We start from the raw sequence: 115,343 nt of genomic DNA on the forward strand, positions 1-115,343 counted from the left end.
ACAAAATGAAGGGTAATTTACGACAGGAAAGAATGACATTAATCATGAACAAGGTTTCGTTGGATTGATCAATAGTTGCATGGCATTCGTTTTCAGGATCACTGCATCTTCTTTTTTTAAGAATTCTTCGTCTGATGTAAATATAAAGTCAATCTCTCCTCTGAACGAGGTGCTGAATAAGGTGCTTGGATTGCCAAAAGGAAACAAAGTAGAAGGGGAGTGTAAAGTTTCTACCTCAAGAGATCCATACTTTTCTTTGATATTTACCTTTCCCATATTGGAAAATGTAAAGTCATGAGCCCCTCTTTCTGCTCTGGCATATTTACTCATTCTCGGCAACTCCCGCAAAAGTCCGCTGCTGTACATAAATAATTTATTGACATCAATCTTGCTGATCTCCTGCTGAAGTTTTTCTTTAAACTGTCTTGCATGAGTCCATAAGTCATTGGCCTTGCTGTTTTTTAACTGAAGCGGAATCATTGCCGGAAAAGCGAAAAACATATCTTCTTTGACATCAGGGAGAAATTTTCTCATGTCTACCGCACAATAAAGTCTGGAATGTGATTTAAGTGTGCTGATCTGTTGATGGGCCTTTAGAAAAGCAACAGATAATGCGGCATGAATGGAAATCCCTGCAGTCTTGCAGGTCTCCAGAATCATAGCAGATTCATCTCTGTTTATTTTCCAGTGAAGAAGGTATGGACGATCTCTTTTGATCTCTTTTTTCAGAGATAGTAACCTTAAACTCAGCTTAACTACTTTAGCAAAGAGACGGACTTTTATCTTATTAGCTCTATTGAGCCTGATGGCATCGGGAACCAGTTCTTCAACGGATAAAATGGATGGGTAAGTGCCGATGTCCAGATCTGGTTGTGCCAGCAACCGAAGGGTTTCGTCCATCATGGTTAAAACGGATCTGCCATCACAAATGCAATGATGACAAACAAAAATCAAATCAGAGATTTGTTCCGACCTGATCCATACCAGCCTGGCCAAAGGTTGGCCCGATAAGGTAAAAGGAGTCAGGCATTCGGTTATTGATTCTTTTTCCCAATCTTCATTGCCGTACCTTCTGACTATGCGAACAGGAATTCCGGAGATGTCCTTTCGTTCGGTGAAATAGGGAATACCATCCTCTTCTTCTACAACATTTGCCATCAGTAAAGGATGTTTTTCCTGAACTTTTGAGAGCGCATCATATAAAGCTTTTTCAGAGAGGATTCCTTTAATTCTAATTCCGGATACAACATTAACGGCTGAGCTGCCGCCTGCGTACATCGTACCTTCAATTAAGGAGAGCTTTCTTTTCATAACCTGGAGCGAATTTCTATTAAAGTTATGCTAATTTACATGACTTTTAGCCATCCTGTAATGCTCATTCTGGGTTTATTGGTAAGTAAAATTTCACTAAGGTGTCATTTCCGGTTCCGGCAGATAAAAGAAGGTTTTCCTTATAAAGCCGCGTTAAATTGTCTTTCAGATGGGCTGCAAGATCTTTGTTTAAAAAATGTTCTGCGATGCCAACTTATTTTCTATAAAACTATCAATGAGTGTATTAAAGATTTGTTCCAATGGAATGATCATCACGATTTCCGGCATCATCGCCCTGATCTGGTGAAGGTAGTTCTAATTAATGGGAAGAGTAATTTATTTAAAGTCTATGGAATTAGTAGTTTATTTATTTACCTTTGTTTTCCTCTAAGTCTTGAGGAAACAAAAGATTTGAATTAAATCAATTGATATACGATGAGAATATTAACAATAGCTGCGTTATCATTGCTTTTTAGCAATGCAGCGCTATATGCACAGGAGAAAGCTGGTGTAGAAATTACAGGGACAGTTAAGGGGCAAAGTTCTGGTAAGGTTTATCTTCAGAAATTTGATAACAAAATGTTTTTTACCCTGGATTCGGCAGAACTTAAAGATGGAGTTTTTAAATTTAATAAAACACTTAAGCTGCCCGAGTTATATGGTTTAACGACAAATAAGGACGAAAGTCCGCTGTATGTTTTTTTAGAAAAAGGTAAGGTAAATGTAACACTGGACGAGACCGCTTACTACAAGAATTCTGTGGTTACCGGATCTGCTGCCAATGATTTATTCAGCAGTTATAAAAAACAAAAAGAGGTTAAAATAGAGGAATTTATTAAGCAGAACCCAGCTTCTCTTGTCGCTGCTTATGTACTTTACAGAGACTTTTCTTATAGATTGAGCCCGGAAGAAATTAAACAAAATCTGCAATTGCTGGACCCTTCTCTGGCCAACACACCATATGTTGCGGTATTGAATGATCTGGTAAAAGTGTTAACTGCGGTTGGGATCGGAAATAAAGCACCTGATTTTGAAGGCCTGACACCTGAAGGAAAATCAATTAAGTTATCCGGTCATTTTGGAAAGTACCTGCTGCTTGACTTCTGGGCATCCTGGTGTGGGCCTTGCCGAAGGGAAAATCCAAACCTGGTAAAAGCATATCAGAAATATCATGAAAAAGGATTTGACATCTTTGCCGTCTCTCTGGATAAAAATAAAGAGGCCTGGTTAAAAGGAATTAAAGACGATCAGTTGAGCTGGACACATGTTTCGGACCTTGCTTTCTGGAATAGTGCTGCTGCTAAGCTATACGGAGTCAGGGCAATTCCTGCCAATGTGCTGATTGACCCTAATGGGGTGATCATTGCCAGAAACCTGAGAGGAGAAGAACTGGATAAAAAACTGGAAGAGTTATTGGCCGCTCCTTTGGCAAAAACGCGTTAAAAATGAAATAAGTGAGTGCTAAAAAGGTATTTATATCTTTATCAAAAGATCCAGTGCAACAGCCAGGGAAGCACCAATCAATGGACCGATTACGGGAATCCAGGCATACCCCCAGTCGTTGTCTCCTTTCCCATGAACAGGTAAGATTGCATGCATAATTCTCGGCCCCAGATCCCTTGCAGGATTAATGGCATAACCTGTCGTTCCTCCAAGTGAAAGGCCGATAACCCAAACGAGGAACGCAACTGGCAAAGCCCCCAGAGAGCCTAAACCTATTGGGGTTTTACTGATGCCCATAGCGGCATCGCTGAAATGAAAGATAACAAAGATCAAAACAAATGTGCCAATGATTTCACTGATCAGGTTGGACCAGGTATTTCTGATAGCAGGGGCAGTACAGAATGTAGCACGCTTAGCTCCCTGGTCTTCGGTCAGCTTATAGTGATCTTTATAGGTCAGCCATACCAGGAAAGCCCCTAAAAAGGCGCCTGTAAACTGGGCCAGGATGTAAACTGGTACTTTGGCCCAACTCAGCTTACCGATGAGGGCAAGGCTGATGGAGACAGCCGGGTTAAGGTGAGCACCACTATATGGCCCCGCAATCACAACGCCTGCAAAAACAGCCAGCGCCCAGGCAGTGGTGATGACAATCCAACCTCCATTATTTCCTTTTGTTCCCATTAAAACAACATTGGCAACTACACCGTTCCCTAAAAGTATCATGACCATAGTGCCGATTACTTCGGCTGAAAATTCCGACATCTGAATAGATTTAATGATGGATAACACTAATCGTAATTATACGTAAGTATAAACAAACGTTATTGAAACTAAAAGAAGCTAAATCGAAAATGTCAATTATAAATTTCCCGGGCTTTCTGATCGTATCTTCTGAGTGGAGTAGCTTTTTTGTATCAAATTTGATACAATTACAGTGAGAAACCAGCAACAGGGACAAGGAATATGGGTAGAATGGGCTTTAAAGCTAATTTGCTCTAAATGAATCGTTAAGCAGCTTTTATTTCTCTTTTTAAGGGTGCTAGAAATTCTGGCACATTTCTTTCTAAGACCCTCGGATAAAACAACACCATATGAAAAAGATCATTATTCTGGCCTTAGGCCTATTTGTTGCTGGTGCAGCTAATGCACAAAGCCCCATCAGGTTAGGGGTTAAAGCAGGTTTAAACCTTCCCAATATTATTAAGGGAGATGGAAACAACGATTTCAAAACAAAAGTAAATCCTGGTTTTAATGCCGGTATAACCTTAGACATCAATCTGATTAAAGGACTTGCATTTACTCCGGAGCTGTTATATTCCACTAAAGGATATAAAGCAGAAACTGGTTTTGGAGAATTCACACAAACCACTCATTTCATTGATATTCCTATTCTGGCAAGTATCAATGTAGGAGGTACAGGATTAAACCTGGTTGTAGGACCACAAGTTTCTTTCTTAACTTCAACAAAAAACAAGTTTGAAAATGGTTTTGGAACAGTGGTGATTCAGGATGAATACAATGAGGATGCTGATAAATTTAAAAAGAGCCTTGTTGGTGGGGTAATTGGATTCAGGTATGATATCAATGATAAATTTGACTTACATGGCCGTTATTCCCTTGATTTCCAGAAAAACAATGAAGATGGAACCAAGCAAACTCCTGAATACAAAAACCAGGTATTCTCTGTAGGTGTAGGTGTGAAATTCTAATCTCAGAAGTTATAATTAATCAGAAGAGGGTACCTGTTAAGGTACCCTCTTTTTTTTGCATTCCTTTTTCTGAACTTTAGACAGGACATTATTTAAAGGGCTTAAAAACAATACCTGCTACAGGAAGAATCCCGATATGCCGGTCGGGCGCATGGCCTGAGGAACTCCTGAGGTTTTTCCGGCTGTGCTGGATTTGGGACAATTGAAAGTTGTGCTTACTGAAGCCTTTTTGAATTTTGCATTTTGACTTTAATTGTCTGTAAGTCAGTTGTTTTAACTCCTGTTGTTCTGACGGAAATCCTTTAAAATGCCCTTTTTTGGCATGGTTATTACAATACCCTGTCCGAATTTTAACAATATTAAAATCGACAGTTATGAAAAAATTATTCATTATAGGATTGGGTCTGACCCTCAGTGGTCTGGCCTTCCAAACAAAGGCACAAACTTCACAGGCTGCGGCAAATGATCAAATGAGATTCGGTATTAAGGCCGGAGCTAATTTAATGAACATGGGAAAAATGACGGTTGGTGACCAAAGTTATTCTACCGATTCTAAAGTTGGATTCCAGGCGGGTGTATATGCTGATCTCCCAATGGGTGGTGGTTTTGCATTCTTACCGGAAGTAATCTATTCTCAAAAAGGAGGTAAAATAAAAGAAACCATAGGTGCCAATACGACAGAGTTTGATTCGAAACTGGGATACCTGGATGTACCGGTACTGATTGGTTACCGACCTACTCCTGAACTGACCATTTTTGCTGGTCCTCAGGCTTCCTTCCTGCTTTCCCGTGATGCTTCATTCAAAGTGAACGGACAACAGGTAGGAGACACTTTTACGGATAAAAAAGATTATAAAAAATCCATCGCTGGTGGTGTCGTTGGTTTAGGTTATAACATCACACCCAATATCAATGTGAATGGAAGATATACGATGGACTTCCAGAAAACATTTAATGACGACATCAATCAGGATAAACTGAAAAATAAAGGCTTTGCCTTGTCATTAGGTTATACTTTTTAATTCCATTTACCTATGGAAAGCAAATCCCGGTACCTTTAAATAGGGCCGGGGTTCTTTTTTTTAACCCAATTTCTCCCCCTTTTTTGTTACATCAGCCTTCCTTTTATCTGAATGCTTTTTGTTTAACTTTGAGATTTAACCAAGCACAACTAAATGAAATTGAAGTATCCTATAGCCGCTCTCGTAATTCTATTCGGTGGGCTGTCATCAGCTCAGGCACAGAAGAAAACCTACCTGGAAACTTTAGCGAGCCCGAACCAATGGGTGGATTCCGTATTTAATAAGCTAAATAAGCGTCAGAAGATTGCACAGATGTTCTTTGTCAGGGCGCATACTGATATGGGTAAAGTCTATGAAGACTCTATAGGCAGGGTAATTAAAAAAGAAAAGATTGGTGGTCTGGTCTTCTTTCAGGGTGGTCCCGTCAGGCAGGCGGTATTAACCAATCAATATCAATCTCTGGCACGTGTTCCTTTACTCATCACCTCTGATGGAGAATGGGGGCTGGGGATGCGCTTGGATAGTACCATTTCTTATCCTTACCAGATGGCATTGGGTGCCATTCAGGATAAACAGCTGATTTATAAGATGGGATTGGAAGTAGCTAAAGATTATAAGCGGATCGGTATGCACATGAACCTTGCCCCGGATGTGGATGTCAATAACAATGCTAAAAACCCGGTGATCAATTTCAGGTCATTTGGTGAAAATAAATACAATGTAACAGCTAAAGCCTCGGCTTATATGAAAGGAATGCAGGACGGCGGACTGCTGGTGAGCTTGAAACACTTTCCGGGACATGGAGATACCGATGTGGATTCACATTATGATCTTCCAAAACTACCTTTTACCAAGGCGCGGCTGGATAGCCTGGAGATTTATCCTTTCAGAGAATTGATTAAAGAAGGTGCAGCAGGAGTGATGATTGCTCATATGAATATTCCGGCACTGGACAATACACCTAATATGCCCTCCACTTTATCTAAACCAATTGTTACTGGTATCTTAAAAGAAGAGCTTGGATTTAAAGGCATCATTATTTCTGATGCAATGGGAATGAAAGGAGTGGTGAAATACTTTAAAGACGGGGAAGCAGATGTTATGGGGATCATTGCCGGGAACGACATTCTGGAGCTTTCAGAGAATAGTGCGCGTGCCATTAAACTGGTTCGTAAAGCGGTGAGAGAAGGCCGGATCAGTATGGACAGGATTGATGAAAGTGTAAAGAAAATCCTGACGGCAAAATATTGGGCTGGCTTAAATGTAAAAGACACAGTGAATGAACAGCATGTTTTTTCAGAAGTAAACAGACTGGAGAGTCAGGCTTTGTTGCAACAGCTGGCGGATGCTTCCATGACCGTTTTAAGGGGAAAACAATTTCTTAAAACATTGTCAGCAGAAAAAAGAACAATCATTATCAGTATCGGTACGCCTAATGTAACTACTTTCCAGAAAGACCTGGCAACGTATTACAAAAATTCAGTTTTTTATACCCTGGATAAAAATGCCAACGCCAATGCCATTGCAAAGGTAACGAGAGAAATTTCTGGTTTTGATCAGGTAATCATAGGGATTCATGATGCGAGAAACCGTCCGGGAAATGGAATGGTGTTAACTGCCGATTTAAAGATGTTTATCAAAGATATGGCAGATAAAAATGCGGTATTTGCACTGTTTGCCAACCCCTATAACATGAGTACCTTACCTGGCCTTGAAAATAGTAAGGGCTTGATTGTGGCTTATCAGAAAGAAGATTTTATGCAACGTGCAGCAGCTTCAGTTCTTAAAAATCAATTTGTCCCATCAGGGAAATTGCCGGTAACGGTAAGTGCGGCATTTAAATACGGAGACGGAGAATAAGAAAATCCTGCAGCGCTGATCGTTGAGATCAGTGCTGCAGGATCATTTTAAAATACTTATTTGTTATGCTCTGGTTTTAGTGCAGCAACATTCCAGTTTTTCAGAAACTCGGTTACTTTTTTAACACTATGTCCTTTGCCTTCTTCCAGATAGGCTGAATTCTGGGTATGTAGTAATTTTCCATCCCCATCAAGAATCAGAAATACCGGAAACCCAAAACGCCCCGGATAATTCAATTTCGCCAATACCGCCTCATTCTTGTTCTCCTTGCTATAATTTACAAGGACTGTTTCATAATTGTCATTAAGAACCGTTTTAAGTTCAGGGGTATCTGCTACCAGATTATGGAAGGCGATACACCAGGAGCACCAGTTACCACCAACTTGTATAAATACGTGTTTGCCTTCTTTTTTGGCTTTGGCTACAGCAGCGTCAATGTCGGCCTGCGCATTAGCTGAAGGATTGTAAATCTTTACGGCTTCTTTTGTTGCCTGAGCAAAACTGCTTGTTGAAATGGCTGCAAAAGTAAAAAGGATTAAAGCTATTCTTTTCATTGTCATGTGTTTTATCGTTTAATAAGCGTTCTTTTCAAACGCCCATAGATGCTAAATCAAAAGTAAGAAACTATTGAGATCTTTGTGTAATCATAATATAAAATTGTCTACTAATTAAGTCGTCTACTATTTTGCAAAAACCTCAGCAGAATATTTTAGCTTTACCTAATGCCGCAACAGCCTCTAAAAATATTACAAGCTTCCGCAGGATCCGGTAAAACATTCAGTCTTACAGCACATTATTTAACCTTACTGCTGTCTGGAGAAACGAAATACCGTGAAATTCTGGCGGTCACCTTTACCAATAAGGCTACCGAAGAGATGAAAACCAGGATCATGGAAGTGCTTAGAGGCTTTGCATTGGGACAGGAAGAGGTAGAAGATTACAGAATCCTGGTTTTGCAGGCCCATCCTGATTTAAACAGAACCCTCCTGCAGGAAAAATCAGAAAGGATCTATAAAAAAATATTACACGATTACAGCCGCTTTTCTGTCAGTACCATCGATGGTTTTGTACAGAAGGTCATTAGGGGTTTTGCTTTTGAGCTGGGCTTAGATTCCGGATACGCCCTGGAAATGAACTTTGAAAAGGTAAAAAATGAGCTGGCCGATAAGCTGGATGAACAGATGGATAGTAATCCTAATCTGCTGCAATGGATTATCGATCTGGCCATGGACCGGATCAATAATAACATTAGCTGGAATTATAGAAATGAGCTGATAGATCTTGCCGGCGAAATATTCAAAGAACGTTACCAACCCTTCGACAATGCGATCCAGGAGCTTATCCAGCATAGTGATTTAAATGTGATGTTCGGAGAGTACAGTAAATCTACCCGGCAGCAGATCACTTTATTTGAAAGCGACCTCAAAGAAAGAGCGCTGCGTGCCAATGCCTTATTTGAATCGGCTAATATCAGTACCGATCAGCTGAAAGGAAAATCGCGCTCTCCCTTGCTGTCCATTTCAAAGATTGCCGATGGTGATTTTCCCAAAATTGAAAGCATTGCAAAACTGATCAATGAACCGGAAGAATGGTTTAAAGCAGGGACAAATGATGCTTTATATCCAAGCCTCAATCCAATGCTGGATCAATTGTATCAATGCTATATCTCTGGCTTGCCGGATTATATCCTGGCACAGGCTTTTAATAAAAATTTATATTACCTGCGCCTGATGCAGGAAATGGCCGTTCTCCTTAAAACTTACCGGCAGGAGAGTGGCAACCTCCTGATCAGTGATGCCCAAAATCTCCTGAAAGGAATTACCGGTAACGACGACGATAACCCGGCCTTTATCTGGGAAAAGACCGGAAGCCGGTACCGTCATTTTCTGTTTGATGAATTTCAGGATACCTCCGCCAATCAATGGGGAAACTTTAAACCCCTTTTGAAGAACGCCATGGCAGAAGCCAATGGCAGGCTGATTGACCATCTGATTGTGGGCGATGTAAAACAATCGATCTACCGCTGGCGTAACGGGGATTGGAATATCCTTCATCAGCAGGCCAAAAAGGACATTGGGGAAAGTTATGTGACCGCCGCTAATCTGGAGGAAAACTACAGAAGTACGGAAAATATCATTCTGTTTAACAACATGCTTTTTAAAGCTTTACCAATGTTGATGCAGGGACGATTGAATGAAACTATAGCCGCACAGGAGGCCAATCAGAAACTCACCGGCTGGTGGGAAGAAAGAGGCCTTGGTCATATCATTACAGATGTTTATGCAGAGGTGGCTCAAAAACTTACTCCGAAAACCGCTTCCGGTGGAAGTATTGACTTCTCTGTTTTAAAAACGGATGCCGATGGGGCAAGTCTGGGAAGAACCGGATTTAAGGAGGAGGCTTTAAGAAGAATGGTCGCTACGCTAACCCGTCTTATTGTCGAAGAGCAGCGATATAAGGCCGGAGATGCCTGTGTCCTGGTGCGTTCCAATTCAGAGGCCATTGCAGTTGTAGATGCCTTAATGGAGAACAACATCAATGTGATTTCCGGAGAGGCTTTGCTTATCGAAAATAATATAGCAATAAAGATCCTGATCAATACCCTGATGGTAATGGCAGGACTTCCAAATAACACGGCCTTATATAAGGCGAATTGCATCAGTTTATATGCACAGCTAAAGGAGGAAAAAGTACAATCGGAACAGCTGTTTAACCTAAAAATTAAAGGCCTGGAAGACTTATCCGATATTTTGCCCGCCGGGCTTTGTGAAAACTGGAAAAGCTGGATGCAGCAACCGCTTCCTGAATTATTGGAAAAACTGATCCATGCTTACGGCTTAAGTCAGCCCAGCCATGCCGCTCAGCTGCCTTACCTGTTTGCATTGAGGGATCTGGCGGGAAACTTTGCCCGACAGGGAGAAAAAGGAATCACTTCTTTTCTTACCTATTGGGAAGAAGAAGGACGTAGAAAAACATTGCCATCTTCAGAAAATACAGATGCAGTGCAGGTAATTACCATTCATAAATCTAAAGGACTTGCCTTTAAAATGGTAATGGTGCCATTCTGTAACTGGGAAATCAATGGTAAGCCCAATAGCATCTTCTGGGTGCCTACAGAGCATACGCCTTATCATCAGCTGCAGAGTATCCCCTTGAAATATAGTAAGGAACTGGGCCAGTCTGCAGTAGCCATTCCCTATTATGAAGAATTGTTGTACAATAATATGGATGCGCTCAATATGTTGTATGTAGCTACGACAAGAACAAAGGAATACCTGTACATCACCTGTCTGGGGAAAAAAACGGATACCATCAGTACCATTGGAGACCTTCTGGCGATGACCCTGCAAGAGCAGCTAAATGAAGAAGGAAGCTTTATCGTGGATGAACCTGTAATCAAAAAGACCGGTTCATCAGCCCAGAAAGAAGCGCATCCGGAGATGATTAGCCTTCAGGAATATCCAACTTCGGGACGATTGAATGAAGTATTCAATAATAAGTTGAAAAGAAGGGAGCTGGAAATGCTCACCGGTACAAATGCAGGCAGGGAGGGGAGTATTTTACATGAAGTTCTTGCCCTTTCAGCGAATGCTGCGCAGGCAGATGAAGTGCTGAAGACCATGCTCAATGAAGGGGTCTTTAAATCAGAAGAGCTTCCTGCACTGAGAAGACAGGCGGTAAATGTATTGGAACATAGCGAATTACAGGCCTTGCTCGGAACGGGTAAAGAAACAATTAATGAAAAAAGTATTATAGATATCCGCGGAAAAACATACCGTCCGGATAAAGTGTTGATCTCAGGAAACGAAGTGGTGGTGATCGACTATAAATTCACCCTTAAGGAAAGTGATGCCCATATCAAACAGGTTTATGGATATCGGGACCTGCTGCTGGCTATGGGCTATCAGAAAGTACAGACCTATTTGTTTTATGCACATAGTGCTGAATTAAAATTAGTATAAAAATGACTGCGTTTTTAAAAGAAGTAGCGGAAGATCTGGTAGCACGATTGGGCAGAGACCTGCACCATGCTGCGGTTGTTTTTAACAACAAACGCCCGGTGCCTTATTTGCAGAACCACCTTGCAGATACGATAGGAAAACCTTTCTGGAGTCCCTCATTTTTTACCATTCAGGAGTTTTTTGCGCGCGCTACAGATTTACAGGTTGCCGATGGCTTTACCCAGTTCTTTACCTTGCTGCAGCAGTACAATAAATTACTGGCCGAAGAAGGTGGAAAAGCACTCAATCCTGATGTATTTTATCCCATTGCCAGAATCATTTTGAGTGACTTCTCGCAATTGGATAACGACCTGGTAAATGCGGATCAGCTGTTCCGGGAGCTGGAAGATATTGCGGTGATTGAAAAGGAATTTCAGCACCTGACGTCAGAGCAACAACAGTTTTTAGAACAATTCTGGTCTTCTTTCTCTTCAGGCAGGCAGCAGAACCATCAGGAACAGTTCATCCGTATGTGGAGGCGCATGCCTAAGCTATATCGGGGATTCCATGAGGCTTTGAAAGAGAGGGGATATACTACGATGGCCAATATCTACCGTCAGCTCGCGGAAGGGAAGGCAGACCGGTTATCTTTTATAGATGACTTCAGCGAAGGTAAACTCGTTTTTGCCGGTTTTAATGCACTCAGCAATGCAGAAGCAGTCATCTTTAAACGCTGGAATAAAGAAGAAAAAGCTTTGTTCTATTTCGATACGGATAACTATTACCTGCAGGATGAAACGCAGGAGGCGGGTTTGTTCCTGAGAAAAAATATACAGAAACTAGGCCTTCCGAATGCACTTGGGCCCAGTAAAGACCTGATCCGAAGCCATCAAAAAGAAATTAATGTATACAAAACGCAGGGACAAACTGCACAGGCAAAGATCCTGCAGCAGGAATTATTACAGGATTATCCGCTGCTTGAGGCAGCAGACAATGCCGGCAAAATAGCCCTGATTCTCGCTGATGAGAGCCTGCTCCTGCCGGTATTACAGACGATCCCTACCACATATCAGCATGCTGATGGAATTTCTAATATAGACCTCAACGTCACAATGGGATACCCGCTGCTGGCCACTTCTATTTTCGGTCTGGCAGACCTTTGGCTGAGCATTCAGGCGCAACTGATCGAAGGTAAAAAGGATACCGTTTATTACCGGGAGGTAGAGGCTTTTTTATCACATCCGCTTACCGGTGTGTCTGCTGAACAAAGAGATCTGGTACAACAGGAAATTTTAAAAGAACAATTAATAGAGGTTCCTGTGCTGACCTTACATGCAGATGAGTTATCCAGCCTGTTTTTTACCAAAGTACACAAGGGGTTGGCAGCGATAAATAACCTCCAGAAAATATTCAGGCTCATTCTGGAACGTCAACTGGAAGATAAAACGTTAAAACAAACGGAAGCAGATTTGTTTGGGGCGACCTTAAAAGAGTTAAACCGCCTGCACGACACCCTGGAAGATTATGCGGCTCAATTGCCACTTTCTTTCGTGCTTTCTCTTGTGCAAAAAGCAGTGCAGGGAATTGCGGTCCCCTTAAGTGGGGAGCCCTTGCAGGGAGTGCAGGTAATGGGGTTGCTGGAAAGCAGGAGCCTTGATTTTGAACATGTATATGTCCTGGGGGTGAACGAAGGAATCCTCCCACAGGTAAATGTTTCGCCAAGCTTTATTCCCGATAGCATCCGAAGGGCATATGGTTTGCCGGTAATCGAAAATCAGGATGCCATTTCTGCCTATATGTTTTACCGTTTATTGCAACGCTCAAAGAAAGTAAGCCTGGTTTATAACGGACAGGGGGATGATAACAATACCGGAGAGCCTAGCCGCTTCCTTCGTCAGCTGGAGTTTGAAAGTGGTTATACCTTTAAATATTTTGACCAGTCGCAATCTGTTGCTATCGGGTCAGCGCTGAATGTCGAGATAAAAAAAGAAGGAGAAACCCTCCGCAGGTTAAACTTATATCTGGATGGACAGGAGGGACCCTCTGCGAAATTGTCGGCGACGAGACTGACGACTTATCTCAACTGTCCGGTACAGTTTTTCTATAAATATATTGCCAAAATTGAAGAGCCGGAAGAGCTGGCAGAAAACCTGGAAGCAAATAGTATCGGCTCTACTTTACACCTTGTATTGGAGCGCTTTTATCAGAAACTTCAGGCCGAAAGCCCCTATATCACCAGGGAAAGGATTATTGATAACAGGAAAAACCTGGATGAACTCTGTAAACGTGCCTTTGCCTTTGTGATGTTTAAAGAGGAAGAGAAAATATTGGAGCACAATGGAATGCAGCAGGTTATGCTGGCCATTGTAGCCGAATATGCAAATGTGATCCTTGATCATGATGAAAATCAAGCTCCTTTTACCCTGGTAGAACTGGAAAATGATGAAGATTATGTCATCCCTTTTCCTATAAAGGTGAAAGGAGAGGAGCGGCAGCTGACCCTGTTTGGAATCATCGACCGTGTAGATCAGCGCAATGGGGTCACGAGAATCGTGGATTATAAAACAGGAAGAGACGAAATCGGCTTCTCTTCCATTGAAGAGCTTTTTGATACAGAAAGTAATAAACAAAACAAGGCACTCGTGCAAACTTTGTTCTATACCTACGTTTACGAACAGGCTAAAGGGATCACGGGGGTAGAACCCAACCTTTACATCATTCGTAAAATGCGGGAAGAAGGAACCTTGTTCTATCTGAGGGAAAACCGGAAAAAAGTGTTGCTACAGGCGGAACAACTCGACGATATGAAAGGAAATTTTACCAACCTGCTCCGGCAAAAACTGGAAGAATTGTTCAATCCTGATGTCCCTTTTGTACACACAACAGTAGCCGATAATTGCATGTATTGCCCTTACCTTACCCTTTGTGGAAAATAAAAAACTATGCCTATGCTTGTCTCTGCAGTACCCATTCTGGCTTCGGTAAATACAGCTGAAACCATCGCTTTTTACACCGGAAAATTAGACTTTACCTTTCATTCCGAATGGGATGGATACCTGATTTTTAGTAAAGATGACATCTCTTTACACTTCTGGCCAACCACCGATCCGGAGATTCCAAAGCATACCGGTTGTTATATCAATGTAAATAAAGTTGAGCAATTGTATCAACAATATGAGCCTCTGGGAGTGGTTCACCCAAATGGTAAGCTGGCAGAAATGGCCTGGGGAATGCACCAGTTCTCGATTTTAGACAACAATGGAAACATCATTCATTTTGGTGAACCGATGGAAAACAAAGTGTAATTAAAACACTACTTCATAATTAATTTACAATAGTTATATTTGCCAACAGTTAATATTTGAATATACAATGAGAGAAATTCAATTTAGAGAAGCGTTACGCGAAGCCCTAAGTGAAGAAATGCGTAAAAATGAGAACGTTTTCTTGATGGGTGAAGAGGTAGCGCAATACAATGGTGCTTATAAGGTAAGTCAGGGTATGTTAGACGAGTTTGGCGACAAACGCGTAATTGATACTCCTATTGCTGAATTAGGCTTTGCCGGTATTGGTATTGGCGCAGCAATGAATGGATTGATTCCGGTCATAGAATTTATGACTTTCAATTTCTCGTTGGTTGCTATTGATCAGATTATTAACGGTGCAGCCAAAATGTTGTCGATGAGCGGTGGACAGTTTCCTGTTCCGATCGTATTTCGTGGGCCAACCGGAAATGCAGGTCAGCTGGGTGCTCAGCACTCTCAGAACTTTGAAAACTGGTATGCAAACTGCCCGGGCTTAAAAGTTGTGGTTCCATCTACTCCTTACGAAGCTAAAGGTCTGTTAAAACAAGCTATCCTTGATCCGGATCCGGTAATTTTCATGGAGTCTGAAGTGATGTACGGCGATAAAGGAGAAGTTCCTGAAGAGGAATATTACCTGCCAATCGGTAAAGCAAACGTGGTTAAAGAAGGAAGCGATGTAACCATCGTTACTTTCGGTAAAATGTTAACCCGTGTGGTAAACCCGGCTGTAGAAGAGCTGACTAAAGATGGAATCAATGTAGAAGTAATCGATTTACGTACAGTACGTCCTATCGATTATGCAACTATCATCGAGTCTGTAAAGAAAACAAACCGTTTGGTAATTGTTGAAGAGGCATGGCCATTGGCTTCTATCTCTTCCGAGATTGCATTTAATATCCAAAAGAATGCTTTCGATTACCTAGATGCTCCGGTATTGCGTATCACTTGTGCGGATGTTCCACTTCCATATGCACCTACACTGATCGCAGCTAGCTTACCTAATGCTGAAAAAGTGATTAAAGCAGTTAAAGAAGTAATGTACGTAGCAAAATAAGCTATTTCATATACACTATGATATTATCCCGTTGGTCAAAACCCAGCGGGATTTTTTTTTATCCAACCTAACCGGGGCGCAACAATTCATTAACATTTTATTTATTTGAGGATGTCGATTGTTAGAATTAATTTTGGCCCCAATTGTACGTTAGAATACCAAAAGATCTTTAAATGAGTCACCATTCTAAAATAATTGCTGCTGAACTTTCGGTAGCTGAAAAGCAGGTTATTGCGACTATTGAATTGTTAGATGAAGGAGCAACTGTTCCTTTTATTTCGCGTTACCGTAAAGAAATGACGGGTAGCCTGGATGAAGTACAGGTGGCGGCTATCCGCGACAGGTTTCAGCAGCTTCGTGAGCTGGATAAGCGCAGAGAAGCAATCCTTAAAGCGCTGGCTGCCCTGGATAAGCTGAGCCCTGAACTGGAAGCTCAGATCAACGCGGCGACAAATATCGCAACAATTGAAGATATTTATCTTCCTTATAAGCCTAAGCGTAAAACAAGAGCCTCAGAAGCAAGAAAAAAAGGACTGGAACCTTTAGCACTGATGATTCTGGAACAAGGGAAAATTAATCCTGACTCAGAGGCCGAAGCCTTCTTAAATGCGGAACTGGGCGTAAACTCTACAGACGAAGCACTATCCGGAGCAAGGGACATCATTGCAGAGATCATCAATGAGCATGTTGACGTGAGAACTTCAATGCGCAGATATTTTCAGCAAAAAGCTTCCTTCAAATCCTCTGTCCTGAAGGGTAAAGAAGAAGAGGGAATTAAGTATAAAGATTACTTCGAATGGGAGGAACCCTTGAAAGCGGCACCATCACACCGTGTTCTTGCCATGAGAAGAGGAGAAAACGAATCTATCTTAAAATTGGAGACCATGCCGGAGGAAGAAGGCGCAATCTCTATTTTAGAAGAACAGTTTGTAAAAGGAAATACAGCGGGTAGTAAACAGGTAAAACTGGCTATTCAGGACTGCTATAAAAGATTGTTAGGCCCGGCAATGGAAACAGAAATCCGCTCTTTTTCTAAAGATAAAGCTGATGAGGAAGCCATCAGGGTATTTGCCGAAAATGCCAGACAACTCTTGTTGGCAGCACCAATGGGACAGAAAAATGTATTGGCCATCGACCCTGGATTCCGTACCGGATGTAAAGTGGTTTGCCTGGACAGACAAGGAAAGTTATTGGAAAATACAGCAATCTATCCACATACCGGACAAGGGAATGTGAAGAATGCAGCAGATAAAATTACGGAGCTTTGTAAAAAATATGAAATAGAAGCCATTGCTATCGGTAATGGTACTGCAGGAAGAGAAACAGAAGTGTTTATCCGTGGATTGCAATTGCCGGAAATCACAGTGGTGATGGTCAATGAAAACGGGGCTTCTATCTATTCGGCTTCAGATGTGGCAAGGGAAGAATTTCCAACCCAGGACATCACGGTTCGTGGTGCAGTTTCTATCGGCAGAAGATTAATGGACCCATTGGCAGAACTGGTAAAGATCGATCCTAAATCGATTGGTGTCGGACAGTATCAGCATGATGTGGATCAAAATAAATTGCAACAGTCTTTGGATGATACGGTAATGAGCTGCGTAAACGCGGTAGGAGTAGAGTTGAATACCGCTTCGAAACAGGTATTGGCTTATGTTTCCGGTCTTGGGCCGCAGCTGGCACAAAATATTGTAACCTATAGAAATGAGAATGGCGCGTTTAAAAACAGAGAGAGCCTGAAAAAGGTTCCCCGTTTAGGTGATAAAGCATTTGAGCAGGCTGCAGGATTCTTAAGGATCAGAAATGCAGAACATGTGCTGGATGCAAGTGGTGTGCATCCGGAGCGTTATGCTTTGGTGAATAAAATGGCCAGAGATCTGAACTGTACCGTTGCCCAACTGGTGAAAGATGCCGCGTTGAGAAAGCAAATCAAATTGCAGCAATATGTAAGTGAAGAGATCGGATTGCCAACATTAAATGACATCATGAATGAATTGGCTAAGCCGGGAAGAGATCCCCGGGAGCAATTTGAAGCATTCAGCTTCACCGATGGGGTAAACGAGATCTCAGACCTGAAAATCGGAATGAAGCTTCCTGGAATCGTCACAAATATTACCAATTTCGGCGCTTTTGTTGACATAGGTGTGCATCAGGATGGTTTGGTACATACCAGCCAGATGTCTGACCGCTTTATCGCAAACCCAAATGATGTGGTAAAAGTACACCAAAAGGTAGAGGTGACGGTTATGGAAGTGGATGTAGCACGTAAACGCATTTCCTTATCGATGAAAACAGGAGAGGCAAGGGCACCTAAGTCTAAAAATTCTGGAAAACCAGCAGATAAAGCGAAATCCTTTAACAAACCGTCAAATGCTAAGCCAAAACCTGCTCATAAACCTGAGCAAAAAGGAAAAGCACAACCGGAAGGTGACTTACAATTGAAACTGGAAGCGTTGAAAAATATGTTCAAATAACAATTCTTAAATAAATAGAAAAGGTTCGGAATATCATTTCCGAACCTTTTCTATTTAATCCTCCCGGCTCCCGTCATCGGCCATACGGACGATTTTCGGACTAAACCTGGCCACAACGTCTACGAGCTCTTTTTGAGCATCCATCACCAGGTTGATGTCTTTATAAGCCATAGGGGCTTCATCTAATCCGGCGCCAATTAAGGTAACTTTATGTTCCTTCAAGATAGCCCTCATCTGATCTCTGGAGATGTTCTGAATGGCTTTTGTTCGGCTCATCAATCTTCCGGCACCATGAGAAGCAGAGTTGATCGCTGCGGTCTCTCCTTTTCCGCGGACCAGGAAACCCGGAGCGGTCATAGAGCCTGGAATAATCCCCATCACTCCTTTACCGGCAGGGGTAGCCCCTTTACGGTGAACAATCACTTCTTCTCCGTTCCAGACCTCTTTCCAGGCAAAATTATGGTGGTTTTCTACCCTGGCCAACACCTCTGCTCCAATGGCTTTTGTTAGTTTCTTATGGATCACCTCATGACAGGCAGAAGCGTAATCACCCGCAAGGTTCATCGCCAGCCAGTATTCTTGTCCGGCTTCAGAATTCATATCCAGATAAGCCAGGTTTACGGCTTCCTGTGGAAGCTTACATAATTCTTTAGCCAGCCTGGTATAATGCCCGGCTACTGTTGCCCCAAATCCACGTGAGCCGGAATGCGTCAGTAAGGCAAGGTATTTTCCCTTCGGAATGTTTAAAGCACCATCGTCTTTCTCAAATTCAATAATCCCCCATTCCACAAAGTGATTTCCACCACCAGAGCTTCCCAGCTGTGAATAAGCCTTATCATGCAGGTTTTTGATCATCGGCGTCAGGTTAAACTCTGCACGCTCCAATACTTCATGATCTGCTTTATACTGGCCATGAAAACCATGCCCGGCGCCAAATTTAGTATGTGCAATCAATTCTCTTTTGAACTGAGCCTCATTTTCATGGAAATGGCTTTCTGAAATATCGAATACAGATAAGGCCATCCGACAACCGATGTCGACACCCACACCATATGGTATAATTGCATTACGGGTAGCTAAAACACCTCCTATCGGCAAACCGTAACCCTGATGTGCATCGGGCATTAATGCGCCTGCAACACTTACAGGTAACCTCATCGCAATGTTCATCTGTTTTCTCGCACCTTCTTCTATCTGGTCTCCCCCGTATACGGTATAAGCGGTTGCCTGTGCCGATAACGCAATCGTTTCATCTACTGGTGCCGCAGCTTCTTCAATGATGGCCGTGGCCAGTTTTTCCAGGATCTCATGATCGATGAACTGCTCTGGTTTTGCTTTTACTTCCAGCAATAAGGTGATGAGTTCTTCTTTGTTAAATTCCTCAAATCCTTTTTCAATCAGACTTAATGCAAGTCCGAGTGTTTTTCCGGGAGCATAACCTCTTTCAATGAGTTCGTTCCCATTTAATATATGTTTCATTATTTTATTCTTAATGATATAATGCTGTTCTCATTTCTATGAGCACATATTTTTAATATTACCCTAATTATTTAACAAAGATCTGCTTCAACTGATCGATCATTTGTCCGCTTCCGGATAAGCTGATCGTGTTGATCTTTTCTGCAATCTTCTCTACATATTCCATTTCTTTCAATTTATACAACATGGCATTATCTTCCATCAGTTTTGCCGTATTTAACAAACTTCTGGTAGAGGCGGTTTCCTCTCTTCTCGTAATCAGGTTGGCTTGTGCTCTTTTTTCAGCAATCAAAACCTGATTCATGATTTCTTTGATGTCACCTGGTAGTATAATGTCTTTCAATCCGCAGTTGAGTAATTCAACACCCAAAAGCGCGGCATTCGCTGCGGAGCTGGTCAAGACATGATTTGCAATCTTTTCCTTGCTTTCCATCAACTCATCAAAAGTTAGCCTTCCAATGAATTCTCTTAAAGATAACTGAATCAATACGTACAGTTGTTTCTCAAATTCCTTGTTTTCCAACAGGGCTTTGATGGCATCTGATACTTTGTACTGAACACTAAAGTTGATTCTCAACTGCGCTTTATCCTTGGTTAAAATTTCCTGGCCTGCGATTTCCATGTTCAGTTGTCTCAAGTCAGTTTTCAACACCTGGATCAGCGTGCTGTTGTTCCACCAGATGTAATTTCCTACTTCCAGTACACGTTCAAACTTTCCATCAACCATCATCAAAGCGGCTTCATAGCTCTCAATTCTGAAAGATTTGACATAAGGCTGCATCAAAGACTTTAACAAAGTGCTTTTATCTATGTTTTCAGTGATCTCATACTTATTCAGGTCCACATTCAGAAAGGAGTATTTGTTTAATCCGATCCAGAAAGCATATCTTCCGGCAGTCAAGACCTGCTTGAAGTTCTCATTTTGATAAACCAATACCAAAGTATTGTCTCTGACTTCCACCAGGTGTATCAGGTTTTCGAAATCTTTATTTTGTAAGAGTACATCCAGCTCCGTAGAAGCGATGAAGGTTTTAGACTGATCATAAACTTCCACAGTTTCTCCAAATCCCAACCAGTAGTTTCCGGCTGTTATTACTCTTTTGAATTCTCTGTTTTTGTAAACCAACCCCACAGAGTTGGTATTAATGGTTACTCTTTTCATATATTTTAATTTTGGTTGGTTTAATATTTGTTACTCCTGACATCAGGAAGAATGCTGCACTCTTTGAGCATTCTTCCGGCAGCTTTTCTATTTCATTTTTAACAAGCATTTTTGAAAAACATTCATCCAAAGGATACGGAAGTCCCGTCTGGTAGGAATATTCTGATCTTTAAAGATGCTTTACCTGCTTTCAATCCACCCTTTTCAGGATCGGTTCTTAAGGGGTATGGCATATTTGACAGATCAACATTCTTCTTTCCCGTTCCGGACTTTCAAAGTTTCTTTTGGATTGCTTTATTCCCGATCTCCTGATGATCGGGTTTTAAGCCGAATGTTTTTCTCCAATGCTTAACAGCGAGGGTTTGTGAAGTTCCTCTTCTTCTAAGTGGATCTTAAATCCATTGCATTACCAGTTTTGCTATTCCAATTTTGGTTGGAAGCAGGATTCGAACCTGCAATTTGTATTGCTCTACCTCTGAGCTATCCCGGAAAACCGGGAATGGGATTTGAACCCATGACCCATACATGTTATTGACAACCTATTACCTTAATTCGCCAGGATATGAAAGCATAATTGCTCCATACTTTGGGGCCATACAGAAACCCGCAACTGCGGACGCTAATGATGTAGTATTGCCATTCCCTTTCGGGAATATTTTTAAGTACTTATGTACTGATATGATTCAAAGAACTTGTCGTTGTGATTGACATTACAAAGATGCATGGGTCATAACGCAGTACAATTGCGCAGTTGTTTTTTATTTGGAGCTATTCTTTTATCTTTCTTATTATCAGGGTGATATTTTTAAATTTTCTCCAAATTAATGGCCTGCCGGTTTTAAATGCGCAGTTGTATTGCGTAGTCAAATGCTTTTATTACTTTTATAAAAAGGAAATTTCAGATGTCTATTAATAAATTAGCCCTCATCCGTTACAAAACCATTGATGAATGTTTAAAAAACCGGTTCCGGAAATGGAGTCTCGACGACCTGATTGAGAAGGTTGCTGCGGTACTATTCGAGTACGAAGGAATCAGCTCAGGGGTAAGTAAACGAACAGTTCAGTCGGATATCCAGATTATGAGGAGCGATAAGCTGGGCTATAATGCGCCTATTGTCGTTACCGACCGTAAATACTATGCTTATAGTGACCCTAATTACAGCATCACAAAAGCGCCGATCAATAACAACGATATTGAGAAGATGAAGGAGATTGTCGGGGTTTTAAAACAGTTTAATGGCTTTAGCTACTTTGATGAGATGAGTGATATGATTGCTAAGCTGGAAAACAACCTGTACAAATCTACCAATCAAAGCAAAAACTGCATTCAGTTCGAAAGCAATAAACAGCTCCGGGGCTTGAAATTTATTACTCCTCTGTACAGCGCAATACTGAATAAGGTGCCGCTGCTCATCGAGTATAAGTCTTTTAAGGCACTAAAGGCACAGCAAAGTATTTACTTCCCTTATCTCTTAAAGGAATATAGGAACCGCTGGTTCCTGATTGCAAAACCAAGAAAGGGCATGACGTTGATTACTTTGGCGCTTGACCGCATTCTGGAATTTCAGGAATTAACCAAAGAGCCATTCGTAGAATATAAAGGAGTTGATTTTGACCGCTATTTTGAAGATTTACTTGGAGTCACGAAATCTGAAAGAGATCGCCCTCATAAGGTGATCTTAAAAGTAAATAAAAAGAATGCCCCTTATGTACTGACCAAGCCTCTGCATCATAGTCAGGTCTTATTACAGGAAGATCACGATGGCATTATCATTAGGATCGATGTGGTATTGAACTTTGAACTGGAGCGGGAGATATTGGGTTTTGGAGAATGTATGAAAGTCCTGGGGCCAAGAAATCTGGCTTCCAGAATCAGGAAAAGACTGGAAGAGTCGGCAGCGCAATATAAAAATGAAGAATTCTTTCGCCAAAAATAAAGCCATCTTCAAAAAGAAGACGGCTTTATTTTTAATGATGCCCGGTCTTTAATCTCTGTTCATCCGGACAATCTTAGGAAAGAACTTTCCATGTACCTCAATCAGGTCTCTCTGGGCATGCATTACCCTTTCGATGTCTTTATAGGCCAATGGATTTTCCTCTACACTTCCACCAATTAAGGTTACGCCGGCGGTGGCCAGCATTTTTTTCAAAGCAGAGGCTGTGGTGTTGTTCTTTGCTTTTTGTCTGCTCATTGCCCTTCCGGCACCATGTGCAGCAGAGTGTAATGAATTTTCAATCCCTTTACCCATTACCAGATAAGCTGCGGTAGCCATACTTCCCGGAATAATGCCCAGTTCTCCCTGATGTGCAGGCGTGGCACCTTTACGGTGAATAATGACCTCTTTTCCATTAGCTAACTGATCTTTCCAGGCGAAATTATGGTGGTTTTCCACTTTCGCAAGCGCTTGTAAACCCAGGGATTTCAGCAGACTGGCATGGATCACATCATGACAGGCCCTGGCATAATCACCTGCAAGGTTCATACTTAACCAGTATTCCTGACCAGCTTCGGTATTCATATCCAGCCAGGCCAGGCTCTTTGCCTCTTTTGGTAACCTGCAGACATCCATGGCTATTTTGGTGTAATACATCGCTACATTAGCCCCTAAGCCGCGGCTTCCTGAATGCGAAAGTAAGGCCATATACTTCTTTGCCGGTAAACCCAGCGTATTGTTTTCATAGAGTTCTATTTCGCCAAATTCTACAAAGTGATTGCCGCTCCCGGAAGTACCCAGTTGTCTGAATGCTTTGCCATGAAGTTTCTTCAGCAGTTCTGTTTCTTTAAAAACCGGGCTGTCAAGAATGTCATGCTCCGGCTGTATGTCTAATGAGCCCTCCATTCCAAAATGGGTGAGTTCTCTTAAAGCCACTTTCATCTGGTGACTATAACGCTTAAAAAAACCATCACCTTCATCTATAATGCTCAGGGCCATTCTACAACCGATATCTACACCAACAGCATAAGGAATAACCGCATTATCTGTTGCCAGGACACCTCCAATGGGTAAGCCATAGCCGCTATGGGCATCTGGCATTAAAGCGCCCTGAGTAACAACAGGAAGTGACATGGCGAGTTCCATTTGTTTCTTTGCACCATGCTCTATCTCTTTGCTGCCATACGTCTTCAGCATTCCACTTTGCTGTAACAGATGGTAAGATTGGAAATTCACTTCCTTTACCTTATCCATAAATGTTTCGGCAATCTTGCCGAGGTGTTCGTCTTCTACATAATTCTCTGGTGTGTTTTTAATATTGATTAATAATTCTATGATCTGATTTTTAGTATGATGCTTGAAATTTTTAGCCATCGTATTGATCACCAGACTTCTTGCTTTATCATTGATATAACCTATTTTACTAAGTTCTTTTGTTTTTAAAATGCTCATCGCGTTTAATATTGTTGTTGTTCATCATTGGCACATTCCTCCAAAAGGTCGGATAATGTGCGGTTTCGTTTTGGAATCCGATAGCGGGGTTTTACTTCTTGTCCCCAGCCATATACGCTGTATCCTCTTCCGGTTATCTTGTTCATTCTGCGCCGCAAATAGTGGTTTGTGATATAATTATCCAGCAGTTGAATTTCCTGTTCCAGGAGGCCGTCCACCATTTTCACTTCAGTGATCATGTGTGGTTTTATTTGCAATACATAGCGCCAGGGCTCATTAAACCGGTAAACAAAACATTTCGTTTTTCCATCTTTACTCATCTTCTCGTATAAATGAAAATGTGCTTTCTCCGGTTCCGTCAGCTTTAAGCTATGGTGGTTCCAGTGCCATTCCGAAAACTCCTGCAGAAACTGTTTGATTACCTCAGGTCCTTTGTTTCTCCTGCGGGAACCTCTTCTTCTTTTCTTTACTTGGAAAGATTTATCCGGATGGTATTGCACCGTATTGATCTTTTCTAAAAGCGTGCTGAAAAATCCTGTAGAAGGAGACCTTTTGATGTCCTCCCGAACCACAAAATGACGTTTCCATCCTTTTTGGTAAGGGTTTGCAAGCGGAATCATGGGTAAATCATGTCTCTTTTGCCAAAGCAGGCCTTCCTTTTTAACGATTTGAATTAATTGCTTGTCGAAATCCTTTTTTTGTAATCGTTTCTTCCTTCTTGCAGATTTTAATCTATACTGCAAGACATCGAACGATTGTTCATAATTGTCCATTGGACTGTACTCAAAAAATATAATAGTAGTTGAATTGGATCAATTCATCCTCCGATTGGGGATATACCCTTATTGAGTTCGCCGCCGGACCTTGAAAATGTGGCAGACGATAGCGCAATATTGACCTATAAAGCCATATAGCTAATTACACAATACTAATAAAAGTGATGTGATGCGTCCGCCTGGATCAGGCAGCTTGCGAAAGGGGCGATATGTTGAAACGTTCAGTCATGATTCCTTTGTTTTAAACGATGAATAATAAGGAATTACTGCAAAGGTATCATTAAATTTAAACAGGAAGCAAATTTTTATAGAAAGACAGATTGAACTACAGTTCAATCTGTCTTCTGATACTTTCTTCCAGTGAGATCAAGGTCTCTGTACGTTGTATGCCCTCAACGGCCTGGATTTCTTCATTCAGGACATGTCTCAGGTGGTTGGTGTCCCTACAGATGATTTTGGCAAACATGCTGTAAGCACCGGTGGTATAGTGTAGTTCTACTACTTCTTTGATCTTACTCAGCTGAGCAACCGCATCTTTATATTGAATTCCTTTTTCCAGGTAAATCCCTAAAAAGGCACAGATGTCGTAACCCGCCTTTTGTGCATCAATGATCAGATGAGAACCTTTAATAATACCCATTTCCTGAAGTTTCTTCATCCTTACGTGGATGGTTCCGCCCGAAACGATCAGATCTTTAGCGATTTCTGTATAGGGTTTCGTAGCATCCTGCATCAACTGTTTTAATATGTCAATATCCAGGTTATCAATTTCTAAATTTTGGCTTTCTTTTTTAAGCATGATTTTGATATTTGTTAACGATATTCAAATATAATTATAAATATGGTAAAAATAAAATAATATGATTAAAATATTTGCAACGTATTAGGGTTGTTGTTACATTTGTATCAAGCAAGTAACAAAAAATAGTTCTTTAAGATTTGCTTTTACTCTGTAGGGTGGTGGAATTGGCAGACGCACCTCCTTGTCTCGGTGGTGGAGAATATGGAAAACCCGTAAGGGCTAACTACTCCTTGAAGGTTCGACTCCTTCCCCTACAGCAATGAGTTTTTGAGTGATAAGTTTTTTCAACTCTAAGTTAAGGTGCATTTAGAAATAAACAACTTAAAGCTTAAAACTCAGATGTAGTACTTTAACATAATGTTGGGTGGTGAAATTGGCAGACACGCCTCCTTGTCTCGGTGGTGGGGATAAATGGATAAACGTAGTTTATGGGTTGACCACAAATTGATTTTTTGAACTATAGCTAACTACCCCTTGAAGGTTCGACTCCTTCCCCAACAGCCAGTTTTTTTATGAATAATAAGTTAGTTAAAAAAGAGTGACCTTGGATGAGGTCACTCTCTTTTTAACGCCTCTTGCATTTAAAAATCCAAAACTTTAATCATTAGATATACAAAGAAAAAGCAGCTATTTATAGCTGCTTTTTCTTTGTAATTTTAACAGTAAACCGGATTTGGCTTATATGGGATTAGAATGCGTAACGAATTCCTAATTGTCCCTGATAAGGGTTTCCGGAAGGAATGATCGTTCCGGCTTTCAGGTTTGGAAGATACAGATACTGGTTTTTAGCTACATCAAATTTTGTTGATCCGGCTGCATATAAACTCTGGCCACCCAAAGATTCGTTTACGCCCCATTTCTTATTCAGAAGGTTTGCTACGTTGAAAAGGTCACCCGACAATTCAAGACTGTGGTTTTTGTATAACTTGAATTTTTTAGTAATCCTAAGATCAAAAATACCGTAGAACTTGTTAATTCCACCGTTTCTTTCCACTACTTTTCCATTGTATTTAAGGATGTAATCTTTTGTACTTTGGCTGATAGCTGGATTATCAAGGATCGCCTGAAGACCTGTTCTGATATTTTCCGGAACTTCAGGGTTGTTCCTGTCAAAGATAAATGCAAGATCATTTGTACCAACGAAATCGCCGTTTGTGTTGATTCCTGATAGCAAACTATAACGCGTACCGCCAATTCCTGAATAACGAAGACCAACGCTTATTCCATAAAATGTAGGAAGGGAGCCATAGAATACAATCTTATGGCGGAATTGGTTATCTGAATAACTCATTCTGCTCAAATCTCTTGGATCATCCACAACAGGTAGAGATAAAGTTGCACTATTCGCTACGTTTCCATTAAATGAGGTGTTATCCTTAGTATCATTAAGCGTATAGCTGAAAGATACCTCACCGTCTTTGAAGTATCTGTAAGATGCGTCAATGACCATGGCAAACTGGTTTACCTTTCCTTTACTGTTCAGCTCCAGAACCCGGCCCAGCTTGTTGGTTATTCTTCCGTTCAGCCAGTTTGGTGTTTTATCAGCTCCCATGGTGTTTGCAGGAACATATACACCACGGTTTCCTTCATTAGCCAGTCGGAAATATGGATCCGCAACCATATTGCGGTCAACATACATATAATTGTGGCGACCCAGGGTTGCATATCCCGAAATACCCACTTTTAAGCGTTCTGTAATAAAATGACTATATGATATATTAGCCTTATAAACTACAGGAACTCTTGCATCAGCAGCATTGGTATTGATGGTTAATAACTTGTTTGCTGTTTTGTTCAGTAAATCCATACCGGGAGCACTTGATGGATTTGACCGGTACTGAGGGAAATTTGGGGTAGGGACATCAGCTCCTGTGACATCAATAGAGGCCAGGTGATTACCATCAAACACTGCATTGTTAATGGTCATGTAGTTGTTGATATCTGACCCAAAAATACCCGCACCTAAACGAATAAAATCTTTATGTTCTTCATTGATATCCCAATTGAATTGTATTCTGGGCTGGATTTGAAAAGTGGATAGGGAATGATCGGTACGAATACCCAGCTCATCAAATACCAATTGATTGAATACGCCTTTCGGGTAGGAAGTGTAGTCTCCGCGGATACCTCCGATAACATCCATGCCGGGAGCGAGTTTTGTCTGCATCTGCGCGTAAAGAGCCGCACTGAAAATGCCCTGGGTAACACTTGGATCATCAACAAGAGGAACTTCTCTGGTATAACGGTAAGGTTTTAAATTTTCGAAATTTTCCAGCGAGGAAATGTCTTTCCCGGTGATTGGATCCTTACTGTTATTAAACCAGAAGCGACCGTTTAATTCACTTCCATAAATGGAATGAGCACGGGTGTACATCAGATCTGCTCCGAAAGTGTATTTTATCTTATCGGTGTTATAATAAACATTATCTACTAATTGGAAAACATTGTTGGTGAATCCTTCCTGAGCGAAACGGTGACCACCAAGCTGAACTCCTGTACGAAGAGGTCCCGAAGTTACGTTTTCTACAACAGCTCTTGGGATGTTTACTGATGGAAGCTGATCGCCCGGACTGCTCAATTGATAGGTATACAAATGTTGCGCCTTTAGTTCATTGGTTAGTCGTGGACTAATCGCTGTACGTAGGGTCGCTAAGAGACTGTTGTCTACGTTTTTGTCGTTACCATAAGACTCATATAGCTGCAAACCGGTGTTGTCGATAAGCCCTAATGGATTTCTGTCGTTTGTATAGTTGTCTCTGATGGTCAGTAAATTTTTTTCATTGATCTGCCAATCTAAACGGGCAAATCCGGCATCAGATCCTCTTTTCTTTGTGAAAGGACCAAATTGAGGGCTGTTCGAAACGCCGTATTTGCTACGGGCAATATCGACAAACTTATCCAGAGTGGCCTGGGTAATTCCCCATCTGGTTTCATCAGCTGCTGATTGGATATTGGCTATTGCTAATGGTCTTGCGTCTTTCTGATGGTCCCAGGTTACAAAAAAATGTAACTTGTCTTTGATGATTGGACCACCTAATGAGAACCCATACTGGTAAGTGGAGAAATCAGAAGTACGTTTCTTTCCGTCAATCTCCCTCGGGCTACTTAACCAATCTGCACGTCCGTAAGTAAAAGCACTTCCGGTAAGGGTATTGGTTCCGGATTTGGTTACCGCGCTGATGGTACCACCTCCACTGCGTCCCTGGGTAACATCGTATTGATTGGTAACGACCTTAAACTCACGTACCGCCTCTATAGAAATCGAATATGGTGCACCGCTTCTGCTGGTCGTTGCTCCCGCTGAGGTGGGATTTTTAGCACTCATACCGTCAATGGTATAATTGGTAGAAGAACTCAGTTGTCCTGAAATGTTCCCGCCTCTGCTTAATGGAGAAAGGTCTGTCAGGGAAGTAAAGTTACGTCCGTTAACTGGTAGCCTGGCAATATCTCTCGCTGAAATGGTGGTTGCAGCACCAAGAGTTTCAGTCTTGTTTTTTAATCCTGACCCAACAATCTCTACTACAGAAAGGTTCTCTGCTGCATCAGTCATGGAGATATTCAGTTTAATGGCATCTCCCTGGTTTAATGAATAACCTGTTCTTTGTTGCTGTCCAAAACCAACAAATGAAGCGGTAATGGTATAAGGCGATCCTAAAGGAAGCTCTTTAAAGGTATAACTTCCCTGGGTATTTGTAGTTGTGCTGGTGGTAAAACCAGTAGATTCATTTTTTACTTTAACGGATACTCCGGGAATAGGTTTGTTTTGGTTATCCGTAATGACTCCAGAGATGGAGGCTAGTGTTGTTTGAGCTGCTAATTCGTTTTTGAATAAAGAACAGCAGAAAAACAACAGGACTGTGCACAGTAGATGTCTCATCATTAAATAAGTTTTTTAGATTAATTTTCCGCGGCTAAAGTAAAACAGGGATGTTAGCAGAAAAGGTTCTTTATATTAAGAAATGATACTCCATCTGTTGGGTTATGGATCAAAACAAGCAGGCCGCCTTAGATAAGGTGGCCTGCTTGTTTTATCGGTTAAAGGCCTAAAAAACTATGGCTTTTGTGCCTTGTATTTATCGCTGAACTTCTTGTCCAGTTGTTTATGCAGGTTATCCAGATTGAGGTCTCTTCCCTGAATAAATGCTTTTTCCACATGATTCGTTCTCATGTCTAATGCATCTCCGGAGGAGATAAAGAAAGTGGCGTCCTTGCCAATTTCAAGACTTCCTGCAGTCTTGTCAATCCCCAGCACTTTAGCGGTATTGAGTGTGATCGTCTGCAATGCTTTTTCGGGATCCAGTCCCCATGCAGCAACAGTTCCTGCCATAAAAGGAAGGTTTCTTTGTTGCCAGTAGCCGTCGATACTCAGAATTACATTCAGTCCTGCATTTACCAGTACGGCTGCATTTTTATAAGGCATATTTACATCATCATCCGTAGCATTAGGAAGGGCATGAGGTTGCTTTACGACAACCGAAATGTTGTTTTGCTTTAGAAAATCAATCACCAGGTAAGCGTCATCCCCACCAACAATTACCGGGGTAATCTGGTATTTCTTGGCAAAATTCACGGCAGCAAGAATGTCTTTTTGGGCATCAACATGAATAAATAAGCGCTGGCTACCATTAAATAGATTTTTCATTGCCGCAAGACGGGCATTGGTCACTGCCGGTTTGGCTATCTCGGTATAGGCTTTGGCTTCAGAAAACAATTGATCCAGTTCATTGATGGAATTTTGTGTTCTTTCCTTTAACAATTCCGGAGAAAGGGCAGGGGGGCGGTTTCCGAAACCGGGTCTGATCTTAGGGGTCACAGGCCAGTTGATGTGCATTGCATCGTCTTTTTTGATGGCCGCATCTTCCCAGTTCCAGGCATCCATCTGCACTACCGACGAGCTGCCTGAGACCGTTCCTCCCTGTGGGGTAACCTGTGCCATCAGTACACCATTGCTTCTCAGGGTGGCTGGCACTTTAGAATCTGTATTATAAGCAATGATGGAACGGATATGAGGATTCAGATTGCCGATTTCAGAGAAATCCAGCGAAGCTTTTACGGATTCAAATTCTGCAAGCCCGAGATTGGTTACCGGAGCGATAAATCCAGGATAAACGTGTTTACCATTGGCCTGAACTACTTCTCCTTTGCTGAAATCCATTCGTACAACAGTAGCATCTCCAATACCGGTAATTTTTCCCTTATCAAAAATGAGGTAGCCATTGTCAATGACAGTACCATTGCCAAGGTGTAGTTTCGCGCCGAGGATATAAGTCAGCTTACTTTGTGCCGGAGCGGGGGAGATATTGGCCTGCGCAAAACCAGAAAGGGCTGTTGCTGTGGCAAGGAACAAGGTTAAAAAATATTTATTCATGAGTATGTGTCCTTTCTGATTCGTTTAGTTCCATGGAATAATCTTCTACCGTCTCGCAATGATACATGCGTGGGCTTTCTGCTACAGGGCGTTGTGTTTTACCTCCTTTATTTTTGCTTTCCTGCATTTTTTTGATGAGCCTTGCGCGCTCTGCATGCTGATCTTTTCTTACTTGTTCGTCACGGCTGAGGTCCCAGTAAGAAATGCCATCTACAAATGTTTTTTCTGCCTTGGCATATATAGACAGGGGATGTGCAGACCAGATCACCACATCGGCATCTTTACCCGCCTTGATGCTACCTACCTTATGGTCGATATGCAGCATTTTTGCCGGGTTTAAGGTCACAAATTTCAACGCATCTTCTTCAGGTACGCCGCCGTATAAAACTGCTTTTCCTGCCTCCTGATTTAACCTGCGCGCCATTTCTGCATCATCTGAATTGAATGCAGTAGTGATGCCTACATTGTGCATGATCTTTCCATTGTAAGGAATGGCCTCGGCAACCTCCATTTTATAAGCCCACCAATCCGAAAAAGTGGAAGCATGAATGCCACGGGCTTTCATCTTATCCGCTACCTTATAACCTTCCAGGATATGGGTAAAAGTATTGATCTTAAAGCCAAGGCTATCTGCCACATTCATCAACATATTGATCTCAGACTGAACGTAAGAGTGACAGGTGATGAAACGTTTATTATCCAGGATCTCTACAATCGCATCCAACTCGAGGTCACGACGTGCAGTACTCCCTTTTACAGCCATTGCTGCTTTGTATTCTTTTGCGCGGGTAAACTGATCTACGAAAGATTGTTCTACCCCCATTCTGGTTACAGGAAAACGGGCCCCTGTACCAAAATTACTTTGCTTTACATTTTCACCAAGCGCGAACTTGATAAAACCATCGGAACCGGCAAATTTTAACTCTTCAGGAAGCTTTCCCCAACGAAGTTTAATCAGTTGTGCCTGCCCGCCTACCGGATTGGCCGAACCATGTAAGATCTGTGAAGTGGTTACTCCACCTGCCAGCTGACGATAGATGTTTACATCTTCAGAATTGATCACATCTGCAATCCGCACTTCTGCAGAAGAAGATTGTGCACCTTCATTGATCCCGCCTGTGCCTGCAATATGAGAATGTTCATCAATCAATCCCGGAGTGATGTGCTTTCCGGTTGCATCGATCACCTTTGCATTTCCTGCACTCAGGTTTTTGCCTACTGATTTAATCTTTCCATTTTCCAGTAATACATCTGCATTCTGCAAAATTCCCTCTTTTTCATTGGTCCATACGGTCGCATTTTTCAATAAAACGCTTTCCTGTTTTAGCGGACTGGCATTGCCAAAAGCAGTAAATGGATAAATCAGACTGCCGATGGTCAGATTTTGTTTGGGTTCTTCCTTTTTAGCCGCAGTCTTTGAAGCGGTATCTTTTTCGTCTTTTTTATAGGTGATAAAGCGTTTTCCCTGTACCCAGTTTTCCAGAATAAGATTGCTTTTCTTGAATAGGCTGTCGGAAGTAATGATAAAACTGGCAAGTTTTCCTTTTTCAATGGTGCCTATCTTGTCAGAAATTCCAATCATGGCAGCAGGAACCTCTGTAACAGCCATTAATGCTTGTTTCTGACTTAAACCATGATCTATTGCGGTGCGGATATTGGTCCAGAAATCAGCTGGTTTCTCCAGGCCATGAGTGGTTAGAGAGAACCTGATTCCTGCCTTTTCCAACACACCAGGGTTGGTTGGTGCCATTTCCCAGCCCTTCATCTGAGCGAGGGTAACCTCTTTTGCATCTGCCGGATCTTCTACATCATAGGCTTTAACAAAGTTGATGGGAATAATCAGACTGGCTCCAGTGCCCTTTACCGCGTCAATTCTCTGGTATTCATCTCCGTTGGATTTAATGATATACTGTTTGCCGAACTCTTTGGCAATTTTATCCGCACGAAGGATATTTTGCCAGCCATCGGCCTCGAAAATCTGAGGTAAATTCTGTTGTTTGTTAAACTCTTCCAGAGAGATGTTGTATTCTTCTTTTTGCTTGCCATACCACTGCGCATCATAATAGGTCTGACGCAGGAGTGCAATGGAACCCATTAACGAAGTAGGATAATCATTCTGAGAAGTCCCTTTATTAAAGGAATAATTAGCTGAAGCTTCGGGCTTTAAGATCAAATTGTTTTCACGTTCATCACTTAAGGCCACAGCAGAGGATGTTCCTCGAGAAATGCCATCCCTGTTGATCACGTTTACGCTGCCAAAGCCTGCTTTACGCAAATCATCTGCTTTTTTAGTGTCCAGGGTAAAGATGGTGTTGACATGTGTTTCCGGACGAATGGCTTCATTCCATCCATAAGCGCCTTTTTTGGTGGAAATAAAAATAGATTGGCGTTGGCCACCAGCGCCCTGCCGACTTGCTTCAGCGAGGCCATATGAGGTAAAAACGTCCACCAATGAAGGATAAATGTATTTCCCTTTCAGGTCAATAACGACATAGCCCTTGGGGATGGCAGTTCCGGTCCCTACAGATTGGATGGTTTGCCCTTTAATCAGTAATGTTCCGTTGGAGATGGTCTGGTTGGCATTCACTACAATATTCGCATTGGTAAAAGCGTACATTCCCTGCCTGACGTCGTAAGAACCATTCACGGGATAGGTTTGTTGTGCAAATAAAAAAGTACCAGAAAAGACCAACGCAAGCGAGAGTAGAATTTTCTTCATAAAAATTTAGATTAGTTCCCTAAATCTATCATAAAAAAACGATTGGAGGCCTTTATCACATGTTTTTTACTGAAAACAAGGCGTTTGTGTCATTTAGAATGGTTTTAAATAAGAATTACTATTTTCGCTTTTTTATAATCAAGTAATTTATTAGTTAAGTTTGAAAGAAAAACACAGTTATGAATTTCTATCAGATTTTGAGAAGTGCGCATTCAGGATGGCGTTACTTGGTTTTAATTTTATTGGTATTGGCCATCATTCAGGCATTGACAGGATGGTTAGGTAAAAAACCATACACCGAAGGAAATAGGAAATTAAATGTTTTTACATTGATCTTTACTCATGTCCAAATTTTATTTGGCTTGATACTTTATTTCATGAGCCCATTAGTGGAAGCAGGAATAAGATATTGGAAAATGGAGCATATCGGAATGATGATTTTTGCAGCCGTTTTAATTACAGTTGGAAATGCAAGATCGAAGCGAATTGTTGAGCCAGCGGGCAAACATCGTACAATTGCCCTTTATTTCGGTCTGGGGTTAATCATGATTGTTGCCGCAATTATTGCAATGATCAAAGCAGATCCTGCAAGGACCTTTTGGGGAGTGTCATAAAATTTCACAATTTAATTTGGTGTTGTAAGATTTATTTATATTTTTGTTGCTCATGATTAACAATATACATACCTGGCAATGGCGTAGTAATTCTGAAAAGAGTTTCGTCGTAGTCTCGTGTACCTTATAGTTTATCAACCTAAACCAAACCACACTTTAACCCGACGTAACCACACGTCGGGTTTTTTGTTGTATAATTTTTTTAAACAGTAAATGGAAAATAAAAAAAGAAGCACATTACAGACCTGGCCTGGCGCCTGAAAAGAAAGGAAAACTTCCTGAAAAGGAAGCGATTGAAGAAATGAATATATAAGGATTGCCCCCTCAAAAGAGAACGCAATTCAAATGAAAACGAAGAATTAAAATGAAGAACTATATCATCAATACCACTTATAAAAAGCGCCTTGCCGATACCACCACCCCAGTGAGTATTTACCTCAGGTTAAGAGATGTGTTTCCCAATACCATTTTACTGGAAAGTTCCGATTACCATAGCCGGGAAAACTCAGTAAGTTATGTTTGTGCAGAGCCCGTTGCAGGAATCATCCTGAACAATGGCATCTTATCTACTTATTTTCCTGATGGAAAGAAAAGTGAAAAAGATAGTTTTGTGCTCACAGAAGAAATTGATGCCTTTAAGCAACAGTTTCAGCCAGGGCTTGTAGAGGATACCCGGTATATCTCTAATGGTTTATTCGGATATTTTACCTGGAATGCGATTCCGAACTTTGAAGACATCACTTTCAAAGCAGAATGTGCAAAGGAAGAAGAAATTCCGGTGATGCAATACCATATTTACAGGTATATCATTGCCATCGACCACTTTAAGAATGAGGTAACACTCTTCAAAAATACCTTTAACGGAGATGAAGACGAGGACCTGGGGAAAATGGAATACCTGGTACAGAATAAAAACTTCCCTGAATATAGCTTCAAAACGACAGGCGAGGAGCATTCTAACCTGACCGATCAGGGCTTTATGGATATTGTGGACAAGATGAAGACGCATATCCTTAGAGGAGATGTTTTTCAGATCGTTCCATCCAGGGCATTCAAACAAGGTTTCCTCGGAGACGAGTTTAATGTATACCGTTGCCTGCGCTCTATTAATCCCTCCCCATATTTGTTCTATTTCGACTATGGAAGTTTCAAACTATTCGGATCATCACCGGAAGCTCAGATCACCATAAAAAATAATGTAGCCAATATTTTTCCTATTGCAGGTACCTTCAAACGTACCGGAAACGATGAGGAGGACGCTGAACTGGCCAGAAAACTGGAACAGGATCCGAAGGAAAGTGCAGAACATGTGATGCTGGTAGACCTGGCGAGAAATGACCTGAGCAGGCATTGCAGCGGAGTCGAGGTAAAGTCCTTCAAAGAAGTGCAATACTATTCGCACCTGATCCATCTGGTTTCAAAGGTAAGTGGAAATCTTCAGGCCAATACTTCTGCCTTTAAAGTGGTTGCGGATACTTATCCTGCCGGAACATTAAGTGGTGCACCTAAATACCGGGCGATGCAGCTGATTGATGAATACGAAGGCCTGGCACGTAATTTTTATGCGGGAGCTATTGGCTATATGGGCTTTGATGATAAATTTAACCATGCCATCATGATCCGGACCTTTATGAGTAAAAACAATGAGTTACATTACAGGGCAGGGGCGGGCATCGTGGCCGATTCCATTCCTGAAAATGAAATGAACGAGGTAAATAATAAAATTGCAGCCCTCCGCCGGGCAATAGAAATGGCTACAGGAATTTAAGATGACAAATCATATAAACATGCAGAAGAAAGTACTGGTAATCGATAATTACGATTCATTCACTTATAATTTAGTACATCTGATTAATGAACTTGGAAGAGAAGTCGAAGTGTGGCGTAATGATAAATTCGACCTGGCAGATGTAGATCAATATGACCAGATTATCCTTTCTCCGGGCCCCGGAATACCGGAAGAAGCAGGCTTGCTATTGGAAGTCATCAAAAAATATGCACCAACTAAAAGCATCTTCGGCGTTTGTCTTGGACAACAGGCAATTGCGGAAGCATTTGGCGGAACTTTATTAAATTTAGGCCGTCCGATGCATGGAATTGCAACACCGATTACTGTTCTTGATCCGGAAGAAGTGACGTTTAAAGACTGTCCGGAAAGCATCAATGTAGGTCGCTATCATTCCTGGGTCGTAAATAATGAAGGCCTGCCGGATTGCCTTATCGTAACGGCAACAGATAAAGACGAGGAGATCATGGCCTTAAGACATAAGGATTTAAATGTCAGAGGAGTTCAGTTTCACCCGGAAAGTGTCCTTACAGAATATGGTAAACAAATGATGAAAAACTGGTTAGAACATTAATTATGAATATTTTAGATAAAATCGTACTGCGCAAAAGAGAAGAAGTGGAATTTGCCAAAGCAAATGTTTCTATTAAAGAACTGGAAGCCGCGTTACATTTCAACCGGGTCCCTTATTCATTTGAAGACTTTTTGCTGGATGATCAGCGTAGTGGAATCATTGCTGAGTTTAAACGCCGCTCTCCTTCAAAAGGGGTGATTAATGACAAAGTGACTGTTGAAGAGGTAACTACGGCATACGCTGCTGCAGGTGCTTCTGCTTTGTCGGTGCTGACTGATGTGGACTTTTTCGGTGGTCATACCAATGATTTGCTGGCAGCAAGAGCAGCCAATCAGATTCCCATCTTAAGAAAGGATTTCATGATTGATGAGTATCAGATCCTGGAGGCGAAAGCTTTAGGAGCAGATATCATTTTACTGATTGCAGCAATACTGACACCTGACGAAATTGAAGACCTTGCTGTATTTGCTAAAAGCCTTGGTTTAAATGTGTTACTGGAGGTACATAACCTCGAGGAACTCCAGAGAAGTGTGATCCCCGAACTGGATGCGATCGGAGTAAACAACCGTAATCTTGCCGATTTCTCTGTGAACATTCAAACCTCGTTTGACCTGGTAGATGAAATTCCGGACGACTTCCTGAAGATTTCTGAAAGTGCAATTAGCAATCCCCTGACCATTAATGAGCTGCGGACAGCGGGATTTGATGGTTTCCTGATCGGGGAGAACTTTATGAAAACCGAAAACCCAGGTGCGGCAATGACCGACTTTGTCAGTCAGCTGATCTCGGTATAACTTTTGTATCTTTGTACTTTACATGGGAAAACAGAAATATTATGATACCGCGCTTAAACCCGAACGTGCTGTTCTGGTTGGCGTAATTAGACCAGGAGAAACCCAGGAAGAAACCAAAGAATTTTTGGACGAACTGGCATTTCTGGTAGATACTGCCGGTGGTGTGGTAGACCGTTCGTTTACGCAGAAAATGCTTAAACCAGACCGTGCCACCTTTGTAGGTACAGGAAAATTAGAAGAAATAAGGGCGTATGTAAAGTCCGAAGAGATAGATATGGTTGTTTTTGATGATGAGCTTTCACCATCACAACTCCGGAATATTGAACGTGAACTGCAGGTGAAAATCTTAGACAGGAGTAACCTGATCCTTGATATTTTCGCCGGAAGGGCGCAAACTGCACAGGCGAAAACACAGGTGGAACTGGCTCAGCTGCAATACCTGTTGCCACGACTGACCCGTTTATGGACTCACCTGGAACGCCAGAAAGGTGGTATCGGGATGAGAGGCCCCGGGGAAACTCAGATTGAAAGTGACAGAAGGATGATTCTCGAAAAAATCTCCTTGCTGAAAAGCCGCCTGAAACTGATCGATAAGCAGAACGAAACACAGCGTAAAAATCGTGGAGAACTGATTAGGGTAGCCCTGGTAGGGTATACCAATGTTGGTAAATCGACGATCATGAACATGTTGTCAAAATCTGAAGTGTTTGCAGAAAATAAGCTTTTTGCTACGCTGGATACGACTGTTCGTAAAGTTGTGATCGAAAACCTGCCTTTTCTGTTATCAGATACGGTAGGTTTTATCCGGAAATTGCCTCATCACCTGGTCGAATGTTTCAAATCTACATTGGATGAAGTTCGTGAAGCAGATATCCTGATCCATGTAGTTGATGTCTCACACGCCAACTTTGAAGATCAGATCATGGTGGTAAACGAGACGTTGAAAGATCTTGGAGCCAGAGATAAGCCAACCATTATGGTTTTCAATAAGATCGACGCTTATGTAAGCCCGGAAGTGGATACAGAAAACGAAGAGAAAGCTACGCTTACTTTAGAAGAGTTTGAGCGCAGCTGGATGGCAACCAATAATTCTCCTGCCATGTTTATCTCTGCATTGCATAAAGAGAATTTAGAAGAATTTAAGCAATTATTGTACGATAAAGTTGTCGCTTTACATACCGAGCGCTATCCTTATGATAAGCTGTTATATTAATATTTAAGATTGGAATAATTATGGAAAGTAAACGTCAGCAGAAATTTGCCGGAGTCCTGCAAGAGGAATTAGCAGCTATATTTCAACGTGAAGGAGCAGCATATTTACCAAATACCCTTGTTACCATTACCAAGGTCCGTGTTTCTCCGGATCTGGCAGTAGCAAAGGTTTATTTAAGCTTTTTAAACACCAACAATACCACCTTATCTGTGGCTGAAGTGAATGCACACTCCAGTGAGATCAGGTATAAACTGGGGGCAAGGATCCGTCACCAGGCAAGAGTAGTACCAACCCTGACTTTCTTTGTGGATGATACGAACGAATATGTGGAACATATGGATAAGCTGTTCGACAAAATTTCAAAGGAGCGAAAAGAGACAGACGAAGAAGCCGAATAATCTTTTATACGATGCAGGTAACAGGACAAGCGGAAACTCAGTTAAATCTGGAAGGTATAGTTATTGGAAAAGTGGTAGACTTTGATCCGGAATCGGACCAGCTCTACACATTTGACCTTACAGCGAATAACAAAACCATCACGCTTGAAATCCTGGAAAATACCAGTACCTTTAGTACCTGGGTAGAAGATGAGCTTAGTGCTCATCATGCCCGTTATGGAATTGGTGGCTACGACGAACACCGGACCATTTATGCCCGGAGCCAGCATTTTGATACTGCAGAAGAACCCCGTCGTTTACACCTTGGAATCGATATCTGGGGGCCTGCAGGGACCCCGGTGTATAACTTCCATGATGCAGTGGTCCATAGCTTTAAGTTTAATGATCAGTATGGGGATTATGGGGCAACCATCATCCTGAAATACCATATCAATGGCCAAGTTTTTCATGCTTTATACGGGCATCTCAGCCTGGATTCTTTACAGGGACTGGAAGAAGGACAGCACATTCCTGGGGGAAAAGCTTTCGCCAGCTTCGGAATCCCGGAAGAAAATGGTTTCTGGCCGCCACACCTGCACTTTCAGCTGATTTTTAATATGTATGCCTTTAAAGGTGACTATCCGGGGGTATGCCAATACGCCAAAAAAGCGGCCTTTCTAAACAATTCTCCTGACCCCTCGCCAATATTAAAACACACATTTAAATCTGCTTTGATTTAAAAATGCGTAAATTGGGGTATGGGCAGAATTCTTTTCACTTTACTTCTTCTCGCCGGATTTACCGTTCAGGCACAACCCAGATTAAAAGGAGGGCTGGAGGCATTTGTAATGGCCAACAAGGTTTATCCTCAGTACTCCCTGCAAAATTGCATTGAAGGGGCTGTAAATGTGGGTTTCAAGCTCAACAAAAAGGGAGAGGTATACTATTCTGTAATCCGTAAAGGAATCGGAACGGATCTGGATGATGAAGCATTAAGGCTGATCCGCCTCAGCAGTGGTAAGTGGGAGGTTCCTCAGGAACACGATTCTACACTGGTCCTGATTGCACCTATGGTATTTAACTTATCGGGATATGGTTGCGACCTTAAAAGTAAAGAAGACATTCAGCGGGCCATTGCCAATTATAAATCCAGCGAAGGCATGACCAATGCTGTCCTCAATTTTTATAAAAACAAGGATTCTGTTAAATATAAACCGGAAGAAGAGGCAAGAATACTCCGCTTAAAGGCTGATCTGGGTTACGATGAAGCCTACCTGAAAGAAAGGATCAATGATGGCAAACGCAAGCTGAAACAAAAAGACAGGCAAGGGGCCTGTGAAGACTTTTTGTTTGTAAAGAATATGGGCTCAAAACTGGCCGATGAGCTCCTTGCGCAATACTGTCACTAAATAATCACACAGATTGCTGCGGGAATGATAACCGCCTCCACACGATTCACTTTTCCCATATATTCGCCGTCTACCTGAAAGTGGACTTTACGTCTGGTTTTGATCTTTAAATCCCTGGTCTGAAAAAGTGTGATCTTTTCTGGATTAAAAGGCAGATCGGTAAACCTGATTTTCAGGATCTCCATCACTGAATATTCCTTGACCAGAATGACTTCAAAAAGATCATCCGTCAGGTCTCCTTCGGGATTGATTTTTACCCCGGTACCATACATGGTGGCATTAGCGACGACGACCATTGCAGCCTGGGAACGGATGGTTTTATCTTTGATTTTTAGCTCTACTTCCATCTTACTGTGGTTCCATAAGGCTTTCCAGGCTGCCTTGGTATATCCCCACATGCCACGTTGGGGCAGGTCGTCAAATTTCTTAACGATATAAGCATTAAAGCCGATGTCGGCAAGATGAATGCACAATTCTCCATTCACCTTTACCGCGTGGATCTTTTTTGGATGGCCATTCACCACGACTTCCAGTGCAGCATCAAGCTCCTGAGGAATGCCAAGCTCTTTAGCCATCCCGTTGGCGGATCCTGCCGGAATGATGCCAATAGGAATGTCGGTATCCAGAAGGCATTCTGCCACCAGCTTTAAGGTTCCGTCTCCTCCAACAGCAACTACCCGGCTGGCCTTTGACTGGCTGATCACAGACTTTATCTTTTCCAGGCTGCAGTGCCTGGAAAGCTCATAAATTTCGAAATCAATATTTTTTGAGGTAAAGTAAGTACGGATGGCTGCTGCAAAATCTATTTCGTTATTTCCAGAGCCCGGATTTACAATAAACAGTAATTTCAGGCTTGAATTCATTTTTCCCATTGATAATCTTTAATACCACAAACAACTTTCCGCTTACTCTGTTTTAATTAACAATGAATAAATCCACCAGCATTAAGGTATATCATGGCTACGGACATACGCACAATCTGGTGCTTTACGGACATGTGTTTGATTTTAAGGCGAAGACCACACAGGTGTATAGCAATAATTTCTTTGTAAACATCGTGCATCTGCTAAAGTTATTCCGTGTGAAGCCTGCACCTTATGTTAAAGTCCGACTGGATTTTAAAGGGCAGATCGTCCACCAGAAAACAGCCTACGATGGTTTCTTTAAATTTGAATGGGAAGCACTTGAAAATGTGGCCGCAGGATGGCATGAAGTGAAAGTTGAAGCCCTGGGGGAACAGGAAGAGGTACTGGCAGGGACGGAAGGAAAGGTATACGTGCCTCACATTACCCAGTATGCTTTTATTTCGGATATCGATGATACCGTGATGATTTCTCATTCGGCAAAAATCGGACGGAGGCTCCGCGAGCTCTTCATTAAGAACCCCAGGACCAGGAAAACGTTTGTGGATACCAGGAAACATTATGGCCTGCTGGCTTTGTCACATACTGATGCGGAGCAACCCAATCCTTTTTTTTATGTTTCCAGTAGTGAATGGAACCTGTACGACTATCTGGTAGAAACTTTCAGGTTTAACGGGCTTCCCGAGGGCGCATTCCTGCTCAATCAGATTAAAGGCTGGACCGATTTACTAAAAACAGGCAAAACAGGTCATGAGGGAAAGCTGTTGCGGGTAAGGCGCATCCTGGATGCCTTCCCAAATCAGAAATTTGTCTTTTTTGGCGATAATTCTCAGAAAGACCCCTTCATCTATGCAACGATTGCAGAAAAGTATCCTCAGAATATCGAAGCGGTTTACATCAGAAATATCCGTAAATCCAGAGCGGCCGCAACCTCAGAAATTCTGGCTAAAATCGAAGCCAAAGGGATTAAAACGTGTTTGTTTAAGCACAGTAAAGAAGCAATCGCACATTCAAAAAAGATTGGCCTGATCGGCTTTAGCTGATTGATTTCCCGAATGGGGTAAAGGCCAGGTTCATCAGTTTAAAATGTTGCCTGCCAAAAGGGATACCGATAATGGTAATGCAGAAAAGAAGCCCGAATAATAAATGGGTTAAGGCAATCCAGAATCCGCCGAAAACAATCCAGATGATATTCATGATGGTAGAAAGACATCCGGTATTGGAAGAAGTATCCGTAATTTTTACGCCGAAAGGAGCTAATCCAACAATGGCAAATTTGAAACATTGCAGGCCAAAAGGAATCCCAATAATTGTTAAGCAAAGTACCAGGCCTCCGATAATATATTCGAAAAAGATAAATATACCCCCAAAAATGATCCAGATAATGTTGCCTATAAAATTCATAATGTGTTTTTAATTGAGATGAAATAAACAAGGATTAGTTACATTAAAGGTATTGTTTTATTATTGCATATGGTTTTTAGACTAGACGAAAAGGAGATCGGTTTTCCTGATCCGACATTGGCGGAGGAGGATGGATTGCTGGCAGTTGGAGGGGATCTGAGTATAAACAGACTGCTTCTGGCTTATCATCATGGTATTTTTCCCTGGTTTAGTGAAGAGGATCCCATCTGCTGGTACGCTCCCCATGAACGTTGTGTCATCTACCCTGATCAGGTGAAGGTGAGTAAGAGCATGGCAAAGGTCCTGAAAGATCGGGTATTCGAAGTAACCTGGAATCAGGCTTTTCCGGATGTGATCAGAAACTGTGCAATGGTGGGGAGGAAAGATCAGCCCGGAACCTGGATTACTGCAGAAATGCAGGAAGCTTATATCGCTTTGCATGAGCACGGTTATGCAAAAAGCGTAGAGGTATGGAAGGACGGAGTACTTTGCGGCGGTCTCTATGGCGTTCAGATCGGCGAAGTCTTTTGTGGAGAAAGTATGTTCAGCCTGGTCAGTAATGCGTCTAAAACCGCATTGATCTGGCTTTGCCAGACCAATGCATTTAAACTGATCGACTGTCAGCTGCCAAATGATCATTTGATGAGCCTGGGGGCTGTAATGATCAGCGCAGAGGAATATTATACCTTGCTAACTACCTAGTTCAGGATTTCGCGGATATCCTCTTTACTCAACGATTTAAAGAAGCTTTCTTCTGTCGTAATCAGAGAGCTGGCCAATCTTTTCTTCCGGTTCTGTAAAGCAAGGATTTTCTCTTCTACGGTATCTTTTGCAATAAACTTATAGATGAAAACTTTCTTTTCCTGTCCGATTCTATGGGTACGGTCAATGGCCTGTTGCTCTACAGCAGGGTTCCACCATGGATCCAGAATGAATACATAATCAGCCTGAGTCAGGTTTAAACCAACGCCGCCGGCTTTAATGGAAATCAGGAATACTTTCAGTTCTGTATTCTCCTGAAATTCTGCTACGATTTCTCCACGGTTTTTTGTGGCTCCGTCCAGGTAAGAAAATGGAATGGATTCCTGATCAAAATACTGTTTGAAGATATTCAGGTGTTTCACAAATTGTGAGAATATCAGCACCTTATGGCCACCTTTCAAAACGTTGTCAAGGGTGTGGATTACGTTTTCAAACTTTCCTGAGTCAGAAGTATACTGCTCATCGATCATGACCGGATGATTGGCGAGTTGTCTCAATGCTGTTAACCCCTGTAAAAGCTGAACCTGCTTTTTCGCATAAGTTCCATCGTCCATACTGCTCAGCAGGTCATTTCTGTAAGCAGATTTTGTTTTTTCGTAATAAGCAGCCTGATCTTCGCTCATATCGCAGTAGAAAATCTGCTCTGTTTTTGCGGGAAGTTCAGAAGCCACCTGCTCCTTGGTCCGCCGCAATACAAAAGGTTTAATTATGGCCTGCAGCTTACGCGCTTTATCCTCATCTTTCCTTTTCTCTATGGCCTGCACATATTCTTCATTGAAGAAGGCCTGTGTCCCTAGTAAACCCGGATTTAAAAAGGTCAGCTGTGTCCAGAGGTCACTCACCGAGTTTTCCACCGGCGTACCGCTCAATACGAGTTTATGTCTGGATTTAAGCGCCCTTACTGCTTTAAATGATTTGGAAGAAGGATTCTTGATGTTCTGACTCTCGTCCAGAATGATATAATTGAAATAGTATTCTTTGAGCAGGTCAATATCTACCCTGGTAATGCCATAAGTGGTAATGATGATGTCGTATTTCGCAAACTGGCTGATGTCTTTATTTCTGGAACTCCCGGTATGTGCATGGATCTTCAGTTTTGGCGTGAATTTTTTGGCTTCGTTTAACCAATTGTAAATCAGGGAAGTCGGCATAACAATCAGGGAAGTGCTTTTTGTTGAATTCTGTTCATCTTCTTCCTTGATTTTCTGAAGCATAGCCAGGGTCTGAATGGTTTTACCCAAACCCATATCATCGGCCAGACACCCGCCAAAATTATATTCCCTAAGGAAACTGAACCAATTGTATCCTGCTTTCTGATAGCTACGGAGGTCCCCTTTAAAATGTACCGGCATCTGCGTATCGGCAATGTTCTCAAAATCATTGAGCCTTTCCAGCTTGCGACTTAAAGTTACGTTCGCAATACCATCTTCGGCGAGCTCATTGATCAGTCCGATATGATGTTTCTTTAACTTTAATGCTTTCCCGCCATCTGAGAGGCTGAAGAGGCTGCCATATTGGGTAAACCATTTTTCCGGAATGATCGCAATAGAACCATCAGGTAAGGTAAATTCTCTTCTTTTATGAAGGATATGCTGTTTTAAGGAGATAAAAGGAATGGGATGCGAGCCAAAATAAACGATGGCATTGATGTCAAACCAATCGTTATCTTCCTTGATCTCGAAATCTATTTTGTTTGTGGCGAAAAGGAATTTCTTCGTTCCCTGATGCTGTTCAATTTCAAAACCTTCCGCTTTTAATTGTTCAATATGCTCATTCACCCAGTTGATAATGGCATAGGACTGATCCTCATCCTTCAGTGGAGGGACTTCCAGATTATGGTAAAGCGGACTTGTTTTTTTTAAGCCAAGACCGGTTAATACATTAAACTTTTGTTTTTCCCATGCGGCATCTCTTTTGATTCTGGTGAAGATATAGTTATCTGCATCTTTTTCCAGGTGGACAGTTACCTTTTTTTCATTTCCCATTGCAAAGGCATGGGTATCGTATTTGAAATACAATTGTAACTGTGAAACTCCTGAATCTACGTAAATTACCTTTATTACCGGTTTCGGATCATGTTTTTCCGTTTTGATTTCAAAACCCTCTGCATAAACATGATATTTTTCAATTAGCGGGGCTACAAACTTCTCAAAATAAGCACCTTCAGTTGCTTTGGGTATGGTAATGTAGCGCTTGTTCAGGAAAGGCATTAATTTTTTACCTTCAATGTCCTGTTCAAAGAAATAGAGCATATCATTCAGCAGGAGCCAGGCCGGTTGGTTGCTCACCACCTGGGCCTCTTTGAACATGAAGTCTATACGCATTCCCTGGTACTTTATTGTTGGAAAATAACGGGTCTCCATGGCATTGCGCCTGAAATGAAACAATACGGTTGCCGGCTCAGACGCAATTTCGATTTTGCGCTCAGCAGGCCAGCCATCACTATCCATCAGATAGAGCTCACCATCAACTTTAATCAGCTCCAGGACTTCGGACAATTTCTTTTCAATCTTTGGCCGTACGCTTTCGTAAAATTTTTCATTAAAAAATTTACTGAAGAACTCAACAGGGCGGATCGGCTTCTTATGGTATTTCTTAATGATGAAATCCTGTTCTGTTTCATCAAGAATCTTTATCAGCTTCAGGTCTTTCTCGGTCAGGTGCCTGGCGAATTCATTTGCTGTATGTGAAAATATTCGCTGGTAGGTTAATGAAAAATCACCCTGTGGGTTCAATTGAACGATATGGGGTTCTATCAAATAGCCGAAAAACTCATGCTTACATAAAGAGTATACAATTTTGCAGGGTTTAGAACTATCGACTCGTAACATTAGCTAAAGATTAAAACAAAGGGAGGGTAGCATTTAAAAATCTTTAAACATACAGCTAATTGAGCTTCTTTCAAATAAAATCGCAGAATTAACCAATTTTTTTTCTGCCCGTTCGTCGAAAAAAAACACCGGTTGGTCGGGTATTCAAACATCATGGTCTAAAACGCTGAAAATCAGTGAAACGTTTCTGAAACAGAGGCGTCTTATCTACAAAACCTTAAGAAATCTTTTTAAAAACAAAATATTATGAAAACCTCCTTCAAATCATTACTCGCCTTAACATTAACAGCTCTTGTTTTATCTAGCTCTGCATTGAGCAGCTTCGCTATTGCAGCAGATAAAACCCCAATGGGAATTTTAGCACCTGCATCACCATTTAACAAAATTGTGGTCAGTGGAAATGTGAAGCTTACGCTTGTTCAGAGATCAAAACAGGATGTCGCTGTAAACCATGAATTTGATCAGAGTAAAACCTCATTTAAACAAAAAGGATATACCCTGTATATCAATAATACAGGTTCAGAAACGGTGTATGTAACTGTTTCTCTAAGCGACCTGCAAAGAATCGACGCTTCTAAAGGCGCCAGAGTAACCACCGCAGGAAACTTTAAACTGGACGTATTGCAAGTGTTTTTGGAGGATGAGGCTACGGCAAGTGTAAAAGGAAAAATCAATAGCTTGTATACGGTAACTAAGGACCATTCAGATCTGAAATTAGCGGGTACAGCAAATGAACATATTATTGTTAAAAACAGAAACTCAATATTGGATACAGAGAAGTTTGCTGCGTTGAAAACAGAAATGATCTCTCCGGAAGCAGGAATTGCTGCAAACACGAAAACGGCTTTGGTGAAATAGGAAAGAAGATTTGCAGTACAGTAAAAAGCGGCGGGTGATTTAACCCGTCGCTTTTTTTGTTTTATGCTATTCTAAAAGTTTGGTAATCGTCTTTTCGAATTCTTCTTTATATGCAGTATGGTATTTCCCTGTTCCGGGACCATAGAATGAAGTGTTGATTTTGCTAACCCGCCCTTTCTTATCTAAGAAAACGGTAGTAGGGAACACTTTAATCTGAGTCAGCTGAGGTAATGTCTTTTCGGTACGTTGCGGGTCACCAACTGTGACTCCGGTAATCAACATCGGGTATTCCACCTTAAACTGGTTTTGGAACTTCTTCAGGCTTTTTCTGGACCGGGCTTCATCTGTACTCAGCTCATAAGCCAGGGCGATCACTTCGATTCCCCTGTTTTTGTTTTTGCGGTAGTACTCACTCAGAAATGCCATTTCATCCATACAGTTCGGGCACCATGATCCCATTAGTTGTAAAACAACGACTTTATCCCTGAACCTTTTGTCTTTTAAAGAGACCTTATTGCCTTCCAGGTCTTTAAAGCTGAAATCTATAAAACCATCGGCGCCTTCTTTCAAAGTAGTAACCGGAGGATCCAGGCTGGCATTTTCATCTTTTACTGCTACCCAGGGCTCCGGTATAGATGCACTGCTGTAATAATTGCCTTTAAGTTCTCCTGAAGTAATTTTTGCAGCGAAGAAAAGGGCATGGACGCCATCAAATGTGGAAAGAAACATTGAATCTGCAGCCATAATTCCGGCAAGATAACGGTAATCTCCGGCAGGGGTCAATACCGAACCCCTGATGTTTTGTCCCTCCTGGCTGAATTCCCCGATAGCTGGTCTTTTTGTCTGATCAGCTCTGGTGAATTCTATTTTCCATTTTCCTGCAACCTGTTGCGGTTCTTCTGAAGCCTTTTGAGGAAAACGGCTTCGCCCGCTGATGGCGTAAAATGGCATCACGAGGTCCTTAGCGGAGCCTCCTTTAACCCATACTCCATTTAGACTGTCTTTGTTGATGACTTTCACCCGGAAGTAAGATTCAAAGACAGGCATTTTAATCAAAAGTGAATCTTTTGATGTAATGACGTCTTCTGTTCTCATTCTTTCCGTATCGTTTATAATGTAAAAAATGTGTTTTTTACCCTGTTTTTCGATTTCCAGCTCAAAGGGAATATGATGTCCGTCTTGTCGCTGTAAAGTTCCCTTCCATTTTCCTGCCTGTAAATGAAGTTGAGCATTGCAGAAGAGAGAGAAGGTCATAAATAACCCAAAAAATCCATATTTCCTGATCATGTCTGTATTTTATTGATATCAGTAAAGTTAGCAGAATCGGCTGAGCATTAGGGCAGATTTGATTTTCTTATTGTTTAAGCGGTGTCATGATTTAGAGTAAGGCTATTAACAAGGCTCCACTTGCGGCTATATTGCTGCTTTTTTGAAGGCAGGTTGGGAGGGCCCAGGAGGGCCTGATAGTCCTGTTAACCTATATTGTTGTCAGATGAAAATTTAATGTAAATCGCAGGCAACTGGCCACTTGTTATAGGGTATTTATTAGTTTTAACAAAACTTATTAGCTATATTGATGTTGTTATTAATAAAGCTGTTAACTTTTATTGTTAAATATTTAATCTATTCAATATGGCAAAAGCATCAAATGGCCCTTTGGGGGCCTTAAACGGAAAATTACGAAACCTGGTTTTTTACATGCTCAACGGGCAACCTGTTGTTCGTACCATTGGCGATCCGGGTAAACCCAGCAGAAATCAACTGGCCAACCGTCAGGCAATGTCGGTGACGATGGGACTGGTAAGCAGCATCACTGATTTTACCAGTGTCAGTTTTGAACTGGAAGCAAAAGGAACAGTCAGAAATGCCCACAATCTGGCCACCTCTTATATCAAAAAGCAGGCTTTAAAAGGGGAATATCCCAATATTTCGGTTGATTATAGTAAGGTGATCCTGAGCAATGGCAGCCTGCCTGGTGCTGCTGATCTGAAAATAGAAAAGAAAGAAAAAGGCGTGTTGCTGAGCTGGGATACTACAGGTAGCGATGATGATATCGTAATGATTTTGCTTTGTCATCCTTTACAAAAAAGGGCCACTTCCTGTATCAATGCAGGTCGCAGAGATGCGGGATCCTATTTTATTGGCTTGCGGGAGGATTACCTTGAAGAACCGATCGAAGCTTATATCTGCTTCCGGGCAGCGGATGGTAAGGCCATATCCAACAGTGCTTACGTCGGCAACCTGAATGGAGAGCTCGAGAGCCCGGAGGAGCGCGCGCAAAATAAGAAGTATCAGCTGATTAAACAGCGTTTTGATGTGGTAGAAACCGATTATTTACAGCAATTGAAGGATAATTGGGGGCAACGGGTAGATAGCAAAGCTTTCCGGAACCTGGAAAAGGAGTATGAAGTACTAAAGAACAAACTGGAGCATCTTCCGGGGAAACCCGGCTAATCAGAAGTGCTGAACTTTTCTGGTTATTTAGCCTAAATTTTAGTAGAACGATTTCGGTATTTAAAATCCTTGATGATCCGGTTTCAATCCGGGGCGGGCTGTGCTGTGTCAAAAAAACGGGTTGTGATTGTTGAAGCCTGACAGGCTAAGTATGGATCTGGCCGTCGATAACAATAAATTGTGAATTTGTTAATAAAAATTGTACACAGATAAAGCTGTATTTTGTTTAAATTAGTATAGATGAAATTTTAAATCCCATTTGATAAAAAAGTCCTGTGAGCGGGTGATCCGTGTAGGGCAGGCACACCATAAGTTTCTTAAAAACAAAACGTCCCGATAAATCCGGGACGTTTTGTTTTTAACTATGTTTTGATGTTTACAAATCAAACTTAATTCCTTGTGCTAAAGGAAGGGTATTCGCATAATTGATGGTATTCGTCTGTCTGCGCATATAAGCTTTCCAGGCGTCAGAACCACTTTCTCGACCACCGCCGGTTTCTTTCTCGCCACCAAAAGCACCACCAATTTCTGCTCCGGAAGTTCCGATATTGACATTTGCGATCCCGCAATCAGATCCTGCTGCTGATAAGAATTGTTCAGCCTCTCTCAGGTTCAGCGTCATGATTGCTGATGACAGTCCCTGAGGAACGCCATTTTGCAAGGCGATGGCTTCTTCCAGGGTTTTATATTTGATCAGGTATAAGATTGGTGCGAAAGTTTCTTCCTGTACAATCTCATAATGGTTTTCTACTTCAGCAACACATGGTTTCACATAACAGCCTGAGCTATATTGATCGCCGCTAAGTATGCCACCTTCCACGACAAAACGGGCACCTTCTTTTTTGCCTTTTTCAATCGCATCAGTATACATATCTGCTGCGTAAACGTCAATTAGTGGTCCTACATGGTTATGCTGATCCAGCGGATCTCCGATTCTAAGCTGACCGTACGCTTTTACCAGTCTGTTTTTAAAATCTTCGTAAATGTCTTCATGGATGATCAGACGACGGGTAGAGGTACAACGTTGTCCGGCTGTTCCTACTGCTCCAAATACGGCTCCGATAATCGACATTTCTATATCTGCATCTTTAGAAATGATAATGGCATTGTTTCCGCCTAATTCCAGAATGCTTCTTCCAAATCTGCCGGCAACTGCTGTAGATACCATACGGCCAATTCTGGTAGATCCGGTAAAGGAAACCAAAGGAATGCGTTTATCGTTATTCATCATATCGCCAACCGCATTTCCGATCAGTAAGCTGCTGATTCCTTCAGGCATATCATTTGCCTTTAATACTTTTGCAATGATATGTTGACAGGCAACTGCGCATAAAGGGGTTTTTGAAGAGGGTTTCCAAACACATACGTTTCCGCATACCCAGGCCAGAGCAGTGTTCCAGCTCCATACTGCGACAGGGAAATTGAAGGCAGAAATAATACCCACAATGCCCATTGGATGCCATTGCTCATACATACGATGGTTTGGTCTTTCAGAGTGCATGGTGAGACCGTAAAGCTGACGGGAAAGACCTACTGCAAAATCACAGATGTCAATCATTTCCTGTACTTCCCCAAAACCTTCCTGCAAGCTTTTCCCCATTTCATAAGATACTAAAGTACCCAGATCTTCTTTGCTTTCTCTTAAAGCATCTCCAAACTGACGTACAATCTCTCCACGTTTAGGTGCCGGTAAGCCGCGCCAGAAAACAAATGCTTCTTCCGCTTTTTTCATTACGGTCTCATAGTCATCTGCAGTAGCGACCTGTACACTTGCGATTTTTTTTCCGTCAACCGGAGAATAGCTGTCTATAGTTTTTGCATTTGATGAAGCAGCCCAGTGATTACCTGTGCTGTACGCAGGATTTAATTCCTGAATCCCTAAGTTTTTTAAAACGGAACTGATGTTTGTTTTCATTAATATTTGGTTTTTTAATGATAATAAAGCTATCGAGAGCTCAATGTAATATTACAAATCAACAAAAAAATAATGGAAGGAATGTCACCTTAAGCTCCGCAATTTTCTTTTCTTCGGGTATCGATAAGGTAAATCACTTTCCAGCCATCTTTCCCTTTAAAAAGCTGAAATGAATTTACTCCGCAATGGCTCAGCCGCTCATCAACATAAAATTTGTACTCCGTCCATACGCTGGCAAGGTTGCCGTCAATCAGGATTTTAGTAAATACAATTCGCTCATCAAACTGCTCTTTATGAGGGCTTCCAATAAATTTAAGGAAATCACTAAGGCTTGAGGTCTTTACTTTTGGGGCTTCGTTTTTAGGGGTAACAATGGTCTGCATGATACATTGATCAGAGAATGCGGAGTGTGTCAGGCTGCTATCCCCCTTTTTCATGCCTTCAAAAAGATGATTGATGCTTTGTCGGATCAGTGCTTCTTCGGGATTGTTTTCCTGTGTAAAAGCCTTTGAGAAGGTCATCAGCAGGAGTAAAATGAGGCAGCTATATTTTTTCATGACTTGAATTTTACCAGTTTTAAATTAAAGTTATGTTATTTTGCAGGATAATTCAGATCATTATCTCTATTGCAAAAAAATAAGTCAGCCAATTCCTCCCCGACTCTTTTGCTAAAATTAATACTATCAGTCATTTAGGAGCTCGGGTGTGTGTATGTTGAAAATTATTTCGTTTATGCTATTCATAAATGTTGTAAACTTATAATGTGTTTTAAAAATATGGGATCTGTTCTTTAATTATTCGCGACATGGAAGAGGAGTTTTTATTTGATTTTAGTGATGATGCGCAACGTTCGGTAGAACGTTACGAAGAAATGATACGTAACGAGGATCAGTACTTTTTTGATGCCCAGGCCTTTGAAAATATTATTGATTATTACATTGAAAAGAGCGATCCTGTAAAGGCACTTCAGGTCATTGAGTACGCTGTGAACCAACACCCTTATGCAGCTGTCTTTCTGGTAAAACAAGCACAGCTGTTTTTTGTGACAGATCAGGTAGAAAGGGCATTCCTTGCTTTGCAGAAGGCCGAAATGCTGGAAGCTTCAGAAGCAGAGATCTATATTTTACGCGGAAACATTTACAATAGTCTCGAACGCTATTCAGAAGCCCTTGATAATTTTCAGATTGCATTGGGCTTTGCAGAAACAACGGATGAAATTCTGTTACAAATTGCCTATGTATATCAGAATATGCTGGATTATGAACAAGCCATTGTTTACATCAAGCAGAGCCTGGAACAGAATATGGAAAACAAAGACGGCTTATATGAGCTGGCGTTTTGTTATGATATCTTAGACAAGCAGGAAGAGAGCATTCAGTTCTATCAGGAATATATAGACAACGACCCTTATTCTTATGCTGCCTGGTATAACCTGGCTAATTCTTACCATAAGCTCGATCTTTTTGAAAAAGCGATTGATGCCTATGATTATGCCATTCTGATTAAGGATAATTTTGCTTCGGCTTATTACAATAAAGGAAATGCATTGGTTCAGCTGGACCGTTATGCAGAAGCAATAGAAGTTTATAAACAGACTTTTGAATACGAACCACCTAATGCGGACACCTATTGTGCGATAGGGGAGTGTTATGAAAAGCTGGAGCACATGGACGAAGCCCGGTCTTATTACAAAAAATCTGTAAAAATGGACCACAAGATGGCAGATGCCTGGTTTGGAATTGGGGTGACCCTTAATTTTGAGGAACGTTATTTTGAATCCCTTCATTTTTACCGTAAAGCATTAGAGCTGGATGGAGAGAATCCGGACTTCTGGTTCGCAATGGCAGATGCTTATTATAAACTCGGACAGATCGAACAATCTATAGAGGCTTATTACAAGGTGCTGGAATTTAATCCGGTAGACGTAGAAGCGTGGCTGGATTTTTCTACTGTATTGTACGAACAAGGGCGGTTACTGGAGGCTTCAGAGACCATTTTGGATGGGATTAAGAACAATCCGGATGCTGCAGAACTGTACTATCGTATGGTCGCTTATCTGTTCGCTTTGGGAGAAAAGAACGATGCGTTACTGTATCTGGAAACCGCTTTGGTAACCGATCCCGATAAGCATTACATTTTATTTGAATATTTGCCACAATTGCAGGACAACGGCTCAATAATCGAAGTAATTAACCGTTATGTTAAATAATCCTACCATTTTTTATTAGAAAGAGCTGATAAAAACTGTCCGTTTTTTTTTCCACCTTTGTGAGCAATATGAACTACCCATTAAATAATATACCCGTAAGATCGGTAAAGCCAAGAAATAAAGGCATTACAATGGTCATGGATAAAGGACTAAGCTTAAGGCAAACTGAAGATTTTATAGAAGTTGCTGGAGTACATACTGATATCGTTAAATTAGGCTGGGCAACCTCATTTGTTACCCCTAATCTAAAAGAAAAGCTGGCGATTTACCGAGATGCAGGAATTCCTACCTATTTTGGAGGGACATTATTCGAAGCGTTTGCCATCCGTAATCAGTTTGATGATTATTGCAGGGTACTGGATCAGTTCAAGATGGAATATGCAGAGGTTTCCGATGGTTCTATTACGATTGAGCATGACCTTAAATGCGAATTTATCCAGAAATTATCTAAACAGGTTACCGTAATTTCAGAAGTTGGTTCCAAAGATGCAGCTAAGATTTTTGCACCATATAAATGGATTAAACTGATGAATGCGGAAATCGAAGCCGGTTCATGGAAGGTGATTGCCGAAGCCCGGGAAGGTGGAAATGTAGGTATTTACAGAGGCTCAGGAGAAGTAAGAGAAGGATTAGTAGATGAGATCCTGACACAAATTCCTGAAGAAACCATTATCTGGGAGGCTCCGCAAAAGGAACAACAGGTATGGTTTATTAAACTTCTGGGTGCAAATGTAAACCTTGGAAATATTGCTCCTTCGGAAACCATTCCTTTGGAAACCATTCGTTTGGGTTTAAGAGGTGATACGTTTGATCATTTTTTAGATTTGGATAAATTGTAATCGTACATTTATACAAATGAAGAAATACGGCTTAATTGGTTATCCTTTATCGCATTCCTTTTCTAAGAAGCACTTTACGGAAAAATTCGTGCAGGAACATATTGACAATTGTGAATATGAGCTGTACCCCATAGAAAATGTGGGTCTTTTTCCAGGGCTGATTTCCTCAGATGAAGAGATTTGCGGAATTAATGTGACGATTCCCTATAAGGTGGATATTCTGGCTTATGTAAAAGAACTTGATGATGCTGCAGCGAAAATAGGGGCAGTCAACTGTATTGATATCCGGAGAGAAAATGGAAAAGTCATTTACAAAGGGTACAATACGGATGCTTACGGATTTGAAGCGTCTTTAAAACCTTTTCTAAAGGAACACCATACTAAAGCCATCATATTTGGAGATGGAGGAGCAGCCAAAGCCATCAAATATGTATTGGATAAACTGGAGATTTCGTTTTTGATTGTAACCAGGAAGCCTTCCGATAACAGCATTCTGTATGAGGAATTGAATGAAGAGTTGCTCAAAGAGCATACTGTACTGATCAATACTACCCCATTGGGCATGTCGCCGAATGCAGATACTTTTCCTGAAATTCCTTACGAATTTATCACGGAAAAGCATCTGGCTTATGATCTGGTGTACAATCCGGAGCTGACGCAGTTTCTGGCTAAAGCCCAGGCAGGTGGTGCAGCTGTTAAAAATGGATTAGAAATGTTATACCTTCAGGCAGAGCGCTCCTGGGATATTTGGAACTCCTGATATGAAAAAATATTTTCCAGTTTGCCTTTTTGTCCTGTTACTGGCTTTTTCTGCTTGTCATAACAATGACTATGCACCAAAGCCAAGGGGGTATTTTCATATTGATTTTCCAAAGAAAGCCTATAAAAAGTATGATGGAGGCTGTGCCTTTTCTTTTGAATATCCGGTATATGCAACTCTGGTTGCCGATAGCAGTAAAGAAACCCAGCCTTGCTGGAACAACCTTTCCTTTCCTCAGTTTAATGCCCGTCTGCACCTGACCTATTACGATGTTTCTTCGAAAAAAGAATATGAAGGATTGGTGGAAGATGCCCGGACGTTTGCTTTTAAACATACGGTGAAAGCCAATGCAATAGATCAGAAGCTGATTAATTATCCGGAGAGAAAAATATATGGGATCTATTATGCCATAGAAGGAAATACTGCCTCCTCTGTTCAGTTTTTTTTAACCGACAGTGCAAAACATTACTTCCGAGGAGCACTATACTTTAACGAACGACCTCAATATGACTCCATTCAGCCGGTAGTGGCCTTTATAAAAAAAGATATTGACCAAATGATCAATACCTTCAAATGGAAAAATTAATACCCTTTAATATTTAGATGATATGATTAGTATTCAGCAGTTTGCTTTTAATCCATACCGGGAAAACACTTATGTTTTGTTCGATGAAACGCTGGAGTGTGTGATTATAGATCCGGGAATGTATGATGCTGAGGAACAGAACAGGCTGGTTCGTTTCATTAAAGAAAATAAGCTGAAACCTGTGTTGCTCCTGAATACGCATTGCCATATTGACCATGTATTGGGAAATAAATTCGTTTTTGACAACTGGAGTCTGAGGCCTCAGTTTCATCCGGGAGAGTTGCCGATCTTACATGCTGTTCCTGGATATGCACCTCAGATGGGCTTCCATTATGAACTGTCTCCGGAACCGGAAGTGTTTTTAGGGGAAAGCGGAACGATTAAATTTGGACACAGTCAGCTGGAAATTATCTTTGCCCCGGGACATTCCCCTGCACATTTATGTTTCTATGCTGCGGCAGATAATTTCCTGATCGGTGGAGATGTACTTTTTTATACCAGTATCGGCCGTACAGACCTTCCGGGAGGAAATCATTCACAATTGATCAGGAGCATAAGGAATAACTTGTTTATATTGCCTGATGATTGCAGCGTTTATCCGGGACATGGTCAGTCTACCACTATTGGCTTTGAGAAACAGCACAATCCTTTTTTACAGTCCTAATTACTTAAATAGATTTGAATACAGCCTTTTACATAGCCCGCAGGTATCTTTTTGCAAAGAAATCTACCAATGCGATTAACATCATCTCCGCAATTTCTGTGGTAGGGGTGTTTGTGGGAAGCGCTGCATTGATCATCATTTTATCTGCTTTTAACGGCCTGGAAGACCTGGTATTGAAAATGTTCAATACCATGACGCCGCAACTGGTGATTACACCAGCAAAAGGGAAAACTTTTGAACCGAATACGGCATACTTTAATCAGCTGAAAAAGACTGAGGGCATCTATTCTTACGTGGAGGTCCTTTCTGAAAATGCATTGCTCCGGTATAATGATAAGCAGTCTGTAGGCTTAATAAAGGGAGTAAGTCCCGATTATCTGAAAAACAAAAGCCTGGACAGTACCATCATCGACGGTCATTTCGTATTGGACAGTCCTGACAGCCATTTTGCGGTGATTGGCTCGGCCATTCAGAATTTCCTGATGGTGAACACCACAGACCCTTTCCTGCCTTTGCAGATTTATTCGCCAAAAAAAGGCAGAACGAAGAGCTCTTTAAATCCGGGTGACGATTTTACCGTACTTTCTATTCCCGTATCAGGTGTTTTTGAAGTGCAACAGGATTTTGACAATGTCGCGATTGTTCCTTTGGCATTTGCCCGGAAGCTGCTGGATGAGCCACAGAAGGTTTCTTCGATAGAAATCCTCTTAAATAAAGATGTTGATGCAGACCAGTTTAAGTTGAGGGTAGAGAAAGAAATCGGGGCAGGTTTTCTGGTCAAGGACCGGATTGAACAAAATACCGCTCTTCACAACATTCTGGGTTCTGAAAAATGGGCAGTTTATATCATCCTGACTTTTGTTTTAATTATTGCTATCTTTAATATCATTGGATCATTGACCATGTTGGTGATTGATAAATTGAAAGATATTGCCGTTTTAAGTAGCCTGGGCGCAGGTAGAAGACTGATCAAGAGAATCTTCCTGCTGGAAGGAATGATGATCACGATGACTGGCTGTGTGTTGGGACTTACAGTCGGGCTGATCTTCTGTCTGCTTCAACAGAAATTCGGCTTTGTCAAAATGGCACAAGACAATCCCATCCTTACCAATGGCTATCCAATCGGATTGAAATGGACGGATTTTTTATTAGTATTTTTAACAGTAACGGTATTTTCTTTTATGGCATCAGCTTTGTCATCTAATCTAAGTGTAAAGAAAATAGACCATTTAAATCAAGATCTCTAACATCATGAATATATCTATAAAACCATTACCCCTGTTGATTTTACTGGCTGTTGTTATCGTAGCCTGTAATACCAAACCTGTTTCTGTTGAAAAGCGGACAACAAGGGTAATTAAGGGGCTATATACCTATGGTCCTGAGATGAAATCTTTTACAGATTGCGAAGAGGGGAATGAGTATTGGGTAGCAGACAGTGCTAAAACACTGGAGCTTGCCTATAGCAATTTCAATTTTGAGAAGCCTTATGAGCCGGTTTATATAGAGGTAGAATGCCATATGATCAAATCTGACAGCCTTATTGTTTCAGCAGATTTTGATTCTACTTTGGTGGTCACTAAGCTGTTGAAAATTAGTAAAGAAATTCCGGACGGGCCTTGCAACTAATCCTTTAAGGTATGAGGTAGAGGTCTTTTTTAATGGGTTGTATCAATCCTTTTTCCTGGGCCATTGAGAATAAAACGTCTATTGCTTTTCTGCCTTCTACTCCCAGGTCAATGGAATATTTGTTGACATAGAGTTCAATGTGTTTGTACATGACCTCCTCACTCATTTCCTGAGAATGCTGTTTGATAAACTCAATTCCTGATTTGGGATTGGCAAAAGCATATTCTACAGATTTGCGTAAGATCCGGTTTACTTTCTCTTTCGTTTCCTGGTCCAGGTTTCTGTTGATCACAATTCCACCCAGGGGAATGGCGCAGCCAGTAAGTTTCTCCCAGTAATTGCCCAGGTCCATCACTTTGTGCAGCCCTTTTTCCATGTAAGTAAAACGGTTCTCATGGATAATCAGTCCGAGGTCAATCCTGTTATCGAGAACGGCCTGTTCTATCTCTGAGAAAACCATTTCCTGCTTTTGGACTAAATGGGGAAAAGCAATGCCCAAAAGAAAGTTCGCTGTGGTGTATTTGCCTGGAATTCCAACCCTTAGGTCTTTATTCAGGTTGTCGGGATGGTTGGCCAGGTATTCGTTTTTAGAAATTAACAAGGGCCCCACACCAAATCCCAGTGCGCTGCCGGCATCTAACAATGCATATTGCTCGTATACGTAAGCAAACGCATGAAAACTTAGCTTAGTGATGTCCAGTTCCCCTTTTATCGCTTTTTGATTAAGGGTTTCCACATCGTCAAATGAAACTTTGAAATCCAGTCCTTCTGTATCAATTTTATGATGAATAAGGGCGTCAAAGATGAAAGTATCATTCGGGCAGGGAGAAAATCCAAGGCTAAGGGTCATTTTTCTGTATTTTTATCAGGTTCAAAGGTAGCAACTATCCAAAATGACTTGGTTAGCTATTTGTCAAAAATCCGATCGCCCATTCATTTAAGTTTTTAATGGCCAGGCCAATTTTCCAGCTTTCTTTATTTCGGGGTTCCACATAGTTGGAGATGCTGCGGATTTGCAGACATGCAATTCCTTCTTTTTCGCAACAATAAAGTACGGCAGCACCTTCCATGCTTTCTGTAACCGGATTTAAGCGGTTTCTGATCTCCTGAATGCTTTGCTGAGTCCCGTGGGCGGTGTTTACCGTGATTCCCTTTACTTTAGGTAATCCGGATAGGGAAGGATGGAGGAGGTTGTTAAGTGCCTGAAAGCTACTCTTTCCAAAACCCAGATTTTCAATCGGGAGAAAGGTTCCTTTATCCTCTGCCCCAAGTTCAGAGAAGTCGTCGGTAACAATATTCAGAACAGATCCCAACGGAATACCAGGGTCAAAACTACCTGCAATCCCCAGGTTCAGGACAAGCTGATAGGAAGCCGACAGGTATTTGCCCATCGCAAAAGCTGTTGCAGTCATACCTACTCCTGTGATCAGGATATCGAACGCTTCTGTCTGCATGAATTCGTCCTCCGCCAGATGAAAATGTTCTATTAAAATAGCTATTTCTGCCTTTGTCGCGGCTACTAAAAGAATCTTCATAAAGGCTAAGTTAGAGATTAAACCTTTCTACTTTAAGCTTTCTGCGTATATTTGTCAACAATATAACAGAGAATGATATACATAACCAGAAAAGCATCATTTAACGCTGCGCATAAATTGTCCAGACCGGATTGGTCTGAAGATAAAAACACAGAAGTTTACGGGAAATGTGCCAATCCAAATTGGCATGGACACAACTATCAGTTGTATGTGACTGTGAAAGGGGAAATCAATCCTGAAACAGGCTTTCTTGTTGACCTGAAATGGTTGAAAGATGTGACCAATACTTACGTGGTGGATAAAATTGACCATAGAAATCTAAATCTTGATGTCGACTTCATGAAAGGTAAACTGGCTTCAACAGAGAATTTAGCGATTGCAATATGGGATGAATTGCTGCCCTTTATCGAAGAATCGGGTGCTCAGCTTCATTGCATAAAAATTTACGAGACTGAAAACAACTTTGTGGAGTACTTCGGTTAATAACCTTTAGACATGAATAATCATACAGATCATTTAGATGAAAATGAAACAGAAAACGGCTACATCAAAATAGACCGTTATAATGAAGGTAAAATTGCTTCCGTAGCCCATCATTATTCAGATATTTTAACTCAGCTTGGAGAAGATCCTTCCCGTGAGGGGCTGATCAAAACACCTGAGCGTGTGGCTAAGGCATTACAGTACCTTACCCACGGGTACGACCTGGACCCGGCGGCGATCCTCAAGGGAGCAATGTTTAAAGAAGATTACAGCCAGATGGTAGTGGTAAAGGATATTGAGGTATTCTCGATGTGCGAACACCATATGCTGCCATTTTTTGGTAAAGCCCATGTGGCCTATATTCCAAACGGTCATATTGTTGGATTGAGTAAGATCCCGAGAATTGTAGACGCTTTTGCCCGTCGTTTGCAGGTACAGGAGCGTTTAACAAATGAAATCAGGGATTGTATTCAGGAAACTTTAAATCCTGCAGGAGTAGCCGTTGTAATTGAGTGTAAGCACTTATGCATGGCCATGAGAGGAATTCAAAAGCAAAATTCGGTGACTACCACCTCTGCTTTTACGGGAGAATTTGCGAAAGATAAAACTAGGGCAGAGTTTTTGAGGTTAATCACTGCCAACTTACACTAACCAATTACATTAAGTATAAAATGAAAGCATATATATTTCCAGGACAAGGCGCTCAGTTTTCGGGCATGGGTAAAGAATTGTACGAAAATGAAATCGCCAAAGAACTGTTTGAGAAAGCAAATGAGATTATTGGTTTCCGTATCAGCGACATCATGTTCTCCGGAACGGATGAGGAGTTAAAAGAAACAAAGGTAACTCAACCGGCTATTTTCCTTCATTCTGTAATCCTGGCTAAAACATTAGGTGACCACTTTAAACCGGATATGGTTGCAGGTCACTCTTTAGGAGAGTTCTCTGCATTGGTAGCTGCATCGGCTTTATCTTTTGAAGATGGTTTAAGGTTGGTGATCACCAGAGCTAATGCGATGCAGAAAGCCTGCGAATTACAACCCTCTACTATGGCGGCTATTTTAGGCCTGGCAGATGATGTAGTGGAAAGGATTTGTGGCGAGATTGAGGAAGTTGTGGTGGCTGCAAATTATAACTGCCCGGGGCAGATCGTGATCTCCGGAAGTATTGAAGGAGTTGACATTGCTTGTCAGAAATTAACAGAGGCCGGAGCAAAACGTGCTTTAAAGCTGAATGTAGGTGGTGCCTTCCATTCTCCGTTAATGGAGCCGGCAAGGGTAGAGCTTCAGGAAGCAATTGAAAATGTAACGGTTCTTTCTCCGGTATGCCCGATTTATCAGAATGTAGATCCGGTTCCGAATACAGACCCTGCTAAAATAAAAGCCAACCTGATTACTCAGTTAACCGGCGCGGTAAAATGGACTCAAACGATCGAACGCATGATTGCTGACGGTGCTGCTGAATTTGTTGAAGTAGGTCCGGGCAATGTGTTACAAGGCCTGGTTAAAAAAGTGAACAGGGCGACTCCGACCAGTTCAGCAACTACTTCCGCAACTACTACAGCTTAAGTCTAACGTGAGCATCGCGGGTAAAATCAGATTTTTATTATTGATACTAGGGGCCTGCTGTATTGGTACGGCCCTATCTTTAAAAAACACGATCAGCAAAAAAGATTTGCTTACCCACGAAGCCGCTGAGCTTCAGGAAAACTTAAATCAGAAGGAAAGCATTGTTTATGAGTTCCTTTCTGATCCACAGCAGGTTGAAAAAGCCAAACAGTTTCACCTGAACGAGAAATACGGGCTTGATTTTATCAATTTTTACCGTAATATCGGGATCAACCTGTTAACTTATGAAAACTCCGAACTGAAGTTCTGGAGTTCTTTTTCCGCATTCCCATCTGGTCTGGATGGAATCAGAGAAGGTTCCTCTTTCTTACAACTCCCCAATGGCTGGTATGAGGTAATCCGGAAAACAAAAGGGAGTTATTCACTGGTATTCCTGATCGAGGTGAAGAACCAATATGGAATTCAGAACCAGTTTCTGAGCAATGACATTTCCCCTTATCTGTTGCCTTCCAATTCCTTAGCCCTTGCTTCCTTTACGGATACTGAGGTGTACGGCATTAATCAACATGATGGCACCTTATTATTTGAGGTAAAACTGAAGCAGGGATATAGCAAAAGTATTTATGCCGCGATAGAGGTTTGGCTCTGGGTGATTGGTATCTTCAGTTTTTGCTTATTCTTTAACTCTTTCTGTGTATGGCTGGCAAAAAGAGGAAACCTGATTCCTGCAACACTCCTATTAGGGCTGTTCTTTGTCGCAATAAGGGTAACAGATCTGGAATATGGTTGGTTCAACCATCAGTTTAACCTGTTGATATTCAGCCCTACAATTTATGGGGAGAGCTTTCTCCTGCCTTCTTTGGGAGATTTCCTACTCAACGTAATTGCATTGACCTGGCTGGTTTATTTTGTTTATAAGCACAGGGAGCAGTACGTGCTGCCTTCCTGGTTAGTCAGAAGTAAAATAGCAGGAATCTTGCTTTATCTGATATTACTGATCATCTTCGGTTTGATGGCTTTTGCCAGCGATCAGGTCTTTTTAGGACTGATCATTAATTCCAAGATCAACTTTGACATTACGAACATCATCAATCTGGGGTGGATCAGCTGGATCAGTATTGTAATTTTATGCCTCGTCTGGTTTAATATTTATCTGGTTATCATTATCTTTTTAGAACAGACCCGACCATTGAATGTTACCAATAAGGAGCGTCTGATTCTTTTTCTTGCTGCTTTTACCAGTTATTTATTATACCGGCTCGCGACGAATTTCAGCATATTTTTTGTCGTATATGCTCTTTTTATCTTTATTATCGGCTGGAACGTTTACCTGAGAAACAGCCGGTTTTCTATCGGCGTATTTACCGGGATATTTTTCTGCCTGGCCTTTATGTCTTCCATAAAATACCTGAAATTTATTGATTCCAAGGAGAAGATCAAGCGGTATACCATTGCCCAGAAGCTGGAATCTACGGATGATCCGAAGATTATCAGCTCTATTGAAGGCCTGGAGGTAGGGATTTATACAGATAGTTTTGTGGCTGATTATTTCAAACAGCCTGCATTGAGACGGTCTGATATTTTACAACGGCACATCAGTAAGCAATTTCTGGGAGGCTACCTTTCCAAGTTTGAGTTCAACCTTTACGAATACAATAGCCTGGACTCTTCAATTAACGGCCAGGGAGTACCTCTAAGCTATTACAAGCAGCTCGTACAGTCGGGGTCGGTAAAAGCATCGGAATCTAATTTTTTTTACCGCCTGAACGATACTTTTGGTTATCAGAACTATTTTGGAATTATTCCTATTTTTCAGGATAACCATATATTGGGAACATTGGTCATTGAGCTTAAATCCCAGCAATACAACTACAATAGCCAGCTTCCGGATATCCTGATAGACCGGAAGAACAAGAGTGAAGACGACTACAGTAGCTATTCCTTTGCTTTTTACAATTATGGCAAGCTGGCCAATCAATCCGGAACATATACTTACAGGCTATCCGGTTCCGAATTCAAAGCTGAGCCAGGAAGGCCTCAGATCATCACAGACAGTCTTGGATATACCCACCTGGTGTATATGCCTATTGCATCAAAGAAAATCGTGGTGAGCAAGGAAAAAGTCTCTTATGTAGTTCGTCTGGCCACCTTATCCTTCTTTTTTCTGGTATTTATTATCTTCTCAATTACTTTATATGCCCTGATCTGGGTATTGAGAAACATTGATGAGAGTTGGGGAGGCTGGTTTAACATCAACCGTTCGCTAATGATCAATGCGAACAAGATTTTATATAAGACCCGAATTCAGTTCTCGATTGTACTTTCCGTGGTGGCCACTTTGGTGATTGTGGGTTGGACAACTTATTTCTATATCAGAGATGAATACCGGAGGCAACAGGAAGATTTTATTCAGGAAAAAATAAGAAAAGTACAGCTTTCTTATGAGAAAAGTATTTTTAATGCCGGTATCCCGAAAGCTACTGATGAGTCTATTCACGATTTCAACCAGTTCGCGGATGTCAATGCGGCTTATTTAAACCTCTTTGACGTGAGTGGAAACCTTTTGTATACTTCTTTGCCAAGAATATATGATTTTGGGATTATAGGGCGTAAAATGGGGGCTGAGGCTTATATTTATCTCAACCAGATGCAACGATCAGAGTATATCGATCCTAATGAGCGTATCGGGGATTTTAAATATTCCTCTGCTTATGCGCCGATCCGCAATGCAATGAATGAGACGGTTGCCTATATCGGCTTGCCTTATTATGCCAATGAGGCGGATTATCAGCGTAAAATAGGGTTGTATATCAATACCCTGATTAACATTTATGCCCTGGTATTTGTGGCAATTGGAATTCTTGCGGTATTCCTGGCCAATCAGATCACAAGTCCGCTTACTTTTATACAGGATAGCATCAGAAAGACCAAGCTTGGACAGAAAAATCAACCTATTCAGTGGTCAAGGCATGATGAGATCGGCTCTTTGATTAAGGAATATAACAAAATGATTGCTGCACTGGAAGAAAGTGCAAGTAAGCTTGCGCGTTCAGAAAGGGAGATTGCCTGGCGGGAGATGGCGAAACAGGTTGCTCATGAAATCAAAAATCCGCTGACACCGTTAAAATTAGGCGTACAGCTGCTGGAGAAGTCCTGGCGGGAACAGGACCCTAATTTTGAGAAAAAATTTGAGCGCTTTAATAAATCATTTATTGAGCAGATCGATAGTCTGGCCTCTATTGCTTCAGAATTCTCCAATTTTGCCAAAATGCCGGATACCAAACTGGAAAAACTGGTTTTATTACCCATTATTCAGCAGGCCAGAGATGTTTTTACCAATACACAAAATGTAGAAATCTATATTTTTAACCATACTACTCAGGATGTAAATGTTCTTGGGGATAAAGATCAGCTGTTGCGTACCTTTAATAACCTGCTTAAAAATGCGATTGAAGCGGCCGATCCGGAATCCAGGTGTGTGGTTAAAATCAACCTGATGAACGATTCGGAAAATGTGTTCGTGGAAGTAGAGGATAATGGTAAAGGAATTGATGCTGAGCAGCAGGATAAAATATTTGTTCCTAATTTTACGACTAAGTCGTCGGGAACAGGGCTGGGACTGGCCTTTGTAAAACAGGCTGTAGAAAACGCCGGTGGAACAGTATCGTTTAAATCTTTTGCAGAACTGGGAACTACCTTCTATCTGAGTTTCCCGCTATCTTAGCGCGATGGTAGCTTTTCCCATGGTATAGCCATCTGAGTACAAGATGACAGAATATACGCCTTTAATAAAAGAATTGGGATTGATCCAATCCATGGTGTATGAAGTATTGTCGTCATTATAAGAAATGGAAGTAGAGGAGCTGTATTGCATCTGTTCTCCATCCGCATCAAATAAATTGTCTCCATCAGCGATCAGGTTGCCTGCAGGATCGAAAACGCGTAAATAAATTTTGTGGTAATCTTTTAGGGCCAGCTGATTGGAAACAATGTTAAACGTAACGCTTAGCTTTTTGGCCGTGCTGGCGCGGGTTACTTCTACATTTTTTCCGCTATTTTTGACTTTATAGGCAATTACTGCAACATTTCCTGCTTTCAGAGCAGCACCGGTCTTAACTTTTTCACTCAGCTCTGTATTTTTCTTTTCCAGATCACGGGCCTTTTGAGTGGCCGTATAGGCAAACTCCTTTAAGCTGTCTCTTTCGGTTCTCAGAGAAGTGTTTTCCTTCTCCAGACGGATGATTTCATCGTTGTAATTCTTGACAAATTCCCGGAGCTCTTTAACTTCTTTTTGTGCATTAGCCAAATCTCCATGTGTGAGTTTGCCATTTTGAAGCGCCTGCTTCAGTTCTGCAATTTTCTCTCTGGCCAGTTTTTGTTCCTGTTGAAGTTTATCTGTTAAAGTCACGTTTAAAGCATTTACTTTATCAAGTTCTGCTTCAATTTTTTCTACTTCAAGTTTTAACCTGTCCTTTTCCGTATTCACCGTAACAAAACGCTGACTTTGATGTCTGTCTTTAAAATACAGATAAGCATTTGTACCCAGGAGAGCAAGAATGACTACAATCAGGAAATAAATCTTGTTGCGGTCTCCTTTATTCACCATCTCATTTTGGTCTGACATTTCTTAAATTCTTCTCTAAATGTGTTTAAAACGCGAACATAATATAAAAATGTAGGAAATAGCAAAAAAAAAGCCCTATTTGTATGAGACTTTAAAAAAAATCGTTTACTTGCTAGGGTCTCGGATATTAGTGTATACTGAGCGCCACAAATGAAACTTATTTAAATAAAGTACAAACTACATAAGATGCTTAAAACCACTATCTATGCGCTATTATCCCTATTCCTAATCACACCTACTATCCTTTGCGCTCAGAGCACATCAAAAATTGCTCCAAAAAGAGAGTTTCGTGGTGTCTGGGTAGCGACTGTAGCAAATATCGACTGGCCGTCCAAACCGGGACTGAGTCCTGATCAGCAAAAGCAGGAGTTAATTGGTATTCTGGAAATGCACAAGGCCAACGGCATGAACGCGATTATGTTACAGGTAAGGCCTGCAGCAGATGCTTTTTATGCTAAATCCAGAGAGCCCTGGAGTCAGTGGCTGATGGGCAGGCAGGGGCTGTCTCCGGGACCGGGGTATGATCCTTTAGCTTTTGCTATTAAGGAAGCACATCAGAGAGGGATGGAATTGCATGCCTGGTTTAACCCTTACCGTGCAACGATGAGTCCGAATGCTGTGGTCAGTCCTGAACATATGACGAGAAAACGCCCCGAATTGTTCTTTACTTATGGGGGTAAAAAACAGTTTGATCCGGGGATTCCGGAAGTAAGGGACTACATTATTCAGGTGATTCTGGATGTGGTAAAAGGATATGATATCGATGGAATTCATTTTGATGATTATTTCTATCCCTATAAGATTGCCGGGCAGCGGATTAATGATGAAGCAACATTCAATAAATATTCGAATGGTTTTACCGATATCAACGACTGGCGCCGGAACAATGTGGACCTGTTGATTGAGCAGCTTGGTGATAGCATTCATCACTATAAGAAATACGTGAAGTTTGGGATCAGTCCTTTTGGGATCTGGAAAAATGACAATGAGGATAGTCAGGGTTCTGCAACCAGAGGTCTTTCCAATTACCATGAGCTTTTTGCAGATTCCAGAAAATGGGTGAAAGAGGGCTGGGTGGACTACATCAACCCTCAGATTTACTTCAGTTTTACCCGTAGGGTTGCCCCTTTTGGCACCTTGGTAGACTGGTGGGGGAACAATACTTTTGGAAGACACCTGTACATTGGGCAGGCGGCTTACCTGGTTAATCAAAAGATGGAGGCTGCCTGGCGTTTGCCGCAACAGATTCCTTCTCAGATCAGGTATATCCGTGATAATAACCGGGTACAGGGTAGTGTTTTCTTCAGCTCCAAGTCCTTCTCTACGATAGCCCGTGGGGTAGGAGATTCCCTGAGAAACGACCTGTATAAATATCCGGCTCTTCCGCCACAAATGCCCTGGTTGGATGATGTGGTGCCAAATCAGCCCCAACAACTGACTGCGGAGGCAAAGAATGATGGGGTTCACCTGAAATGGGAGAAGCCATTTAAAGCCAGTGATGGAGAGACCGCATCAGGATATGTAATTTACCGTTTTAATGAGGGAGAGAAAATCGAAGTACTGGATGCGAAGAATATCTTAAAAATCAGCTTTGAAGATTTTACTTCTTTTATAGATACAGCAACAGAAAAGGGAAAGAGATACAACTATCTGGTTACGGCACTGGATCGTTTAAAGAACGAAAGTGAGCCTAGCGGGCCTGTAGGTATCCAAACTAAAGAATTGGCAAGCCAGGAAGAATAAATACATTATTATCTTTTAAAAAGAACGGCCCGGTGATCATCACCGGGCCGTTTTTACGCTAAGACCTTTTTTATTTCTGAGGTAACAATACAAAACGAATGTAATTGTCTTCGTTCAGGTATTTTTCTGCAGTTGCTTTTGTGCTTTCTACAGTTACTTTTTCGATCATTTGTTTTTCTTTAGCAAACAAGCCCAGATCTTCTCCGTTTTTCAGGCGGCTGGTCAGATAATTCAACCAGTAATTGTTATTTCTGAGGCTGAGTTCCATCTGACGTTGCTCTTCTGACTTAAACTTATTGATGTCGTCTGCTGTGGCCCCGCTACCTTTGATTTTATTCACTTCATCCAATGCTGCAGCAATCAGTTTTTCTACGTTTGCTGTTGCACAGCTGAATGATATGGTGTAATAATAATGTGCTTTTGGCTCCTTATTGATGCTTAGGCCCACTTCCGGGCTATAAACACCACTTTCTTTCTCACGGAGACGCTCCAGGATTTTGATCTCCAATGCTGATTTAAGTGCATCCAGCTGGATGTTGTTTTCGGGAGTATATTCATAATCGCCATGCAGGTACAATTCTACTGCGGCTTTATCTTCAAGTCCTTTATATACGGTTTTGCTGATCTTTCCTACTGGGGGATAAACTCCGTTATCCACATAGTTTTGCTTTTTATTGGCGGTAGGTAGACTGGCGATATAAGTTTCAATGAATGGCTTGATCTGATTCAGGTCAAAATTACCTACAAAGACAAAAGTCTGTTCACCAAGATCAGCAAAGCGTTCTTTATAGAAAGCGAAGGCTTTGTCCAGGGAGATCTTATCCAGATCTGATAGGGTAGTCGGCATTCCACGTTTATGATAAGAAGCCAGAACTGCCTGTACCGTATCTGCAAATACACTGGAAGGGTTGGCGTTTTTGTTTGCCAGAACGACTTTGTAATCACTGATGTTTTTATTAAAGATGTCTACATCTTTTCTTGGATTTGTAGCATAAGCATAAACCAGCTGAAAAGCTGTTTCCAGATCCTTTGGTGCAGCGCTACCGCTAAAACCCTGATAAAGCTCACCTACATAAGAGCTGGCACTACCTGTGTTTCCTGCCAGTAGTTTGTTGAGTTGTGAAGGATTAAAGTCTCCGACACCACTCTGACTGATCAGGCTTACCATATCTGCAGATTCATGATCCTCGTTACTCGCTAAGGAAGTTCCTCCTTTAGAGAAAGAGCTGAAGATAATCTGATCGTTTTTGAAGTCTGTAGGTTTTAACAGTACTTTTATTCCATTGCTCAGCGTCAATTCTGTAGCGCCTACAACATCAACTTTCTTCTCGCTGATGATTTTGCCTGCTACAGGTTTTTTCTCTAAGAGCGGCTTGTTTACAGAATTGTCTACATATGCCGTTACGCCGTTACCAGCATTTTTTAAAGCAGCCAGTAATTGTGCTTGTGTTGGAAGGCTTGCTTTGTCTTTTTCAGGAGCCTGGATAATGATGATCTGGTTCTCTTTGGTGATCAGTGTTTTTGCCTGTGCATTTACTTCCGCAAGGGTAATCTGTGCCAGGGTTTTATTGGTCAGTTCATAGGCATATTCCGTAGAAGCAATGCTGCTTCCTTCCAGGAAGTTGTTCAGGTATTTCTGTACGAAGCTGGCAGATGGGGTTTTATCTTTTTCTTTCAGGCGTTGTTCATTTCCCGCAGCAATATTTTTCTTCACCACATCCAGTTCTGATTGTACGAATCCGTATTTGCTCATCCGTTCATTTTCAGCAAGTCCTGCAATCAGGGCCTTTTCCATGGTAGCGCCGGTGCTGGAAACTACAGTGGTTTGAAAAGCATTGATGTTAGAAACCAGGCCTCCCTGATAGGGGCCAAAACTGGTCTGAGCGAAAAGGAATGGTGCATTTCCTTTTTGAAGGATCTCTTGGAAACGGGCACTAAGCATACTGTTGATCATCGAAAATATCAGACTTTTCTTAAAATCAGCAGTGGTTTTAGTTACTCCTCCACGTTGCTTGTACATCACTTGTGCGACATTATAAGGTTGCTCCGGATCCGTGATGATTTTAACTAATGGTTCCTTGTTATCAGGAAGGTCATAAGCTAAACGGGGTCTTGGGTTGGCAGGGTTTGTCAAATCAGAGAAATTCTGTTTGATCAATTGCTCCACTTCATTCACATCAAAGTCGCCGACTGCAATTACTGCCTGCAGATTCGGGCGGTACCAATCTTTGTAGAAACTTCTGATTCTATCATGCTTAAAGGTTTGCAGCAGGTCTATTTTTCCAATCGGCAAACGGTTTTCATAGCGGGATCCTTTCAGCAATAATGGTAACAATTGCTTGCTCATCCTTTCCTGGGCATTCTTTCCGCGCTGGCGGTCTTCTTCGATGATTACACCACGTTCTTTATCAATTTCTTCGCCCTCCATGAGTACCTTTCCTGCCCAGTTGGCGAGAATTTTAAATCCGGATTTGAATACCGCAACACTATCTGTCGGGATAGGCAGCTGATAAACGGTTTGGTTGAATCCGGTATAGGCATTCAGGTCTGCACCAAAACGCACCCCTGCTCTTTGCAGGTAATTGATCATTTCATTTTTAGGGAAATCTTTAGATCCGTTAAAGGCCATATGTTCTGTAAAGTGGGCCAGTCCCTGCTGATCGTCTTCTTCCATTAGGGAACCGATGCGGGTAGCCAGATACAATTCAGCTCTTTTTTTTGGTTCGGTATTCTTTCTGATGTAATAAGTAAGCCCGTTAGGCAGTTTACCGATTTTTACATTAGGGTCATTCGGAATGAGCGTGCCATCTGTTTTTTTAACAGCGGTTGTGGTTTTTGAGGCAACAGGTTTCTTCTGAGCGTAGCCTGGACTGTAAACAGCCAGTTGTGCAACAAGACCTATGGCCAGAATGTGAAGGTTCTTTTTCATTGGTAATCGTTTGTTTTTTTATGTTTATGAAGCATGATGAGCACATCTATTGTTACTGATATGGTGGATTGCTCTGGGATGGGTAGGTAATAGGTTTTGCTAAATTAAGAAAGAATAAGGATATCTGGTCCTTGTAAAAGTGTTAACAATTGTTAATGAATGTTAATAATTGGAATTTAAACTTTTATAATGATTTTTTTGTTAAACATCACCCAAAGAATAACCAGCCAGAACAGGATAAAAGTAATTGCCCAGGCCAGAGAGGCATTGATGGGGGAAAAGCTGGCTGTAAAGCCGGAATACAACCAGGCCTGAAGGCTGATCTTGCTTCCGTCAGGCTGATCCAGTTTCAGCATTTGCAGGATGCGTGGAATCAGGCCGGAAAGAAAGAACACCGTGATTGCATTTACGCCATAAACCACAAAAGGTTTGGTAAAACGGTTGTACTGCTGGATGTCTATAATCCAGTAGGAGAGGGCAAGAATTACCGTTGCCAATCCTCCGGTATAGAGCACAAATGAGCTTGTCCACAATTGTTTATTAATGGGGAATTGTAAATCCCAGGCAAGTCCGAGGACAACAGCAAGGCAGCCAGCAGAAAATAACCAGGCTATTTTTGTTGCGGCATCCAGGTCTTTACGCTTCAGGTATACCCCGACCAATACGCCAAAAAGACCGGTGGCAATTGCCGGGATGGTACTCAGTAATCCTTCCGGGTCCCATGTTTTGGAAGATTTCCAAAGGTGGGCTTCAGTCAGTATTCCACGGTCTATCCATGCCCCTAAATTGGTTTCTTTTTCCAGGTTGGCATAACCTACACCGGGAACCGGGATAAAAGTCATGATTGCCCAGTATCCGCCCAGGAGAAGAACCATTATCCTGAAAATATTTTTTTCAGAATTCTTCAGGAAGAGGATGGAAGAAATCAGGAAAACGACCGCGATCCGCTGTAATACACCAGGGATACGGACATGTTGAAAAGCGGCTATAGGGTCGGTAAAGACTTTTGGAAATAAGGAGAGGAAAAGACCTAAAGCAAATAAGGTTAAGGCCCTTTTTACCGCTTTTATGATTGTTTTTCCATGTGTTGCAGGATCTGCTTTTTTACTACCCATAGCATAGGCAATGGATACCCCGACAATAAATAGGAAAAAAGGAAAGATCAGGTCTGTTGGGGTACAGCCATTCCAGTTGGCATGCTCCAGGGGTGCATATATATTTCCCCAGTCTCCGGGATTGTTCACCAAAATCATGGCTGCAACGGTTGCACCTCTGAAAAAATCAAGAGATAATAATCTGGCAGGGGCATCCTGCAGGGTTGGAGAAGAGGTCATATCAGAGGTTTAAAAACAAAAAAGCCGCTACTTTTTGAACAGTAGCGGCTATAAATATAATTTTAAAACTTGTAACGAACAAAGGCTTCCATTGCCTCGTATTCTGCTAATCCCAGGTTGTCATAAGCCTGGGCAGTTTCTCTGTTTCTGTCTTCGGCTCTTTCCCAGAATTCTCTGGCATCATCACCAGGGAATACTGCACGGTCTTTTTGCGACTGGTGTTTGAAGATAGCGAACTTTTTACGTTCCACTTCCTGCGGACTAAGTGGCACGGCCATTTCAATCTCATAGGTTTCAAACTCCAACCACGCACCGCGGTATAGCCATAACCAGCAATCTTTAACCCAGCTTTCTGTTTTTGCCAGTCTTTGCAAAGCGGCTAGAATGATGTTAAAGCATACGATGTGGGTACCATGTGGATCTTCAAAATCTCCTGCTGCAAATACCTGTTCAGGTTTGATTTTTTGAAGCAGTTCCATCGTTAATTCAATATCTTTTTCAGTAACCGGATTTTTCTGATTTTTTCCGCTTTCATAGAAAGGAAGTGCCATGAAGTGAATGTGGTCATCTTCCAGTCCGCAATACCTTGCACCGGCAATTGCTTCTCCCTTTCTGATCAGTCCTTTTACAGATTGGATTTCAGGCGTATCTACCTGGTTAGGTTGTTTTTTCTCAATAAATTTACGCATGTCCTGGTACAGGTCTTTCATTCCCTGTTGTCCCATTCCCATTTTCTCCGAAAAGTCGATGTTGAATTCTACAAAACGTAGTGCATCATCATCCCATACTGCAGTATTTCCGGAAGTCTGATAAGCGACATGTACGTCATGCTGCTGATCTACCAGACGGATAAAAGTACCACCCATAGAAATGACATCATCATCAGGGTGTGGAGAGAAGATTACCACACGTTTTTTTGCAGGTTCTGCACGCTCTGGTCTTTGAGAATCATCTGCGTTTGGTTTACCTCCAGGCCATCCGGTGATGGTGTGTTGTAATTTATTGAAAATATGAATGTTGATGTTATATACTGGTCCTTTTTCAACAGCCAGCTGAGCCATACCATTGTTATTGAAGTCGTCTTCAGTAAGCTTAAGGATTGGCTTACCCAGTGTATTTGCCAGCCAGATCACTGCTTTTCTGGTTAATTTATCATCCCAGATACAGTCTTTTACCAACCATGGAGTATCAAAGCGGGTCAGTTGAGAAGCTGCATCCTGATCCAGGATAAACTCAACATGATCAGAAAGCTGCAGATAGGTTGCAGGAACTTCACTTGAAATTTCTCCTTCCACTGCTTTTTTGATGATGGAAGCTTTTTTCTTGTTCCATGCCATCAGGATGATTTCGCGGGCTTTGAAAATGGTACCGATACCCATGGTAATGGCTTTTGTAGGAACAAAAGATTTACCACCGAAATCTCTGGCCGCATCTCTTCTGGTCAGGTCGTCCAGGGTTACCAGACGTGTGCCCGAGTTTGGAGCAGATCCTGGCTCATTGAAACCGATGTGACCGGTACGACCGATACCCAGAATCTGGATGTCTAATCCACCTACTTCAGTGATTTTCTTTTCGTAATTCAGACAGAAAGCAGGAATATCTTCCAGTTTTAGTGTTCCATCAGGAATGTTTACATTGTTTTTATCAATATCGATGTGATCAAACAGGTGATCATTCATGAAAGATACATAGCTCTGTGCAGCATCGGGCTGCATAGGGTAGTACTCGTCGAGATTGAAAGTGATTACGTTTTTAAAGCTCAAACCTTCTTCCTTATGCATTCTAACTAATTCCGCGTACACCGCAATTGGTGTAGCTCCGGTAGCTAGGCCTAAGACAGCCTTGGAATTGTTCTTTTGTTTTTCTTTAATAAGGTCCCCGATGCGGTGAGCAACACTTAAAGATGCTGCTTTAGGATTTTCAAAGACAGAAACGGGCAGTTTTTCAAAGCGCGTTTCTTCCAGAAGATTTAATCTTGCCATTTAATTGTTCTTAAATTTTGTACGGAGCAGTAAATATAGTGACTCTGCGGACTTAATCAAAGTTTTTTAATTCAACGCGATTTTTTGTTTGATATCGATAATTATAAGGGTTGTTTTTTATGAATTTGGCAGTTTTTTTGCCGTTTATATTTGATTTTTTGTCAAATCGTTCTGAAGAGCTCGTTTTTCTTTACTTTGTCTACATTTGTTAGTATCGTTATTATGGCTTCAATAGAGTAACATGAATTCAAACTGGAAGAAAATATTTCAAATCCTGGAAAAGGAGGAACGTCTGATCATCGGATTAATGTCCGGAACTTCACTGGATGGTCTTGATATTGCGCTTTGCGCGGTGAGTGGAGCCGGATCACAGACCAGCGTCAATGTCCTGGAATTTACAACAGTCCCTTACGACAATGAGTTAAAGGCGGCGGTTAAATCTATTTTTTCCAGAAGAGATGCCGATCTGCAAATGGTTTGTCTGATGAATGAACAGATCGGGCTGTTGCATGCCGGGATGATTCTGGAGGCATTAAAGTCCTGGGGAAGGAAACCTGAGGAAATAGATGTCATTGCCAGTCATGGGCAAACGATATTTCATGCCCCTGCTTCTTTACACGGATTACCTGCTTATCCCAATGCCACGCTTCAAATTGGAGATGGCGATCATATTGCCGTTAAAACAGGAATTATTACCATCAGCGATTTCAGGCAAAAACACATTGCTGCGGGAGGCGAGGGGGCACCTCTGGCTGTTTATGGCGACTACTTATTGTTCTCAAAAAAGGGTGAAAACCGCATCATGTTAAACATAGGAGGGATTGCGAACTTTACTTATCTCCCTGCCAATAACGATGCTTCCAGCGTGTTTTCTACAGATGTAGGTCCTGGCAATACTTTAATGGATCAATATGTTCAAAAATATTATAAAGGATTATATTTCGATGAACATGCTGCTATTGCAAGTAAAGGAACGGTTAACCAGGCTTTGCTCCATGCCCTGATGCAAGCCGAATTTTTAAGCGCTGATTTTCCGAAAACGACCGGACCTGAGTTGTTTAATCTTCCTTATCTCGAGCAGGCTCAGGAAAGATCCGGTACAGCCGGGCTTGGGCAGGAAGATGTATTGGCTACCTTATGTCAATTTTCAGCCAGGGTAATTATAGAATCGGTAGAAAAATGTTTTGGAAAAGCGGAAACCCCCTCGATATACCTGAGCGGAGGAGGAATGCATAACCCTTTACTGGTTGCTGCTTTAAAAGCCGGATTGCCAAATGCTGCGTTCTATACTACTGATGATCTGGCCATCAATCCGGATGCGAAGGAAGCCGTACTTTTTGCTGTTCTGGCCAACGAAACTTTAGCCGGAGAACAGACAAATTTTGGTGAGCGGGAAGGTGTTCCTTCCATCACTATGGGAAAGATATGTTTGCCAAAATAGATTGATTCAGTAAAATATTTGGTTATTTGTATAAGAAAAATGTCCATAGGACTTTTTTATGCAAACTAAACCAAACATTATGAAAAAACTTTACTCTTTTGGTTGTTCCAGAAACCGGCTGGCTTTCTGGTTGCCAATTTTTCTGATCTTTTTAGGCCAGGCGGCCTATGCGCAGACCCAGCGATATGTTTTAACCGGTCAGGTAACAGATGGAACTTCCAGTGTTGGTATTCCTGGGGTGGTGGTTAAAATACAAAACACCAAATTTGCTGCTGCTACAAATTCCAATGGTAAATATAGTTTAAGTGCGGATTTGGCGCCCGGAACTTACCAGGTTGTTTTTTCTTCCATTGGGTATAGGGCACAGCAAAAAAACACTCAGTTCGGTGCCAAATCGGAATTGGTGTTGAATGGGGAACTTGAAACAGAGAACATCGGGTTAGATGAGGTGATTGTAACCGGTACTTCACAAGGGACAACCAGAAAGCAAATGGGAAGTTATGTCAGTACGGTAAAAGGGGATGACCTGAATAAGGCCCCAAGTGGCAATGTGCTTTCCTCGTTACAGGGAAAAACCCCTGGTGCCCAGATCAGTCAGAATTCCGGAGATCCGGCAGGAGGTATGTCTGTAAGGTTGCGTGGGGTTAGCTCTATAAACTCCTCTTCTGAACCGCTATACATTATTGACGGGGTTATTGTAAACAACTCTACAACAAGGGTAACGAATACTTCAGCCAATTACGATGGGGGCAGTAATTCCGGAAATCCAGTTGGGCAGAACGGAAACTTTGTTGGAAGTGTCGGACAAAACAGGATGGTGGATATCAATCCAAATGATATCGACCGGATTGAAGTTTTAAATGGCGCTGCTGCTGCGGCCATTTATGGCTCGAGAGCAAACTCCGGAGTGGTGCAAATTTTCACTAAAAGGGGGTTGAGTGGAACGCCGGTAGTGAGTTTCTCTACGGGCTTTACCCTTTCCAAATTACGTAAGCAGATAGAAGTAAATCAAAGCCCGACGAAGTTTGGCGGTGGGGTGGATGTTTTTACACAGGATATCATTCAGACCGTTGGGAATCCAGGCGTATTGCTAACCGATAAAACCCCGGTAACGAGGTATAACTATCAGGATTATATTTTCAGGACAGGAACTGGTACCGACAATGCCGTTTCCTTATCCGGAGGTACCGACAATACCAAATTTTATGCGTCGGCCGGATACTTCTCTAATGATGGGATTATCAAGAATACCAATTTCAAACGATACAACTTCAGGGCAAATTTAGACCAGAAAATTGCCGATTGGATAAAGCTGACAGCCGGTTTTACCTATACCCATAGTGATGCGCATGAGAAGCCTGACGGCAACTCTTTTTTCTCTCCAATGAATTCGGTAACCATCATCGGGAACTTCCATGATATTTTTACCAGAGATGCCCTGGGTAACCTGAAGTCTGTTGGGGAACGTGGCCGTGTGAATCCGGTCTCTGTGATTGAGGACATCAAACAGCGACAGTTTACCAATCGGGTTATTGCCAATACCAGTTTAAAAATGAATCCGGTGAAAAACCTGACCATTGATTATACGATGGGGGTAGACAATACGACACAGAACGGAACTACATTGATTCCACCTTATGCCTATAACGTGAGTACTGGATTTTATGGTGGAGGTGCTACATTAGATGCAGGACTCAATGGTTATTCCAGTGCTGCAAATGCGACGACAACGATGTTCAACAATGAATTGAACTTTACCTACGACAGCAAGCTGGCGGAAGGCCTTTTATCTACAACGCAGCTTGGGGGCTCTTTTCAATACCAGAAGGACCTGTATGCCTTGCTGAATGGACGAGGGCTTGCACCATTTATAGAAACAGTAAACGGGGCGGCTACGCCATTGCAAAATATGGACAGAAGGTCTGAGTTTACCATTAGTGGGGCTTATTTGCAACAAAACTTTAAATACAGAGATCATCTATTCGTTACCGGAGCGGTTCGTGTGGATCAGTCGTCGGTTTTTGGTAAAGACCAGCGTACACAAACCTATTTTAAAGGAAATGTGAGTTATGTGCTTTCTTCTGCTGAATACTGGAAAAACCTGGGTGTTTCCGGTTGGTGGAATGCTTTCAAGCTCAGGGCTGCTTATGGTGAATCCGGAAACTTAACCGGAATCGGTGCATATGAACGTTTCAATGTCTATAATGCCAATCCACTTTTAGGAAAAGTGTCCTTTACTTCTAATCCTACCCTGGCCAATACGAATGTGAGACCAGAGCGTCAGCGGGAACTGGAAGTTGGAACAGATATGGCTTTCTTCGGAAATCGTTTAGGACTTACTTTTAGCTGGTACAATAAACGGGTTTCTGATTTATTAATTCCGGTAGTTATTGCACCTACACAAGGTTATTCCAGTTTATTGAATAACAATGGTTCATTAGAAAATAAAGGCGTGGAGCTGATGCTGAGCGGCGTTCCTGTTGACGGGGAGAATTTTAAATGGAACACCACCTTTATTTTCAACAGGAACAGGAATAAAGCAGTTGGGACCGGTGGTTTGAGGTTAATTTCGACTAACCCTGGTGCACCTGTGGCGATCATTGACGGAGTTCCTACCGGAGTTTTTTATGGAACGTTCTTCGCCCGAAATGCTGATGGCAGCCTGCTGACTAACGCGGCTGGTATTCCTTTACTGGAACGTGGTACTCAGAACTCTGCCACGAGCTTTACCCCACAGCGGGATGCCAATGGCATGCCTACAGGTACGCCGCTAAGAAAGGTAATCGGAGATCCAAACCCGGATTATACGCTTTCATTTGTGAATGACTTTACTTTTAAAAAGCTGAGCCTTCATGTGCAGTTAGATGCGGTACAGGGCGGCGATGTGTGGAATGCAGACTGGAGAACCCGCCAGGGCGTAGGAAATGGAAAAGTAGCAGAACAGGAACAGATGGGCTTATTGCCAAGAGGATATATTGCCGGAGTTTATGCAACTGAAGAATGGCGGATTGATGATGGTTCTTTTGTGAAACTAAGAGAGGTTTCCCTGAGCTATAACGTAGGTAAATTTAAGTTTTTTAAAGACCTGACTATCAACCTTAGTGGACGTAACCTGATTTCCTGGGATAACTACAAAGGATACGATCCGGAAGTGAATGCCGGCGGACAGTCTACTTTACTCCGTAATATAGATTTCGGGGCGGTACCTATCCCGAGAACATTCAGTTTAGGTTTAAGGGTTAAGTTTTAATTTTAAAAAGATTGGATATGAAAAATTATATAAATAAGTTTTACCTGCTTAAGCTTACACTTGCAGCGTCATTACTATTGTCATTTTCTTCCTGCAAGAAAGAATATGTAGATCCTAATGCGGCCCTTGCCGATGATGTTTTAACTACTTCAAGAGGATTGACCGGGGTTGCGGTCGGTTTACAACGGCTTTATACTGCAGGAAGGGCCGGTGTTTATTTTAACTCAGTTTCCGCAAATGGGTTTGTGACCAATGAGATTTACCTCGTTAATTCGGGTAACATCCCGGAACTGCAGTTGTTTACCGGTGGAAGCAGTGTAGATGGGACCAATGCGATTCTGACCGGACTGTGGACCAATGCCAATAAAATTATTTTTGATGCAGACAATGTGATCAACAATGCTGCAAATTTAGCGGATAAAGATTATGCTGCGGGATTGATTGCTTACACCAGTATTTTTAAAGCCCTTGCTATTGGAAACCTCTCTCAGTATTGGGAAAAGATCCCTTCCGGAATAGGACAAAATGTTTCTTTTATTACCAGACAGGAAGGTTTTACCAAAGCAATTAAAGTGATTGACGATGCGCTGGCAGGGGTTAACGGAAAAGCCATTAATCCTGCTCTTTTGTCCAATATCCCTGCGGGAATAGACATTAAAAACACGTTGAATGCATTGAAAGCCCGTTATGCCCTATTTATGGGGAATTATGTGCTGGCACTTTCTGCTGCAAATAGCGTAGACCTGACCGTAAAGTCTTCTTTCAATTTTGACAACAATACCTTTAACCCGATTTATGACATTGCTACATCAACAGCCAATGTTTTTCAGCCAACAAATGCAGCCCTGGGTTTAACGGGTACCGCAGTACCTGATGCAGATGATAAACGGATTCCGTTTTATACCGCTGCTGCAGCAACAGCTCCTTTTGCACGTTTAAAAGGGTTTGGTGCAGCACTGACCATGGCTATCCCGGTATATCTTCCGGGTGAAATCACCTTGATTAAAGCAGAAGTTCTGGCACGTCAGCCAGATCCAGAAGCTGCTTTAACAGAGTTGAATAAAGTGGTGACTAAAGATCCGGCAACGGCAGTTTTTGGTGTGGGAGCGGGCTTGCCTGCACTCACAGGAACTTATAACAAGGAGGAATTGCTGGCATTGATTTATAAGCACCGTTGTATAGAGCTTTACCTGTCCGGATTGAAGATTGAAGATATGAGGCGGTTTGGTTTGTCGAATTCGGAACGTAAAAGAAATTTCTTTCCTTATCCTTTTACGGAGAGAGATGGCAATCCAAATACTCCTGCCGATCCGGCATTTTAAGCTGATCCTAGTATAAATTGCTGTGGAGATCAGCAGACGGCCCTTCTGAATTAATCAGAAGGGCCGTTTTGTTTATTTTAGATTATAAAATCTGGAGGCTTTTTATCTGATAATCCGCTAACTGAGGATCATCTGAAGGAAGTTCGGTAATCAGGTATTGGATGTTGGTAATCGGCGCGACTTTTAATCTCAGGGAGATGTTGAGTTTTTCAGATATACACAAGACTGCTGTTTTCTTGGAACAGTTGAGCATTGTTTTTTTTAGCTGATTGATTTCCCAATCGGTATCGGTCAATCCGTCATTCGCATGCAAAGCGCTCGTGCCCAACAGGCAAAGGTCGGGACTGATTTCCGACAATTGGTTGATGACATGCCCTCCATAGGTGACCTGAGAATTTTTTGAGAACAATCCTCCGATCAGGATGACTTCCACCCTTGGGTAATTGGCGAGCTCTATGGCTACAAAAGGACTGATGGTAAAAAAAGTAGCGTGCAGATTTTCCGGAAGTTGCTTTACCATTTCAATAATTGTCGTTCCTCCCCCGGTTAGAATGACCATTCCGTCTTTGATGAGGGTAATTGCCTTTTTTGCAATAATGATTTTTGCATCCTTGGCGTATACCGTACTGTCGTCAAAAGAAGACTGATAAGATTTGGAAAGGGCGCCTCCATGCACTTTATAAAGCTGGTCATGTTCAGCCAATTCTTGCAGGTCCCTGCGGATGGTATCCTCGGAAACACTTAGCAGCTGGACCAAATCAGAAGTCAGCACACGGTTGTGCAGGTTGATTTGTCGCATGATGGAGTCGTGCCGTTCTTTTTTTAGCATTTGGTTTTTTTTGGACTAAAGTAGTAAAAAAAGGGAAAATCATCATTGCGGTTTTGTGCGTGTTTGTGCGGTATTTTGTGTAACAAAATAATGACAAATGGCAATTATATCTGCAAATAATGAAAAACATTTGTGATATTTACTACAATGCTGACTTATCTTGCGTTTAATTGCGTGTTTATTTCAGGGGGACCAATCAACCAACTTTAAATTTTTTAACCAAATAAGCTTTTATGAAAAGAAAACTACTATTACTTTTTATGGGCATTTCTGTTTTTGTTACGCAAACGTTTGCGCAGCAGATTACGGTTACAGGTACAGTTAAATCTTCTGACGGCCAGCCCGTTCCGGGAGTCTCTGTAAAGTCCAAAGCAACAACCGCTGTCACTCAGACCTCCTCCAACGGGGTATACAGCATTAAGGTGAGTAGCGGGGACGTGCTTACTTTTTCTTATATCGGCATGATTACGCAGAGTAAACCTGTTACCGGTGCGGTATTGAATGTAACCTTGCAGGATGACGCGCAATCGCTCAATGAGATTGTAGTTACTGCATTGGGGCAAAAGTCTACGAAAAGGTCTATTGGAACGGCGCAGCAACAAGTAAGTGGTGCCGCAATTGCAGAAACGCAAAGAGAGAACTTTATCAATGCGCTCCAGGGCCGTGTGGCCGGTGTGGAAGTCACCAGCTCTTCCGGAGTACCCGGAGCCTCCTCCTCAATTACCATCCGCGGGATCAGTTCGATCAGTGGAAGCAATCAACCTTTATTCGTTGTTGACGGTTTGCCGATTGATAACAAGACCTTAAATACCTCTGCATTTTATTCGGAGAACAGTTCAACTACAGCTTTTTCAAACAGAGGAGTAGATTTTACGAACAGGGCTGCGGATATTAACCCGGAAGATATTGAAAACCTTGTGGTACTAAAAGGTCCGGAAGCTGCAGCGTTGTATGGTATAGATGCAGCCAACGGAGCGATTGTAATTACGACGAAGAGAGGGAAGGCGGGGGCTGGTGCCGTTAATTATAACAATAGTTTCCGTGTAGAGAAAACAAGTACAGTTCCTGAATTACAGCAGGAGTATGCACTTGGTTCTTTTGGAAGCCCGCTTACTGACCGGCTAAGGTATTTTGGTCCGAAATACGCAGCAGGAACGAAATTCTATGATAATATAGATGGATTTTTCCAGACTGCATTCACTCAAAAACATAATTTATCTGTAGAAGGTGGTTCTGAAGCGGTTAATTACCGTGTTTCCACCTCTTACACTACTCAGGAAGGCGTGGTTCCCGGCTCGGACTATAACCGCTTTACTTTAATGGGTTCAACCGGTGGAAAAATCAATAAATGGTTAAATGTAGATTTATCGATGAACTATTCCTATGCGAATAACAATCAGGCATTTAAAGGAGATGGAGGTCCGCTGATCGGTTTATTGGTCTGGCCTCAGGATGACAATGCAAAGGATTACCTGACTGCATCCGGAACCAGAAGAAGGTTGATTAACGGAGGAGATCAGACCCTGGAAATTGAAAACCCTTATTTCAATGTGAATAAAAACAGATCTACTACAAAAAATAACAGGATCATCTCTAACCTCGGTTTTACCATCACCCCGGTGAAATGGATGAATATTAAAACCAATGTCGGGATAGATGCCTATAATAATAACGCCCTGATTTTAAGTCATCCCGAAAGTAGAAGGGGCTTTCTTAAAGGAGGAATTATGGATGTTGCCAATGATAATACCCGCAACATCAACTCTCAGACTTTATTTAACTTAACCAAACAAAACATTACTAAGGACATTACCATCGACGCAACCTTTGGTAATGCGATAAAAGCATTGAGTTCTAAAATTGAAAGCCAGTATGGTGAAAACTTCCTGGATCCCGATTTTATTTCCATAAACAATACCACCACCACTTTGAGAAATGCGAAATCATCAATGGCTCAACAGCGTGTGGTGAGTTTGTTTGCCCGTACTACATTGGGCTATAAAGATTACTTATACCTTACCCTGACCGGAAGAAATGACTGGACATCTACGATTCCTCAGGGTGCAAATTCTTTCTTCTATCCTTCGGTATCAGGAAGTTTTGTCTTTACCGAGGTGCCTGCTCTTAAAGATGGGTTAAGTAAAGTATTTACTTCCGGTAAATTGAGAGCGGCCTTTGCTAATGTGGGTAAAGATGCCAGACCTTATGCTTATAAGCCTGCACTGGAAAGTAAAACTACTGTTGGCGGTGGGTATGGTTATGGCTTTACCGGCCCGAATCCGGGATTGGTTCCTGAATTTGCAAGTTCTTATGAGCTGGGTACGGAACTGGCCTTCTTCAAAGACAGGTTAGGCCTTGATGTAACGGTTTATCGCAAGGAAACAACCGATCAGATCGTTAATGACGTGAGGGGAAGTTATGCTACCGGATATATTTTATTTAACCTTAATGGTGCGGAAACCAGAAATCAGGGTTTGGAAATCAGCTTGAGGGGAACGCCGGTGAAACGTGATCATTTCAGTTGGGACATTATGACTAATTTTGATATGGCCAGAAGTAAGGTGCTTTCTTTACCTAATTCTCTTCCTGAATCCTATGTGTCAGACACCTGGTTGTATGGAAATGTTAGAAATGGGGTGACTGTAGGACTTTCCACACGTAGCCTTACCGGACTTTTTTACCTGAGAAATGATAAGGGAGATATTCTGATTAACCCTGCCAGCGGTTTGCCGGTAAGGTCCACCACGTTTATTGAGGCAGGCTATGACCGTCAGCCTGATTTCTCTTTGGGGATTACCAATACGTTCAGGTATAAAGACTTTTCATTATCCTTCCTGCTGGACATCAGAAAAGGTGGAGATATCGTAAATGCTACGCAGAGTTTGCTGACCCAATTGGGTTTATCACCAATGACACTGGATAGGATGGAACCAAGGGTGGTTCAGGGCGTATTGCGAGATGGTTTAGAGAATACGGCGAATCCAACACGTAATAATATCAGCGTCATTCCATACTATCAGAATTTGTATTATACGGAGATGAGTGAGGAGCTGTTCATTGAAAAAGATATCAACTGGATCAGATTAAAAGACATTACCCTTCAATACCGTTTGCCTGCATCTTTACTTAAGAAACAGGGATTCGTAAAAAATGCGAGTGTATTCTTTACCGGAACAGATTTGTTCCTGATTACCAATTATACCGGACTTGATCCTGTGGTAAATGGTAACACTGCAGCGGTAGGAGGTTCAGGTTCACAGGGAATCGATTATGGAAACTTCCCTATGCCTAAAGGGTTTAATTTTGGTATTAAGGTTGGTTTTTAAAAAGGAAATTAGAGATGAAAAAAATATATATACTATTGATCACGACTGGAATGTTGGCCTTTGGAGGCTGCAAAAAATTTCTGGACGTAAATGATAACCCCAACGCACCACAAGTGGTGCAGGCGAATTTATACCTTGCTCCAATGTTGCATTGGATGGTGACTTCGCCGGCTTATGATGCCCGCTTTATCGGTCGTTATACTCAGAACTGGACAATCATTACAACCGCAACGAGCTGGGACAGGCAAGGGTATGATCCCGCTTCAGACAATGGCGCACAGCTGTTCAGGGATGTGTACTGGAGTCTTGGACAGAACCTTATAGATATGACCAATATTGCCGAAAGGGAACAACGATGGGATCTGCTGGGCGTAGGCCAGATATTAAAGGCCTGGGGCTGGCTTGCCTTAACTGATATTCATGGGGAAATTCCTATTAAGCAGGCCTTTGAAGGTTCCAGAACAACTTTCGATTATGACACTCAGGAATTTGCTTATCAGGAGTCCTTCCGTTTACTCAATCTCGCGATTGCCAATCTGAATAGAAAGGATGGAGCGGTAGATAGTAAGTATTTAGGTAAAACGGATGTGATTTACAAAGGAAATGCAGAGCTATGGATCAAATTTGCGAACGGAATAAAAGCAATGGCCCTGAATCATTTCTCTAACAAATCAGGTTTGTATAAGCCAGACGAGGTCATTGCTGCAGTTGATGCTTCTATCGGCGCCAGTGATGCGGAACAGCCGTTGCTTGCCTATACTGGTACCGCTAATGACGATATTAATTTTTATGCGGGAGTGAGGGATAACCTGACCAATTATCGCCAGACCAGGTTTATTCTGGGCTTGCTAAATGGTACTCAATATCCGGGGGTAGTAGATCCAAGAATGAGCAGAATGCTCGCTCCTTCACCTGATGGGCAATACAGAGGTTTAGAGATTGCTCAGGGAGTTGGGGCCTTAACCGTTAACGAGCGACCTAATAATTTTTGGGGATATGCAACCCTGCAGCTTTCTATAAGAACACCGGCGAGGTATATTTTTTCCACTAAGTCAAAATTGCCATTGTTTACTTATGCTCAGCTTCAGTTTGTGAAGGCAGAAGCAGCCTATAAAAAAGGAGATAAAGTGACGGCGCTACAGGCTTATAAAAATGGGATTTCTGCGCACTTTGATTTTGTGAATGCAAGAAATTCTGATGACGGGCAGGTTCCTACCCAGATTTCAGTTCCGGAGAAGGAAGCTTATATGGCTGCTACCTCGGTGATTCCTGCTTCTGCAGGTGAACTTACCCTTACCAATATCATGTTGCAAAAATATATTGCTCAGTGGGGCTATGGACATTTGGAACAATGGATGGATTTAAGAAGGTACCATTATAAGGATCTTGATCCCGTTACCGGAGAACAGGTTTTTGCCGGTTTTACGCCGCCAACCAATTTATATGCGGATAATGGGGGTAATCTGGTTTACCGGCTTCGCCCGCGTTACAATTCGGAATATATCTGGAACAGAGAAGCCTTAGATAAGATAGGTGGACTGGCAACAGATTACCATACCAAAGAAATGTGGATCACAATACCTCAATAATATGAAAAGAGATTTTTTATTATCAGCAGTACTTCTGCTGTCTACTATCCTGTATTCCTGCGATAAGACCGATATTCAGACTATTGATGGTCCGGCTACCGGTGCCTCGGTGAAGTTTTTTAATTTCTCCCTAAATAGTCCTGTTGTGAATTACTTTGCCAATGATATTAAAGTAACTGCTGCGGTTTCTACTACCGGAGCAGAGAGTGGAACGACCGGGCTGGCCTATGCTGCCGTTTATCCTTCTACGAATGCTTATGCCATACTGGCTGGTGGAAATTATGACCTGAAGGCCACCAGGCCTGTCAACGCAACGGCAGATCCCGGGCTGATCATTAACAAGCTGACTGCGAACCTAACCGAGGGTAAAAACTATTCTTTATATATGTGTGGTTTTTATGATAAAACAGCGAAGAGCAGTGATGCATTTATTATGGAAGATGTTCTTCCTCCGGTAGATACTTCGGCAGCCTATGTGAGGTTGGTAAATGTTTCTCCCAATGCGAATCCTGTGAATCTGATCATCAAAAACAGGTCGAATAATGCAGAGTTGACTGTTGCCACCAGTGTGGCCTATAAATCGGGAGCTGCGTTTGTAAAAGTTCCGCAAGGTGTTTACGACCTGATGCTGCGTTACCCGAACACTACGACTGATATTTATACCCGGACGGAGGTGTCTGTCATAAAATCTAATGTCTATACTTTTACACTGAGAGGGGACATTACCGTTGGAGGGACTTCTGCTACAAACAGGACCTTTATAGACAATACACCAAACAGATAGGTGTTGTTGCTGGTTTAATCATGTGCCCCCGATTTTCGGGGGCATTTTTTATGCCTGATTTTTCTGATGTTATCCATTCAATAGTTGTTTTAAAGCACGCGGAGTATTAGTTATTTTCCTATTTTTGCTGCAAAGTATATATTATGGCAAGTTTTACACTTACTCCTGAGACCTGGAAAAAGGTTAAAATCAAATTTCTTAGAAAATATCGTGAGCTGGCAAATGTGGAGATCTCCTTTGTTCCCGGACAAGAAGATGAACTGGTACAGCAACTGATGACTTTGGTGAAAAGAGACCGGGAGTATGTTGAGTTTACCATAGAGAAGGCATTAGCTGATCCTGAAGGCAACAGGCTATAAATCTTTTTTAGCCTATTGAGTTACAAGGCTTTTTTGTAAATTTACCTTTCAACAGATGGGTAAAATGAAAAACTACAGACTTGCCGCAGCATTCTTCCTTATTGCTTTTGCTTCTTTAAGCTGGTCTTTTAAGGAAGACTTGTTCCAGGTTTCCAAGAATCTGGATATTTTCGCTTCTTTATATAAGGAGATTAATATCAATTATGTAGAGGAGACTAATCCATCGGAGCTGATGCACAACAGCATTGATGCGATGTTGGGAAACCTTGACCCTTACACAGAATACATTCCGGAGTCTGAGATTGAAGACTATAAATTAAAGTATGTCAGTACGCAATATGGAGGTATTGGGGCAACGACGCTTTTTATTGAAGGGAAATTATTTGTCAATGAGGTATCCGAAGGTTATCCTGCTGATAAGCAGGACCTGAAGCCGGGCGATCAGGTCGTTAAGATCAACAATGTGGAAGTCAAAGGAAAGGAACGTGCACAGGTGAGCCAACTGTTGAGGGGGCCGCGTGGTTCTACTGTGGAATTGTTATTGATCAGAAATGGTGCTGTGATCACTAAAAGCATTACCAGAGATGAGATCAAGCAGCCTAATGTACCTTATTCCGGGATGATGGATGATCAGATCGGTTATATTCGTCTGGATAAATTTCTGGAAAATGCAGCTCAGGAGGTGAAAGACGCCGCATTGAATTTAAGCAAACAACAGCCAAAAGGGCTGATTATTGATTTAAGGTATAATGGGGGAGGAATTTTACAGGAAGCTGTAAAAATTGTGAACCTCTTTGTAAATAAAGATATCCTGGTGGTAACTCAGAAAGGACGAAATCCTCAAAAGACCATTGCCTATAAAACGTTGAGTGATCCTATTCTTCCGCAGATACCCCTGGTTATCCTGGTAGGTGGTTCTTCTGCCTCTGCGTCAGAAATTGTAGCTGGAGCATTACAAGACCTGGACAGGGCAATTATTGTGGGGCAGCGCAGTTATGGAAAAGGACTCGTACAGCAAACCTTCAACCTGCCCTATAACAGTCTGGTGAAGGTTACTGTGGCAAAATACTTTACCCCTTCAGGAAGATGCATCCAGGCGCTGGATTATGCCCATAAAGATGCGAATGGAAAGACGCCTAAAGTTGCTGATTCTGTGATGACCAGGTTCAGTACCCGTGCAGGCAGAAGTGTATACGATGGAAACGGGGTCTTCCCCGATGTGGTGGTCGAGGCTTCTAAGCTGAGCCCGATTACGATATCGTTATTGAATAAGAGCTTGTTTTTTGATTATGCCAATAGTTATAAAAAGAACAATAAAACCATAGCCCCTGCGGCAGGTTTTCAGATTTCAGACAGTGACTATGCGGCTTTTGTAAGCTCGCTGGAAGGAAAAGACTATTCTTATACTTCCCGTACCGAACACTTGTTATCTGATTTACGTACAGAGGCCGAAAGAGAAAATAAACTTCCTGCAGTAAAGGCTGATCTGGAGGACCTTAAAGCCAAAATGCTGGGCGCAAAGAAGACAGACCTGACTACTTTTAAGTCGGAGATTAAAAAGGTGCTGGAAACTCAGATTGTGAGCCGTTATTATTATGAAAAAGGGAAGGTGATTCAGGCATTTCAATACGATAAAGAATTGAGTGCTGCCAAGGCAGTTTTAAACAATTCCGGCAAGATGCTGGCCATATTGAAAGGGGAGGGCGAATATAAAACTATAGGCAGCCCAATCAAGACAATTGCGGCTGCACCTATAGAAAATTAAGTATTAGTCTGTGCCGTGAAGTTTAACAACAAGGCCGTCCATTTCGTGGTTTAACTGTAGCTGACAAGCTAATCTGGAGTTTGGAAGTAAATCAGGCAAGGTATCAAGCATGGCATATTCGTCATCGCTCATCTCTTTTAATTTATCTTCTCCTTCCAGAACATCTACACAGCAGGTTGCGCAAAGGGCCATTCCACCACAAGTGGCAAGAATGTCGTACTCGCAAGCTTTTAGGTATTCCATTAGGCTGAGGCCCATATCCACAGGTGCCTCAAGTGTAGTTCTGCTACCATCCGGATTCTGTACGTGCAGGGTAATGTTATTTTCTTCCATGCTTAAAATTCTGATACTCCGTTAACGGTGGTGTATTTCATGGTATATTTCACTCCAGGGTTCATATATTGATAAGCACTATGACTCATCAAAGCTGCTTCATGGAAACCGCAAAGGATTAATTTTAGTTTATTTGTGTAAGTATTGATATCGCCAATTGCATAAATACCCGGGATATTTGTAGAGTAATCATCCGTATTTACTTCAATTGCACTTTTGTTGATGTTCAGGTTCCATTGTTCAATCGGGCCTAATTTAGGACTTAAACCAAACAGAGGGATTAAATGGTCTGCAGCAACATTGGTTTTCTCCAGGCTGCGGTTGTGTACCAGTTCTACATTTTCCAGTTTTCCGTTTCCGGTAACTGAGCTCAGGTTGCTGTTTAATACCAGGTTGATTTTTCCGCTTTCTGCTAAAGCCATTACTTTATTTACCGAGTCAGGAGCCCCACGGAAGCTTTCGCTACGGTGAACCAATGTTAACTCTTCCACGATATCCGCTAAGAAGATGGTCCAGTCTAAAGCCGAGTCACCACCACCTGCAATCACCATTTTTTGTCCGCGGTATTGTTCCGGATCAAGGATCATATAGTTGACTCCTCTTCCGTTTTCAAATTGTTCTAATCCTGCTACTGCTGGCTTACGAGGCTCGAAACAGCCCAATCCACCTGCAATAACCACTACTTTTGATTCTATGATTGTACCCATATTGGTCGTTAACACAAAATCGCCTTCGCCACGTTTCTCTAAACCTTCAATTCTTTCTCCTAAAGTGAAGCCCGGGTGGAAAGGTTTTCCCTGTTCCATCAGGTTGTCTATGAGTTCCTGAGCCAATACTGTTGGATAGCCAGGGATGTCATAAATAGGTTTCTTGGGATATATTTCAGACAATTGACCACCTACCTGAGGTAAGTAATCGATCAGATGACAACGCATTTTAAGTAGTCCTGCTTCAAAAATTGCAAATAAACCAACGGGTCCGGCGCCAATAATGGCTATATCAGTAGAAATCATGTGTTTAAATTTTTGGCGAATTTACAAACTTTTGTTTTAATAACAGCGGTAGTTTAGATAAATTCTAGATAATTGATAGGACTTCTGACAAAACTCGGATAATTTTTTTACTTATCTTTGTTCATACCGATGACAAAAAACATATATTTTGCTTCTGATTTCCATCTGGGCTCTCCCAGTCATCCTGAAAGCAGAAAGCGTGAAGATCGCATCATTCGCTGGTTGAATGCTATTGAGAGCAGTTGTGCTGAACTTTTTTTGATGGGTGATATCTTTGATTTCTGGTTTGAATACCGGGAAGTTGTACCTAAAGGATTTGTCCGGTTACAAGGAAAGCTGGCGATGATGAGTGATGCCGGAATTAAAATTTATTTTTTCAAGGGCAACCATGATATGTGGGTGAATGATTATTTCACCAAGGAGATGGGGATTGAAATCATTAGCGATGAATTGGTGATAGAAAGGGCAGGTAAGCGTTTTTATCTTCATCATGGAGATGGGCTTGGTCCCGGAGATCAGAAATATAAAGTGTTGAGAAAGATTTTCCGGAATCCGGTTTGTCAGTGGTTATTTTCTATTATTCCTCCGAGAATAGGTTTGGGAATTGCCAATTGGTGGTCGGGTAGCAGCAGGCTGGCCAATAGTAATGAAGAGGTTTTTAATGGCATTGAAAATGAATGGCTGGCAATATATGCGAAAGCGCAATTGCAGAAGCAGCACTTCGACTACTTCATTTTCGGACATCGGCACCTGCCTCTGGATCTTCAGCTGACGGATAAAAGCAGGTATGTAAACATTGGGGAATGGATCAATTTTAATTCTTATGCGGTATTTGACGGCAAAGATTTAACACTGAACTATTTCGAAAAATAAATTTTTAGTGTCATTAACTGAAAAAGCCGTATTTTTGCTGCCCAAATAAATCAATTGCCAGGATATACCTCCGCAGGACGGATTTTAATTGAAGAGGCAACAAGTTTTAATTTTCTGAAAAAAGAATATGTTAGAGAAATTAGAAGCAATTAAGCTGCGCTGGGAAGATGTAGAAGAGCAGTTGAGTAATCCTGATACGATGCAGGATATGAAGCGTTTTGCGGCTTTAAATAAAGAGTATAAAGATTTAGGCAAGATTGTAGATGAATACAAAATCTACAAGAATGTGATGAGCAATATCGAAGCAAATAAGGAAATCCTTTCTACAGAGAAGGATGCCGAAATGCGCGAAATGGCAAAAGAAGAACTTGATCTGCTGTTGAAGCAACAGGAAGAAATGGAGGAGAAAGTACGTTTGATGCTGATTCCTGTTGATCCTGAGGACGCTAAAAATGCAGTTTTTGAGATCAGAGGTGGTACAGGTGGTGATGAAGCCGCATTATTTGCTGGTGATTTATACCGGATGTACAGCCGTTTCTTTGAGCAAAAAGGCTGGAAGGTAGAAACTGTAGATGTGACTGAAGGTACTGCCGGCGGTTACAAAGAGGTGATCCTGAAGGTGAGCGGAGAAGATGTTTACGGACAATTGAAATATGAATCGGGTGTTCACCGTGTGCAACGTGTACCGGATACAGAGACCCAGGGGCGTGTGCATACTTCAGCTGCTTCGGTAGCGGTATTACCGGAAGCGGAAGAGATTGACCTTTACATCAATCCTGCTGATATCGACTTGCAGACTTCCCGTTCAGGTGGAGCCGGTGGTCAGAATGTGAACAAGGTAGAGACTAAAGTACAGCTGACACACAGACCTTCAGGTATTGTAGTGGTATGTCAGCAGGAACGTTCGCAGTTAGGAAACAGGGTAATCGCGATGGAGATGTTGCGTAGTAAATTATATGATATCGAGTTGCAGAAGAAAAATGGAGACATTGCTGCAAGACGTAAAACGATGGTTTCTACCGGTGACCGTTCAGCTAAGATCAGAACTTATAATTATCCGCAGGGCAGGGTAACAGATCACCGTATCGGATTGACACTTTATAACCTGAGTGGAGTGATGGACGGTGGTGTTCAGGAGCTGATTGATGCGTTACAGTTTGCAGAAAACGCAGAAAAAATGAAAGAAGGCTCTGTAGTTTAAGGACTTATGATTATTTTAAAAAATAGTTTGCGAATATAAATAAAGGCTCTATATTTGCAATCCCGAAAGGGAACAACGGACCGGTAGTTCAGCTGGTTAGAATGCCGCCCTGTCACGGCGGAGGTCGCGGGTTCGAGTCCCGTCCGGTCCGCAAAAGCCTTAACTTAAATAGTTAAGGCTTTTTTTATATACATTATTGCCAGCCTGGTGCTTCCCTTATTTACTTACATTTTCTGCAAAGATTCTTAGGAAATTCCCTCCGAATATTTTTCCTATGGCCTCCTCTTTATAGCCCAATTTGCGTAACTCGACGGCTATCTTGGGATAGTCAGTTACAGAATCCAGGCCAATAGGATAAGATTCAGACCCGTCAAAATCAGAGCCGATGCCTACATGATCGATTCCTGCTATTTTCACCATATGGTCAATATGCTGGATCAGCATGCTCAGTGGCGGGCGCATTTTGTCGGATTCTGCTTTATACAATTCATTTAGCTTCATTGGTGCATAAGGACCATAAAGCTTATTGAGCGAATCCAGGTCTTTTGCGTGATTAATAAGGAAGAGCTGTTCTTTAGCGTCATAATCCGGATCAATGAACCCACTATAAAAATTAACAAACGCTACACCCCCATTTTTTGCCAATGCTTTGAGTTGTTCATCTTTGAGATTACGTCGATGGGGGTTAAGGCTATAAGCAGAGCTATGAGAAGCGATAACCGGCTTGCTGGTTGTGGCCAATACATCATTAAATGTAGCTTCACCAACATGTGAAATATCGACCATCACGCCCAGAGTATTCATCCGGCGAACGATCTGCCTGCCTTTATCATTTAAGCCCGGGTGTTTCAACTTTCCGGTAGCTTCATCACGTGCTGAGGTGGCCCATGGAGTGCTGTTGTTCCAGGTCAAAGTTAAATATCGCATACCGCGTTTAGCCAAACTATCGAGGTAATCCATGCGGTCTTCAATCATATGGCCGCCTTCAATACCTATCATAGCAGCGAAGCGACCTTGTTTATAGGCTTGTTTTAACTCGGCTGCGCTATTTACCAATACCATTTTTTTAGGATTGCGTTTAATGAGCGCATATAAGGAGTCTATTTCTTCATTAGCCCGGGCAAAAGCCTGTCCGTCGCCGAGGGTTTCATCACACCAGATAGAAAATACCTGCGCATCTAGGCCACCTTTGGCAGCTCTTATCAGATCGAAATTACCTATACTCTGTAGTTTGCCCAGGTCGGCTTTAGTGAAAAGTTGTGAAGAGAGTACGTCATTATGGGTATCAACAAGGAGATGCTTTTGCGCCTGCGTTTTAAGCACTACAAGCAGGAGTAATGAAAATAGGAGTGATTTCATATCGTTATGTTTTACCGGGGGTTATTGGCTTTAGAAATGATGATTTATCGAATATACAGAATTGGGACTGTTTTATGGAAAGGTGATGAGCCCATTCCAGTGTTAATTGTGTAAAGGAAACGTTTTATTTTTTTTGGATTAAAAAATAGTGGCTCAGCTTCAATGGATTAGAGCCGAAATTTCAAATCTGTGAATTTTTAAGATGGTTTTTAATTAAATAACGTATATTTGCAATCCCGAAAGCAACCAAGCATACTTTATGTTAAGTAGCAGCAGGGTTTGGACCGGTAGTTCAGCTGGTTAGAATGCCGCCCTGTCACGGCGGAGGTCGCGGGTTCGAGTCCCGTCCGGTCCGCAAAAAGCGAAAATTTATTCAAATTGAATAGATTTTCGCTTTTCTGTTTTATATCTGTGTATACTGATCATAATCTGTTAAGTTCTGGTTGAAATGTTTCGGATTTAAATCGCGGATGAGGATACTATCCTGTGCTTTACCAATAAAGGAAAGAGATGTTAAACACAGAATAAATGCAATTAGATCTCTTTTCGTAATTCGTGTTTTATGGTTAGTAATATGGTTTTTTACGGTAAATGATTTGGCACCGAATAAAACGGATGACTAAATAAGGGAGAATATATTAATAAGTATAACAATACAGGTTTTTAATTCAGCAATATACTTATCGAGCTATGTCCATCTCCGTACGGTTTTTTTTAAACGCCATCAATATTAGCGTTGCTACAGCATCAGAACAAAGAAGTGTTTTCACTGGTAGTACGTGTATAGCATTTTAATAAAGCATCCCCTTTCTGGATTATAAATATTGATATAAAATGAATTATATTAGTACTGTGCTCATTCTGCATTTTTAGTAAAGCCTTTTTTGTTTTAATCTTATCTACAGGATATTATGAAAACACTACGCTCTTCTCTCGTCAAGATACTTCTGGTTCTACTTCTAGGTCAATATCCCTTGCCCGGCATGGGACAGGGAAGCTTTAGGCCACGTCCTTTACCGCATGCACGTGTAAGGGAGATAGAACGGATTAAAAAAGAATCCCATTCGACCTCAGCAAAGCAAAGAGAAGCAGAACGAATAGAAGCAGAACGAATAGAACGGGAGCATAAAATCAAAAAGGAAACGGCTCTTAAGGGAGAATCTTTGAGAAGAAAAAACCCTGTAATAAAATCAGTAGATACTAAACAATAATTTTATATTTTTAATCCATCTTCTGACATTATTTTTGACTTCGTTCTTAGTGGTCAATTTATCAGGAATCGGGAGGCAGTTTAACTGGAATGTACAATTTATTAAATGGGAAAATTAAACCCTTTGATCAGGCATCATTTACTTGTTGGGACTTTCATCAGTATTTGGCTTTTTATTTTTGCTTTTTTTATAAGGCCATTTGATGATGGAACAATAAGCTTTAAAACGTGGTCTATTATCAGTGTTGGGTTTAGCCTAATTGCATTTTTATGCTATGGGTTACTTGCTATAATTCAAAAAAGCATTTATCAAAAGCTCTCAAAATGGAATATTGGTCTTGAAATCATTAGCCTTGTCTTTTTTCAATTGCTTTTTTCTGCAGGTACCTATTACTTTTACAAAAGTCCGATCCTAAATGGGGGATATAATCTTATTAATTTTTTGACGATAATAATCCTTAGATCAGCTTTGATATCAACTCCGATATTAGTTTTGGCAAGGATATATATGGTTAAATTAATTCCGCCCAAAGACGATAACATCATTATTAGAGGAGAAAACAAATTGGATATTTTAAAAATAAAGATAAGTGACCTGGTCTGCGTTTCTAATGCACAGAATTATGTAGAGATTTTCTTTATGGATGCGAACCAGATAAAAACAAAATTAATCCGCAGCACGCTAAAAAAAATTCAGAATGATTTTGACTTTTTAATTCAGATCCATCGTTCTCATTTGATAAACCCATCACATTTTAAGAGCTGGAAAAATCAAGATACCATTTCTCTAACCCAGATTGAACTTCCCGTTTCCAAAAATTATAAAGAACACTTGCTGTCCTTATAATTTTCGTACCTAAAACCACATACTCCATACCTAATCTCCCGTTTTACGCTATATAGCGATGAATTTGCATTTATTTGCCTCTTAAATAAAAACAGATAATCTATGAGAAAACTATGGTTTAAGAGAGTTCTATATGCAGCTGTAATATTATCAGTCCTTTTTATTGGTATTTTTATATGGGCAAACAATGAATTAAATAAAGTCCTGGGCAAATCCACCAAAGTCATCAATATATCTTCGATTGTAAAGCCGTCTGGAACAATTCAGATAAAAAACACCAATGTACTCTCGGAAGACTGCAGCTATTTTATAAAAAATCAAGATGTAATTATAAGAGATGGCGTAATCATACAATTAGGCCAAAATCAACTATTGGATAGCACAGCAACAATAATTGATGGCACAAACAGATACCTGATTCCAGGGCTCGTAGACAGCCATGTTCATTTAAAAGAAAGCAGGAATGATTTATTTTTATATTTAGCTAATGGTATCACTTATATCAGAGAAATGGCCGGAAGGCCTATCGCCCTGGATTGGAGAAAGTCAATAGAAAAAAACGGTGTTGGCCCAAGAATGTTTATTGCCTCACCACCCATATTTAGCGAGAGTGGATTCACAGGTTATTATTACAGTTGGACAAGGCAATCCATCAATTATTCGACTAAAACTGATGCAGAAAAAGGAATAAAAAAGATTAAGGAAAAAGGCTATGATGCAGTTAAGATGTATGGTTTTGTAAATCCCGAAATGTTTAAAACCACAATAGGAATTGCTAAAGAAAACCAAATCCCTGTTATTGGTCATATCCCTTTAGTTAATTTAGAAACTTTTTATCGATCAGGTCAAAAAGAAGTTGCCCATATTGAGGAAATAACGGTAAAAACTATTGATGAATTTGGAAAACCAATATCCAAAAACCAAAAAGAATATCTCAAATTTTTAGAAGTACGTTCAGACCAGATTGCAAAAAAACTAAAAGAGAATAATATCAGTGTCACTTCAACTGTCTGGTTATGTGAAAGTTTTTTAGATCAGAGATTTAACTTAAAGTCTAAGCTTAAAGAAATAGAACTGAAATATGTTAATCCAAAAGTTATTGAAGGAACTCCACTTTACAAATTGGGCTGGCTTCCCGGTAAAAATGGATATGAGTATGATGGGAAAGAAAATCCTGACGCAAGAAAATTATCGTTGCGTTACTGGCAAACTTATGCTTCAGCTATTCACATGATGACCAAAGCACTGGTTGATAATAAGGTAACAATTATGGCTGGAACCGATGCGAATGTAGCCACTGTTGTCCCTGGTTTTTCTCTTCATAACGAATTAGAATCCTTATCTAAATCCGGAATGACAAATTCACAGACACTCTATTCAGCAACCGTTGCCCCGGGTAATTGGATGAAAAGTAATACCGGGAAAATAAAAACTGGATATCGTTCAGATTTGGTGCTCCTTACAAAAAATCCATTGAAGGACATTAAAAACACAAAGAGTATAGAGTATGTTTTTTTCGAAAAATATATGATTAGTAAGATCCAAATCAAAACTATATTGAAAGCTATAGCAGATGCAAACAATGAAAACAGAAATATAAAGATTGACGAATACTTACAATGAGCCATCTCTCGTAGTTAGGCATTCAGTTGTCTTCCCGATACATATTTTGTGTTGGAGTGTTTGGTGAAAGGTGTTCGATAAAATCCCGTCCGCTATTCTTTTGAGTAAAAAACTCATTTTCGGTCCCTTACTTTTCCCTTTTTTTACCTGAGAAATTTTTAAGAGTGATTTAGGTATTTGCTTTAATTATCTCTGTTTCAATGCTTTGTTTTATTTTTTTGATCATTTAATAATAATAAAAGAGGGGCTATGGGTTCGATTGTAGGTCCGCTCAGCCCGCAAATTTTAAATCAAAACATTGAAAAGCCTGCATCATACGATAGCAGGCTTTTTTGTATAGGAGTTTTTTTGGGGCAATATGGGTGCATGTTTTACTTTGCTGTTTACGGAATTGATGCTTCAGCTTTTTCAGTCCATCGATATTTATTGGCATATTTCTGATCGTCTTTTACCGTTTTATACTTAATGTTTTCTCTGTTAGCTACCAGGTAATATTGAATTAAATCGTGATATTGTTCATTGGAATAAAAAACGAGTGTATTGTTTTTATCCCAAGTCCCATACAGGATATAATCAGAGCTATTATCTGCTATGAAATAATTTCCATATTTCGGGATTCCTCCTCCTTTAAGGATTACAGAAATATGGATGAAGCCTGGAGTATCTTTTACATACCTATATGCAACTAATTCATGTTTTCTATCGGGAGAGGTTTCCCGATGTTCAATTTGTAAATGATAATCGGATCCGGTATAATCTAAAGGGGAAACCTTTACAGAGATATTATTTATCTTTGTATCTGTAATTTTTATTCTCTCCCCTGATCTTAGGAAAGGTATTATATCCACTTTTGCGGATATAGTTTTGTTATCAATCCACTTTGTATAAATAAGGGTGTTCGGAAGAGAGGATGATCGTAAATCCTTCGTGGTATCAACTGTTTTTAACACCGCAGTTCCTGCCTGACCGGATCCAAAGGCGCCTTGGTCAATGCTGTAATTAATTAAAATCATAGAACTATCGGGGGAAAGCTCTCTGTAATTCTCGATAAAATCCTGATCAACCATAAATATACTTTCGTTTCTGTCATATAGGGTACAGGAAGGAAAACATATTAGTATTATGTAGGTAGTTTTCAAGTTTAGGAATAAACATCCTCGACTATACTTCATATTCCAATGATAAGAATTGCTTGATACATGACGGTTTGCTCCATTCAAAATATGATGTTTTTCGCCGAGCAGGGGGCAAAATCATACGCATATTTACAAGCATCATATCTTTATAAGCTATATCCATAACCCTGGGCTTCCGTTTTAAACCATTCATACAAGACAATCATTGCCACGATGAATATACCGATAAAAACATACAGCCATTTTTTATCTCTTGGGGACTGAGGATTTATATCAGAAGGACGGATCAATGCATAGTACAATCCAAATATCAATAATACCGGACCAAGCATCATCGCTTTCATAGAATAAGAAATTGATGTCGCGTGTTCGGCCATTTGCTGTAGCTTTTGATAAATGAAAAAATAGCTACAAACAAAACCTCCTGCGATGAAGAGCAAGCCCAGTAATACCGGCGATACTTTTTTCTTTGGTGTTCTTGAACTATGATTTACGAATTCATAATCTGAATTGGGATCGTTTTCGGGGATTTGCATAAGGTATATTTAAATTAATTTTTACTCAGAACCTGGTCAGCTCTGTCGATTCCTTTAAAGAAAATGTGAATGGTTTCTTCGCCTATAATCATGAAATCCTGGGTTTTCTTGAAAAAAGAATAACTCAGAGGTATCTTTTCACCATCAAAAGCATTGGCTTCTTTGGTGTTGAGCTGATCCCAATCGCCATAGGTGGTTACTCCTTTCTTTAATTTCTCTACAAAGAGCGTGTCAGTGGAAATGTTAATATAACGGAAATACGTATAGTTGTATGTCGGTGAGGGGCCATTTTCATAAATGGCTACCCGATATAGGTCGCCTGGTTGAGGGGCAGCTATATATTCGGAAAGGAGGGCTTTGTTTTCAGTTTGCTTTTGGTTGGTCCTTTGGGCAAGAAGGTAAACAGTGCCGGCAACAATAGCTAAAAAAGCAGCCAATAAAAGCGGGTTGATCAGAAGGCCTTTCCATAGGCTTAAGGGTGTCTTTATCTCTTTTTTCCTTTGATAATACCGTTGTTCAAGTTCATCGGTCCAATTGGTAGTGGGTATTTTCTGCTGACAATTGATACATTGAGCGATCCCATACTTATTCTCTGGCCACATAGGCATCAGAAACCAGGCATATTTTTGAAATATGGCCAATTCTACTCCACCGTTTGACCGGCATAAAGGACAGGTTAGGTCGGGGCAGGAGCTGACCTGATATTTTAGGGTTCTGATCTGGTAAATAAAAAACATTTAACTATTGATGTGGGGGGCATTGAATATAATAAACAAACTTACTCAATATTATCATTTTTAGTAATAGATGTAAATAGAATACAAAAAAGTATCTTGTAGCGTAGTATTCTTCGTTGTTTGCATATCCTTTCTTTTTACTGCCCCGGTTTTTTTGCTTTATATTGGATGTGGTAAAAGAGTAACATTTAAAAAATGCCTTTTTATAGGCCTTTTTAGCTTATGCAAACGTTTGTGTAAATTTAATGATGCGGTTCCTTAATGGGGGTAAAGCAGAAAACGTTCCTGGATTTTAGAATAAGAACAGCTCTTAATGTAAATGCTTGTTTCCTGAAAAAATGATTTATTTGTCTTTTTTACAGCATGTTATGGCTGTGTTAGGTTTTTTATAAAATGTGCAACGATGCATGCCTGGATATATTGTATTGGAACTTAGGGCGAAATTTACCCCGATGAACGAGATCCGTCTTCTGTTTTTTTCTGGAATTCCTGCTTTGAATGTATTGTTTAAATAATTGTTAAATACAGTAAACTTTTTGGCGCTGTTTTATGATTTCTGTTTTTACTTAATTAATGGATATGCTGATTTTAGAAATATCAAACGTTTGCGCTGCGTATTGAAAATAATACAAAATTTAAATCACTTAAATTAGATATAAATAAATTGAATCTGTTTCATTGTTGACCGACCAACAGAATAATTAATTCTGCAACAGTGAGATAGAACCAAACAACCAAATAAAGACCAGGGGTAGCAATGCCTTAAGTTACAACGAGACCCAACAACCTAAACAACCAACAAATGAACATTGCCTATTGGCAAGATCACCCTATCCTTGCCCCGGCTATTTTGAAGCCTGTGCAATAAAAATAAAATCGTGCTTATTATTAAAACTTGAATGATATGGAATTGTATGAATGGGTAATTTTAGTTTTAACTATTGTAGATGGCATGATCGTTCTGGGGATCAGCGGAACGGATAAAAACAGTTAGAACAAAAAAAGGACTGCATAAGCAGTCCTTTTTTATCCGGTTAAGTAAAGAGTTCCTGAAGATCCCGATCTGCGGTAGGGATTTTCTTTAAGAAATCATCAAAACCCGCTCCTTCCTGTGAGCTGTACATGCCATATGCATCTAATATATATCCGATTTGCCCGTCTTTATCCTCTAATAAATAAAGGATAGAATTGTCTCCTGGATCAGACGCCCCTTCAAAACGATATGTTTTTATAATGGATAAATCCTCAGGGTTGTAAATTTTATTGACGCCAACACCTTGCATTTTACCATGATCTGTCATCTTGATTTCGTTGTCCAGGCCTTTAAGCCTTAATTTTTCTAAAATCTGGCTAAGCGTATTCATTTCTACTGGCTGTTCCATAATGATTGATGTTTTATACTTAATTAAACAACGGCATTGAAAAAAGGTTTTTTGTTTATGCAATACTGTCCGGTTTGTCATCATGATTGAAACTTAGAACTATGGCAACCTTAAACGTTCCTCAAAATGGCCAGGCCATGAAGGGAAAATCCAGAACCAGAAAATCCGCACCTTCAGTAGACCTGACTGCAATGGTGGACCTGGCTTTTCTTTTGATCACCTTTTTTATGCTGACTACTTCGTTATCTAAATCTCAGGCGATGGAGATTGCCAAACCGGTGACTGAAGTTCCCGGTCAGCCTTATCCGGCCTCACGCACGCTCACTTTAGTCCTTGGGAAAGGCGATCAGATCATGTGGTATAAGGGGGAGCCAGGAAAGTCGGAGCCGTATAAGACCACTTTTTCTGCAATTCATAAAGTATTGAATCAAAATAGACAAGGAATCGCCCAAACGCATGGAAATGATCCTTCCAAGTTTATGATCGTGATCATTAAGCCAACTGAGAAATCTACCTATAAAAATTTTGTAGATGCTTTAGATGAAATGAAAATTTCGGATGTGAAGTCTTACCTGATTGATGATGGTGGCTTATTGGATAACGAGGAGCTCTTAATGAAGAATTTTGGATTGTTATAAATATTAAAAAAGGCGTACCTAAGTTCCAGGTACGCCTTTTTTGAGTGTTAAAATCTCTTATTCTTATAATGAAAAAGCAGCTTTTACTTTATCTACGAAATCAAGTTTTTCCCAGGTGAATAATTCAACTGTTACTGTCTTTTCTTCTCCGTTTGGAGTTCTGAAAGTTTTGGTAACTGTTTCTGGTTTACGGCCCATGTGTCCATAAGCAGCAGTTTCACTGTAAATCGGGTTTCTTAATTTTAGACGTTGCTCAATAAAGTAAGGACGCATATCAAATAAACCTTCTACAATTTTAGCGATCTCGCCGTCTGTTTTGTTTACTTTTCCTGTTCCGTAAGTATTGATGTAGATTCCCATAGGTTTTGCAACACCGATTGCATAACTCACCTGAACAAGGATTTCTTCAGCAACACCTGCAGCTACCAGGTTTTTAGCAATATGACGGGTAGCATAAGCGGCACTTCTATCTACTTTACTAGGATCTTTTCCGGAGAATGCACCACCACCATGAGCACCTTTACCGCCATAGGTATCCACAATGATTTTACGGCCTGTTAATCCGGTATCTCCGTGTGGTCCACCGATTACAAACTTACCGGTAGGGTTGATATGGTACTCAATCGCATCATTAAATAAATGTGCGTACTGAGGGTATTTAGCTATAATTCTTGGAATCAGGATCGTTACAAGATCGTTTTTGATTTTTGCAAGCATCGTAGATTCTTCATCAAAATCATCGTGTTGGGTAGAAATTACAATGGCATCAATACGAACAGGCTTATTGTTGTCATCGTATTCCAAAGTCACTTGTGATTTGGCATCCGGACGTAAATAAGTGATTTCGTTATTTTCGCGTCTTAAAGCGGCCAGTTCCTGTAATAATTTATGAGAAAGGTCAAGGGCTAAAGGCATATAGTCTTCAGTTTCGTTGGTTGCATAACCAAACATCATTCCCTGATCACCCGCACCTTGTTCTTCTTTGCTACTTCTGTCAACACCTTGGTTAATGTCTTGTGATTGCTCATGTATGGCGGAAAGAATTCCGCAAGAGTTGGCCTCAAACATGTACTCACTTTTAGTATAACCAATTTTTTTGATTACATCACGTGCAATCTGTTGCACATCAAGATAAGTTTTTGATTTTACTTCACCTGCTAAAATAACCTGACCGGTAGTAACAAGGGTTTCACACGCAACTTTTGACTCTGCGTCAAAAGCAAGAAAATTATCAATTAATGCGTCGGAGATTTGATCTGCGATTTTATCTGGGTGACCTTCTGAAACAGATTCTGATGTAAATAAATATGACATCTTAAATAATTAATTTTGTGATAAACAATTATATAAAATGGCCGCTGATCCTGCAAAACAGGGAGTAAAATGAAGTGAAAATAGGTTAGCACTTTTTTTTACGTGGTTGCAATCCCGCTATTTTTGATGATAGCATCGCAAATCAGTCCACTTTAATGTTGCAAAATTACTATATATATTCAAATAGTCAAAAAATATCAATTATTTTGTACCGTATTTAAACCAGCGTTTTGTCAAAATCGAATATTTTATTTATTATCAATCCCATCTCGGGAGGAAAGGATAAGCTGAAAATCCCGGCACTGATCGATGCAAATTTGGACCGTTCCAAGTTTAATGCGAATTATAGCTTTACGGAGTATATTGGCCATGCCTCAGAGATTGCTGAGGAAGCAGCGAATAAAAATTTCGACATTATTGTTGCCGTGGGCGGGGATGGAACGATCAATGAGATCGGGACGAAGGTGATGCAGCAAAATAAGATCCTGGGAATTCTTCCATTTGGTTCGGGGAACGGATTGTCCCGGTTCCTGAAAATTCCGATGAATACCGCCAAGGCCATTAAAGTGATCAATGACTGTAACGTCCGGGTAATTGATACGGCGAGATTTAATGACAAGTGCTTTTTTAATATGGCGGGGATGGGATTTGATGCACACATCAGTTCTGTTTTTGCCGGTAATAAGTCCCGTGGGCTTTCGGGATACCTGAAACTCGGGTTCCAGGAAATGCTCAATTATAAGCCACAGGTTTACCATATATATATAGACGGTAAGGAGTATATCCGAAAAGCATTTGTGGTGAGTGTGGCCAATTCTTCGCAATATGGAAATAATGCCCATATTGCTCCAAATGCATCTATTACAGATGGCTTATTAGATGTTTGTATTATCAAAGAATTTCCGATATACAAAATTCCGGTACTGGCTTATCATATGCTAAATGCCTCTGCGGACCAATCTGATATGGTAGAGATCATCCAGGGAAAAGAGATCCGGATCAATCGAATGTCTAACGATGCCATACATATTGACGGGGAGCCTTTTTTTATGGGTAAAGAAATAGAGGTCTCCATTGCTCCGTTATCATTAAATATCATTACACCTGATTATGAAAGCTAAAAAGAAAATATTGAATGATTTTGGAGGGATTATGTTTTCTACAGACCCTTCTTTTATATATGAGTCTGATGCCGAAGAATCCAATGAACCAATTCCTAACCAACAGCAGGACCTGCGGGTAACGCTGGACCGGAAAAACCGTGGTGGTAAAGGGGTTACTCTGGTGACCGGTTTTATCGGCAGTACTGATGCGCTGGAGACGCTGGCTAAAATGTTAAAGTCTAAATGTGGAGTAGGAGGGGCGGCAAAAGATGGAGAGATACTGATTCAGGGAGACTTTAGAGATAAGGTGCTACTTCTTCTTCAGAAAGAGGGATATAAAGTCAAAAAATCCGGAGGGTAATTAGTCCCTTTAATTATTTTGTAATTTACTTATTTACAGGCAATTGTGTGTTAGTGTAAGGCGAACAATAAGTAAAATTTTTCCTGCAAAAGCACTGCTTTTCCCTTTTTATCTGTATAACTTTGCCTCACTAACTTATTTATTTATGAGCAAAGCACTTACGCTTAAGCCGGATTTAAGCTATTTGAATTTGAATTCAGATCAATCCTTATACCAGCTTGATGTAGCACAATTGGTTGAAGAGGCCTTGAAAAATGGAGAAGGAACACTTGCTGATACCGGAGCATTGGCAATCGATACGGGTAAATTTACCGGTCGTTCTCCAAAAGACAGATTTATTGTTTGCGATAGTCAGACAGAGGAATCCGTTTGGTGGGGGGACATTAACATTAAATTTAGTCCTGAAAACTTTGATGCGCTTCTGGAAAAGGTAACTAACTACCTTAATCAGCAGAAATATTATGTGAGGGATGCCTATGCATGTGCGGATGAAAGTTATAAAACTACCATCAGGGTAGTCACAGAGACTGCTTATCAGAATTTGTTTGCAAATAACCTGTTCTTAAGGTTTGGTGAAGAAGAAGTTACAGAAACGCCGGAATGGACAATCATTGCTGCTCCGGGTTTTCTTGCTAACCCTGAAATCGATGGTACACGCCAGGGAAATTTCTCCATATTGAATTTTACTAAAAAAATGATCCTTATCGGTGGGACAGGCTATACCGGTGAGATTAAAAAAGGAATCTTTTCTGTACTTAATTTTATTCTTCCGGAGCAAAGGAATACCTTATCTATGCATTGTTCTGCTAATGTGGGCGCAGCTGGTGATACGGCAATTTTCTTTGGTTTATCCGGAACAGGAAAAACAACTTTATCTGCTGATCCTGAAAGAGGGTTGATTGGAGATGACGAGCATGGCTGGGGTAGAGATACTATTTTCAACTTTGAAGGAGGATGTTATGCCAAATGTGTGGATCTTACCGAAGAGAAAGAGCCTCAGATTTTCAAAGCGATCAAATTTGGATCCTTACTGGAGAATACCAATTATTTCCCTGGAACAAGAGCGGTAGATTTCACAAATATTGAGAAAACAGAGAATACAAGAGTAGCTTATCCGATTCATTACATCGATAATGCAGTCAATCCATCGATTGCAGGAATTCCTAAAAACATATTTTTCCTTACTGCAGACGCCTTTGGCGTGTTGCCTCCAATTTCGAAATTAACTCCTGGTCAGGCAATGTTTCACTTTATTTCAGGATATACTGCGAAGGTTGCCGGAACGGAAGCTGGTGTTACAGAGCCACAGGTGACGTTCTCTGCCTGTTTTGGTAAAGCATTTTTACCACTGCACCCTACAAAATATGCATCTCTTCTGGGTGAAAAGATGCGTGCACACAATGTAAATGTCTGGTTAGTAAACACCGGATGGAGTGGTGGTGCATATGGGGTTGGAAAAAGGATGAAACTGGGATATACCAGGGCTATGATTACTGCTGCCTTAAGAGGAGAGCTGGAAAAAGAAAACTTTAATGCAGATCCCATCTTCGGATTACACATTCCTGATGCCTGTCCGGGCGTCCCATCAGAAATATTACATCCGAAAAATACATGGGAAGACAAGCGAAAATATGACCAGAAAGCGAATGAACTGTCGTTGGCATTTGTGAACAATTTTAAACAGTTTGAAGCCTATGCAAGTGAAGAAATGCTTGCTTCATTCCCTAAAGTTGTCGAAAACGCGCCTTAAAGCATTTTTTTTGCTCAAAAATTTGCATTTCTATTTTTTTTTAGTTTTAATTGTGAAAGATTGTCTCCACACCGAGACAATCTTTTTTAATATACGCCGATACGGACAGGGGGGAGATATCTCAAAGGGAAGGAACTAACGATTATTTAATTTGGAATTAAAATCAAAGTTATAAATTTGTTCTTACAACAATTGTTTGTAATGATCGTTGTGTGTATTACGGAATAATAGTCTAAATTTAAAAAACACAAGTACTAAAAACTAAAAAACTAAAAAAAAATGGCAAACGCACCAAAACCAACAACAGTTAAAAAAGAAAGCTCATCTGCTTCGAATTTATTCGCAACATTGACAATTCCTATCTGTATCATCATCGGGATTCTGATTTACAAATTTATTTTAGGTGATAGAGGTAACTTTATTGATGGAGCAGATCCGGATTTGCACGAAACACTTCCAAAAGTGGGTAACTATGCGGGTATGGCTTACAAAGGGGGTCCAATTGTACCGGTATTAATGGGTATGTTTTTAATGGTTATCGTGTTCTCTATTGAGCGTATGATTGTTATTGGAAAAGCAACTGGTAAAGGTAGTTTAGATGCTTTTGTTAAGAAAGTACAAGGACTTTTAAACTCAAACAACATCGAAGGTGCTATGGCTGAGTGTGACAGACAACAAGGTTCTGTGGCTAACGTAATTAAATCTGGTTTGAAAAAATACAGAGAAATGGAAGTTGAGCCAAACATGGATACAGATCAGAAATGTTTAGCTATCCAGAAAGATATCGAAGAAGCAACTACATTAGAAATGCCAATGTTGGAGCAAAACTTAACTGTAATTGCAACATTAGTATCAGTAGGTACATTAACAGGTCTATTAGGAACAGTAACAGGTATGATCAAGGCCTTCGGTGGTTTGGCTAACTCTGGTGCTCCGGATCAGGCTGCATTAGCAACTGGTATCTCTGAGGCTTTGATTAACACAGCAACTGGTATCGGTACTTCTACATTCGCGATTATCATGTATAACATCTTGACTTCTAAAATTGATAAATTGACTTATGCAATTGATGAAGCAGGTTTCAGCATCATCCAAACTTACGCTTCTACGCATAAATAAAAAATAATGTATTTTTTTTTACCGGCTTTATGGAAAACCGGAAGAATTAACATCATTAGTTAAATACATAAGTAATTTTTAAAATTATGCCAAGAGCAAAGGTTCAAAGAAAGAGTACTGCGATAGATATGACCGCCATGTGCGACGTATCTTTCCTATTGCTTACTTTCTTTATTTTAACAGCAACAGCACGTCAGCCTGATCCTTTGGATGTTACTATCCCTTCATCGACTTATAAACTTAAAGTTCCTGATTTGGACATGGGTATATTGTCGATCGGAAAAGGCAAAGTGTTTTATGAGATCGTTGGGAATGACATTAAAATGTCGACCCTCGACAAAATGGGTGAGAAATATGGCGTTAAGTTCACTCCTGAAGAGCGGAAACGTTTTGGTGTAATCGGCTCTTTCGGTGTTCCAATTCAGAACTTAAAGCAGTTTATCATGATGAATGGTGATGAACGCACCAAGTCGGGTTTACAAAGTGGTATTCCTGCAGATTCAACAAACAATCAGTTGGCTGAATGGATCCTGCAATCACGTACCTCGGTAGCAGAGCTACATTCTACTTCAATGCGCGTAAGTATTAAAGGCGATGCGAAGGAAGAATACCCTGCAGTAAAAAAGATCGTGGATATTCTGCAAAAGCAAAAAATCAACAAATTCAGTTTAATCACATCCGCCGAAGGCGATGCTAAATAGAAATATATCATGGCAGAATTAGATACCTCCGGCGGGGGGAAAAAGGATAAGAAAGTCAGAACCAAGAAAGCCAATACCAAAGTCGATTTAACAGCGATGGTGGATTTAGCCTTCTTGTTGATCACTTTCTTTATGTTAACCACCTCCCTGTCAAAACCAATTGCAATGGATATTGCAAAACCTGATAAGGATGATAAATCTACAGAAAGGAACGAATTACGTGCTTCCGAAACAATGACTATATTATTGGGTAAAAACAATAAAGTAGCCTGGTACATGGGAGAAGCGGGTAAATCAAAACCTAATGTAGAAGGATTTGCTGAGCTCAGAAAATCAATATTAGCTAATAAGAAAAAAGTAGCTGAAGGTACTGGCGGAAGACAAATCATCATGGTGATTAAGCCAACTTCAGGAGCTACTTACAAAAACTTCGTTGATGTTATGGATGAATTAGCGATCACTAAGATCTCTACTGCACCCGCAATCGACGATGAGAACATTACTGATGCTGAAAAAGATTTCATGAAGAGTGCTGGAATTTTATAATAAGAGAATTAAAAATATTAAATAGTAAGCTATGTTAGGTTCTAAAATAGATTTATTGAAACGGGAGTGGCTTGATGTAGTATTTGCAAACAAAAACAAAGCCTATGGCGCTTACGAGCTTCGTAGTACGAGTGCTGCAAATACCACTAAGGCTTTACTTATCGCCTCTACCATCTTTGTAGTTGCGTTTGTATCTCCTAAGATTTTCAACTTAATCAAAGGCTCTTTGCCTGAAGAGGAAGTTGTGAAACAAGTAGAGGTAGTGGTTGCGCCACCGCCGCCGGTGAATCCGGATACCCCTCCACCGCCACCGGTAGAGCCTCCGCCACCGAAGCAGGATCAGATCAAATTCCCTCCTCCGATTGTAAAACCGGATAATGAGGTAATTGATAAAGAGCCTGTTCAGATCGAAGATTTGAAAAAAGCAGATCCGGGTCAGAAAACGATCGAAGGTGATCCTACAGCTGATATTGTTATTGCCGGTCCGGTTGGAGATGGCCCTAAACAAGCAGCAGTAGTTGAAGATACCAAGGTATATGACTTCGTGAGTATTGAAACACAGCCAGGTTTCCCTGGAGGTATGGAGAAATTCTACGCTTATTTGAAAAAAGCGGTGAGATATCCGGCAATGGCTCAGGAGAATAACATTCAGGGTAAAGTATTCTTATCTTTCGTAGTAGAGAAAAATGGAGACTTAACCGACATCAAAGTAGAAAGAAAACTTGGTGGTGGTACAGATGAAGAAGCGATCAGAGTATTGAAAGCAAGTCCGCGTTGGACTCCGGGTATCCAAAACGGAAAACCGGTACGTGTGAAGTATAATATTCCAATCAGCTTTACCTTATCACAATAGAATAAAAGAATGTTTAACTTGAAAACATTTAAACAGAAATCGCCTCAACAGCGATTTCTGTTCATTTTAGGCCTAGTGATGTTTACTTTTTATCTGATCCTTGGATTGTTATTGATCTTCTGGAAAGATATTCCTTTTGAAATACAAAAAACTTACCGCATCCTGTTCGGCCTTTTGCTAATCGCTTATGCTGCAATTAGATTCACCCGTTTGATTAACCAAAAAAACGATTAAATGAAGCGATCATAAGTTAATATTCTATTGATAACTTATGATGGTGCCATAAAAACATATAAATAGTTAAAATCAAATGAAACATCTAAGTCTGATATTATTGTTATTTGTTTTCGCAGCCTGCAAACGGTCTGTGAAGAAAGAAAATACGGTGGAACAGAGCCGCACCACCGGGGATGTGAAAATACTGGTAGACGAGTCGTTTTCCAGGGTGCTGGCAGATCAGATTGCTGTATTCAATACAGATTATCCAAATGCAGAGTTTAAGGTTGTTGAGGGCAATGAAAATAAGATTGTCCCGACATTTTTAAACGATAGCATCAGGGTGATTATCCTTTCCAGGATGCTGAGACCGGATGAAGATAAAATGTACCGGAACAGAAGCATTGTGCCAAGAACATCCAGATTTGGAATTGATGGCATTGCATTGATTACAAATGTGGCGGATGTAGACAGTAACATTACTGTTAATGAAGTGATTGAAATTTTAAAGGGAACATCAAAAAGTAGTAAGCAACTGGTGTTTGACAACGCTTATTCCAGTACGCTGCGCTATTTTAAAGAACTTGCCGGTATCACAAAGCTTCCTGAAAAAGGAGTTTATACCTTACAGAACAATAATGATGTGATTAAATACGTTGCGGATAAAAAGGACTTTATTGGGGTAATTGGCGTCAATTGGCTAATCTCCAACAGCAAAGAAATGGAAGAATCTATTTCTAAAGTAAAAATGATGGGGGTAAAGAATTTAGCAGGCAAAAAAGGGGATGATGCCTTCTACAAGCCCATTCAGCAGCATTTAATCAGTGGCGTTTATCCATTTTTAAGGAACATTTATATCATAAATGCAGAGGGACGTGAAGGTTTAGGCACAGGTTTTGCAAACTGGTTAGTAAGCCCTCGGGGACAGTTGATTGTCCTCAAGTCCGGACTAGGTCCGCATAAGATGATGCCGAGAGAATTTAATTTTAAGAATACAAACTAAATTTTATATTTGAAAAATGAAGCCTGTACAACCAGCTTCATCACAATTAAAAAACAATCGTGAACCATGAAAATGACAAAGAAAGCAATAACCTTAAGTTTAGGTTTAGTAGTGATGGGTTCTGCCTCTTTTGCTCAAAGCTTAAATGATGCAAAAAAGGCTGTAGATGCCGAACAGTACCAGAAAGCGACATCGATGCTTAAAGCGTTGGTGAAATCACAAGCTAGTAAAGGAGAAAATTACTTTAATTTAGGTGATGTTTATCTGAGAATGGATTATGTGGATTCTGCAAGAGCAGTATTTACTCAAGGCGTTGCCGCTGATCCAAAAAACTCTTTAAACTATATTGGTTTGGGTGAGGCTGATTTATTTTCAAATAATCCAACTTCCGCAAAAACTAATTTTGATAAAGCAGTAGAGGTATCTTCTAAAAAAGATTATATCCCTCAACTGTATATTGGTAAAGCATATATCGCAACTGATAAACCTGACTTTACCTCAGCGCTTCCTTTCCTTCAAAAGGCGGATGAGCTGGATAAAGACGATAAAGATGCAGAAACATTTTTGGCGTTAGGTGATTATTACGCTTTGCAGAAAAAGAACTCTGAAGCGCTTCAGAACTACATGCGTGCATTGAATATCAATGCAAACCTGTTAAGAGCAACAGTTCAGATTGGTAGAATGTATACCGAATCAAGAGCATTTCCAGAAGCTGAAGAGCGTTTGAAAGAGGCAATTGCTGCTGATGCAAACTACGGTCCTGCTTACAGAGAGATCGCAGAGCTTTATATGCAATGGGCAAATCAGATTGCTACTGAGCAAGCAGCTAAATCTGCATTAGCTTTGACCAACTATAAAAAATACCTGGATCTGACTGATCAGTCGTACGAATCAAAACTGCGTTATGCACAGTTCTTGTTTTATGCAAAAGATTACCAGACTTTAGAGCAGGTGACCAGCGAATTGGCTACCAGCAATCCTAATGATTCAAAAAGTCTTGTGGTATCGAGACTACGTGGTTATTCCGCATACGAGAACAAAAACTATCCAAAAAGTTTAGAATATATGAATGATTTCTTTGCGAAAGTAAAGGATACTTCACGTATTGTAGCTTCAGATTACTTATATCTGGGAAGAGCTTTAATGCAAAACGGAAATGATAGTCTGGCGCTTAAAAACATCGTTAAAGCGGTAGAGAAAGATTCTACAAATGCTGAAGCTTTAGAAGAAGTGGCGATGTCACTTTTCAAAGCTAAAAACTATGCTAAGGCTGGTGATGTGTTTGCTGTTGCGGTTAAATCAAACCCTAATGGGAAAAACGCATTGACTAACTCTTATTATTTAGGGGTAGCTAAGTATTATGACTATGCACTTAAAGATAGAGCGAATCAAAATCCGGATAAGAAGATTTTAGTTGATGCAGATTCTGCATTTGCTTCTATCATCAAATTTAAAAACGACTTTGCTTTAGCTTATGCTTACAGAGCGCGTATCGCAAAATATGCTGACGATGCAAATAACCCGAAATGGTTAGCCGTTCCTTACTACGATCAATTGATCCAATTGGTTACGGTAACTAAACCAGAGCTTGCTGCTTCAGTGCCTAAAGAACTTGTTGAAGCCTATGTGTATACTGGTTCTTACTATGCACAGACTGATAAAGAAAAAGGTAAAGATTACCTGACAAAAGCATTGGCTATTGATCCTCAGAACTCAGGAGCACAAGAGCGTTTAAAACAATTAACTTCACCAGCGCCTAAGAGCCCGGTAAAGAAAAAGTAATAATTTCGAATAAAAGAAAAAGGCAGGGTTGATATCCTGCCTTTTTCTTTTAATTTTGTCCCAAATTTAATATCATGGAAACCCAAAGTGTACCTGTAGATTTTTTACCTATTGTATTTCAAGTTATTGTTGCTTTAGGATTTGTTGTTGTTACTTTAATTGCAACACATTTTTTAGGCCCTAAAAGAAAGACTGCAGATAAATTATCAACTTTTGAGGCAGGGATTAAAGTAGTCGGGAATGCGCGTCAGCCTTTCTCTATTAAATACTTTCTAGTCGCCATTCTGTTTGTTCTGTTTGACGTGGAGGTGATCTTCATGTATCCCTGGGCAGTTAACTTCAGAGAGCTCGGAATGACCGGTATGGTAGAAATGTTCATCTTTATGGGCACCTTGTTACTCGGTTTTATCTACGTTTTGAAAAAGAAAGCTTTAGACTGGAATTAACCTATTTAGATTGTTTCTAAATGATGTTAGTTTAGGTCATTTGCTTCCAAAATATTGTAAATTTGCGGTTCATTCTTTGTAGGAATGAACCTTTTTTCGTTTTGTATCATGAGTGACATCAATATAGTAGACGCGCCTCCAGGCATAGAAGGATCTGGTTTTTTCGCCACTTCTTTAGACAAAGTAATTGGTTTGGCACGTTCCCATTCGTTATGGCCACTTCCATTCGCTACTTCTTGTTGCGGTATCGAGTTTATGGCTACCATGGGTTCTCATTATGACTTTGGTCGTTTTGGATCTGAACGTTTAAGTTTTTCTCCTCGTCAGGCTGATTTATTAATGGTAATGGGTACTATTGCCAAGAAAATGAGCCCTGTATTAAAGCAGGTGTATTTACAAATGGCAGAACCCCGCTGGGTGATTGCTGTAGGTGCCTGCGCTTCAAGCGGAGGGATTTTCGATACGTATTCTGTACTTCAGGGAATTGACGAGATCATACCTGTAGATGTTTACGTTCCAGGTTGCCCACCACGTCCGGAAGCTATTCTGGATGGGTTTGGTAAGATCCAGGAGCTGGTAAAGAATGAGTCTTCAAGAAGAAGGAATTCAGATCAGTATAAAGAAATGTTGGCTTCATACGGAATACTATAATGACAGAGGTGACAAACAAGGAAATCATTGATGCGCTGACTGAAAAGTTCGGCGGACAAATTACAGGAGTAAATGAACCTTATGGTTTGCTTACCTTAGAGACCACTAAAGATGCCATTATTGAGGTATTAAAGTTTCTGAAAGAAAACAGCATTGCGAATTTTAATTTCCTGACAGATATTACTGCAGTTCATTATCCGGAGAAAAAGCATGGTATTGCGGTGGTTTATCACCTGCACAGCATGGTGAAAAGAATCCGGGTGAGGGTGAAAGTTTTTATTGACGAGCATCATCCGACTATTCCTACCGCAACGGTAATCTGGAATGCCGCAAACTGGATGGAAAGAGAAACTTATGACTTCTTCGGAGTTAAATTTGAAGGTCACCCGGATCTGAGAAGAATATTGAACATGGATGAGCTCGGTGTTCACCCGATGTTGAAGCAATATCCTTTGGAAGACCCAAACAGAGTAGATAAAAAAGACGAATACTTTGGTAGATAAGCACATGAATCACAATCAACCGGTATATACAGATAACGATCCTCAGAATGAGTTGGTTACCCTTAACCTGGGCCCGACTCACCCTGCAACCCATGGTGTTTTTCAAAATGTAATTCAATTAGACGGAGAGCGTATAGTGAGCGGTGTTTCAACCATAGGCTATATTCACCGTGCTTTTGAGAAAATTGCAGAGCATCGTCCATTCTATCAGATTACCCCCTTAACCGACAGGTTAAACTACTGTTCTTCGCCGATCAATAATATGGGATGGCACATGACGGTAGAAAAACTGTTGAATATCCAGATGCCTAAAAGGGTAGATTACCTGAGGGTAATCATCATGGAGCTTTCCCGGATTGCAGATCATATCATCTGTAATACGATCATTGCCCAGGATACCGGAGCTACCACGACCTTCCTTTACCTGTTTCAGTTCAGAGAACACATTTATGAAATCTTTGAGGAAATCTGTGGTGCACGTCTGACCACAAATATTGGACGTATCGGAGGTTTTGAACGCGATTTCAACGATATCGCCTTTTCGAAAATCAATAAATTTTTAAAAGAGTTTCCTGTAGCGTTAAAAGAGTTCGAAAGTCTTCTGAACCGCAACAGGATTTTTATAGACCGTACTGCCGGAGTTGCCCGCGTTAGCGCAGAGCAAGGCCTGGATTATGGATGGACAGGTCCTTTACTGCGTTCTACAGGTGTAGATTATGATGTTCGTGTAAGTGAACCTTATGCTTCTTACCAGGATTTCGATTTTGAAGTTCCTGTAGGCACCAGTGGTGACATTTACGACCGTTACCTGGTACGTAATGAGGAAATGTGGCAAAGCCTTCGCCTGATTGAACAGGGCATGGAAAAACTGAAGAACGAACCTGCTGGTATT

The 115,343-nt window shown here is 41.1% G+C and carries 93 protein-coding genes and 5 tRNA genes (1 of these 98 only partly in view); 65 read left to right on the forward strand and 33 right to left on the reverse strand.

What is annotated here, in order from left to right:
• Window positions 1-42 precede the first annotated feature (42 nt).
• Window positions 43-1,311 (reverse strand): condensation domain-containing protein, encoded by a 1,269-nt coding sequence (locus BFS30_RS05870; protein ID WP_069378422.1) that lies wholly within the window; start codon window positions 1,309-1,311, stop codon window positions 43-45.
• A gap of 435 nt (window positions 1,312-1,746) precedes the next feature.
• Here BFS30_RS05870 and BFS30_RS05880 point away from each other — a divergent pair, with 435 nt between their 5' ends.
• A complete protein-coding gene (locus BFS30_RS05880) occupies window positions 1,747-2,754 on the forward strand; it encodes a TlpA disulfide reductase family protein (protein ID WP_069378424.1) in 1,008 nt (335 codons plus the stop codon).
• Between the two features lie 30 nt (window positions 2,755-2,784).
• Here the strand turns inward: BFS30_RS05880 and BFS30_RS05885 are convergent, their stop codons facing one another.
• Entirely contained in the window at window positions 2,785-3,516 is a 732-nt protein-coding gene (locus BFS30_RS05885; protein WP_069382316.1) for an MIP/aquaporin family protein, read from the reverse strand.
• A gap of 329 nt (window positions 3,517-3,845) precedes the next feature.
• Between BFS30_RS05885 and BFS30_RS05890 the strand changes: the two genes are divergently transcribed.
• The 3 genes from BFS30_RS05890 to BFS30_RS05900 all read left to right on the forward strand — a co-directional run bounded on the left by BFS30_RS05890 (window position 3,846) and on the right by BFS30_RS05900 (window position 7,345).
• Window positions 3,846-4,463, forward strand: a complete 618-nt coding sequence (locus BFS30_RS05890; RefSeq protein ID WP_069378425.1) for a porin family protein — start codon at window positions 3,846-3,848, stop codon at window positions 4,461-4,463.
• 374 nt (window positions 4,464-4,837) lie between these two features.
• A complete protein-coding gene (locus tag BFS30_RS05895; RefSeq protein WP_069378426.1) occupies window positions 4,838-5,485 on the forward strand; it encodes a porin family protein in 648 nt (215 codons plus the stop codon).
• A gap of 153 nt (window positions 5,486-5,638) precedes the next feature.
• Window positions 5,639-7,345: a glycoside hydrolase family 3 protein gene (locus BFS30_RS05900; protein ID WP_069378427.1), complete on the forward strand. Its 1,707-nt coding sequence runs from the start codon at window positions 5,639-5,641 to the stop codon at window positions 7,343-7,345.
• A gap of 56 nt (window positions 7,346-7,401) precedes the next feature.
• Here the strand turns inward: BFS30_RS05900 and BFS30_RS05905 are convergent, their stop codons facing one another.
• Complete coding sequence (locus BFS30_RS05905; RefSeq protein WP_069378428.1) at window positions 7,402-7,899, reverse strand: thioredoxin family protein; 498 nt, start codon at window positions 7,897-7,899, stop codon at window positions 7,402-7,404.
• Window positions 7,900-8,067: 168 nt separating this feature from the next.
• Between BFS30_RS05905 and BFS30_RS05910 the strand changes: the two genes are divergently transcribed.
• From BFS30_RS05910 to BFS30_RS05930, 5 genes are all read left to right on the forward strand, one after another.
• Window positions 8,068-11,307, forward strand: coding sequence for a UvrD-helicase domain-containing protein (locus BFS30_RS05910; RefSeq protein WP_069378429.1), 3,240 nt, complete (start codon window positions 8,068-8,070; stop codon window positions 11,305-11,307).
• A gap of 2 nt (window positions 11,308-11,309) precedes the next feature.
• Window positions 11,310-14,222 (forward strand): PD-(D/E)XK nuclease family protein, encoded by a 2,913-nt coding sequence (locus tag BFS30_RS05915; RefSeq protein WP_069378430.1) that lies wholly within the window; start codon window positions 11,310-11,312, stop codon window positions 14,220-14,222.
• A gap of 6 nt (window positions 14,223-14,228) precedes the next feature.
• Entirely contained in the window at window positions 14,229-14,591 is a 363-nt protein-coding gene (locus BFS30_RS05920; protein WP_069378431.1) for a bleomycin resistance protein, read from the forward strand.
• Window positions 14,592-14,658: 67 nt separating this feature from the next.
• The gene (locus BFS30_RS05925) at window positions 14,659-15,645 is read left to right on the forward strand and encodes a pyruvate dehydrogenase complex E1 component subunit beta (RefSeq protein ID WP_069378432.1); all 987 of its coding nucleotides are present in this window, start codon (window positions 14,659-14,661) and stop codon (window positions 15,643-15,645) included.
• A 173-nt stretch (window positions 15,646-15,818) separates the two neighbouring features.
• Window positions 15,819-18,119: a Tex family protein gene (locus tag BFS30_RS05930; protein ID WP_069378433.1), complete on the forward strand. Its 2,301-nt coding sequence runs from the start codon at window positions 15,819-15,821 to the stop codon at window positions 18,117-18,119.
• 54 nt (window positions 18,120-18,173) lie between these two features.
• Here the strand turns inward: BFS30_RS05930 and BFS30_RS05935 are convergent, their stop codons facing one another.
• The 3 genes from BFS30_RS05935 to BFS30_RS27700 all read right to left on the reverse strand — a co-directional run bounded on the left by BFS30_RS05935 (window position 18,174) and on the right by BFS30_RS27700 (window position 21,248).
• Entirely contained in the window at window positions 18,174-19,598 is a 1,425-nt protein-coding gene (locus BFS30_RS05935; protein ID WP_069378434.1) for an RtcB family protein, read from the reverse strand.
• 67 nt (window positions 19,599-19,665) lie between these two features.
• On the reverse strand, window positions 19,666-20,760 hold the full coding sequence (locus BFS30_RS05940) for a slipin family protein (RefSeq protein WP_069378435.1): 1,095 nt from the start codon (window positions 20,758-20,760) through the stop codon (window positions 19,666-19,668).
• A gap of 430 nt (window positions 20,761-21,190) precedes the next feature.
• Window positions 21,191-21,248 (reverse strand) — tRNA-OTHER (locus BFS30_RS27700).
• Window positions 21,249-21,662: 414 nt separating this feature from the next.
• On the opposite strand from BFS30_RS27700, the gene BFS30_RS05950 reads away from it, so the two are divergent.
• Window positions 21,663-22,697, forward strand: a complete 1,035-nt coding sequence (locus BFS30_RS05950; protein ID WP_069378437.1) for a helix-turn-helix transcriptional regulator — start codon at window positions 21,663-21,665, stop codon at window positions 22,695-22,697.
• Window positions 22,698-22,745: 48 nt separating this feature from the next.
• On the opposite strand, the gene BFS30_RS05955 is transcribed toward BFS30_RS05950, so the two are convergent.
• From BFS30_RS05955 to BFS30_RS05965, 3 genes are all read right to left on the reverse strand, one after another.
• Window positions 22,746-24,146 carry an RtcB family protein gene (locus tag BFS30_RS05955; RefSeq protein ID WP_069378438.1) on the reverse strand — a complete coding sequence of 467 codons (1,401 nt, stop codon included), beginning with the start codon at window positions 24,144-24,146 and terminating at the stop codon, window positions 22,746-22,748.
• 5 nt (window positions 24,147-24,151) lie between these two features.
• Window positions 24,152-24,919 (reverse strand): hypothetical protein, encoded by a 768-nt coding sequence (locus BFS30_RS05960; protein ID WP_069378439.1) that lies wholly within the window; start codon window positions 24,917-24,919, stop codon window positions 24,152-24,154.
• 328 nt (window positions 24,920-25,247) lie between these two features.
• A complete protein-coding gene (locus BFS30_RS05965; RefSeq protein ID WP_069378440.1) occupies window positions 25,248-25,721 on the reverse strand; it encodes an Lrp/AsnC ligand binding domain-containing protein in 474 nt (157 codons plus the stop codon).
• Window positions 25,722-25,873: 152 nt separating this feature from the next.
• Between BFS30_RS05965 and BFS30_RS27705 the strand changes: the two genes are divergently transcribed.
• A tRNA-Asp gene (locus BFS30_RS27705) sits at window positions 25,874-25,981 on the forward strand.
• 101 nt (window positions 25,982-26,082) lie between these two features.
• Window positions 26,083-26,228, forward strand: a tRNA-Asp gene (locus tag BFS30_RS27710).
• A gap of 184 nt (window positions 26,229-26,412) precedes the next feature.
• On the opposite strand, the gene BFS30_RS05970 is transcribed toward BFS30_RS27710, so the two are convergent.
• From BFS30_RS05970 to BFS30_RS05980, 3 genes are all read right to left on the reverse strand, one after another.
• Window positions 26,413-29,604 carry a TonB-dependent receptor gene (locus tag BFS30_RS05970; protein WP_069378441.1) on the reverse strand — a complete coding sequence of 1,064 codons (3,192 nt, stop codon included), beginning with the start codon at window positions 29,602-29,604 and terminating at the stop codon, window positions 26,413-26,415.
• A 171-nt stretch (window positions 29,605-29,775) separates the two neighbouring features.
• Complete coding sequence (locus BFS30_RS05975) at window positions 29,776-31,092, reverse strand: amidohydrolase family protein (RefSeq protein WP_069378442.1); 1,317 nt, start codon at window positions 31,090-31,092, stop codon at window positions 29,776-29,778.
• On the reverse strand, window positions 31,085-33,811 hold the full coding sequence (locus BFS30_RS05980; protein ID WP_069378443.1) for an amidohydrolase family protein: 2,727 nt from the start codon (window positions 33,809-33,811) through the stop codon (window positions 31,085-31,087). Before BFS30_RS05980 ends, BFS30_RS05975 begins: the two co-directional genes overlap by 8 nt.
• Window positions 33,812-33,990: 179 nt before the next feature.
• On the opposite strand from BFS30_RS05980, the gene BFS30_RS05985 reads away from it, so the two are divergent.
• The 8 genes from BFS30_RS05985 to BFS30_RS06020 all read left to right on the forward strand — a co-directional run bounded on the left by BFS30_RS05985 (window position 33,991) and on the right by BFS30_RS06020 (window position 40,578).
• Window positions 33,991-34,425 (forward strand): cytochrome B, encoded by a 435-nt coding sequence (locus BFS30_RS05985; protein WP_069378444.1) that lies wholly within the window; start codon window positions 33,991-33,993, stop codon window positions 34,423-34,425.
• Between the two features lie 364 nt (window positions 34,426-34,789).
• Window positions 34,790-36,193, forward strand: a complete 1,404-nt coding sequence (locus BFS30_RS05990) for an anthranilate synthase component I family protein (RefSeq protein WP_069378445.1) — start codon at window positions 34,790-34,792, stop codon at window positions 36,191-36,193.
• A gap of 19 nt (window positions 36,194-36,212) precedes the next feature.
• A complete protein-coding gene (locus tag BFS30_RS05995) occupies window positions 36,213-36,785 on the forward strand; it encodes an anthranilate synthase component II (RefSeq protein ID WP_069382317.1) in 573 nt (190 codons plus the stop codon).
• 2 nt (window positions 36,786-36,787) lie between these two features.
• The gene (gene trpC, locus BFS30_RS06000; RefSeq protein ID WP_069378446.1) at window positions 36,788-37,579 is read left to right on the forward strand and encodes an indole-3-glycerol phosphate synthase TrpC; all 792 of its coding nucleotides are present in this window, start codon (window positions 36,788-36,790) and stop codon (window positions 37,577-37,579) included.
• Between the two features lie 22 nt (window positions 37,580-37,601).
• The gene (gene hflX, locus BFS30_RS06005; RefSeq protein ID WP_069378447.1) at window positions 37,602-38,792 is read left to right on the forward strand and encodes a GTPase HflX; all 1,191 of its coding nucleotides are present in this window, start codon (window positions 37,602-37,604) and stop codon (window positions 38,790-38,792) included.
• Window positions 38,793-38,812: 20 nt separating this feature from the next.
• Window positions 38,813-39,190, forward strand: coding sequence for a 30S ribosome-binding factor RbfA (gene rbfA / locus BFS30_RS06010; RefSeq protein WP_069378448.1), 378 nt, complete (start codon window positions 38,813-38,815; stop codon window positions 39,188-39,190).
• An 11-nt stretch (window positions 39,191-39,201) separates the two neighbouring features.
• Window positions 39,202-39,909, forward strand: a complete 708-nt coding sequence (locus BFS30_RS06015; RefSeq protein ID WP_069378449.1) for a peptidoglycan DD-metalloendopeptidase family protein — start codon at window positions 39,202-39,204, stop codon at window positions 39,907-39,909.
• Window positions 39,910-39,927: 18 nt separating this feature from the next.
• Window positions 39,928-40,578: an energy transducer TonB gene (locus BFS30_RS06020; RefSeq protein WP_069378450.1), complete on the forward strand. Its 651-nt coding sequence runs from the start codon at window positions 39,928-39,930 to the stop codon at window positions 40,576-40,578.
• On the opposite strand, the gene BFS30_RS06025 is transcribed toward BFS30_RS06020, so the two are convergent.
• Entirely contained in the window at window positions 40,575-41,450 is an 876-nt protein-coding gene (locus tag BFS30_RS06025) for a diacylglycerol/lipid kinase family protein (protein WP_069378451.1), read from the reverse strand. The genes BFS30_RS06020 and BFS30_RS06025 overlap by 4 nt on opposite strands.
• A gap of 53 nt (window positions 41,451-41,503) precedes the next feature.
• Between BFS30_RS06025 and BFS30_RS06030 the strand changes: the two genes are divergently transcribed.
• Complete coding sequence (locus tag BFS30_RS06030; protein WP_069378452.1) at window positions 41,504-42,484, forward strand: App1 family protein; 981 nt, start codon at window positions 41,504-41,506, stop codon at window positions 42,482-42,484.
• Here the strand turns inward: BFS30_RS06030 and BFS30_RS06035 are convergent.
• A complete protein-coding gene (locus BFS30_RS06035; protein WP_069378453.1) occupies window positions 42,477-42,845 on the reverse strand; it encodes a YccF domain-containing protein in 369 nt (122 codons plus the stop codon). The genes BFS30_RS06030 and BFS30_RS06035 overlap by 8 nt on opposite strands.
• Window positions 42,846-42,914: 69 nt before the next feature.
• Here BFS30_RS06035 and aat point away from each other — a divergent pair, with 69 nt between their 5' ends.
• Window positions 42,915-43,547: a leucyl/phenylalanyl-tRNA--protein transferase gene (gene aat, locus BFS30_RS06040; protein ID WP_069378454.1), complete on the forward strand. Its 633-nt coding sequence runs from the start codon at window positions 42,915-42,917 to the stop codon at window positions 43,545-43,547.
• On the opposite strand, the gene BFS30_RS06045 is transcribed toward aat, so the two are convergent.
• Window positions 43,544-46,438: a DEAD/DEAH box helicase gene (locus BFS30_RS06045; RefSeq protein ID WP_069378455.1), complete on the reverse strand. Its 2,895-nt coding sequence runs from the start codon at window positions 46,436-46,438 to the stop codon at window positions 43,544-43,546. The two genes, aat and BFS30_RS06045, sit on opposite strands and share 4 nt — an antisense overlap.
• A gap of 246 nt (window positions 46,439-46,684) precedes the next feature.
• On the opposite strand from BFS30_RS06045, the gene BFS30_RS06050 reads away from it, so the two are divergent.
• Window positions 46,685-47,296, forward strand: a complete 612-nt coding sequence (locus BFS30_RS06050; RefSeq protein WP_069378456.1) for a GIN domain-containing protein — start codon at window positions 46,685-46,687, stop codon at window positions 47,294-47,296.
• 66 nt (window positions 47,297-47,362) lie between these two features.
• On the opposite strand, the gene BFS30_RS06055 is transcribed toward BFS30_RS06050, so the two are convergent.
• Window positions 47,363-48,583 (reverse strand): peroxiredoxin family protein, encoded by a 1,221-nt coding sequence (locus tag BFS30_RS06055; RefSeq protein WP_069378457.1) that lies wholly within the window; start codon window positions 48,581-48,583, stop codon window positions 47,363-47,365.
• 345 nt (window positions 48,584-48,928) lie between these two features.
• Here BFS30_RS06055 and BFS30_RS06060 point away from each other — a divergent pair, with 345 nt between their 5' ends.
• A complete protein-coding gene (locus BFS30_RS06060) occupies window positions 48,929-49,750 on the forward strand; it encodes a DUF6266 family protein (protein WP_069378458.1) in 822 nt (273 codons plus the stop codon).
• A gap of 376 nt (window positions 49,751-50,126) precedes the next feature.
• Here the strand turns inward: BFS30_RS06060 and BFS30_RS06065 are convergent, their stop codons facing one another.
• Both BFS30_RS06065 and BFS30_RS06070 read right to left on the reverse strand, forming a co-directional pair.
• Window positions 50,127-51,665 carry an aldehyde dehydrogenase family protein gene (locus tag BFS30_RS06065; protein ID WP_069378459.1) on the reverse strand — a complete coding sequence of 513 codons (1,539 nt, stop codon included), beginning with the start codon at window positions 51,663-51,665 and terminating at the stop codon, window positions 50,127-50,129.
• A gap of 89 nt (window positions 51,666-51,754) precedes the next feature.
• Entirely contained in the window at window positions 51,755-52,222 is a 468-nt protein-coding gene (locus tag BFS30_RS06070) for a nuclear transport factor 2 family protein (protein ID WP_069378460.1), read from the reverse strand.
• A gap of 248 nt (window positions 52,223-52,470) precedes the next feature.
• Here BFS30_RS06070 and BFS30_RS06075 point away from each other — a divergent pair, with 248 nt between their 5' ends.
• The 7 genes from BFS30_RS06075 (at window position 52,471) to BFS30_RS06105 (ending at window position 58,352) form a co-directional block, all read left to right on the forward strand.
• Entirely contained in the window at window positions 52,471-53,874 is a 1,404-nt protein-coding gene (locus tag BFS30_RS06075; protein ID WP_069378461.1) for a tetratricopeptide repeat protein, read from the forward strand.
• A 68-nt stretch (window positions 53,875-53,942) separates the two neighbouring features.
• Entirely contained in the window at window positions 53,943-54,713 is a 771-nt protein-coding gene (locus BFS30_RS06080; protein ID WP_069378462.1) for a phosphosulfolactate synthase, read from the forward strand.
• Between the two features lie 16 nt (window positions 54,714-54,729).
• Window positions 54,730-55,473, forward strand: a complete 744-nt coding sequence (locus BFS30_RS06085) for a shikimate dehydrogenase family protein (RefSeq protein WP_069378463.1) — start codon at window positions 54,730-54,732, stop codon at window positions 55,471-55,473.
• Between the two features lies 1 nt (window position 55,474).
• Window positions 55,475-56,059: a gliding motility lipoprotein GldD gene (gene gldD, locus BFS30_RS06090; protein ID WP_069378464.1), complete on the forward strand. Its 585-nt coding sequence runs from the start codon at window positions 55,475-55,477 to the stop codon at window positions 56,057-56,059.
• A gap of 22 nt (window positions 56,060-56,081) precedes the next feature.
• Window positions 56,082-56,723: an MBL fold metallo-hydrolase gene (locus tag BFS30_RS06095; RefSeq protein WP_069378465.1), complete on the forward strand. Its 642-nt coding sequence runs from the start codon at window positions 56,082-56,084 to the stop codon at window positions 56,721-56,723.
• Between the two features lie 14 nt (window positions 56,724-56,737).
• Window positions 56,738-57,970, forward strand: a complete 1,233-nt coding sequence (locus tag BFS30_RS06100) for an ABC transporter permease (RefSeq protein WP_069378466.1) — start codon at window positions 56,738-56,740, stop codon at window positions 57,968-57,970.
• A gap of 4 nt (window positions 57,971-57,974) precedes the next feature.
• On the forward strand, window positions 57,975-58,352 hold the full coding sequence (locus tag BFS30_RS06105) for a hypothetical protein (RefSeq protein WP_069378467.1): 378 nt from the start codon (window positions 57,975-57,977) through the stop codon (window positions 58,350-58,352).
• 4 nt (window positions 58,353-58,356) lie between these two features.
• Here BFS30_RS06105 and BFS30_RS06110 read toward each other — a convergent pair whose 3' ends face one another.
• Together BFS30_RS06110 and mqnB are read right to left on the reverse strand one after the other, a co-directional pair.
• Window positions 58,357-59,202 (reverse strand): menaquinone biosynthesis family protein, encoded by an 846-nt coding sequence (locus BFS30_RS06110; RefSeq protein WP_069378468.1) that lies wholly within the window; start codon window positions 59,200-59,202, stop codon window positions 58,357-58,359.
• A gap of 52 nt (window positions 59,203-59,254) precedes the next feature.
• Window positions 59,255-59,887: a futalosine hydrolase gene (gene mqnB, locus BFS30_RS06115; protein WP_069378469.1), complete on the reverse strand. Its 633-nt coding sequence runs from the start codon at window positions 59,885-59,887 to the stop codon at window positions 59,255-59,257.
• A 72-nt stretch (window positions 59,888-59,959) separates the two neighbouring features.
• Here mqnB and BFS30_RS06120 point away from each other — a divergent pair, with 72 nt between their 5' ends.
• Genes BFS30_RS06120 through BFS30_RS06135 form a run of 4 tightly spaced genes read left to right on the forward strand, consistent with a single transcriptional unit; the run spans window position 59,960 to window position 65,662 of the window.
• The gene (locus BFS30_RS06120; protein WP_069378470.1) at window positions 59,960-60,370 is read left to right on the forward strand and encodes a 6-pyruvoyl trahydropterin synthase family protein; all 411 of its coding nucleotides are present in this window, start codon (window positions 59,960-59,962) and stop codon (window positions 60,368-60,370) included.
• Between the two features lie 12 nt (window positions 60,371-60,382).
• Window positions 60,383-61,021 (forward strand): GTP cyclohydrolase I FolE, encoded by a 639-nt coding sequence (gene folE, locus BFS30_RS06125; RefSeq protein WP_069378471.1) that lies wholly within the window; start codon window positions 60,383-60,385, stop codon window positions 61,019-61,021.
• 20 nt (window positions 61,022-61,041) lie between these two features.
• Complete coding sequence (fabD, locus tag BFS30_RS06130) at window positions 61,042-61,938, forward strand: ACP S-malonyltransferase (protein WP_069378472.1); 897 nt, start codon at window positions 61,042-61,044, stop codon at window positions 61,936-61,938.
• A gap of 40 nt (window positions 61,939-61,978) precedes the next feature.
• Complete coding sequence (locus BFS30_RS06135) at window positions 61,979-65,662, forward strand: sensor histidine kinase (RefSeq protein ID WP_069378473.1); 3,684 nt, start codon at window positions 61,979-61,981, stop codon at window positions 65,660-65,662.
• Here BFS30_RS06135 and BFS30_RS06140 read toward each other — a convergent pair.
• Window positions 65,654-66,562, reverse strand: coding sequence for a hypothetical protein (locus tag BFS30_RS06140; RefSeq protein ID WP_069378474.1), 909 nt, complete (start codon window positions 66,560-66,562; stop codon window positions 65,654-65,656). The two genes, BFS30_RS06135 and BFS30_RS06140, sit on opposite strands and share 9 nt — an antisense overlap.
• Before the next feature lie 186 nt (window positions 66,563-66,748).
• Between BFS30_RS06140 and BFS30_RS06145 the strand changes: the two genes are divergently transcribed.
• On the forward strand, window positions 66,749-68,305 hold the full coding sequence (locus BFS30_RS06145; protein WP_069378475.1) for a glycoside hydrolase family 10 protein: 1,557 nt from the start codon (window positions 66,749-66,751) through the stop codon (window positions 68,303-68,305).
• A 70-nt stretch (window positions 68,306-68,375) separates the two neighbouring features.
• Here the strand turns inward: BFS30_RS06145 and BFS30_RS06150 are convergent, their stop codons facing one another.
• From BFS30_RS06150 to nagB, 3 genes are all read right to left on the reverse strand, one after another.
• The gene (locus BFS30_RS06150) at window positions 68,376-71,234 is read right to left on the reverse strand and encodes a M16 family metallopeptidase (protein WP_069378476.1); all 2,859 of its coding nucleotides are present in this window, start codon (window positions 71,232-71,234) and stop codon (window positions 68,376-68,378) included.
• Between the two features lie 176 nt (window positions 71,235-71,410).
• A complete protein-coding gene (locus BFS30_RS06155; protein ID WP_069378477.1) occupies window positions 71,411-72,568 on the reverse strand; it encodes an acyltransferase family protein in 1,158 nt (385 codons plus the stop codon).
• Window positions 72,569-72,630: 62 nt separating this feature from the next.
• The gene (gene nagB / locus BFS30_RS06160) at window positions 72,631-74,550 is read right to left on the reverse strand and encodes a glucosamine-6-phosphate deaminase (RefSeq protein ID WP_069378478.1); all 1,920 of its coding nucleotides are present in this window, start codon (window positions 74,548-74,550) and stop codon (window positions 72,631-72,633) included.
• Between the two features lie 241 nt (window positions 74,551-74,791).
• Between nagB and BFS30_RS06165 the strand changes: the two genes are divergently transcribed.
• The 3 genes from BFS30_RS06165 (at window position 74,792) to BFS30_RS06175 (ending at window position 80,563) form a co-directional block, all read left to right on the forward strand.
• Window positions 74,792-75,991: an anhydro-N-acetylmuramic acid kinase gene (locus BFS30_RS06165; protein ID WP_069378479.1), complete on the forward strand. Its 1,200-nt coding sequence runs from the start codon at window positions 74,792-74,794 to the stop codon at window positions 75,989-75,991.
• A 79-nt stretch (window positions 75,992-76,070) separates the two neighbouring features.
• Window positions 76,071-79,241 carry a SusC/RagA family TonB-linked outer membrane protein gene (locus BFS30_RS06170; protein WP_083252288.1) on the forward strand — a complete coding sequence of 1,057 codons (3,171 nt, stop codon included), beginning with the start codon at window positions 76,071-76,073 and terminating at the stop codon, window positions 79,239-79,241.
• Between the two features lie 17 nt (window positions 79,242-79,258).
• Complete coding sequence (locus tag BFS30_RS06175; protein ID WP_069378480.1) at window positions 79,259-80,563, forward strand: RagB/SusD family nutrient uptake outer membrane protein; 1,305 nt, start codon at window positions 79,259-79,261, stop codon at window positions 80,561-80,563.
• An 82-nt stretch (window positions 80,564-80,645) separates the two neighbouring features.
• On the opposite strand, the gene BFS30_RS06180 is transcribed toward BFS30_RS06175, so the two are convergent.
• Entirely contained in the window at window positions 80,646-81,392 is a 747-nt protein-coding gene (locus BFS30_RS06180; protein WP_069378481.1) for a DeoR/GlpR family DNA-binding transcription regulator, read from the reverse strand.
• 233 nt (window positions 81,393-81,625) lie between these two features.
• Here BFS30_RS06180 and BFS30_RS06185 point away from each other — a divergent pair, with 233 nt between their 5' ends.
• From BFS30_RS06185 to BFS30_RS06205, 5 genes are all read left to right on the forward strand, one after another.
• Window positions 81,626-84,718 (forward strand): SusC/RagA family TonB-linked outer membrane protein, encoded by a 3,093-nt coding sequence (locus BFS30_RS06185; RefSeq protein WP_069378482.1) that lies wholly within the window; start codon window positions 81,626-81,628, stop codon window positions 84,716-84,718.
• Between the two features lie 14 nt (window positions 84,719-84,732).
• Entirely contained in the window at window positions 84,733-86,307 is a 1,575-nt protein-coding gene (locus BFS30_RS06190) for a SusD/RagB family nutrient-binding outer membrane lipoprotein (RefSeq protein ID WP_069378483.1), read from the forward strand.
• 1 nt (window position 86,308) lies between these two features.
• Window positions 86,309-87,091 (forward strand): DUF4397 domain-containing protein, encoded by a 783-nt coding sequence (locus BFS30_RS06195; protein ID WP_069378484.1) that lies wholly within the window; start codon window positions 86,309-86,311, stop codon window positions 87,089-87,091.
• Between the two features lie 143 nt (window positions 87,092-87,234).
• Window positions 87,235-87,450: a hypothetical protein gene (locus BFS30_RS06200; RefSeq protein WP_069378485.1), complete on the forward strand. Its 216-nt coding sequence runs from the start codon at window positions 87,235-87,237 to the stop codon at window positions 87,448-87,450.
• Window positions 87,451-87,514: 64 nt separating this feature from the next.
• On the forward strand, window positions 87,515-89,215 hold the full coding sequence (locus tag BFS30_RS06205) for a S41 family peptidase (protein WP_069382319.1): 1,701 nt from the start codon (window positions 87,515-87,517) through the stop codon (window positions 89,213-89,215).
• 3 nt (window positions 89,216-89,218) lie between these two features.
• On the opposite strand, the gene BFS30_RS06210 is transcribed toward BFS30_RS06205, so the two are convergent.
• Both BFS30_RS06210 and BFS30_RS06215 read right to left on the reverse strand, forming a co-directional pair.
• Window positions 89,219-89,548 (reverse strand): 2Fe-2S iron-sulfur cluster-binding protein, encoded by a 330-nt coding sequence (locus BFS30_RS06210; protein WP_069378486.1) that lies wholly within the window; start codon window positions 89,546-89,548, stop codon window positions 89,219-89,221.
• A 2-nt stretch (window positions 89,549-89,550) separates the two neighbouring features.
• Complete coding sequence (locus BFS30_RS06215; protein ID WP_069378487.1) at window positions 89,551-90,561, reverse strand: NAD(P)/FAD-dependent oxidoreductase; 1,011 nt, start codon at window positions 90,559-90,561, stop codon at window positions 89,551-89,553.
• A 129-nt stretch (window positions 90,562-90,690) separates the two neighbouring features.
• On the opposite strand from BFS30_RS06215, the gene BFS30_RS06220 reads away from it, so the two are divergent.
• The 3 genes from BFS30_RS06220 to BFS30_RS06230 all read left to right on the forward strand — a co-directional run bounded on the left by BFS30_RS06220 (window position 90,691) and on the right by BFS30_RS06230 (window position 92,786).
• Window positions 90,691-91,434: a UDP-2,3-diacylglucosamine diphosphatase gene (locus BFS30_RS06220; protein ID WP_069378488.1), complete on the forward strand. Its 744-nt coding sequence runs from the start codon at window positions 90,691-90,693 to the stop codon at window positions 91,432-91,434.
• A gap of 127 nt (window positions 91,435-91,561) precedes the next feature.
• A complete protein-coding gene (gene prfA, locus BFS30_RS06225) occupies window positions 91,562-92,635 on the forward strand; it encodes a peptide chain release factor 1 (RefSeq protein WP_069378489.1) in 1,074 nt (357 codons plus the stop codon).
• 77 nt (window positions 92,636-92,712) lie between these two features.
• A tRNA-Asp gene (locus tag BFS30_RS06230) sits at window positions 92,713-92,786 on the forward strand.
• Window positions 92,787-92,851: 65 nt separating this feature from the next.
• On the opposite strand, the gene BFS30_RS06235 is transcribed toward BFS30_RS06230, so the two are convergent.
• On the reverse strand, window positions 92,852-93,994 hold the full coding sequence (locus BFS30_RS06235; RefSeq protein WP_069378490.1) for a dipeptidase: 1,143 nt from the start codon (window positions 93,992-93,994) through the stop codon (window positions 92,852-92,854).
• 281 nt (window positions 93,995-94,275) lie between these two features.
• Between BFS30_RS06235 and BFS30_RS06240 the strand changes: the two genes are divergently transcribed.
• From BFS30_RS06240 to BFS30_RS06255, 4 genes are all read left to right on the forward strand, one after another.
• Window positions 94,276-94,349 (forward strand) — tRNA-Asp (locus BFS30_RS06240).
• Window positions 94,350-94,905: 556 nt separating this feature from the next.
• The gene (locus BFS30_RS06245) at window positions 94,906-95,205 is read left to right on the forward strand and encodes a hypothetical protein (protein ID WP_069378491.1); all 300 of its coding nucleotides are present in this window, start codon (window positions 94,906-94,908) and stop codon (window positions 95,203-95,205) included.
• 105 nt (window positions 95,206-95,310) lie between these two features.
• A complete protein-coding gene (locus BFS30_RS06250; protein WP_069378492.1) occupies window positions 95,311-96,051 on the forward strand; it encodes a LytTR family DNA-binding domain-containing protein in 741 nt (246 codons plus the stop codon).
• Between the two features lie 102 nt (window positions 96,052-96,153).
• Window positions 96,154-97,674, forward strand: coding sequence for an amidohydrolase family protein (locus BFS30_RS06255; protein ID WP_069378493.1), 1,521 nt, complete (start codon window positions 96,154-96,156; stop codon window positions 97,672-97,674).
• 383 nt (window positions 97,675-98,057) lie between these two features.
• Here BFS30_RS06255 and BFS30_RS06260 read toward each other — a convergent pair whose 3' ends face one another.
• The 4 genes from BFS30_RS06260 to BFS30_RS06275 all read right to left on the reverse strand — a co-directional run bounded on the left by BFS30_RS06260 (window position 98,058) and on the right by BFS30_RS06275 (window position 101,465).
• Window positions 98,058-98,813, reverse strand: a complete 756-nt coding sequence (locus tag BFS30_RS06260) for a hypothetical protein (RefSeq protein WP_157262883.1) — start codon at window positions 98,811-98,813, stop codon at window positions 98,058-98,060.
• 143 nt (window positions 98,814-98,956) lie between these two features.
• A complete protein-coding gene (locus BFS30_RS06265) occupies window positions 98,957-99,346 on the reverse strand; it encodes a hypothetical protein (protein ID WP_069378495.1) in 390 nt (129 codons plus the stop codon).
• A gap of 14 nt (window positions 99,347-99,360) precedes the next feature.
• Window positions 99,361-100,083, reverse strand: a complete 723-nt coding sequence (locus BFS30_RS06270) for a hypothetical protein (protein ID WP_069378496.1) — start codon at window positions 100,081-100,083, stop codon at window positions 99,361-99,363.
• Window positions 100,084-101,117: 1,034 nt separating this feature from the next.
• On the reverse strand, window positions 101,118-101,465 hold the full coding sequence (locus BFS30_RS06275) for a hypothetical protein (protein WP_069382320.1): 348 nt from the start codon (window positions 101,463-101,465) through the stop codon (window positions 101,118-101,120).
• Window positions 101,466-101,566: 101 nt separating this feature from the next.
• Here BFS30_RS06275 and BFS30_RS06280 point away from each other — a divergent pair, with 101 nt between their 5' ends.
• Window positions 101,567-102,103, forward strand: coding sequence for an ExbD/TolR family protein (locus BFS30_RS06280; RefSeq protein ID WP_069378497.1), 537 nt, complete (start codon window positions 101,567-101,569; stop codon window positions 102,101-102,103).
• A gap of 63 nt (window positions 102,104-102,166) precedes the next feature.
• On the opposite strand, the gene metK is transcribed toward BFS30_RS06280, so the two are convergent.
• Window positions 102,167-103,417, reverse strand: coding sequence for a methionine adenosyltransferase (gene metK / locus BFS30_RS06285; RefSeq protein WP_069378498.1), 1,251 nt, complete (start codon window positions 103,415-103,417; stop codon window positions 102,167-102,169).
• Window positions 103,418-103,647: 230 nt separating this feature from the next.
• Between metK and BFS30_RS06290 the strand changes: the two genes are divergently transcribed.
• The 13 genes from BFS30_RS06290 to BFS30_RS06355 form a co-directional block, all read left to right on the forward strand.
• The gene (locus tag BFS30_RS06290) at window positions 103,648-104,538 is read left to right on the forward strand and encodes a diacylglycerol/lipid kinase family protein (protein WP_069378499.1); all 891 of its coding nucleotides are present in this window, start codon (window positions 103,648-103,650) and stop codon (window positions 104,536-104,538) included.
• Window positions 104,528-104,881 (forward strand): translation initiation factor, encoded by a 354-nt coding sequence (locus BFS30_RS06295; RefSeq protein WP_069378500.1) that lies wholly within the window; start codon window positions 104,528-104,530, stop codon window positions 104,879-104,881. The genes BFS30_RS06290 and BFS30_RS06295 overlap by 11 nt, the downstream gene beginning before the upstream one ends.
• 145 nt (window positions 104,882-105,026) lie before the next feature.
• Entirely contained in the window at window positions 105,027-106,631 is a 1,605-nt protein-coding gene (gene pckA / locus BFS30_RS06300; protein ID WP_069378501.1) for a phosphoenolpyruvate carboxykinase (ATP), read from the forward strand.
• Window positions 106,632-106,910: 279 nt separating this feature from the next.
• Entirely contained in the window at window positions 106,911-107,750 is an 840-nt protein-coding gene (locus tag BFS30_RS06305) for a MotA/TolQ/ExbB proton channel family protein (protein WP_069378502.1), read from the forward strand.
• An 86-nt stretch (window positions 107,751-107,836) separates the two neighbouring features.
• Entirely contained in the window at window positions 107,837-108,451 is a 615-nt protein-coding gene (locus BFS30_RS06310) for a biopolymer transporter ExbD (RefSeq protein ID WP_069378503.1), read from the forward strand.
• 9 nt (window positions 108,452-108,460) lie between these two features.
• Window positions 108,461-108,997, forward strand: a complete 537-nt coding sequence (locus tag BFS30_RS06315) for an ExbD/TolR family protein (RefSeq protein WP_069378504.1) — start codon at window positions 108,461-108,463, stop codon at window positions 108,995-108,997.
• Between the two features lie 31 nt (window positions 108,998-109,028).
• The gene (locus tag BFS30_RS06320) at window positions 109,029-109,850 is read left to right on the forward strand and encodes an energy transducer TonB (RefSeq protein ID WP_069378505.1); all 822 of its coding nucleotides are present in this window, start codon (window positions 109,029-109,031) and stop codon (window positions 109,848-109,850) included.
• 310 nt (window positions 109,851-110,160) lie between these two features.
• Window positions 110,161-111,069 (forward strand): substrate-binding domain-containing protein, encoded by a 909-nt coding sequence (locus tag BFS30_RS06330; protein WP_069378507.1) that lies wholly within the window; start codon window positions 110,161-110,163, stop codon window positions 111,067-111,069.
• Window positions 111,070-111,135: 66 nt separating this feature from the next.
• Complete coding sequence (locus BFS30_RS06335; RefSeq protein ID WP_069378508.1) at window positions 111,136-112,851, forward strand: tetratricopeptide repeat protein; 1,716 nt, start codon at window positions 111,136-111,138, stop codon at window positions 112,849-112,851.
• Between the two features lie 74 nt (window positions 112,852-112,925).
• Window positions 112,926-113,297 (forward strand): NADH-quinone oxidoreductase subunit A, encoded by a 372-nt coding sequence (locus BFS30_RS06340; RefSeq protein WP_069378509.1) that lies wholly within the window; start codon window positions 112,926-112,928, stop codon window positions 113,295-113,297.
• 108 nt (window positions 113,298-113,405) lie between these two features.
• The gene (locus BFS30_RS06345; protein ID WP_069378510.1) at window positions 113,406-113,948 is read left to right on the forward strand and encodes an NADH-quinone oxidoreductase subunit B; all 543 of its coding nucleotides are present in this window, start codon (window positions 113,406-113,408) and stop codon (window positions 113,946-113,948) included.
• Complete coding sequence (locus BFS30_RS06350) at window positions 113,948-114,451, forward strand: NADH-quinone oxidoreductase subunit C (protein ID WP_069378511.1); 504 nt, start codon at window positions 113,948-113,950, stop codon at window positions 114,449-114,451. The genes BFS30_RS06345 and BFS30_RS06350 overlap by 1 nt, the downstream gene beginning before the upstream one ends.
• A gap of 4 nt (window positions 114,452-114,455) precedes the next feature.
• Window positions 114,456-115,343 carry the 5' portion of an NADH-quinone oxidoreductase subunit D gene (locus BFS30_RS06355; protein WP_069378512.1) on the forward strand. Its footprint extends 327 nt past the window's final position, so 888 of the gene's 1,215 nt are visible here — the first part of the coding sequence; the start codon lies at window positions 114,456-114,458; its stop codon lies beyond the right edge, outside the window.

Source organism: Pedobacter steynii (assembly GCF_001721645.1).
Lineage (GTDB): Bacteria > Bacteroidota > Bacteroidia > Sphingobacteriales > Sphingobacteriaceae > Pedobacter > Pedobacter steynii_A.

What these genes read in the sequence shown, in the direction of transcription:
- BFS30_RS05870 (WP_069378422.1), bottom strand. Translation starts at nt 1,311, where the DNA reads ATGAAAAGAAAGCTCTCCTTAATTGAAGGTACGATGTACGCAGGCGGC.
- BFS30_RS05880 (WP_069378424.1), top strand. Translation starts at nt 1,747, where the DNA reads ATGAGAATATTAACAATAGCTGCGTTATCATTGCTTTTTAGCAATGCA.
- BFS30_RS05885 (WP_069382316.1), bottom strand. Translation starts at nt 3,516, where the DNA reads ATGTCGGAATTTTCAGCCGAAGTAATCGGCACTATGGTCATGATACTT.
- BFS30_RS05890 (WP_069378425.1), top strand. Translation starts at nt 3,846, where the DNA reads ATGAAAAAGATCATTATTCTGGCCTTAGGCCTATTTGTTGCTGGTGCA.
- BFS30_RS05895 (WP_069378426.1), top strand. Translation starts at nt 4,838, where the DNA reads ATGAAAAAATTATTCATTATAGGATTGGGTCTGACCCTCAGTGGTCTG.
- BFS30_RS05900 (WP_069378427.1), top strand. Translation starts at nt 5,639, where the DNA reads ATGAAATTGAAGTATCCTATAGCCGCTCTCGTAATTCTATTCGGTGGG.
- BFS30_RS05905 (WP_069378428.1), bottom strand. Translation starts at nt 7,899, where the DNA reads ATGAAAAGAATAGCTTTAATCCTTTTTACTTTTGCAGCCATTTCAACA.
- BFS30_RS05910 (WP_069378429.1), top strand. Translation starts at nt 8,068, where the DNA reads ATGCCGCAACAGCCTCTAAAAATATTACAAGCTTCCGCAGGATCCGGT.
- BFS30_RS05915 (WP_069378430.1), top strand. Translation starts at nt 11,310, where the DNA reads ATGACTGCGTTTTTAAAAGAAGTAGCGGAAGATCTGGTAGCACGATTG.
- BFS30_RS05920 (WP_069378431.1), top strand. Translation starts at nt 14,229, where the DNA reads ATGCCTATGCTTGTCTCTGCAGTACCCATTCTGGCTTCGGTAAATACA.
- BFS30_RS05925 (WP_069378432.1), top strand. Translation starts at nt 14,659, where the DNA reads ATGAGAGAAATTCAATTTAGAGAAGCGTTACGCGAAGCCCTAAGTGAA.
- BFS30_RS05930 (WP_069378433.1), top strand. Translation starts at nt 15,819, where the DNA reads ATGAGTCACCATTCTAAAATAATTGCTGCTGAACTTTCGGTAGCTGAA.
- BFS30_RS05935 (WP_069378434.1), bottom strand. Translation starts at nt 19,598, where the DNA reads ATGAAACATATATTAAATGGGAACGAACTCATTGAAAGAGGTTATGCT.
- BFS30_RS05940 (WP_069378435.1), bottom strand. Translation starts at nt 20,760, where the DNA reads ATGAAAAGAGTAACCATTAATACCAACTCTGTGGGGTTGGTTTACAAA.
- BFS30_RS05950 (WP_069378437.1), top strand. Translation starts at nt 21,663, where the DNA reads ATGTCTATTAATAAATTAGCCCTCATCCGTTACAAAACCATTGATGAA.
- BFS30_RS05955 (WP_069378438.1), bottom strand. Translation starts at nt 24,146, where the DNA reads ATGAGCATTTTAAAAACAAAAGAACTTAGTAAAATAGGTTATATCAAT.
- BFS30_RS05960 (WP_069378439.1), bottom strand. Translation starts at nt 24,919, where the DNA reads ATGGACAATTATGAACAATCGTTCGATGTCTTGCAGTATAGATTAAAA.
- BFS30_RS05965 (WP_069378440.1), bottom strand. Translation starts at nt 25,721, where the DNA reads ATGCTTAAAAAAGAAAGCCAAAATTTAGAAATTGATAACCTGGATATT.
- BFS30_RS05970 (WP_069378441.1), bottom strand. Translation starts at nt 29,604, where the DNA reads ATGATGAGACATCTACTGTGCACAGTCCTGTTGTTTTTCTGCTGTTCT.
- BFS30_RS05975 (WP_069378442.1), bottom strand. Translation starts at nt 31,092, where the DNA reads ATGAATAAATATTTTTTAACCTTGTTCCTTGCCACAGCAACAGCCCTT.
- BFS30_RS05980 (WP_069378443.1), bottom strand. Translation starts at nt 33,811, where the DNA reads ATGAAGAAAATTCTACTCTCGCTTGCGTTGGTCTTTTCTGGTACTTTT.
- BFS30_RS05985 (WP_069378444.1), top strand. Translation starts at nt 33,991, where the DNA reads ATGAATTTCTATCAGATTTTGAGAAGTGCGCATTCAGGATGGCGTTAC.
- BFS30_RS05990 (WP_069378445.1), top strand. Translation starts at nt 34,790, where the DNA reads ATGAAGAACTATATCATCAATACCACTTATAAAAAGCGCCTTGCCGAT.
- BFS30_RS05995 (WP_069382317.1), top strand. Translation starts at nt 36,213, where the DNA reads ATGCAGAAGAAAGTACTGGTAATCGATAATTACGATTCATTCACTTAT.
- trpC (WP_069378446.1), top strand. Translation starts at nt 36,788, where the DNA reads ATGAATATTTTAGATAAAATCGTACTGCGCAAAAGAGAAGAAGTGGAA.
- hflX (WP_069378447.1), top strand. Translation starts at nt 37,602, where the DNA reads ATGGGAAAACAGAAATATTATGATACCGCGCTTAAACCCGAACGTGCT.
- rbfA (WP_069378448.1), top strand. Translation starts at nt 38,813, where the DNA reads ATGGAAAGTAAACGTCAGCAGAAATTTGCCGGAGTCCTGCAAGAGGAA.
- BFS30_RS06015 (WP_069378449.1), top strand. Translation starts at nt 39,202, where the DNA reads ATGCAGGTAACAGGACAAGCGGAAACTCAGTTAAATCTGGAAGGTATA.
- BFS30_RS06020 (WP_069378450.1), top strand. Translation starts at nt 39,928, where the DNA reads ATGGGCAGAATTCTTTTCACTTTACTTCTTCTCGCCGGATTTACCGTT.
- BFS30_RS06025 (WP_069378451.1), bottom strand. Translation starts at nt 41,450, where the DNA reads ATGGGAAAAATGAATTCAAGCCTGAAATTACTGTTTATTGTAAATCCG.
- BFS30_RS06030 (WP_069378452.1), top strand. Translation starts at nt 41,504, where the DNA reads ATGAATAAATCCACCAGCATTAAGGTATATCATGGCTACGGACATACG.
- BFS30_RS06035 (WP_069378453.1), bottom strand. Translation starts at nt 42,845, where the DNA reads ATGAATTTTATAGGCAACATTATCTGGATCATTTTTGGGGGTATATTT.
- aat (WP_069378454.1), top strand. Translation starts at nt 42,915, where the DNA reads ATGGTTTTTAGACTAGACGAAAAGGAGATCGGTTTTCCTGATCCGACA.
- BFS30_RS06045 (WP_069378455.1), bottom strand. Translation starts at nt 46,438, where the DNA reads ATGTTACGAGTCGATAGTTCTAAACCCTGCAAAATTGTATACTCTTTA.
- BFS30_RS06050 (WP_069378456.1), top strand. Translation starts at nt 46,685, where the DNA reads ATGAAAACCTCCTTCAAATCATTACTCGCCTTAACATTAACAGCTCTT.
- BFS30_RS06055 (WP_069378457.1), bottom strand. Translation starts at nt 48,583, where the DNA reads ATGATCAGGAAATATGGATTTTTTGGGTTATTTATGACCTTCTCTCTC.
- BFS30_RS06060 (WP_069378458.1), top strand. Translation starts at nt 48,929, where the DNA reads ATGGCAAAAGCATCAAATGGCCCTTTGGGGGCCTTAAACGGAAAATTA.
- BFS30_RS06065 (WP_069378459.1), bottom strand. Translation starts at nt 51,665, where the DNA reads ATGAAAACAAACATCAGTTCCGTTTTAAAAAACTTAGGGATTCAGGAA.
- BFS30_RS06070 (WP_069378460.1), bottom strand. Translation starts at nt 52,222, where the DNA reads ATGAAAAAATATAGCTGCCTCATTTTACTCCTGCTGATGACCTTCTCA.
- BFS30_RS06075 (WP_069378461.1), top strand. Translation starts at nt 52,471, where the DNA reads ATGGAAGAGGAGTTTTTATTTGATTTTAGTGATGATGCGCAACGTTCG.
- BFS30_RS06080 (WP_069378462.1), top strand. Translation starts at nt 53,943, where the DNA reads ATGAACTACCCATTAAATAATATACCCGTAAGATCGGTAAAGCCAAGA.
- BFS30_RS06085 (WP_069378463.1), top strand. Translation starts at nt 54,730, where the DNA reads ATGAAGAAATACGGCTTAATTGGTTATCCTTTATCGCATTCCTTTTCT.
- gldD (WP_069378464.1), top strand. Translation starts at nt 55,475, where the DNA reads ATGAAAAAATATTTTCCAGTTTGCCTTTTTGTCCTGTTACTGGCTTTT.
- BFS30_RS06095 (WP_069378465.1), top strand. Translation starts at nt 56,082, where the DNA reads ATGATTAGTATTCAGCAGTTTGCTTTTAATCCATACCGGGAAAACACT.
- BFS30_RS06105 (WP_069378467.1), top strand. Translation starts at nt 57,975, where the DNA reads ATGAATATATCTATAAAACCATTACCCCTGTTGATTTTACTGGCTGTT.
- BFS30_RS06110 (WP_069378468.1), bottom strand. Translation starts at nt 59,202, where the DNA reads ATGACCCTTAGCCTTGGATTTTCTCCCTGCCCGAATGATACTTTCATC.
- mqnB (WP_069378469.1), bottom strand. Translation starts at nt 59,887, where the DNA reads ATGAAGATTCTTTTAGTAGCCGCGACAAAGGCAGAAATAGCTATTTTA.
- BFS30_RS06120 (WP_069378470.1), top strand. Translation starts at nt 59,960, where the DNA reads ATGATATACATAACCAGAAAAGCATCATTTAACGCTGCGCATAAATTG.
- folE (WP_069378471.1), top strand. Translation starts at nt 60,383, where the DNA reads ATGAATAATCATACAGATCATTTAGATGAAAATGAAACAGAAAACGGC.
- fabD (WP_069378472.1), top strand. Translation starts at nt 61,042, where the DNA reads ATGAAAGCATATATATTTCCAGGACAAGGCGCTCAGTTTTCGGGCATG.
- BFS30_RS06140 (WP_069378474.1), bottom strand. Translation starts at nt 66,562, where the DNA reads ATGTCAGACCAAAATGAGATGGTGAATAAAGGAGACCGCAACAAGATT.
- BFS30_RS06145 (WP_069378475.1), top strand. Translation starts at nt 66,749, where the DNA reads ATGCTTAAAACCACTATCTATGCGCTATTATCCCTATTCCTAATCACA.
- BFS30_RS06150 (WP_069378476.1), bottom strand. Translation starts at nt 71,234, where the DNA reads ATGAAAAAGAACCTTCACATTCTGGCCATAGGTCTTGTTGCACAACTG.
- BFS30_RS06155 (WP_069378477.1), bottom strand. Translation starts at nt 72,568, where the DNA reads ATGACCTCTTCTCCAACCCTGCAGGATGCCCCTGCCAGATTATTATCT.
- nagB (WP_069378478.1), bottom strand. Translation starts at nt 74,550, where the DNA reads ATGGCAAGATTAAATCTTCTGGAAGAAACGCGCTTTGAAAAACTGCCC.
- BFS30_RS06165 (WP_069378479.1), top strand. Translation starts at nt 74,792, where the DNA reads ATGAATTCAAACTGGAAGAAAATATTTCAAATCCTGGAAAAGGAGGAA.
- BFS30_RS06170 (WP_083252288.1), top strand. Translation starts at nt 76,071, where the DNA reads ATGAAAAAACTTTACTCTTTTGGTTGTTCCAGAAACCGGCTGGCTTTC.
- BFS30_RS06175 (WP_069378480.1), top strand. Translation starts at nt 79,259, where the DNA reads ATGAAAAATTATATAAATAAGTTTTACCTGCTTAAGCTTACACTTGCA.
- BFS30_RS06180 (WP_069378481.1), bottom strand. Translation starts at nt 81,392, where the DNA reads ATGCTAAAAAAAGAACGGCACGACTCCATCATGCGACAAATCAACCTG.
- BFS30_RS06185 (WP_069378482.1), top strand. Translation starts at nt 81,626, where the DNA reads ATGAAAAGAAAACTACTATTACTTTTTATGGGCATTTCTGTTTTTGTT.
- BFS30_RS06190 (WP_069378483.1), top strand. Translation starts at nt 84,733, where the DNA reads ATGAAAAAAATATATATACTATTGATCACGACTGGAATGTTGGCCTTT.
- BFS30_RS06195 (WP_069378484.1), top strand. Translation starts at nt 86,309, where the DNA reads ATGAAAAGAGATTTTTTATTATCAGCAGTACTTCTGCTGTCTACTATC.
- BFS30_RS06200 (WP_069378485.1), top strand. Translation starts at nt 87,235, where the DNA reads ATGGCAAGTTTTACACTTACTCCTGAGACCTGGAAAAAGGTTAAAATC.
- BFS30_RS06205 (WP_069382319.1), top strand. Translation starts at nt 87,515, where the DNA reads ATGAAAAACTACAGACTTGCCGCAGCATTCTTCCTTATTGCTTTTGCT.
- BFS30_RS06210 (WP_069378486.1), bottom strand. Translation starts at nt 89,548, where the DNA reads ATGGAAGAAAATAACATTACCCTGCACGTACAGAATCCGGATGGTAGC.
- BFS30_RS06215 (WP_069378487.1), bottom strand. Translation starts at nt 90,561, where the DNA reads ATGATTTCTACTGATATAGCCATTATTGGCGCCGGACCCGTTGGTTTA.
- BFS30_RS06220 (WP_069378488.1), top strand. Translation starts at nt 90,691, where the DNA reads ATGACAAAAAACATATATTTTGCTTCTGATTTCCATCTGGGCTCTCCC.
- prfA (WP_069378489.1), top strand. Translation starts at nt 91,562, where the DNA reads ATGTTAGAGAAATTAGAAGCAATTAAGCTGCGCTGGGAAGATGTAGAA.
- BFS30_RS06235 (WP_069378490.1), bottom strand. Translation starts at nt 93,994, where the DNA reads ATGAAATCACTCCTATTTTCATTACTCCTGCTTGTAGTGCTTAAAACG.
- BFS30_RS06245 (WP_069378491.1), top strand. Translation starts at nt 94,906, where the DNA reads ATGAAAACACTACGCTCTTCTCTCGTCAAGATACTTCTGGTTCTACTT.
- BFS30_RS06250 (WP_069378492.1), top strand. Translation starts at nt 95,311, where the DNA reads ATGGGAAAATTAAACCCTTTGATCAGGCATCATTTACTTGTTGGGACT.
- BFS30_RS06255 (WP_069378493.1), top strand. Translation starts at nt 96,154, where the DNA reads ATGAGAAAACTATGGTTTAAGAGAGTTCTATATGCAGCTGTAATATTA.
- BFS30_RS06265 (WP_069378495.1), bottom strand. Translation starts at nt 99,346, where the DNA reads ATGCAAATCCCCGAAAACGATCCCAATTCAGATTATGAATTCGTAAAT.
- BFS30_RS06270 (WP_069378496.1), bottom strand. Translation starts at nt 100,083, where the DNA reads ATGTTTTTTATTTACCAGATCAGAACCCTAAAATATCAGGTCAGCTCC.
- BFS30_RS06275 (WP_069382320.1), bottom strand. Translation starts at nt 101,465, where the DNA reads ATGGAACAGCCAGTAGAAATGAATACGCTTAGCCAGATTTTAGAAAAA.
- BFS30_RS06280 (WP_069378497.1), top strand. Translation starts at nt 101,567, where the DNA reads ATGGCAACCTTAAACGTTCCTCAAAATGGCCAGGCCATGAAGGGAAAA.
- metK (WP_069378498.1), bottom strand. Translation starts at nt 103,417, where the DNA reads ATGTCATATTTATTTACATCAGAATCTGTTTCAGAAGGTCACCCAGAT.
- BFS30_RS06295 (WP_069378500.1), top strand. Translation starts at nt 104,528, where the DNA reads ATGAAAGCTAAAAAGAAAATATTGAATGATTTTGGAGGGATTATGTTT.
- pckA (WP_069378501.1), top strand. Translation starts at nt 105,027, where the DNA reads ATGAGCAAAGCACTTACGCTTAAGCCGGATTTAAGCTATTTGAATTTG.
- BFS30_RS06305 (WP_069378502.1), top strand. Translation starts at nt 106,911, where the DNA reads ATGGCAAACGCACCAAAACCAACAACAGTTAAAAAAGAAAGCTCATCT.
- BFS30_RS06310 (WP_069378503.1), top strand. Translation starts at nt 107,837, where the DNA reads ATGCCAAGAGCAAAGGTTCAAAGAAAGAGTACTGCGATAGATATGACC.
- BFS30_RS06315 (WP_069378504.1), top strand. Translation starts at nt 108,461, where the DNA reads ATGGCAGAATTAGATACCTCCGGCGGGGGGAAAAAGGATAAGAAAGTC.
- BFS30_RS06320 (WP_069378505.1), top strand. Translation starts at nt 109,029, where the DNA reads ATGTTAGGTTCTAAAATAGATTTATTGAAACGGGAGTGGCTTGATGTA.
- BFS30_RS06330 (WP_069378507.1), top strand. Translation starts at nt 110,161, where the DNA reads ATGAAACATCTAAGTCTGATATTATTGTTATTTGTTTTCGCAGCCTGC.
- BFS30_RS06335 (WP_069378508.1), top strand. Translation starts at nt 111,136, where the DNA reads ATGAAAATGACAAAGAAAGCAATAACCTTAAGTTTAGGTTTAGTAGTG.
- BFS30_RS06340 (WP_069378509.1), top strand. Translation starts at nt 112,926, where the DNA reads ATGGAAACCCAAAGTGTACCTGTAGATTTTTTACCTATTGTATTTCAA.
- BFS30_RS06345 (WP_069378510.1), top strand. Translation starts at nt 113,406, where the DNA reads ATGAGTGACATCAATATAGTAGACGCGCCTCCAGGCATAGAAGGATCT.
- BFS30_RS06350 (WP_069378511.1), top strand. Translation starts at nt 113,948, where the DNA reads ATGACAGAGGTGACAAACAAGGAAATCATTGATGCGCTGACTGAAAAG.